At 70.7% G+C, this 115,343-nt stretch carries 98 protein-coding genes and 4 pseudogenes (2 of these 102 running past the window's edge); 43 read left to right on the forward strand and 59 right to left on the reverse strand.

Annotated elements, in window-relative coordinates; all coding sequences use genetic code 11:
• Positions 1–129, reverse strand: partial view of an SDR family NAD(P)-dependent oxidoreductase gene (locus tag FCI23_RS07495; protein ID WP_136722663.1) — the 5' end (the start) only. 669 nt of this gene lie to the left of the window's left edge; the window shows 129 of its 798 coding nt (coding positions 1–129); its start codon is at positions 127–129; its stop codon lies beyond the left edge, outside the window.
• 365 nt (positions 130–494) lie between these two features.
• Between FCI23_RS07495 and FCI23_RS07500 the strand changes: the two genes are divergently transcribed.
• Positions 495–1,043 carry a ferritin-like domain-containing protein gene (locus tag FCI23_RS07500; protein WP_136722664.1) on the forward strand — a complete coding sequence of 183 codons (549 nt, stop codon included), beginning with the start codon at positions 495–497 and terminating at the stop codon, positions 1,041–1,043.
• A 33-nt stretch (positions 1,044–1,076) separates the two neighbouring features.
• On the opposite strand, the gene FCI23_RS07505 is transcribed toward FCI23_RS07500, so the two are convergent.
• On the reverse strand, positions 1,077–1,670 hold the full coding sequence (locus tag FCI23_RS07505) for a histidine phosphatase family protein (RefSeq protein WP_136722665.1): 594 nt from the start codon (positions 1,668–1,670) through the stop codon (positions 1,077–1,079).
• A 148-nt stretch (positions 1,671–1,818) separates the two neighbouring features.
• A complete protein-coding gene (locus tag FCI23_RS07510) occupies positions 1,819–2,871 on the reverse strand; it encodes a bile acid:sodium symporter family protein (protein ID WP_136722666.1) in 1,053 nt (350 codons plus the stop codon).
• A 113-nt stretch (positions 2,872–2,984) separates the two neighbouring features.
• Between FCI23_RS07510 and FCI23_RS07515 the strand changes: the two genes are divergently transcribed.
• Positions 2,985–3,854 (forward strand): LysR substrate-binding domain-containing protein, encoded by an 870-nt coding sequence (locus tag FCI23_RS07515; RefSeq protein WP_136722667.1) that lies wholly within the window; start codon positions 2,985–2,987, stop codon positions 3,852–3,854.
• Here FCI23_RS07515 and FCI23_RS07520 read toward each other — a convergent pair.
• A complete protein-coding gene (locus tag FCI23_RS07520) occupies positions 3,820–4,821 on the reverse strand; it encodes an Lrp/AsnC family transcriptional regulator (protein WP_136722668.1) in 1,002 nt (333 codons plus the stop codon). The genes FCI23_RS07515 and FCI23_RS07520 overlap by 35 nt on opposite strands.
• A 120-nt stretch (positions 4,822–4,941) precedes the next feature.
• Between FCI23_RS07520 and FCI23_RS07525 the strand changes: the two genes are divergently transcribed.
• From FCI23_RS07525 to FCI23_RS07550, 6 genes and pseudogenes are all read left to right on the forward strand, one after another.
• Positions 4,942–6,495: an MFS transporter gene (locus tag FCI23_RS07525; protein ID WP_136722669.1), complete on the forward strand. Its 1,554-nt coding sequence runs from the start codon at positions 4,942–4,944 to the stop codon at positions 6,493–6,495.
• A gap of 225 nt (positions 6,496–6,720) precedes the next feature.
• Positions 6,721–8,544 carry an AMP-dependent synthetase/ligase gene (locus FCI23_RS07530; RefSeq protein ID WP_136722670.1) on the forward strand — a complete coding sequence of 608 codons (1,824 nt, stop codon included), beginning with the start codon at positions 6,721–6,723 and terminating at the stop codon, positions 8,542–8,544.
• 149 nt (positions 8,545–8,693) lie between these two features.
• Positions 8,694–9,527: an aldo/keto reductase gene (locus FCI23_RS07535; protein ID WP_136722671.1), complete on the forward strand. Its 834-nt coding sequence runs from the start codon at positions 8,694–8,696 to the stop codon at positions 9,525–9,527.
• Between the two features lie 173 nt (positions 9,528–9,700).
• Positions 9,701–9,817 (forward strand): annotated as a pseudogene (locus FCI23_RS59345) (iron-siderophore ABC transporter substrate-binding protein); the annotation flags it as partial.
• Positions 9,818–9,821: 4 nt separating this feature from the next.
• Positions 9,822–10,073: pseudogene (locus tag FCI23_RS07545) on the forward strand (ABC transporter ATP-binding protein); the annotation flags it as partial.
• Between the two features lie 4 nt (positions 10,074–10,077).
• On the forward strand, positions 10,078–11,067 hold the full coding sequence (locus FCI23_RS07550) for a phosphotransferase family protein (RefSeq protein WP_136722672.1): 990 nt from the start codon (positions 10,078–10,080) through the stop codon (positions 11,065–11,067).
• 161 nt (positions 11,068–11,228) lie between these two features.
• Here FCI23_RS07550 and FCI23_RS07555 read toward each other — a convergent pair whose 3' ends face one another.
• Positions 11,229–12,218 (reverse strand): phosphotransferase, encoded by a 990-nt coding sequence (locus FCI23_RS07555; RefSeq protein ID WP_136722673.1) that lies wholly within the window; start codon positions 12,216–12,218, stop codon positions 11,229–11,231.
• A 115-nt stretch (positions 12,219–12,333) separates the two neighbouring features.
• Here FCI23_RS07555 and FCI23_RS07560 point away from each other — a divergent pair, with 115 nt between their 5' ends.
• Positions 12,334–13,098, forward strand: coding sequence for a helix-turn-helix domain-containing protein (locus FCI23_RS07560; protein WP_136722674.1), 765 nt, complete (start codon positions 12,334–12,336; stop codon positions 13,096–13,098).
• A gap of 202 nt (positions 13,099–13,300) precedes the next feature.
• Here FCI23_RS07560 and FCI23_RS07565 read toward each other — a convergent pair whose 3' ends face one another.
• From FCI23_RS07565 to FCI23_RS07640, 17 genes and pseudogenes are all read right to left on the reverse strand, one after another.
• Positions 13,301–14,368, reverse strand: coding sequence for an aldo/keto reductase (locus tag FCI23_RS07565; RefSeq protein ID WP_136722675.1), 1,068 nt, complete (start codon positions 14,366–14,368; stop codon positions 13,301–13,303).
• A 551-nt stretch (positions 14,369–14,919) separates the two neighbouring features.
• On the reverse strand, positions 14,920–15,654 hold the full coding sequence (locus FCI23_RS07570) for a ThuA domain-containing protein (protein WP_169316714.1): 735 nt from the start codon (positions 15,652–15,654) through the stop codon (positions 14,920–14,922).
• A gap of 102 nt (positions 15,655–15,756) precedes the next feature.
• The gene (locus FCI23_RS07575; RefSeq protein ID WP_136722677.1) at positions 15,757–16,662 is read right to left on the reverse strand and encodes an N-acetylglucosamine kinase; all 906 of its coding nucleotides are present in this window, start codon (positions 16,660–16,662) and stop codon (positions 15,757–15,759) included.
• Complete coding sequence (locus FCI23_RS07580; RefSeq protein WP_136722678.1) at positions 16,659–17,681, reverse strand: SIS domain-containing protein; 1,023 nt, start codon at positions 17,679–17,681, stop codon at positions 16,659–16,661. Before FCI23_RS07580 ends, FCI23_RS07575 begins: the two co-directional genes overlap by 4 nt.
• Positions 17,678–18,805 (reverse strand): Gfo/Idh/MocA family protein, encoded by a 1,128-nt coding sequence (locus FCI23_RS07585; protein WP_136722679.1) that lies wholly within the window; start codon positions 18,803–18,805, stop codon positions 17,678–17,680. Before FCI23_RS07585 ends, FCI23_RS07580 begins: the two co-directional genes overlap by 4 nt.
• Positions 18,802–19,551 (reverse strand): sugar phosphate isomerase/epimerase family protein, encoded by a 750-nt coding sequence (locus FCI23_RS07590; RefSeq protein WP_136722680.1) that lies wholly within the window; start codon positions 19,549–19,551, stop codon positions 18,802–18,804. Before FCI23_RS07590 ends, FCI23_RS07585 begins: the two co-directional genes overlap by 4 nt.
• Positions 19,548–21,533, reverse strand: coding sequence for a primary-amine oxidase (locus tag FCI23_RS07595; RefSeq protein ID WP_136722681.1), 1,986 nt, complete (start codon positions 21,531–21,533; stop codon positions 19,548–19,550). The genes FCI23_RS07590 and FCI23_RS07595 overlap by 4 nt, the downstream gene beginning before the upstream one ends.
• Positions 21,534–21,586: 53 nt before the next feature.
• Positions 21,587–22,348, reverse strand: a complete 762-nt coding sequence (locus tag FCI23_RS07600; RefSeq protein WP_136722682.1) for a GntR family transcriptional regulator — start codon at positions 22,346–22,348, stop codon at positions 21,587–21,589.
• Positions 22,345–23,385: a Gfo/Idh/MocA family protein gene (locus tag FCI23_RS07605; protein ID WP_136722683.1), complete on the reverse strand. Its 1,041-nt coding sequence runs from the start codon at positions 23,383–23,385 to the stop codon at positions 22,345–22,347. Before FCI23_RS07605 ends, FCI23_RS07600 begins: the two co-directional genes overlap by 4 nt.
• Positions 23,386–23,495: 110 nt before the next feature.
• Entirely contained in the window at positions 23,496–24,470 is a 975-nt protein-coding gene (locus FCI23_RS07610; RefSeq protein ID WP_211265236.1) for an NAD-dependent epimerase/dehydratase family protein, read from the reverse strand.
• A 2-nt stretch (positions 24,471–24,472) separates the two neighbouring features.
• The gene (locus FCI23_RS07615; protein WP_211265237.1) at positions 24,473–25,258 is read right to left on the reverse strand and encodes a sugar phosphate isomerase/epimerase family protein; all 786 of its coding nucleotides are present in this window, start codon (positions 25,256–25,258) and stop codon (positions 24,473–24,475) included.
• 110 nt (positions 25,259–25,368) lie between these two features.
• Positions 25,369–27,048: an ABC transporter substrate-binding protein gene (locus FCI23_RS07620; RefSeq protein WP_211265238.1), complete on the reverse strand. Its 1,680-nt coding sequence runs from the start codon at positions 27,046–27,048 to the stop codon at positions 25,369–25,371.
• Positions 27,049–27,123: 75 nt separating this feature from the next.
• Positions 27,124–28,251 carry an ABC transporter ATP-binding protein gene (locus FCI23_RS07625; protein ID WP_169316703.1) on the reverse strand — a complete coding sequence of 376 codons (1,128 nt, stop codon included), beginning with the start codon at positions 28,249–28,251 and terminating at the stop codon, positions 27,124–27,126.
• Positions 28,248–29,330: an ABC transporter ATP-binding protein gene (locus FCI23_RS58165; protein WP_211265244.1), complete on the reverse strand. Its 1,083-nt coding sequence runs from the start codon at positions 29,328–29,330 to the stop codon at positions 28,248–28,250. Before FCI23_RS58165 ends, FCI23_RS07625 begins: the two co-directional genes overlap by 4 nt.
• A 144-nt stretch (positions 29,331–29,474) precedes the next feature.
• Positions 29,475–30,305, reverse strand: a pseudogene (locus FCI23_RS58170) (ABC transporter permease); the annotation flags it as partial.
• 3 nt (positions 30,306–30,308) lie between these two features.
• Positions 30,309–31,283, reverse strand: coding sequence for an ABC transporter permease (locus tag FCI23_RS07635; protein WP_136722687.1), 975 nt, complete (start codon positions 31,281–31,283; stop codon positions 30,309–30,311).
• Between the two features lie 97 nt (positions 31,284–31,380).
• Positions 31,381–32,460 carry a Gfo/Idh/MocA family protein gene (locus FCI23_RS07640; protein WP_136722688.1) on the reverse strand — a complete coding sequence of 360 codons (1,080 nt, stop codon included), beginning with the start codon at positions 32,458–32,460 and terminating at the stop codon, positions 31,381–31,383.
• A gap of 281 nt (positions 32,461–32,741) precedes the next feature.
• Here FCI23_RS07640 and FCI23_RS07645 point away from each other — a divergent pair, with 281 nt between their 5' ends.
• Positions 32,742–33,686, forward strand: coding sequence for a zinc-dependent alcohol dehydrogenase (locus tag FCI23_RS07645; RefSeq protein WP_136722689.1), 945 nt, complete (start codon positions 32,742–32,744; stop codon positions 33,684–33,686).
• A gap of 75 nt (positions 33,687–33,761) precedes the next feature.
• Here the strand turns inward: FCI23_RS07645 and FCI23_RS07650 are convergent, their stop codons facing one another.
• From FCI23_RS07650 to FCI23_RS07670, 5 genes are all read right to left on the reverse strand, one after another.
• Complete coding sequence (locus tag FCI23_RS07650) at positions 33,762–34,517, reverse strand: GntR family transcriptional regulator (RefSeq protein WP_136722690.1); 756 nt, start codon at positions 34,515–34,517, stop codon at positions 33,762–33,764.
• A gap of 229 nt (positions 34,518–34,746) precedes the next feature.
• Positions 34,747–35,511: a YqjF family protein gene (locus FCI23_RS07655; protein WP_136722691.1), complete on the reverse strand. Its 765-nt coding sequence runs from the start codon at positions 35,509–35,511 to the stop codon at positions 34,747–34,749.
• A gap of 41 nt (positions 35,512–35,552) precedes the next feature.
• Positions 35,553–35,723: a DUF2207 domain-containing protein gene (locus tag FCI23_RS07660; RefSeq protein WP_136722692.1), complete on the reverse strand. Its 171-nt coding sequence runs from the start codon at positions 35,721–35,723 to the stop codon at positions 35,553–35,555.
• A 34-nt stretch (positions 35,724–35,757) separates the two neighbouring features.
• Positions 35,758–36,114 carry a PRC-barrel domain-containing protein gene (locus FCI23_RS07665; protein WP_136722693.1) on the reverse strand — a complete coding sequence of 119 codons (357 nt, stop codon included), beginning with the start codon at positions 36,112–36,114 and terminating at the stop codon, positions 35,758–35,760.
• A gap of 195 nt (positions 36,115–36,309) precedes the next feature.
• On the reverse strand, positions 36,310–37,461 hold the full coding sequence (locus FCI23_RS07670; protein WP_136722694.1) for an acyl-CoA dehydrogenase family protein: 1,152 nt from the start codon (positions 37,459–37,461) through the stop codon (positions 36,310–36,312).
• A 163-nt stretch (positions 37,462–37,624) separates the two neighbouring features.
• On the opposite strand from FCI23_RS07670, the gene FCI23_RS07675 reads away from it, so the two are divergent.
• Positions 37,625–38,299, forward strand: coding sequence for a TetR family transcriptional regulator (locus FCI23_RS07675; RefSeq protein ID WP_136722811.1), 675 nt, complete (start codon positions 37,625–37,627; stop codon positions 38,297–38,299).
• A gap of 33 nt (positions 38,300–38,332) precedes the next feature.
• Here FCI23_RS07675 and FCI23_RS07680 read toward each other — a convergent pair whose 3' ends face one another.
• The 7 genes from FCI23_RS07680 to FCI23_RS07710 form a co-directional block, all read right to left on the reverse strand.
• Positions 38,333–38,761 carry a DUF7919 family protein gene (locus FCI23_RS07680; RefSeq protein WP_136722695.1) on the reverse strand — a complete coding sequence of 143 codons (429 nt, stop codon included), beginning with the start codon at positions 38,759–38,761 and terminating at the stop codon, positions 38,333–38,335.
• Between the two features lie 123 nt (positions 38,762–38,884).
• On the reverse strand, positions 38,885–40,918 hold the full coding sequence (locus FCI23_RS07685) for a phage holin family protein (RefSeq protein WP_136722812.1): 2,034 nt from the start codon (positions 40,916–40,918) through the stop codon (positions 38,885–38,887).
• Positions 40,919–41,161: 243 nt separating this feature from the next.
• Positions 41,162–41,584: an NUDIX hydrolase gene (locus FCI23_RS07690; RefSeq protein ID WP_136722696.1), complete on the reverse strand. Its 423-nt coding sequence runs from the start codon at positions 41,582–41,584 to the stop codon at positions 41,162–41,164.
• A gap of 1 nt (position 41,585) precedes the next feature.
• Positions 41,586–42,527 (reverse strand): pseudouridine-5'-phosphate glycosidase, encoded by a 942-nt coding sequence (locus tag FCI23_RS07695; protein WP_136722697.1) that lies wholly within the window; start codon positions 42,525–42,527, stop codon positions 41,586–41,588.
• A gap of 124 nt (positions 42,528–42,651) precedes the next feature.
• Positions 42,652–44,043, reverse strand: coding sequence for an RNA-guided endonuclease IscB (iscB, locus tag FCI23_RS07700; RefSeq protein WP_246143480.1), 1,392 nt, complete (start codon positions 44,041–44,043; stop codon positions 42,652–42,654).
• 226 nt (positions 44,044–44,269) lie between these two features.
• The gene (locus FCI23_RS07705) at positions 44,270–45,394 is read right to left on the reverse strand and encodes a PfkB family carbohydrate kinase (protein WP_136722698.1); all 1,125 of its coding nucleotides are present in this window, start codon (positions 45,392–45,394) and stop codon (positions 44,270–44,272) included.
• Between the two features lie 72 nt (positions 45,395–45,466).
• Positions 45,467–45,946, reverse strand: coding sequence for an ATP-binding protein (locus FCI23_RS07710; RefSeq protein WP_136722699.1), 480 nt, complete (start codon positions 45,944–45,946; stop codon positions 45,467–45,469).
• A gap of 221 nt (positions 45,947–46,167) precedes the next feature.
• On the opposite strand from FCI23_RS07710, the gene FCI23_RS07715 reads away from it, so the two are divergent.
• From FCI23_RS07715 to FCI23_RS07740, 6 genes are all read left to right on the forward strand, one after another.
• Positions 46,168–47,019, forward strand: coding sequence for a helix-turn-helix domain-containing protein (locus tag FCI23_RS07715; protein WP_136722700.1), 852 nt, complete (start codon positions 46,168–46,170; stop codon positions 47,017–47,019).
• Positions 47,020–47,031: 12 nt separating this feature from the next.
• Positions 47,032–47,220 (forward strand): hypothetical protein, encoded by a 189-nt coding sequence (locus FCI23_RS07720; protein WP_136722701.1) that lies wholly within the window; start codon positions 47,032–47,034, stop codon positions 47,218–47,220.
• 276 nt (positions 47,221–47,496) lie between these two features.
• Positions 47,497–48,099, forward strand: a complete 603-nt coding sequence (locus FCI23_RS07725; RefSeq protein ID WP_136722702.1) for a hypothetical protein — start codon at positions 47,497–47,499, stop codon at positions 48,097–48,099.
• A 120-nt stretch (positions 48,100–48,219) separates the two neighbouring features.
• Positions 48,220–48,555, forward strand: a complete 336-nt coding sequence (locus FCI23_RS07730; protein ID WP_136722703.1) for a histone-like nucleoid-structuring protein Lsr2 — start codon at positions 48,220–48,222, stop codon at positions 48,553–48,555.
• Between the two features lie 123 nt (positions 48,556–48,678).
• Complete coding sequence (locus FCI23_RS07735; RefSeq protein WP_136722704.1) at positions 48,679–49,452, forward strand: MBL fold metallo-hydrolase; 774 nt, start codon at positions 48,679–48,681, stop codon at positions 49,450–49,452.
• Positions 49,449–50,075 carry a DedA family protein gene (locus FCI23_RS07740; RefSeq protein WP_136722705.1) on the forward strand — a complete coding sequence of 209 codons (627 nt, stop codon included), beginning with the start codon at positions 49,449–49,451 and terminating at the stop codon, positions 50,073–50,075. The genes FCI23_RS07735 and FCI23_RS07740 overlap by 4 nt, the downstream gene beginning before the upstream one ends.
• Here FCI23_RS07740 and FCI23_RS07745 read toward each other — a convergent pair.
• The gene (locus tag FCI23_RS07745; protein WP_136722706.1) at positions 50,047–51,246 is read right to left on the reverse strand and encodes a pyridoxal phosphate-dependent aminotransferase; all 1,200 of its coding nucleotides are present in this window, start codon (positions 51,244–51,246) and stop codon (positions 50,047–50,049) included. The genes FCI23_RS07740 and FCI23_RS07745 overlap by 29 nt on opposite strands.
• 183 nt (positions 51,247–51,429) lie before the next feature.
• Here FCI23_RS07745 and FCI23_RS07750 point away from each other — a divergent pair, with 183 nt between their 5' ends.
• On the forward strand, positions 51,430–52,998 hold the full coding sequence (locus FCI23_RS07750; protein ID WP_136722707.1) for a bifunctional phosphatase PAP2/diacylglycerol kinase family protein: 1,569 nt from the start codon (positions 51,430–51,432) through the stop codon (positions 52,996–52,998).
• 7 nt (positions 52,999–53,005) lie between these two features.
• Here FCI23_RS07750 and FCI23_RS07755 read toward each other — a convergent pair whose 3' ends face one another.
• Positions 53,006–53,425, reverse strand: a complete 420-nt coding sequence (locus FCI23_RS07755) for an SseB family protein (protein ID WP_136722708.1) — start codon at positions 53,423–53,425, stop codon at positions 53,006–53,008.
• 267 nt (positions 53,426–53,692) lie between these two features.
• Complete coding sequence (locus FCI23_RS07760) at positions 53,693–54,472, reverse strand: SigB/SigF/SigG family RNA polymerase sigma factor (protein ID WP_246143525.1); 780 nt, start codon at positions 54,470–54,472, stop codon at positions 53,693–53,695.
• 174 nt (positions 54,473–54,646) lie between these two features.
• On the opposite strand from FCI23_RS07760, the gene FCI23_RS07765 reads away from it, so the two are divergent.
• Both FCI23_RS07765 and FCI23_RS07770 read left to right on the forward strand, forming a co-directional pair.
• On the forward strand, positions 54,647–55,036 hold the full coding sequence (locus tag FCI23_RS07765; RefSeq protein WP_136722710.1) for a helix-turn-helix transcriptional regulator: 390 nt from the start codon (positions 54,647–54,649) through the stop codon (positions 55,034–55,036).
• A 97-nt stretch (positions 55,037–55,133) separates the two neighbouring features.
• A complete protein-coding gene (locus tag FCI23_RS07770) occupies positions 55,134–56,102 on the forward strand; it encodes a ketopantoate reductase family protein (protein WP_136722711.1) in 969 nt (322 codons plus the stop codon).
• Between the two features lie 57 nt (positions 56,103–56,159).
• On the opposite strand, the gene FCI23_RS07775 is transcribed toward FCI23_RS07770, so the two are convergent.
• Positions 56,160–57,341 carry a tetratricopeptide repeat protein gene (locus FCI23_RS07775; protein ID WP_136722712.1) on the reverse strand — a complete coding sequence of 394 codons (1,182 nt, stop codon included), beginning with the start codon at positions 57,339–57,341 and terminating at the stop codon, positions 56,160–56,162.
• Between the two features lie 172 nt (positions 57,342–57,513).
• On the opposite strand from FCI23_RS07775, the gene fes reads away from it, so the two are divergent.
• The 6 genes from fes to FCI23_RS07805 all read left to right on the forward strand — a co-directional run bounded on the left by fes (position 57,514) and on the right by FCI23_RS07805 (position 64,242).
• Positions 57,514–58,785: an enterochelin esterase gene (gene fes / locus FCI23_RS07780; protein WP_136722713.1), complete on the forward strand. Its 1,272-nt coding sequence runs from the start codon at positions 57,514–57,516 to the stop codon at positions 58,783–58,785.
• Between the two features lie 42 nt (positions 58,786–58,827).
• Positions 58,828–59,565, forward strand: coding sequence for a maleylpyruvate isomerase family mycothiol-dependent enzyme (locus FCI23_RS07785; RefSeq protein WP_136722714.1), 738 nt, complete (start codon positions 58,828–58,830; stop codon positions 59,563–59,565).
• A 309-nt stretch (positions 59,566–59,874) separates the two neighbouring features.
• The gene (locus tag FCI23_RS07790) at positions 59,875–60,987 is read left to right on the forward strand and encodes a DUF917 domain-containing protein (protein ID WP_136722715.1); all 1,113 of its coding nucleotides are present in this window, start codon (positions 59,875–59,877) and stop codon (positions 60,985–60,987) included.
• A gap of 33 nt (positions 60,988–61,020) precedes the next feature.
• Positions 61,021–62,133, forward strand: coding sequence for a DUF917 domain-containing protein (locus tag FCI23_RS07795; RefSeq protein WP_211265239.1), 1,113 nt, complete (start codon positions 61,021–61,023; stop codon positions 62,131–62,133).
• A gap of 79 nt (positions 62,134–62,212) precedes the next feature.
• Complete coding sequence (locus tag FCI23_RS07800) at positions 62,213–63,463, forward strand: cysteine desulfurase-like protein (protein WP_136722716.1); 1,251 nt, start codon at positions 62,213–62,215, stop codon at positions 63,461–63,463.
• A 5-nt stretch (positions 63,464–63,468) separates the two neighbouring features.
• Positions 63,469–64,242 carry an SDR family NAD(P)-dependent oxidoreductase gene (locus tag FCI23_RS07805; RefSeq protein WP_136722717.1) on the forward strand — a complete coding sequence of 258 codons (774 nt, stop codon included), beginning with the start codon at positions 63,469–63,471 and terminating at the stop codon, positions 64,240–64,242.
• A 17-nt stretch (positions 64,243–64,259) separates the two neighbouring features.
• On the opposite strand, the gene FCI23_RS07810 is transcribed toward FCI23_RS07805, so the two are convergent.
• Together FCI23_RS07810 and FCI23_RS07815 are read right to left on the reverse strand one after the other, a co-directional pair.
• On the reverse strand, positions 64,260–65,732 hold the full coding sequence (locus FCI23_RS07810; RefSeq protein WP_136722718.1) for a glycoside hydrolase: 1,473 nt from the start codon (positions 65,730–65,732) through the stop codon (positions 64,260–64,262).
• Between the two features lie 97 nt (positions 65,733–65,829).
• Positions 65,830–66,123, reverse strand: a complete 294-nt coding sequence (locus tag FCI23_RS07815; protein WP_136722719.1) for a 4'-phosphopantetheinyl transferase superfamily protein — start codon at positions 66,121–66,123, stop codon at positions 65,830–65,832.
• Between FCI23_RS07815 and FCI23_RS07820 the strand changes: the two genes are divergently transcribed.
• On the forward strand, positions 66,116–66,463 hold the full coding sequence (locus FCI23_RS07820; protein WP_136722720.1) for a zinc-binding dehydrogenase: 348 nt from the start codon (positions 66,116–66,118) through the stop codon (positions 66,461–66,463). The two genes, FCI23_RS07815 and FCI23_RS07820, sit on opposite strands and share 8 nt — an antisense overlap.
• A 25-nt stretch (positions 66,464–66,488) precedes the next feature.
• Here FCI23_RS07820 and FCI23_RS07825 read toward each other — a convergent pair whose 3' ends face one another.
• The 5 genes from FCI23_RS07825 to FCI23_RS07845 form a co-directional block, all read right to left on the reverse strand.
• Positions 66,489–66,680: a hypothetical protein gene (locus FCI23_RS07825; RefSeq protein WP_136722721.1), complete on the reverse strand. Its 192-nt coding sequence runs from the start codon at positions 66,678–66,680 to the stop codon at positions 66,489–66,491.
• A 170-nt stretch (positions 66,681–66,850) separates the two neighbouring features.
• Positions 66,851–68,011 (reverse strand): type III PLP-dependent enzyme, encoded by a 1,161-nt coding sequence (locus tag FCI23_RS07830; protein WP_136722722.1) that lies wholly within the window; start codon positions 68,009–68,011, stop codon positions 66,851–66,853.
• Positions 68,012–68,126: 115 nt separating this feature from the next.
• On the reverse strand, positions 68,127–69,884 hold the full coding sequence (locus FCI23_RS07835) for an IucA/IucC family protein (protein ID WP_136722723.1): 1,758 nt from the start codon (positions 69,882–69,884) through the stop codon (positions 68,127–68,129).
• Between the two features lie 20 nt (positions 69,885–69,904).
• On the reverse strand, positions 69,905–71,539 hold the full coding sequence (locus FCI23_RS07840; RefSeq protein WP_136722724.1) for an IucA/IucC family protein: 1,635 nt from the start codon (positions 71,537–71,539) through the stop codon (positions 69,905–69,907).
• A gap of 14 nt (positions 71,540–71,553) precedes the next feature.
• A complete protein-coding gene (locus tag FCI23_RS07845; protein WP_136722725.1) occupies positions 71,554–72,759 on the reverse strand; it encodes an ATP-grasp domain-containing protein in 1,206 nt (401 codons plus the stop codon).
• A gap of 152 nt (positions 72,760–72,911) precedes the next feature.
• On the opposite strand from FCI23_RS07845, the gene FCI23_RS07850 reads away from it, so the two are divergent.
• From FCI23_RS07850 to FCI23_RS07860, 3 genes are all read left to right on the forward strand, one after another.
• On the forward strand, positions 72,912–73,700 hold the full coding sequence (locus FCI23_RS07850; RefSeq protein ID WP_136722726.1) for a (2Fe-2S)-binding protein: 789 nt from the start codon (positions 72,912–72,914) through the stop codon (positions 73,698–73,700).
• 283 nt (positions 73,701–73,983) lie between these two features.
• Positions 73,984–74,715, forward strand: a complete 732-nt coding sequence (locus tag FCI23_RS07855) for a response regulator transcription factor (RefSeq protein ID WP_211265240.1) — start codon at positions 73,984–73,986, stop codon at positions 74,713–74,715.
• On the forward strand, positions 74,708–75,817 hold the full coding sequence (locus tag FCI23_RS07860; RefSeq protein ID WP_136722727.1) for a sensor histidine kinase: 1,110 nt from the start codon (positions 74,708–74,710) through the stop codon (positions 75,815–75,817). Before FCI23_RS07855 ends, FCI23_RS07860 begins: the two co-directional genes overlap by 8 nt.
• 41 nt (positions 75,818–75,858) lie before the next feature.
• Here the strand turns inward: FCI23_RS07860 and FCI23_RS07865 are convergent, their stop codons facing one another.
• The 5 genes and pseudogenes from FCI23_RS07865 to FCI23_RS59350 form a co-directional block, all read right to left on the reverse strand.
• On the reverse strand, positions 75,859–76,785 hold the full coding sequence (locus tag FCI23_RS07865) for a S66 peptidase family protein (protein WP_136722816.1): 927 nt from the start codon (positions 76,783–76,785) through the stop codon (positions 75,859–75,861).
• 2 nt (positions 76,786–76,787) lie between these two features.
• A complete protein-coding gene (locus FCI23_RS07870; protein ID WP_136722728.1) occupies positions 76,788–78,791 on the reverse strand; it encodes a prolyl oligopeptidase family serine peptidase in 2,004 nt (667 codons plus the stop codon).
• Complete coding sequence (locus FCI23_RS07875) at positions 78,788–80,101, reverse strand: M20/M25/M40 family metallo-hydrolase (protein WP_136722729.1); 1,314 nt, start codon at positions 80,099–80,101, stop codon at positions 78,788–78,790. Before FCI23_RS07875 ends, FCI23_RS07870 begins: the two co-directional genes overlap by 4 nt.
• On the reverse strand, positions 80,094–80,927 hold the full coding sequence (locus tag FCI23_RS07880) for a M55 family metallopeptidase (protein WP_136722817.1): 834 nt from the start codon (positions 80,925–80,927) through the stop codon (positions 80,094–80,096). Before FCI23_RS07880 ends, FCI23_RS07875 begins: the two co-directional genes overlap by 8 nt.
• Before the next feature lie 494 nt (positions 80,928–81,421).
• Positions 81,422–81,650 (reverse strand): annotated as a pseudogene (locus FCI23_RS59350) (IS701 family transposase); the annotation flags it as partial.
• A gap of 311 nt (positions 81,651–81,961) precedes the next feature.
• Here FCI23_RS59350 and FCI23_RS07890 point away from each other — a divergent pair.
• From FCI23_RS07890 to FCI23_RS07920, 7 genes are all read left to right on the forward strand, one after another.
• Positions 81,962–83,203: an ROK family transcriptional regulator gene (locus FCI23_RS07890; RefSeq protein WP_136722731.1), complete on the forward strand. Its 1,242-nt coding sequence runs from the start codon at positions 81,962–81,964 to the stop codon at positions 83,201–83,203.
• A 202-nt stretch (positions 83,204–83,405) separates the two neighbouring features.
• Positions 83,406–84,740 carry an ABC transporter substrate-binding protein gene (locus tag FCI23_RS07895; protein WP_136722732.1) on the forward strand — a complete coding sequence of 445 codons (1,335 nt, stop codon included), beginning with the start codon at positions 83,406–83,408 and terminating at the stop codon, positions 84,738–84,740.
• 7 nt (positions 84,741–84,747) lie between these two features.
• Complete coding sequence (locus FCI23_RS07900; RefSeq protein ID WP_136722733.1) at positions 84,748–85,695, forward strand: carbohydrate ABC transporter permease; 948 nt, start codon at positions 84,748–84,750, stop codon at positions 85,693–85,695.
• Positions 85,692–86,549: a carbohydrate ABC transporter permease gene (locus tag FCI23_RS07905; protein ID WP_136722734.1), complete on the forward strand. Its 858-nt coding sequence runs from the start codon at positions 85,692–85,694 to the stop codon at positions 86,547–86,549. The genes FCI23_RS07900 and FCI23_RS07905 overlap by 4 nt, the downstream gene beginning before the upstream one ends.
• Positions 86,550–86,609: 60 nt before the next feature.
• Positions 86,610–89,339: a glycoside hydrolase family 38 N-terminal domain-containing protein gene (locus FCI23_RS07910; protein ID WP_136722735.1), complete on the forward strand. Its 2,730-nt coding sequence runs from the start codon at positions 86,610–86,612 to the stop codon at positions 89,337–89,339.
• A 72-nt stretch (positions 89,340–89,411) separates the two neighbouring features.
• On the forward strand, positions 89,412–92,387 hold the full coding sequence (locus FCI23_RS07915; RefSeq protein ID WP_136722736.1) for a glycoside hydrolase family 2 TIM barrel-domain containing protein: 2,976 nt from the start codon (positions 89,412–89,414) through the stop codon (positions 92,385–92,387).
• Between the two features lie 251 nt (positions 92,388–92,638).
• Positions 92,639–93,229: a lytic polysaccharide monooxygenase auxiliary activity family 9 protein gene (locus FCI23_RS07920; RefSeq protein WP_136722737.1), complete on the forward strand. Its 591-nt coding sequence runs from the start codon at positions 92,639–92,641 to the stop codon at positions 93,227–93,229.
• Positions 93,230–93,685: 456 nt separating this feature from the next.
• Here FCI23_RS07920 and FCI23_RS07925 read toward each other — a convergent pair whose 3' ends face one another.
• From FCI23_RS07925 to FCI23_RS07940, 4 genes are read right to left on the reverse strand one after another with little or no spacing between them, the layout of a single operon-like run.
• Positions 93,686–94,474, reverse strand: a complete 789-nt coding sequence (locus tag FCI23_RS07925) for a glycosyltransferase (protein WP_136722738.1) — start codon at positions 94,472–94,474, stop codon at positions 93,686–93,688.
• Entirely contained in the window at positions 94,471–95,094 is a 624-nt protein-coding gene (locus tag FCI23_RS07930) for an SAM-dependent methyltransferase (protein WP_169316715.1), read from the reverse strand. The genes FCI23_RS07925 and FCI23_RS07930 overlap by 4 nt, the downstream gene beginning before the upstream one ends.
• Positions 95,091–95,870 carry a PIG-L deacetylase family protein gene (locus tag FCI23_RS07935; RefSeq protein ID WP_246143482.1) on the reverse strand — a complete coding sequence of 260 codons (780 nt, stop codon included), beginning with the start codon at positions 95,868–95,870 and terminating at the stop codon, positions 95,091–95,093. The genes FCI23_RS07930 and FCI23_RS07935 overlap by 4 nt, the downstream gene beginning before the upstream one ends.
• Positions 95,867–96,910, reverse strand: a complete 1,044-nt coding sequence (locus FCI23_RS07940; protein WP_136722739.1) for an acyl-CoA dehydrogenase family protein — start codon at positions 96,908–96,910, stop codon at positions 95,867–95,869. The genes FCI23_RS07935 and FCI23_RS07940 overlap by 4 nt, the downstream gene beginning before the upstream one ends.
• Before the next feature lie 449 nt (positions 96,911–97,359).
• Here FCI23_RS07940 and FCI23_RS07945 point away from each other — a divergent pair, with 449 nt between their 5' ends.
• Entirely contained in the window at positions 97,360–97,896 is a 537-nt protein-coding gene (locus FCI23_RS07945; protein ID WP_136722740.1) for a cysteine hydrolase family protein, read from the forward strand.
• Between the two features lie 79 nt (positions 97,897–97,975).
• Here FCI23_RS07945 and FCI23_RS07950 read toward each other — a convergent pair whose 3' ends face one another.
• Positions 97,976–98,359 (reverse strand): hypothetical protein, encoded by a 384-nt coding sequence (locus tag FCI23_RS07950; protein WP_211265241.1) that lies wholly within the window; start codon positions 98,357–98,359, stop codon positions 97,976–97,978.
• A 149-nt stretch (positions 98,360–98,508) separates the two neighbouring features.
• Between FCI23_RS07950 and FCI23_RS07955 the strand changes: the two genes are divergently transcribed.
• Positions 98,509–103,176: a cation-translocating P-type ATPase gene (locus FCI23_RS07955; RefSeq protein WP_136722741.1), complete on the forward strand. Its 4,668-nt coding sequence runs from the start codon at positions 98,509–98,511 to the stop codon at positions 103,174–103,176.
• A gap of 172 nt (positions 103,177–103,348) precedes the next feature.
• Positions 103,349–103,540, forward strand: coding sequence for a hypothetical protein (locus tag FCI23_RS07960; RefSeq protein WP_136722742.1), 192 nt, complete (start codon positions 103,349–103,351; stop codon positions 103,538–103,540).
• 14 nt (positions 103,541–103,554) lie between these two features.
• On the opposite strand, the gene FCI23_RS07965 is transcribed toward FCI23_RS07960, so the two are convergent.
• A complete protein-coding gene (locus FCI23_RS07965) occupies positions 103,555–104,277 on the reverse strand; it encodes a class I SAM-dependent methyltransferase (protein ID WP_136722743.1) in 723 nt (240 codons plus the stop codon).
• Positions 104,278–104,396: 119 nt separating this feature from the next.
• The gene (locus FCI23_RS07970) at positions 104,397–106,871 is read right to left on the reverse strand and encodes an ATP-binding SpoIIE family protein phosphatase (RefSeq protein ID WP_136722744.1); all 2,475 of its coding nucleotides are present in this window, start codon (positions 106,869–106,871) and stop codon (positions 104,397–104,399) included.
• 240 nt (positions 106,872–107,111) lie between these two features.
• Between FCI23_RS07970 and FCI23_RS07975 the strand changes: the two genes are divergently transcribed.
• Positions 107,112–108,752, forward strand: coding sequence for an MFS transporter (locus FCI23_RS07975; RefSeq protein ID WP_136722745.1), 1,641 nt, complete (start codon positions 107,112–107,114; stop codon positions 108,750–108,752).
• Positions 108,753–108,830: 78 nt separating this feature from the next.
• Here FCI23_RS07975 and FCI23_RS07980 read toward each other — a convergent pair whose 3' ends face one another.
• Both FCI23_RS07980 and FCI23_RS07985 read right to left on the reverse strand, forming a co-directional pair.
• Entirely contained in the window at positions 108,831–111,269 is a 2,439-nt protein-coding gene (locus FCI23_RS07980; RefSeq protein WP_136722820.1) for an MFS transporter, read from the reverse strand.
• 243 nt (positions 111,270–111,512) lie between these two features.
• Positions 111,513–111,956: an SRPBCC family protein gene (locus tag FCI23_RS07985; protein WP_136722746.1), complete on the reverse strand. Its 444-nt coding sequence runs from the start codon at positions 111,954–111,956 to the stop codon at positions 111,513–111,515.
• 159 nt (positions 111,957–112,115) lie between these two features.
• Here FCI23_RS07985 and FCI23_RS07990 point away from each other — a divergent pair, with 159 nt between their 5' ends.
• Together FCI23_RS07990 and FCI23_RS07995 are read left to right on the forward strand one after the other, a co-directional pair.
• A complete protein-coding gene (locus FCI23_RS07990; protein WP_136722747.1) occupies positions 112,116–113,147 on the forward strand; it encodes an Rv2578c family radical SAM protein in 1,032 nt (343 codons plus the stop codon).
• A 176-nt stretch (positions 113,148–113,323) separates the two neighbouring features.
• A protein-coding gene (locus FCI23_RS07995) for a sensor histidine kinase (protein WP_136722748.1) crosses the window boundary here: on the forward strand, positions 113,324–115,343 show its 5' portion. It continues 458 nt past the right edge of the window; only the first 2,020 of its 2,478 coding nucleotides appear in the window; the start codon lies at positions 113,324–113,326; its stop codon lies beyond the right edge, outside the window.

A 115,343-nucleotide genomic window follows, 5' to 3' on the forward strand; every position in this document is an offset into this window, starting at 1 on the left:
CTCCGGGGTACGCCCGTTCACCGCCACTCGTGCGCCTGCGCTGGCCAGCCCGATGGCGATGGCTTCTCCGATGCCCTGCGTGGAGCCGGTTACCAAGGCGGTCGAGCCGGTGAGGTCGAGGTGTGTCATCGATGCAGCTCCCGTTCTGCTGATTGGCCACGGTCCTGGACCGCGTCATCGCGTCATCGCGTCTCCGCGTCAGCTGTCCAAGAGGGGGGCATCCGGACCCTCCGCCTGCCCGGTCGTAGTCCTCCTTGATCCTGCCCCGTGCCTATGACCGGTGCCAGTCGTACCGGCAGACGATCAGGACGCTCCGATGCGGGACCGCCGTCCTCCAAGCGGGTTGTGACCCGGGCCCGAGCGCATGCGGACAGGTGTGCTCGGGTAGACGGGCTGTGGCCGGGGCCGATAGCGGGCTCTGTCCCGACTGCCCGGCCGGCGTCAGCGGATATAGCCGCTGGTACCCATGTCCACTGGAAAAGGCGGCCATCACCATGGCGGAGTTTCTCACCGACATCAAGACGCTCAGGGAACGCGCCCGCCAGGAGATCGGAAAGGGCCCGGTCACCGATGCTTACGGGGCGGACCTGCAACGGGTGCTCCAGGTGCTCAACGAGGCATTGGCCACCGAACTTATCTGCGTGCTGCGCTACAAACGCCACTACTACACGGCGACCGGCCTGTACTCGGAGCCCGTGGCGGCGGAATTCCTCCAGCACGCGCAGGAGGAGCAAGCCCACGCGGACAAGCTCGCGCAGCGAATCGCCCAGTTGGGCGGCGAACCGGACTTCAACCCCGACACCCTGACCAGCAGGTCGCACACGCCGTACGATGCGAGCCTGGACCTGCTCGAGATGCTCAAGGAGGACCTGGTCGCCGAGCGTGTGGCGGTCGCCTCCTACACCGAGATCATCCAGTGGCTCGGCGACAATGACCCCACAACCCGTCGAGTGTTCGAGGAGCTGCTGGCTCAGGAGGAAGAGCACGCGGACGACCTGCGGACCCTCCTGGAACGGATCCCGGCGGACCGGCCGCTGACCTGAGCGACGGGCTCGCTCCACGCGTCACCGGACGAGTCATTGCAGGTGCGCGGTGTCGTTCCACAGCTCGATCGCCGGATCGCCGTACTCCCAGCCGAGGATCGACAATGAGGCCGGGGCCAGGCTCAGCACGGACCCCCGCAACGGGTCCATGTGCAGCCAGCGCGCGGCGAGGGTCCGCAGGAAGTGCCCGTGCGCGAAGACCAGGCAGTCGGAATCGGCCTCCTTGGACCAGGCCACGACTTCGTCCGCGCGTGTCGCGACCTGCCAGGAGGTCTCGCCGCCGATCACTCCGTCGCGCCAGATCATCCAGCCGGGCCGCTCAGCCCGGATCTCCGGCGATGTACGGCCCTCGTACTCTCCGTAGTCCCACTCCATCAGGGCGTCCCAGTCCTCGGCGCGCTCGCCGAAGCCCGCGAGCTCGCAAGTGTCCCTGGCCCGCGCCAGCGGGCTGGTGCGCGCCCGCGCCCCGGACAGCCCGTTCCACGGCGACCGCTCCAGCCGCTTGCCGAGCAGCCTGGCAGCCTCGCGGCCCTCCTCGGTGAGCGGGATGTCGGTCCGGCCGGTGTGCCTGCCGTTCTTGGCCCACTCTGTCTGACCGTGTCGGACAAGCACGATTCGCGCTGGCACTGGGAACCTCCACTCATCCGCCCCGACGACGGGGGCCGGGTCGCTCCCTCCATGGTCTCTCACCAGCGGTCCCGTACGACGCCGGGGCCCCGGAGAAGGCGGCGAATACCCCCTGATCGCCCGATCGGGCCGGGGCTGCGACCGCGGGTCAGTGCCTGGGAGCCGCCGGTTCCGCCACACCCCGGCGGACGGAATCCGGCGCGGCCGGGCGGCCCGATGGCCGCGGAGGCTGCGGAGAGCTGTTGTGCCAGCGTTTCGCGATGACCGCACACACCATCAGCTGCATCTGATGGAAGAGCATCAGCGGCAGCACCACCAGGCTCGCCTGCGCCCCGAAGAGCACCGTCGCCATGGGCAGCCCCGAGGCGAGGCTCTTCTTGGAACCGCAGAAGATGATCGTGATCCGGTCCTCCCGCTCGAAGCCGAGCCTCCGCGCCCCGTACGAGGTCATCGCCAGCATGACCCCGAGCAGCACGGCCTCGATCCCGAGCAGGGCCACCAGCTGCAGCGGCGTGACCTGGTGCCAGACGCCCCGGGCCATGCCCTCGCTGAAGGCCGCGTAGACGACGAGCAGGATGGATCCCCGGTCCACATAGCCGAGGATCTTCTTGTTCCGCTTGATGAAGTCCCCGATCCAGCGCCGCAGCAGCTGCCCCGCCAGGAAGGGCACCAGCAGTTGCAGCACGATGCCGAGCAACGAGTCCGTGGAGAAGCCTCCGCCGTTCCCGCCGAGCAGCCCGGCGACCAGCAGCGGTGTGAGGAAGATGCCGATGAGGCTGGAGAAGGATCCGGCGCAGATCGCCGCCGCGACATTGCCCCGGGCGATCGAGGTGAAGGCGATCGAGGACTGGATGGTGGAGGGCAGCACGCACAGGAAGAGCAGGCCGGTGTAGAGCTGCGGGGTCAGCAGGAACGGGACGAGGCCGTGGGCGGCGATGCCGAGCAGCGGGAAGACCACGAAGGTGCTGGCGAGCACGGTGACGTGGAGCCGCCAGTGCTTGAGGCCGTCGAGAGCCTCACGGGTGGAGAGCCGTGCGCCGTAGAGGAAGAAGAGCAGGGCGACGGCGCCGGTGGAGGCGCCGCTCGCCACTTTGCCGGCCGCGCCGGTCGCGGGGAGGAGGGCCGCGAGAAGTACGGTGCCGAGGAGCGCCGCGATGTACGGGTCCAGGGGGAGCCAGGACGGGAAACGCAGGCGGCGCATGGACTCTCTTCCTCGGACGGGACGGTGCCCTCCCCAGTGTCCGCTCATCCATCATCATTGTGAAGCGTGCTCGCAGCTCTGACTGCTATCACGGATCACGATAAGCTGGGGCCGTGTTCGAACCGGTGCAACTACGGACCTTTGTCGCGGTCACCCAGACCCTGAGCTTCACGCAGGCCGCCCGCCAACTGGGCCTGCGGCAGTCCACGGTGAGCCAGCACGTCAGAAAGCTGGAGGACGCCACCGGGCGGCTGCTCTTCTCCCGGGACACGCACAGCGTGGAGCTCACCGAGGACGGCGAGGCGATGCTCGGCTTCGCCCGCACGATCCTGGCCGCGAACGACCGCGCGGCGGCCTGGTTCGCGGGCACCCGGCTGCGCGGGAGGCTGCGCTTCGGGGCGTCGGAGGACTTCGTGCTGACCCGGTTGCCGGAGATCCTGGAGAGGTTCCGCCGCGACCATCCCGAGGTCGATCTGGAGCTGACGGTCGAGCTGTCGGCGATTCTTCACCAGCGGCTGGCCGCCGGGCGGCTGGACCTGATGCTCGGCAAGCGGCGGAGGGAGGACACGCCCGGGATGCTGGTCTGGCACGACACATTGGTGTGGATCGGCAACGAGCGGCTGCGGGTCGACCCGGAGCGGCCGGTGCCGCTGATCCTCTTCCCGCCCCCGGCGATCACCCGGGCCCGCGCCCTTGAGGTGATGGAACGGCACGGCCGGGCGTGGCGGATCGCCTGCACCAGCGGTTCGCTCAGCGGGCTGATCGCGGCGGCGCGGGCCGGGCTCGGGGTGATGGCGCACGCCCAGGGGCTGATTCCGCCAGGTCTGGTGCGGGTCCCGGTCCGGGCCGGTCTGCCGGAGCTGGGCGGCACCGACTTCGTCCTGCTGCACAACCGGCGACGGGCCGCGGCACAGGGACCGGCGGACGCGCTGGCCAGGGCGATTCTGCTCAGCGCGGCTTCTCTTCGTACATCAGCTGCTTGACCCGGCGCAGCGTGGGCGAGGTCTCGATGTTCTGCACACCTTCGAGCATGCCGAGCGTCTCGCTCAGATAGGTGTAGAGGCGGGCGGCGTCCCTGCAGATGACGACGGCGGCGAGGTTGGAACGACCGGAGGTCGCGGCGGCGAAGGCCACCTCGGGGTGGCCGGCGAGCGCCTTCCCGACGGTGGCCAGCGCGGGCGGGGCCACTGTGATCCAGAGCAGCGCGTGGCTCTCGTAGCCGAGCTCCATGGCATCCATCTGCACATCGAGGTAGACAGCTCCGGAGCGCCGCAGCTGCTCCAGACGGCGTTTGACGGCCGATTCGGAGCAGCCGGTGGCCCGTTGGAGGTCGGGGTAGGAGGCGCGTCCGTCGCGGGCGAGCTCGGCCATCAGCAGTTCGTCGGCCGGATCGAGCACGACGGGCCCGGCGGCTGGTTCGGGCGCCGGCGGGGCCAGCGGCGCGACCTGCTCCGCGGCCAGCGCATCGCCCTTGTTGTGCCAGCCCGCGGCGCCCCCGTAGAAGACGTGCAGCACACAGTGGGCGTCGATCCCGACGATGCTCGGGGTGCGCGGGAGCTTGCCGAAGAGCAGTGCGTCGTGCTCCTGGCGGGTACGAGCACGGGTCACGCAGGTCACTTCCGTGCCGCCCGAGGTGAGCGCGATCCAGGCGGTGTCGGGGCGGCGGGCGAGCGCCTTGGCGATGGGTTCGGCGGCGTCGGGGGTGCAGCGCAGCCGGAGCATCCAGTTGGTCCGGCCGAGCCGGTCCGGGTCGGCGACGCCGACGACGCGCATGCCGTGGTCGGCGCGGAGCCGGCGGTAGCGGCGGGCGACGGTCTGGTCGGAGACGCCGAGGACAGCGGCGATGCGGCTGAAGGGGGCGCGGCCGTCGGTCTGCAGTGCGTGCAGGAGTGCCCGGTCGAGCTCATCGAGGGACTTGGGTTCGGAGGGGGAGTTGCTGAGGGAATCCACCGGTTCTCCATGGCAGAGTGTCGGAATCCGGCGCCGTACGGGCCGGGTCTGGTGGAGCCGTCCGCCGCACGCCGATCCTATGAGGCGTCGGAAGCGACCGGAACGGAACGAGGGATTTTGATGCGTAAGTGGGGGCCGCTGGTTGCGGTCTGTCTGGGAACGTTCATGCTGCTGCTTGACGTCACGATCGTGATCGTCGCGCTGCCGGACATCGCGCACTCGCTGAACGCGTCGCTGTCCCAGCTGCAATGGGTCATCGACGGCTACGCGCTCATGCTGGCCGCACTGCTGCTGGGCGCGGGGGCGGCGGCGGATGTCGTCGGGCGCCGGAAGGTCTATGTGGCGGGGACCGCGCTCTTCGCGGCTGCCTCCCTGGCATGCGGGCTGGCACCGAACGCCGGCGCGCTGGTAGCGATGCGGGCAGTGCAGGGGCTCGGCGCGACCGCGATGTTCGCGACGACGCTGTCGCTGCTGGCCGCGACGTACCAGGGCCGGGACCGCTCGGTGGCGCTCGGCGTGTGGGGCGCGGTCAGCGGCGGAGCGGCGGCGCTGGGGCCGATTCTGGGCGGGCTGCTCACCCAGGGGCTGGACTGGCGGTGGATCTTCTTCGTCAACCTGCCGGTGAGCGTCGCGGCGATAGTGCTGACGCTGCGGGCGGTCGGCGAGTCCCGCGGGGGCCCGGGAGCACGGATCGACTGGGCCGGGACAGCGACGTTCACCGTCTTCGCCGGTGCGACCACCTACGCGGTGATCCGCGCGGACGCGGTCGGCTGGGGATCCACGCGCACGGCGGCGACGCTGGCGCTGGCCGTGGTGGCGCTCGCGCTGTTCGTCCTGGTGGAGCGGCGTTCGGCGCAGCCGATGCTGGACCTCGCGCTCTTCCGAAGCGGTTCCTTCGCCGGAGTCATGGTCGGCTCCGTGGCCCTCAACGCCGCCGCCTTCGGCTTCCTCCCGTACACCTCGATCTGGCTGCAGACGCTGCTCGGCCTGAGCCCGGTGCGCGGCGGCCTGGTGCTGGTGCCGCTCGCCCTGACCGCCTTTGTCGCGGCCGCGCTCGGCGGGCGGCTGCTGCACGGGGCGCCTTACCGGCTGGTGATCGGGCTCGGGCTGCTGCTGATCGGCGCCGGGGCCCTCGCCCAGTCGTTCCTGGACGCCGGTTCCGGCTGGCCGGCGCTCACGGCCGGGCTCGCCGTGGCCGGGGCGGGCGTCGGGCTGGTCAGCCCGGCCATCGCCTCAGCCGCGCTCGCCTCCGTACCGCCCCGGCAGGCGGGGACGGCCGGGGGCGCGGTGAACACGCTGCGCCAGCTCGGGTACGCGCTCGGCGTCGCCGTCTTCGGCACCCTGACCGCCTCCCGTATGGAGCACTCCCTGCGCGGAGCCGGGCTGGCCGATCCCCGAGGGGCCGCGCGCGCCCTCGCGGGCGGCGGCGCGCACCAGTTGCTGGCCCGGGTGCCCCGGGCCCAGCGGCCCGCGCTGGACCGCGCGCTGCACGCGGCTTTCGCCTCCGGGCTGAACACCGCGGGCGCCGTCGCCGGAGTGCTCGGTCTGCTGGCGGGTGCGGCCGTGCTGCTCCTCGTCCGGGGCCCCGCGCCCGCCGCCGCGGGTGCCCCCGGCCGTTCCGCCGGGCCTGGCGGGGACGCGGCACTCGCATCCGGCGAAAAGCTGCACACGTAGAGCGGCAGTAAGCGCCCAGGGCAGATTTCGTGCAGATCCCCGCGTGCCGGGACTCCTCTTATGGTCCCGGCACACGGTCATGTACCTTGCAACAACAGGGCGGATGCGCGTCTACCAGCACAGATGTGCTATTCGCCGGGGTCCCGAAGCACCGCCAGGCGACTCCCCGGCACCCGAAAGATCGGGTAGCTTACGGCACCGGCCACTCGGTCCGAGGAGCAACTGTTGCGCGAGTTCACCACTCCACCACTGGTGACAGCACCCCCGGCCGGAGGCTTGGCTGACGCCGTGTTCGCCAATGCCTCCGACGAGCCGGACCGGGTGGTGTTCAGCCGGGTGGTGGACGGCAGATGGCGGGATGTGACGGCCGCCGCCTTCCGGGACGAGATTCTGGCTGTCGCGAAGGGTCTGCTCGCGAACGGCATTCGGTTCGGTGACCGGGTGGGGCTGATGTCCCGTACCCGTTACGAGTGGACCGTGCTGGACTTCGCCCTGTGGGCGATCGGCGCCCAGGCGGTGCCCATCTATCCCACCTCCTCCCCCGACCAGGTGCGCTGGATGCTGTACGACTCGGGGGCCGTGGCGTGCGTCGTCGAGCACGAGGACCATGCGATGACAGTCGGCGCGGTGGTGGACGAGGTACCCCAGCTCACCCAGCTGTGGCAGCTGGACTCGGCTGCCATCGAGGAACTGGTCGCGGCCGGCTCGGGTATCGACGACGATGTGGTCCACCGGCACCGGCTGGCGGTCGGCCCGGATGCCGTCGCGACCGTCATCTACACCTCCGGTACCACCGGACGTCCCAAGGGCTGTGTGATCACCCACGCCAATTTCATGGCGGAGGCGGACAACCTCGTCCTCCGTTACGGGGGGGTCTTCACCTCCAAAACCGGCGACGACCCCGCCACCCTGCTCTTCCTCCCCCTCGCCCACGTCTTCGGCCGCATGGTCGAGGTCGCGGCGGTCCGGGCGAAGGTACGCCTCGGCCACCAGCCGAGCCTGGCCGCCGCCGATCTGCTCCCGGCGATGGCCGCCTTCAGCCCGACCTTCGTACTCGCCGTCCCGTATGTCTTCGAGAAGGTCTTCCAGGGCGCCCGCCGCAAGGCCGAGCTGGCCGGCAGACTCGGCCCGTTCCAGAAGGCCGTCGAGATCGCGGTGCGGCACGCGAAAGCGACGGAGGCCAAGGCCTTCGGCACCGGGCCGGGGCCGGGCGCGGCCCTGCGGGTGCAGCACCAGCTCTACGAGAAGCTCGTCTACAGCAAGGTCCGCGAAGCGCTCGGCGGCAGGATGCGGCACGCCTTTTCGGGCGGCTCGGCGATGGACCGGCAGCTCGGGCTCTTCTTCGACGGAGCCGGAGTCCGGATCTTCGAGGGCTACGGCCTGACGGAAACCACCGCCGCCGCCACCGCCAACCCGCCCGAGCAGACACGTTTCGGCACCGTGGGCCTGCCGATTCCCGGCACCACCGTGCACATCGCCGACGACGGCGAGATCTGGCTGCGCGGCGACCAGATATTCGCCGAGTACCTCAACAATCCCAAGGCCACCCATCAGGTCGTCTACGACGGCTGGCTGGCCACCGGGGACCTCGGCGAGCTGGACGAGGACGGCTACCTCACCATCACCGGCCGCAAGAAGGAAATCCTGGTCACCAGCGGCGGCAAGAGCGTCTCCCCGGTCGGTCTGGAGGAGCGGGTGCGCGCCCACCCGCTGGTCTCCCAGTGCGTTGTCGTCGGCAACAACCGGCCGTACATCGCCGCCCTGGTCACCCTCGACCGGGAATCCGTCGCCCACTGGCTCGCGATCGACGGGAAACCCGTCCCGCCCGCAGCCGATCTGCTGCACGACCCGGAGCTGGAGACCGAGATCCGGCGCGCGGTCGTCGCCGCCAACACACGGGTCTCGCAGGCCGAGTCCATCCGCACCTTCCGGATCCTGGGAGGCCAGTTCTCGGAGGAGGACGGTCTGCTCACCCCGTCGTTGAAGCTGAAGCGCGCCGCGATCGAGAAGGCCTATGCCAAAGAGATCGAGGCGCTCTACAAAGGGTGAGAAGCTCCCCGCACAGCATGACCGCGGCAATGCGTGAGCGGAGGAAACCGGACCATCCGGCATTGGGGACGAACCACGGGAATGCCGCACCCGGGACTGATCGTTATCGTTGATGACAAGAGTCCTCCGACCATAAGGATCGTCCGCTCGTGAGCAAGGTCCCCGTCATCACCCTCAACAACGGCGTCGAGATCCCGCAGCTCGGCTTCGGTGTCTGGCAGGTCCCGGACGACGAGGCGACTGCCGCCGTCGCCACCGCCTTGGAGGCCGGCTACCGCAGCATCGACACCGCCGCCATCTACGGCAACGAAGAAGGCACCGGCAAGGCCCTGACCACCTCGGGCCTGCCGCGCGAGGAACTCTTCGTCACGACCAAGCTGTGGAACGCGGAGCAGGGATACGACTCCACCCTTCGCGCCTTCGACGCCTCACTCGACAAGCTCGGTCTCGAGTACATCGACCTGTATCTCATCCACTGGCCGGTCCCTTCCCGCGACCTGTACGTGGACACCTGGAAGGCCTTCGAGCAGATCTACGCCGACGGCCGCGCCAGGGCCATCGGCGTCTCCAACTTCCACCAGGCCCACCTTCGCCGCATTCTCGCCGAGGGCACGGTCGTCCCGGCCGTCAACCAGGTGGAGCTGCATCCGAACCTCCAGCAGACGGAGCTGCGTGCTTTCAACGCCGAGCACGGCATCGCCACCGAAGCGTGGTCCCCGCTCGGCTCGGGCAAGGGCCTGCTCGATGACCCGGAAATCGTCGCACTCGCCGCCAAGCACAGCCGCACCCCGGCGCAGGTAGTGCTGCGCTGGCACATCCAGCTCGGCAATATCGTGATCCCCAAGTCCGTGACGCCGTCCCGGATCAGGGAGAACATCGACGTCTTCGACTTCGAGCTCGACGGGAAGGACCTCGCGGTCCTGGCCGGGCTCGACAACGGCACCCGGCTGGGCCCGGACCCGGACACCTTCGACTACCTGTAACGCATCGGCCATGCGTAACGCGTAGGCCAACGGCCCACATCGCCAATCGCCGGACCGGCTGGACCCATCCAGCCGGTCCGGCGTTTTCTGCGGAGCCACCCCCCAGCCCCACCTCTACGCTTCTTAGGTTAGCCTTACCTAAATTAGTTGAGCTTGTGGAGGACGACCCATGCCCGGTCACCATCGCGCACAAGCACGGCTCCACCACCATCAGGTCCGAACCCGAGCGCATCGTCACCGACGGACTGACCGACCAGGACGCGCTGCTGGCCCTCGGCAAGGTCCCGGTAGAACCGCACGGTGGTGATGGTCCTGCACGACCTCAACCAGGCCTGCCGCTACGCCGACTACGTCATCGCCATGAAGAACGGCCGGATCTACGGTGAGGGCGCCCCCGCCGAGGTCATCACCGCCGATTCCGTCGAGGAGGTCTTCGGCCTGCGCTGCCAGGTGGTCGTCGACCCGGTCAGCGGCACACCCTTGGCCGTACCGATAGGCCGGCACCACGCCACGACGGACGCCGAGCCGGCCGGCGTGGAACGATGACCCGATGGACCCACGGAGGAGACTGGTCAGCAGCCCGCGCTCGCGCGTCTGGACGACGAAGATGGACGGCGCGACCGTCGTGGTCAAACAGCTGGTCGAGGGGCCGGGTGCCCGCGAACGCTACGAGCGCGAGGTGACCGGTCTGCGGCTCGCCGGGCGTGTCGCTGACCCGCCCGTGGCACCGAGGCTCCTCACCACCGACCACGCCCAGCGGCTCCTGGTCCTGGAACACCTCCCCGGGCACCGCCCCGCCGCCGACTGGATCGTCCACTACGCCGCCGCCCTGGCCCGGCTGCACGCGGCGACCACCGCCCGGGACTCCGGTGCCCTCCCCGCCTGGTCCGGGCCGACCACCGGCGACGTCAGGTCCTTTCTCGCGCTGGCCGCCTCCCTGGACGTCCCCGTACCTCCCGGGACCCCGGGCGAACTGGACGCCCTGGCGGACCGGCTCGGCCGGCTGGGGGGACACTCCCTGCTGCACGGCGACCCCTGCCCCGGCAACGACCTCCACACCCCCGACGGACTCCGATTCATCGACTTCGAACAGGCCTCCCTCGGCAGCGGCGTCACCGAACTCGCCTACCTCCACATCGGCTTCCCCACCTGCTGGTGCTCCACCGCTCCCCCCGAACCCCTGCTCGCCCGCGCCGAACACGCCTACCGCACGGCCTGGCACACCGCCACCGGCGAACCGGTGCCCGGCGATCTCACCGACGCCTGTGCCGGCTGGCTCATCCGCGGCGACGCCCTCGTCCAACGCGCCCACCGCGATACCACCGACCACCTGGCCCGCCTCCCGGACAAGGACTGGAAATGGGGCACCGCCGGCGGCCGTCAACGGCTGGCCCACCGCCTCGGCGTCGTCGCCCACATGGCTGCCGGCCGCGCCGACCTTCGGGGCATGGCGCTGCTCTGCACCACCATGCGGCGCCGCATGCTGGAGCTCTGGCCCAAGCTGCGGCCCCTTCCGGCGGAGCGGCCTCCGGGCGCTTGAGCCCGGCGCGTCGGCTTTGGCTTCTCCCCTGGCTCTGCCCGCCCCCAACTTCCGGCCGGGGGCGGCCAAACAGCTCATCAAACGGCTCCGCGCCCTGCCCGCCCCGGGCAGGGCGCACCCTGACCCGGTCTACCGGCTGCTCGCGCTGCGCAGGACGCTCTCTACAGCGGCGGCTCGTCGGCCAGTTCCCGCACCCAGCTGACGATATTCGCGTCCGGCACAGCCTGCGGGCGGCCGTCCGTACCGGGGAAACAGCGGTCCCATGCCAGAGCCCGGCCGACCGGGCCGACGCGGCAGGCGAGGCTGGCGAACCGACGGAGGTCGGCAGCGCTGTGGCCGTCGCCGGCCCAGGGTTCGAGGTAGGCGTCGCGGAGCCGGGCGAGGACGGCGGGCGAGTCCGCGCCGAAGCGCTTGCGGGTGAGGCGGGCGATCACGAGCAGGCTGGTGAACGGGTGGGCGAGAGCGGAATCGCCCCAGTCGAAGAAGACACAGCGCCCATTGCCGTCGTGGAAGACCTGGCCTTCGTGGAGATCGGAGTGATCGAGCGACGGCGACACGCCCGAGGATTCCAATTCCGTGCACCAGGCGGCGACTTGCGGCACCAGCTGCCGTACGTCGTCGAGCCCGGCCGTCCGGTCGAGCAGCGCGGTGAGTCTTCCCGGCAGAGCGGCGGGCCGCAGGTCGGGGACGCCGAGCGCGGCGAGTTCCGCCACCCTGGGTACTATCTCGCGTTGCAGGGCCGCGTATTGCCGCAGCGGTTCCTCCCAGCAGCGCGGATCGGGGCGCTCGTCGTCCAGGACCTGGGCGAGCAGCGGCCCGCCGTCCGGCAGCAGCGACCAGGCGCGCCCGGTGTCGACGGCGAGCGGTGCCAGGACACGCCCGGGGGTCCAGTTGTGCAGCGCCTGGCTGAGCGCGGGCTCGAAGGCGGAGCCGGGCGGATTGGCCTTGAACCACACCACTCGTCCGTCGCGGGCAGGGATGCGTACGACGACCGACCAGGGACGCAGCCGTACGCCGTAGCCCTCGCGACCGGCCGGTTGCCGGCCGTGGACGGCGAGGGAGCTCTCGGCCCAGGCGAGGGCATCTCGGCGCCAGCGCGGGTCGTCCCAGGGGGTGGCCGGTGCGCCGTAGCTGCCGGTGTCGATGTGCATGCCCGCATTCGACCAGAGGGAGCAGGGGCCGGGCCAGCGATTACCTCGCGGTGAGTCCGGCGGCGACCCGTTCCTCGGCGCTGTCCCTCGGGGGCTTGTGGGCTACCGTCGGCCCATGACGACCGTTGGCCCTCTCCTCCGCGGCTGGCGCGAGCGGCGCCGGATGAGCCAGCTGGAGCTGTCCCTGCGCGCCGACAGCTCCGCCCGCCACATCAGCTTCATCGAGACCGGCCGCGCCCGGCCCAGCCAGGCGATGGTGCTGCGGCTGGCCGAGCACCTCGAAGTGCCGGTCCGCGAGCGCAACGCGCTTCTCCTCGCGGCGGGTTACGCCCCCGCCTACCCCGAAACCCCGCTCGACGACCCGGCCATGAGCGCGCTGCGGGCCGGCATCGAGCAGCTGCTCACCGGCTACGAGCCGTATCCGGCACTGGTGATGAACGGTACTTACGACGTCCTGGCGGCGAACCGAGGCATCGCGCTGCTGCTCCACGGAGTCGCCGAGCACCTGCTGCGCCCGCCGCTGAACGCCCTCCGGATCACCCTCCACCCGGAGGGCATAGCGCCCCGGATCCAAAACCTCGGGCAGTGGCGCCCGCACCTGCTGGAGCAGTTGGAGCGGCAGATCTCGATGCGCGGCTCGCAGCGGCTCCGCGAGCTGTACGAGGAGGTCAGCGCATACCCGGGGCCGGCACCGGAGCACAGCGCGGACCCCATGCACCCCTTCGCGCTGCCGATGCGGATCGAGCACGAGAATCAGGTGCTGTCCTTCATCTCGTCGGTCTCCACCTTCAACACCCCCATGGATGTGACCGTCTCCGAGCTGGCCATCGAGACCTTCCTCCCGGCCGACCCGGAGACGGTCAAGGCCCTCATGCCCTAGGAGTCCGCCGGCTCGGCGGTGATCTGGCCGGCCCGGTCCGCCGGAGCCCCGGCGACGCCGCCCAGCGCGCGGTACATCTCCTCCGTCGCGGTCCCGCCAGGCCCGCTCCCTGTGGGATCTCATGCAGCGGCCCCCCGAAGGAAATCAGGGGGCAGCGCGGTGTCCGGTCGGTCCGTCAGGGGCATGTGGTCAGGCCGTAGGTTCAGGCCGTCCGTGCAGGCTGCTCCGGCCGGCGTGCGTAGCCCCGCCTGCGCAGCGCCGGGTCCGTGAGTGCGGGCGGCACGTACGGGGAGTCCGCGGGGTTCACATCGGTGCCCGGGGCGACCAGGACGTCCATCCGATCCATGACGTCCGGGGCGAGCGTTACGTCCACCGCGCCGAGCTGGGCGGTGAGCTGTTCCATGGTGCGCGGGCCCATGATCGCCGAGGAGACGGCCGGATGGGCGAGAACGAAGCCGATGGCCAGCTCGACCATGGTGTGGCCGGACTCGGCCGCGAGAGTGGCGATCTCCTCGACGAGCGCGTACTTCCGCGTGCGTACCGCTTCCTGGGCATGGTCGAAGTGCTCGGCGTTGCGGACCGCCCGCGAGTCGGCGGGTGCGGGCGAGCCCGCGCGGTACTTGCCGGTGAGCCAGCCGCCGTTGAGCGGGCTGTACACCATCACCCCGAGCCCGTACCGCTCACACGCCGGCAGGGCCGAGGCCTCCGCGTGCCGGGCGAGCGCCGAATAGGCGAGCTGCTCGACGGCGAACCGCTCTCGGCCCCGGCGCTCCGCGACCCACTGCGCCTCGGTGATCCGGTCCGCGGGGAAGGCGGAGGAGCCGATCGCCCGCACCTTGCCCTGCCGTATCAGATCCGTCAGCGCGCCGAGTGTCTCGTCGAGGTCCGTGCCGGGGTCGAACCGATGCAGCTGATAGAGGTCGATCCGGTCGGTGCCGAGCCGGCGCAGGCTGTCCTCAACCGCGCGCATGATCCAGCGGCGGGAAGCGCCGCGCGTGAGCGGTTCGCCGTGGTCCATCTGCTCACCGAATTTGGTGGCCAGCACCACGCTGTCGCGTCGCCCCTTCAGGGCCCGGCCGAGGATCTCCTCCGTCTCACCGAAGGCGTACACATCAGCGGTGTCGATGAAGTTCACTCCCGCGTCCAGGGCCGTGTGCACCATGCGCCCACACGCGTCGTGATCCCGGTTGCCCCACGCCCCGAACATCATCGTGCCGAGGCACAGGCGGCTTACCCGCAGACCCGTCTTGCCGAGGTTCGTATAGTCCATCGCCCGATCTTGACACGCCCGCCGGTGGCGCTCCGATGTGGCGGGAGGCGGCGTGGGAGGCCGATGTTCGTGCCGGAAGCATGCATAGAGGCCGCGCGAATAGGTGGGGCGGGTGAAGGAGCGGGGCGAGGGGCAAGTCTGGCAAGGCGGAGGTGGGGCATTCCCCAGCGGTAGCTGGGGGAGGAGGCGACGCGATGGGGGGTGCCCCCTGCTCGAGCGGAGCCGAGAGCTTGGTGGGGGCACCTCCCGGACGGAGTCTGGGGGAGAGTCGTCGACCGACACCGACGACAACACTTCCAGACGCCCCCGCCGACGGAGTCGGCTGATGTCACAGCTCGGCACGCGACGCCGCCCCACCTATTCGCGCGGCCTCTAAGACCGTAAAGCCTGGCGGGGCGGGGCTGTTCGGCCTGGCGGACTCCTATTTCGGTGTAGCGGCCGGTTTCCCCTCCGCACTCCCACGGGAAGATCGTCCTGGAGACGGGCCGAGCCCGGCCTGCGACTCACCGGGCCACGGCGTGCAGGCGGAGACGGAGTCGGCTCTCAGCGGTTCACGAGGAGTTCCCGATCGTCCGGCCGTTGCCCAGGGGCCAGCGGGTGGACCAGGAGGCGATGTCCTCGTCCGCGATGCCGGCGGCCCACAGCACGCACTGGCGCAGCAGTTGGCGGAACCAGGGGTTGCCCCAGGCGCGGGCATCGTGGCCGAGAGCGGTGTAGCAGACTCGGCCCGCTCCGTGGCTATGGGCGTAGGCGACCGGCTCCGGACCCCGCGAGGTATCGCGCTCGGCCAGGATGTCGAGGCCGTCGACAAGGTCGATCAGGTAGTACTCGTCATCGATGGCGAAGTCCCCCAGATGACGGGTGACGGGATGCCCGGGATGGACCCGGACGTCGAAGCGGCCCTCGGAGCCGGCGTCGCCGTGCGAGAGATACCGGGAGCCGACGAGGTCGATGGCGGTCCTGTCGGCGTCGACGCCACCGGGCCCCAAGCCGAAGAGGTTGCTGGCATGTACGACGACCAGCCCCTTTCCCTCGGCGACGAGGGCGGCCAGGGCCCGCTGCTGGGACTCGTCGAACCGGGGGCCTGAGAGGTACAGGACGTATACGTCCGCCTCGGCGGTGGCCGGCATCGGGTCGGTGAACCGGTTGATACCGACGCCGCGCGCGGCCGGGATGCCGGCCTCGGTGACGATCTCCTGGAGAGCGAGGGCGGCACCGATCAGGTCGTGGTGGAGGTCGGTTCCGTCGACCACCACCAGAGCGGACGGGATTGCTCGCAACTTCACGGGGTCTACCTCCGGTGTGGCCCGGCGATCCGGGCGGATCGGGTCGGGCGGGTCGATTCAGGCGGGTCGATTCAGGCGTTCGGTACGGATGGAATGGTGCGGTTATGGGATGACCGGTGGTATGCCACCGCGTCCGCGAGCGAGAACGACTCCCCCGGCGACCGGCGGCACGTCCAGCAGCCGCAGGGTCAGTGATGGATGCGAGCGCGCCAGTCGTGCCCGTAGCCGCTCGGCGAGCCGCGGCTGACGCACGATGACGCTGCCGGCCGCCACGACCGTTTCGCCGGCCGCTCCCTGCCGCAGGAGTCTGCTGACGAGCAGCTCCAGATGGCGTGCGGCCTCGTCGACGATGTGGGCGGCCAGCGCGGAGCCCTCGTCGGCGGCCCGGAACACGGCGGGGGCGCCAGGCCCCCAGTTCTCGGGGGTCGGGTTGTCGTTGACGATACGGGCCAGCGCCTGCGGGTCGGCGGCGCCGAAGTGCGCGAGCAGCGCCCGTAGCAAGCCGTCGTCGGGCTGTCTGTCGTCGTAGGCGGCCAGGGCTGCCTTCGTCGCCTCACGTACGATCGCCGGCGCGCTCGCCTCGTCACCCAGGACCCAGCCCCAGCCGCCCGCGAACAGGACGGTGCCGTCGGCGTCCGTACCGACCCCGATGGAACCGGTCCCTGCGATGACGCCGATCCCGGCGTCGAGGCCGGCGGCCGGAACCAGCAGGGCGGCATCGTTGACGACAACCGCCGGCACGCCGAGCGCCTCGACCGCCTCGGCGAGGCGGGCACAGTGCTCCTGCGTGTCGCAGCCCTGCGCGCCGATCCCGACGGCGACGATCTCGTCTCCCTCGGGCACCGCGCCGGCCAGGTGGTCCATCAGCCAGCTCGCGGCGGAGCCGACCGCGGACGCATCCCAGCCGTCCGCCGGACACCGCAGGTCGGCGCGTACGACGCCGTCCAGCGTCTCCACCCGGACCGCGAGTTTCGTACCGCCGACGTCGGCGCCGACGAGGACTCTCATATGCCCGGCCCTTCGGCCGCGACCTTGATGTCGGCGTTGTGGAACACGAACTCCTCGATCTCGACGCCCCGGACTTCGGCGACCGCCTCGACCAGGATCTGCGTCACAATGATCTCGACGATGGCGCGCTGCGCGGCCGGCAGCCGGGGCACCCGCACCGGATGGAGCAGAGGACCGCCGTCGAGCGCCTCGCTGGTGACCAGGATGACCGGGTGCCCCGCATCCGTCAGGGTCTGGCCGATCGCGAGTTCCCGCGCGTCCCCGAAGAGGACGTGGACGCCGCCTCCCGCCGACTCCATGGAGCCGTGCAGATACTGTCGCGTGCTCATGCCTGTCGAGGGGATCCGTGCGACCTCGCGGAAGAGCAGAGCGCTCGCCTCCGCGGAGCCGATCGCGGGACCGGCGCCGACGAAGTCGGCGGAGGAAGCGTTCGCGAACAGCGGCGCCAGCGCACGCACCTGCTCCCGCAAATCGTTTTCGGCAGCCGCCACGACGTCGCTGAGCCGCGGCCAGCCGTCGTCGATCCGGCCTCCGTTCCAGGCGTCGGCCAGAATCCCCAGACCGGCGACGGTGGCGGTGTATCCGATGGTCGACGCGTAGCTGTCGGGGATGCTGCCGAGACTGATGACACCGGAGGCCACGTCGGCGATCGGCGAGGGATCCACATTGACGACGGCGTGGCGCAGTGAAGCGTCCACCGATTCGAGGGCGGCGAGCGTCTCGGCGCTTCGGCCGCTCTGCGAGACGCCGAATACCGGGTGGGAGCTTTGGGGATAGGGAAGCGGATGATCGCCCGCGCCGAGCCGCCAGGCGTGGATACCCCGGCTGCGCAGTGCCCAGACCGGAGCGCAAGCGGCGGCCAGGCTCGCGCCGATGCCGACGAACACCGGTCCTGGGCCAGTGAGCTGGCCCTTCTCCGCGGCGGAGGACACCGATCCGGTGAGGCGGGTGATCGCGGCGCCGAGGGCGTCGGCCTGAGTAGCGCGCGCCGCCGAGAAGGAGATGAAGCCGTTGCTCATTGCTGTTCCGTTCGGTCATACGTCCGTGTGGTCGGATCCCAGTCCAGTGGGACGGGTGGCACGAGTGGCGCGGTGCTCTTGATCCGCACCGGCTCACCGAGACCGACCGACTCCTCGATCGAGAGCATGATGTCGAGCACGTGATAGGCCAGTTCGCCGCTGGCGCGGGGCCGTGTCCCGGCCCGGATGGCGCGCGCCATGTCCAGTACGCCCACACCCCGGCTCCTCGCCACTCCCTCGGCGGCGACGCTGCGCCACGGGGTCTCGGGCTCGGTACCGGTCAGCAGCCGGGTCGGGCCGTCGAACCCGCTGACAGGGACCTCCATCGTGCCGTCGGCTCCGGTGACCTCGAACAGCTGGCGGCTCACCGGGGAGTCGAAGCTGTACACGGAGGTGCCGACCACACCGGAGGCGAAGGTGGTGACCACACTGATGTGGGTGGACACCTCCACCGGGAACGATGTCCCGGCGTCGGGTCCCGAGCCCACGATCCGCTCGGCGCGGGGTGTCTGGCCGACCGCGGCCACCGATGTGACGGGCCCGAGCAGTTGCACGAGTGTGGTCAGGTAGTAGGGACCTATGTCGAAGAGCGGTCCCGCCCCCTTGGCGAACAGGAACTGCGGCCGGGGGTGCCACGCGTCGGGCCCGGGGCCCTGCATCAGAGTCAGTACGGTACGGGGCTCCCCGACGGCGCCGTCCGCGAGCAGTCGATGGGACGTCTGGATGGCCTGGCCGAGGATCGTGTCCGGTGCGTTTCCCACGACCACACCAGCCGCCTGGGCGGCGTCCAGGACGGCGCGGGCGCTTTCGCGGTCGAGGGTGAGCGGCTTCTCACCCCAGACATGCTTGCCGGCCGCGACGGCCGCGAGCGCGACCTCGGCGTGGGCCGCGGGGATCGTGAGGTTGACCACGAGGTCGACATCGTCACGGCCCAGTACCTCCGCCGTGCTGCCCCACACCGGGACTCCGTACGCCTCGGCCTGGGTGCGCGCGCGCCCGGGGTCGAGGTCGGCGACAGCCGTTACGGTGAGGTCGGGGAAAGAGGTGAGCGAGCGCAGGTACTCGTCGGAGATGTTGCCGGCTCCGACGACCGCCACCCGCATCGGTCCTGTCTTGGCGCTCATGCCGCCACCTGCTTGAAGAAGGCCGCGTTACGTTCGACCAGCGGGAACACATCGCTGTGGTGGGCGACGACCTCGACCACCGGCATTTCGACATGACCGGCGCCCAGGGCGAGGATCTCGTCCACCCGGCCGGTGATCTCGACACCGAGGACAGGGCGGTCATTGCCCGGTTCGCGTTCCTGGACCACGTGCAGGAAACGGACCCGGTCGCCGAGGCGCGGCAGCAGCTCGAACACGTCGGCGCCGCCGACGCTGGCCCAGTAGACATCCAGTTCCAGGACGACGGCCGGGTCGAACAGCTCGACAAGGAGCTCGTAGACGGGAACCCCGTCGACGCGCTGGGCGAATTCGAAGTCGTGGTTGTGGTAGCCGATGCGGATGCCGCGCCGCGCGGCCCGCTCCGCGACGCCGTTGACGGCGGCGGCGAGTGCTTCGACGCCCGCTCGGTCGTTGATGCTCTTCGGGTCGACCCACGGGACGATCACTGTGCCGATCCCGAGCGTCTCGGCGGAGTCCAGGATGGCTGTCTCGTCGAGCAGTTGGACAGCGGCGTGGGCGGTGGCGGCGCGCAGCCCGCTGCGTCGCAGGGCTTCGGCGAGCCCGGGTGGATCGCTGAGGATGTCGTAAGGCTCGGCGTGTGTGAAGCCCATCGCCGCCAGCCGCGTGAGGGTGCCGTCGAGCTGCGCCGGTGCGATGTCGTCGCGCACGCTGTACAGCTGGATACCCAGAGGGCTGTCCGTCGTCATGATCCGCCCATTCCGTGGTGGTGGTCGTCGTGGTTGTGGTCGCCCGGGTGGTGCTCGCCCGGGTGGCAGTGGTGGCCGGCGGGGGCCGGGATGTCGAGTGTGGGGTTGCGCCCGAAGAAGCCGTACGGCTTGAGCACGAAGCCGGTGGTGTCCACCGGCATGACCGGCCAGTCCTCGGGCCTCGGGAAATGGGTGAGTCCGAAGGTGTGCCACAGCACGATGTCCGTGCCGTCGACATCGCGGTCCGCCGCTGTCCAGGCCGGCAGTCCGGCGCCGCCTTTGTGCATGTTGACCAGGTCGCCGGCCGGGTAGTTCTCGTCCGGCGCGTAGGGCGTGACCCACAGGTGCTTCGTGGCGTACGTCGCTCGCCCGTGGATGTCGGAGTCCTCGTCGGCCAGCAGGACCGGCCTGCCCTCGGGATGGAGCATGTATCCCACCGGGTTGCCGAGGCGGTTGGTCACCGAGGGGTTGGTGACCAGCCAGGACCGGTTGCGCGCGTTGTCGGCGAGCCGCCCGGCCCCGGCTTCGGTGCGCAGCCGCGTGAGGGTCTGGGTGAATCCCGTACCGGTCGGATTCCGCGGCCCTCGCGGGACGGGCGCCGCCTCCACCTCATCGACCGCGTTGTCCGTGCCGTCGACCATCATGTCGAGCCGGGCGCTGAAGAGGTGCTGGTGGTACGGGGCGCCGAGGCCCGGGGCGATTTCGGAGGCGAACTCGTAACCGGGTCCGGGATAGGCCGAGGTGAAGACAACGCCGGTCGCCTTGACTTCCAGCTCGATCGATCCGTCGAGGGAGAAGTACCAGTAGAAACCGTAGTCGTAGTTGCCGACGGTGGCGAAGAAGGAGACGACCAGGCGCCGGTTACGGCGGGAGTCGGTCGATCCGTTCCAGTTGTCGGTGTGCTTCCAGAGGATCCCCGTGTCCTCTTCGTGGATACAGATCGCCTGCGGTATGACCCGCACGTCCCCCGCGCTGTCGGCGAGGACGGCGTCCAGGTAGGTGATGTCGCCGACGCAGTCACAGCCGAGTTCGAGGGAGTTCGCGAAGCCTCCCAGCAGATACTCGCCGCAGTCGAAGAAGTTCTGGAACCAGCGCTGGGGGCTGGGATCGCCGTAGGGCACCATCATCTCGGCGAGTGAGGCACGGTACAGGACGGGGCGGGGCGTTCCCGCGTCATCTATGTGGACGTTGTGCAGGACCAGGCCCTCACGCTGGTCGAAGCCGACCTGGAGGGACCAGCCGAGCCATCGCAGGACGCCGTCCTCGTCGATGGTGAAGCTCGGCCCCTGCGGCTGGGTGATCTCGATGGGCTTCAGTCCGGCCCGCGGCGCCGCGCCCACCCAGTCGGGGTCGTGGAAGTTGCCGTCCTCCTCGGGCACCGGGAGGTCCGTGTGGTCGAGCACGTCGAGGACCTCACGGGTCACGACGTCGACGATGACGGTGACGCCGTCCACCGGGTGCGCCCAGCCGAGGTCGTCAGGGGTTTTCTGTACGAACGTGAAGCAGCGCTGGAGGCGGCGGCCGGTCTCGTCAGCGGCGGCCACTCCGGCCGACAGCGGATTCACCCGCAGTTGGGACAGGTCGGTCAGACCGCGGCGCCGCATGCTCGCGAGCCAGCGCTCGTCCTTGTGCACGATCTCCTCCACGAGGGGGAACTCGGCGAGCACGACCGGGACATGTCCCTCGGTGGCGACGTCGATCTCATGGTCCGAGACGATCCGTTCCTCTTTTGGGCACACGACGACGTCCCGTGAGACGCCCGAGCTCATGTCGATCAGCATCACTCGGAAGCGGCGCGGTGCGACCGAGCCGGCGAGGAGTTCGCGCTTGTCCTGCTCGGCCAGGCCGAAGTAGGAGACATGGGTGTCGGGGCCGAGGAGCCCCTGCCTCCGGAGCACGGCCGTGCTCGCTGTGATCTCGTCCGGACGGGGCGAGGCGAGCGCTCGGGCTGTGGAGAGCGGGTCGTACGTCGATGAGGTCATGAGGGCTCCACATCTCGGAGATTCGGGCGTCACGGGTGAGGCGGGCACCCGGCTCACGCATCGGCGCTGCGGGTGAAGGACGTACGCAGCCGGTAGCGGTCGCCGGCGTAGCGGATGGTCGAGGAGAGCAGCGGGCGCTGCGTACGGTCGCAGACGATCTGACGCATCTCCAGCACGGGCGTGCCGACGGCGATGGCGAGGTGGCCGGCGAGAGCGGCGTCGGCCGGGCGTGCCTCGATCGTGGCCTCCGCCTGGGCGAGCTGGAAGCCGAGTGAGGTGATGACGTCGTACAGGGAGCGGTTCGTGAAGTCGATACCGTCGAAGCCGGCCGCGATGTCCGCGGGGACCAGCGACTCGTCCACGGCGATCGGCACCTCGTCGAGCATGCGCACCCGGTCCACTCGGTAGAGCGGTGTCCCGGGGGCGATCTGGAATGCCTCGGCCTCGTCGTAGGTCGCTGTCCCGAGTTCGAGGCGCAGCACACGTGAGCTGGGCACGAGCCCCATCCGCCGGGCGGTCTCCGAGAACGATTCGAGGGTGTTGGGCCAGTCGCCCCGCTCCGGGGTGGTGACATACCAGCCGCGGCCGTGGGTGGCCCGCAGCACCCCCTCGTCGACCAGGGCGGACAAGGCTTTGCGCAGGGTCACCCGGGAGATGCCGAGCAGCTGGCACAGCTCCCGCTCCGGAGGCAGCCGTGCGCCTGGTCTCAGCTCGCCGCCCGCGATGCGTGCCTGAAGGATGCCTTTGGCCCGTACCCACAGTGGTTCGGGGTATTCGGAGGGCATGGTCGCGGGCGCCGTCTGATCCGTTGTCATGGGCGTACCTGGACCTTTTCCCACGTCCCCGACCGCATGGAGGCGTAACAGGCGTCGATGACGCGGTTGACGACGCATCCGTCCTCGAATGTCTCCAGCGGCGTCCGGCCCGCGGCGAAGCAGTCGACGAAGTGGCGCATCTCCTGGCTGAATCCGTAGGCGCGCGCCTCTTCCGGGACGGGGTACACCCACCCGGTGTCGGCGTCAGCCTTCTCCACGAGATAGCCGGCGCTGTTCTCGATGAATCCCCAAACGGGCGTCGACGCGGTGTCGGTGACCAGGCGCCCGGCGCTTCCGACGATTTCGTGGCGCAGCTGCATGCCGCCCTTCTCGATCCACGACGACTCGACGGTGGCGAGCTGGCCGCCGGCGAACTTCAGCAGTGCGATCGCGGTGTCCTCGCCGGTGGTCTTGTCGGCGTGCGCGAGGGTGGCGCCCCAGGCGAAGACCTCGACGATGGCGTTGTCCTTGCCGAAGAAGTGCCGGGCGGACTCGACGGTGTGACAGCCCATGTCGAGCAGCGCTCCGCCGCCTGCCGTCTCCGCGTCCCAGAAGTGCGGCGCGTGCGGTCCTGAGTGTGCTTCGCGGGCCCGCATGGTCAGTACGTCGCCGATCGCGCCGGCTGCGACCATCTGGTGTGCCTTGGCGATGTTGGGAGAGAAGACCGAACTCTCGGCGTATCCGTGCCAGACACCGGCCTCACGGACGACGCGGAGGATCTCTTCGGCCTCGGCGCCGGTTCGGGCCAGTGGCTTCGTGCACACCACGCCCTTCCCGGCGGCGGCCGCGACACGCACCGCGTCAAGGTGCGCCTCGTTCGGCAGGGCCACCACAACGAGGTCGACGGCCGGATCGGCGCACAACGCCGCCATGTCGTCGTACTGCTTGGCGTCGGGGGCCCACTTGCGCCCCAACGCCTCGGCGCGCGCGAGGTCGCGCGAGTAGTTGGCGACGAGCACCGCGTTCCGTACGTCCTGGAGGGCGTCCGCGTACGTGTCGCTGATGAATCCCGAACCGATGAGACCGACGCCGATCACGCTGTCTTCTCTCCTTGTTGTTCAAGTGGTTTTGCTTTGGTCTTACAAAGGTACAGTATATCGCTAGACCAATTGTTGACCACTGGCTCGCTTTCCCTCATCGGTCTCCCTCATCGGTCTGCCAGCAGACGGTCGAAGGCGTGGTCCAGGTCCTGGTTGATCACCCGCAGCGCCGGATCCGCTTCGTAGTGGGCCAGCACCTCCCTGGCCCCCTCGGCGAAGGACACCGCGGGCGCGAACCCGGGCACCAGCGAGCGGAGTTTGGAGGTGTCGAAGAGCATCGAGTGCCGGAAGTCGTGCTCCAGTACGTCTCCCCAGCCCGGCAGCAGCGCGGCGATCGACTCGCTGGAGCGGTGGCGCAGGACGGGGCTGCGGACCCCGGCGGCGGCGGCCAGCGTCAGATGGATCTGGTCCCAGGTGAGGATGTCGCCGCTGACGACATTCACGCTCTCGCCGACCGCGTGGCCGTTGCCGAGCAGGGGGAAGAACGCGCGCGCGAAGTCCCGTGAGTGCGTCAGGGACCACAACGATGTGCCGTCGCCGTGCACCACCACCGGCTTGCCGCTGCGCATCCGTTCGATCGCGGTCCAGCCGGCGAGGACGGGAATCACCGTACGGTCGTAGGTGTGGAAGGGCCGCACGATCGTCAGCGGGAAGTCCGAGGAGCGGTGGGCCTCTTCGAGGAGGAGTTCGCAGGCGATCTTGTCCCTCGGGTAGCCGAAGACCGGTTGCCGGCGCGGGCTCGACTCCGTGATGGGCAACTGCGGTACGGGGCGGCCGAAGACGGAGCAGGTACTGATGAAGACGTACTGCCCCGCCGAGCCGGTGAAGAGACCGGGATGGTCGCGTACGTCGTCAGGAGTGAAACCGACCCAGTTGACAACGGCGTCGAACTCTTCGCCGCCGAGCACCGCACGCAGCGCCGCCGTGTCCCTGACGTCGGCGCGCAGCGCCCGCACGCCCCCGGCCACCGGCCTGGCCGGCTCCGAGCGCGTGACGATCGTGACGTCGGCGCCGCGTGCGACGGCCTCGGCCGCGGCCGCCGAACCGATCATTCCAGCGCCGCCGAGGAAAAGTACCTTCATGCTCACTCCTTCGATGACGCCGGGGTGATCGTGCCGCGGGACAGGCCGCGGCCCACCAGATGGTCGTAACTGCGCCGGAGCGCCTCGAACGTGTCGATGTGCAGCCGTTCGAGTTCGACGATGTGCCACTGGAGGCCGGAGGGGACGCTCAGCGTGCGCGACCAGTCGATCCCGCCCTCTCCGATGGGCACCATGACGTCGTCTTCGTAACTGACCGCGGGACCGTCCTTGACATGGACGAACCGCACCCGCTCGCCCAGTCCCGCGACGACGTCGGCGGGGTCCGCGCCGCCCAGCTGGGCCCAGTAGGCGTCGAGTTCCACCAGGACACGGTCATCGAGCGCTTCCAGCAGCAGTTCGTAGGCCCGTCGGCCGTCGAACACCTGCGAGAACTCCGCGTAGTGGTTGTGGTACGCGATCCGCATGCCGCGCTCAGCGGCGCGGGAGGCGGCTTCGTTCACCCGCTCGGCTCCGCGCCGGATCGCGTCGGGGGAGGCGAACTCCTCCCGCTCCATGCTCCACACCAGGATCCCGGCGCCCAGTTCCTCGTTCGCGTCGAGGACGGCCTCGGCGCCGGGCCCCGCCGGGAAGGGGGCGTGCGCGCTGGTCAGCGTCAGTCCCGCCGAGGCGATCGCGGTCCTGACCCGCGAGGGCCCGAAGTGCTCCACGAGACCGTACGTCTCGATGCCCGCGTAGCCCATGGCCGCGATCCTGGCGAGCGTGCCCTCAAGGTCGGCCCGCGCCTGGTCGAGGACCGTGTACATCATGACTCCGATATCAGCCGGCACATCTCCTCCTTCGTTCTTCCGTTCTTCCGCGCGAGGACCGGCGCAGTACGCACCCACCAGGCCCTGGCCGGCCTCGACGGCGCCGGCCAGGGCCCGCTGCTGCAGGAGGATCAGACAGGCTTCAGCCGAAGCGCGACAACAGGGTTGGGCACCGGGCTGAAGTAGGGGTCCTGGGGGGTGGGGAAACCGGTGACCTTCGCGGTGCTGTAGTCGCTGTAACTGCCCCAATAGAACATCGGGATCCACGGCAGGTTCTCGACGAAGATCGTCTCCAGCTGGTCGATGATCTGCTGCCGCTGGGCGTCCGTGGTGGCCTTCGGGTACTCGTCGAACAGCGTGGCGGCCTCGGCGTTCTGGAACCGCTCGATGTTCTGCCACGTCGGCGTGGACTTGCCGATCGGGTAGTACAGGTTCGGGTTGATCGTGTCGTTGTAGTACGAGAAGGCGCGCGGCGCGGAGTTCACCGGGTAGCCCATGGTGGAGTCGAAATCGCCCTTGGCGGTCATCGGGTTGATGTCGTTGACCGTGGTGGTGTCGACGTTGAGCTTGATGCCGATGTCCTTGAGCTGCGAGACCAGCACCTGGGCACGCGCGGCGATCTCGGTGTACGAGGACGGAAAGCTGATCGAGAACTCGACGCGCTTGCCGCCCTTCTCGTAGTAGCCGTCACTGCCCTTGGTGTAACCGGCGTCGGTGAGTGTCTGGTGGGCCTTGTTTACGTCCTGCACGAAGTTGAGCCCCTTGTACTGCGGGGCGATCGACGAGGTGTAGGCGGGCATCGGCAGGCCCGTCACGCTGGTGGCTGCCACATCGTTGCTGGCGGCGGCGACCTGCTTGCGGTCCACGCCGAGGCTGATGGCCCGGCGCACCGCGAGGTCGCTGAGCGGCCAGCGCTCCAGGTTGGGGATCAGGCCGTCGGTACCGTTGATGGGCGCCCAGTAGTGGTTGTGGCTGCTCCGGGCGACGTAGGTCTTGTCCGCGTTGGCGATGAAGCTTCCGGCCCAGTCCGCCTGGCCCTGGACGAGCGCGTTGGTCATGCCCGCGTTGTCCTTGTAGGCAACGAAGCGCAGCGACTTGATCTGCGCCTTCGGCTGCCAGTAGTCCTCGTTGCGGACCAGCACGAAGCTCTGCGCGGAGAACGTGGACAGCTTGAACGGGCCGGTGCCCACCGGGTTCTTGTCGGTGTAGCTCGTCGGGTCCTTGACCGCGGACCAGATGTGCTTGGAGACGATCGGACAGGAGACGATGTTGGTGAAGAACTGCTGGGAGGGAACCGCGAAGGTGAAGACCACCTGGCTGGCGCTGGGGGCGCTCACCTTGGCGAACTCGGCTCCCAGGGTGTTCAGGGCTGCGTAGTTCTTGAGCAGGGTGAAGGTGAACACCACGTCGTCAGCCGAGAACGCGGTGCCGTCGGTCCACTTCACACCGGTCTGCAGGTCCAGGGTGAGCGTCTTGTTGCCGTCCGACCAGCGCCAGGTCTTGGCCAGCCAGGGCAGGTCGTTGCCGATGTCCACGGTGTTGATCTGGACCAGCGGCTCGTAGATGAAGCCGCCCGACCCCTGGCTGGTGTAGGTCAGTCCCTGCGCGGTGTTGGGGAGGAAGGGGTTGAAGACCTGCGTGAGGTTGTCGGACTGGCCGGCGATGGTGAGCTCGTCGTTGGCGCCGGTGGTGCCGGCGGACCCCGACCCCTGACAAGCGGTTAGCGCGAGGGTGCCCACGCCTGCGAGGGCACTGGCCAGGATGCCGCGTCTCGAAATGCCTGACGCGATCGGCGACTGTGAAGTGGTCACGTGCGTCTGCTCCTTGGGAGTAGGGACAGCGGGAGAGGGCGGTGCGGTGCGGCCACGAGGCCGCGGGAGGTGAGGTCAGGCGGAGGGGGCGGGCGCCGTCAGGTCGGCCACCGTCCGGGCGTTGTCGGCCCGCTTGGCGCGCGCCTCCGGGTCATCGGCGTACAGCCAGCATTTGGCGGCGTGGCCGGCCGAGATCTCGAAGGACTCGGGAACGTCGGTCTTGCACCGCTCCATTGCGTACGGGCAACGCGGGTGGAAGCGGCAGCCCGCCGGCGGGTCGATGAGGCTGGGCGGCTGCCCGATGTCCCGCACCCGGTCGCCGCCGGCCCGCGACGGGTCGGGCGCGGAGGCGATCAGCAGCTGGGTGTACGGGTGCGCGGCCTGCTGCGTCACCGCTTCCGACGGCCCCGTCTCGACGATCTCACCGGCGTACATCACTGCCGTGTCGGCGGCGAAGTACCGGGCCGAGGCGATGTCGTGGGTGACGTACAGCATCGCCACATTGCGCTCTTCGGTGAGGCGCCGCAGCAGATTGAGGATGCCCAGTCGGATGGAGACATCCAGGCTCGACACCGGCTCGTCGGCGAGGAACACCTCCGGGCTCGCCGCCAGCGCTCGGGCGATCGAGACGCGCTGGAGCTGGCCTCCGGACAGCTCGTGCGGGTACTTCTCGGTGAACTGCCGCTGCGGCACGAGGTTGATCTGCGCCAGCAGGCCGTCGATGACCGCCTGCTGCTCGGCGCCGCGCTTGGCGGGCTGATGGATGGCCACGGCACGCTTGAGAGTGCTGGCGATGGTGGCGACGGGGTTGAAGGACCCGAAAGGGTCCTGCAGGATCAGCTGGACTTTGCTGACGTACTCCCGGAACGCGCGGCCGCGCGGAGTCGGGACGGCGACGCCGTGCAGTCTCACCTCTCCGCCGGTGAGCGGGTACAACTGGGCGAGCAGCCGGGCCAGGGTCGACTTGCCGGAACCCGACTCGCCGACAAGGGCCGTGATGCGTCCCGCGTACAGACGCAGCGAGACGTTCTCGACGGCGTGGACCACGCGCCTGGGGCCGCCGCGCCGGCGCAGACCGCCCCGTACGGGGAAGTGCTTGGTCACATTCACCGCCTCGAGCACCGGCTCGTCGGCAGGGAGTCGGGTGGCCGGGTGGTCCTGGTCGGTGGCCGTGTCGTCGCCGGCTGTGTCGTCGCCACTCACTGCGTCTCTCCCATCGCCAGTTCGTTCTGTGTTGTGGTCCCGTCGGCCCCGTCGGCGAAGAGCAGGCAGGCCGCCTCCGCCGTGCCGCCGCTCGTCCTCGTGACCTGGTAGAGCGGCGGCTGGGTGGACGAGCAGGCGTCGAACGCGAGGGGGCAGCGCGGATGGAAGGCGCATCCGCCCGGCATGTGCCGCAGGTCGGGCGGTGAGCCGACGATTCCGGTGAGTTCGCGCTTGGCTCCGCCGAGCGTCGGGAACGACGCCAGCAGTCCACGGCTGTAGGGGTGCCGCGGCTGGCGGTAGAAGTCGTCGGCCGCCGTCATCTCGACGATCTTTCCGCCGTACATGACGGCGATCGTGTCGGAGAGTTCGATCAGCAGCGAAAGGTCGTGCGTGATGAAGATGACCGAGAAACCGAGCTTGTCCTTGAGCTCCATGATCTTCTCGACGATCTGCCGCTGAATGACGACGTCGAGAGCGGTCGTCGGTTCATCCATGACGATGATCTCAGGATCGAGGGCAAGGCCGACAGCGATCATGGCGCGCTGCCGCATGCCGCCGGACAGCTCATGCGGGTAGGAACCCGAGCGATCGGCCGGGATCCCCACGATGCCGAAGAGTTCCACGATCCGGGCGGCCCGCTCCTGGGTCGACATGCCCGGCCGGTGCGCCTTGAGCACATCCTCTATCTGTTCGCCGATGCGCATGATCGGGTTCAGGGCGTGCATGGCCGACTGGAAGACGATCGACAGCTCCTCCCAGCGGAAACCGCGCAGCTCGTCGTCCCGCATGGCGAGCACGTCGACGGTGGAGCCGTCCGCGTTGGTGTAGACGATCTCGCCCTGCGAGATCTCGGCGGGCGGCTTGTGCAGCCGTGTGATGGCGTAGGCGAGGGTGGACTTCCCGGAGCCGGACTCGCCGGCTATGCCGAGGACTTCGCCGCGCCGCAGCCTGAGCGAGACGCCGTTCACCGCCGGGACCCGGCTCGTGCCGTTGACGTACTCCACCCGCAGGTCACGGACGTCGAGAACGACATCGGTGCTCTCCTGCGTGAACGGTGCCCCGGCGGGCCGTCGTACCACCGGGCCCTGGCGCCGCCCCGGCCGGCGTGTGCGCCGCCCTGACACCTGCGCCCGCTGCGCCTTCTTCGTGCCGATGCCGGCCAGCCGCAGGCGGGGGTTGATGAATTCGTCGATCCCGAAGTTCACCAGCGAGAGCGCGGTGCCGATCACGGCGATCGCCAGCCCGGCGGGCACGAACCACCACCAGGCCCCGGTGAGCAGCGCGCTGTCCGCCTGCGCCCAGTACAGGATCGTCCCCCACGACCACTGGGTCACATCGGTCAGGCCGAGGAACGCGAGGCTCGCCTGGGTGAGGATCGCGGCGGTGACCGTACCGAGGAACGAGGCGGCGACGACCGCGACCTGGTTCGGCAGGATGTCCTTGAGGATGATGCGCGAGGTCTTCTCACCGGTCGCCCTGGCCGCCTCCACGAAGTCCCGCTTGCGCAGCGACAGCGTCTGCGCCCGCAGCACACGGGCGCCCCACGCCCAGCCGGTGACGGAGATGACGAGGATGATGCCGAGCGAGCCGCTGTGGGGCAGATAGGCCGCGAGGATGATCGTCAGCGGCAGGCTCGGCAGGACGAGGAAGATGTTCGCCAGCAGCGAGAGGACCTCGTCGCTGATCCCCCCGAGATATCCCGCGGTGACTCCGACGAGGACCGAGAGCACGGTCGTCAGCACAGCCGAGCCGAAGCCGACCAGCATCGAGGCGCGCGCTCCGTAGAGCATCTGGGAGTACACGTCCTGCCCGGTCTGGGTCGTACCCAGCCAGTGCGAGAGGGACGGTCCGGCGGTGGCACTGTCGCTGACGGACGACGGGTCGTACGGGGCGATCCACGGGCCGACGACGGCCAGGATCAGGAAGACCAGGGTGATGATCACGCCCGCGCAGGTGAGGGGCGAGCGCAGCAGACGCAGCAGGCCCCTGGCCGGTCCTCCGGAAGCGTCGGGAGCCGTCTCCGCCTCGGCGAGGGCAGCGGATTGCATGGCCATGATTCAGCTCTCCCTCGTCCTCGGGTCGAGGAATACGTAGGCGATATCGGCGAGCAGGTTGGCGACGAGTACGAGGATGGTGATAAGCAGGAAGATGGCCGACATCAGCGGATAATCCGCCGCCTGGGCGGCTTTGAAGAGCACCGATCCGATGCCGGGATAGTTGAAGACGACCTCGGTCACGATGGAGCCGCCGATGACGAAACCGAGCGACATGGCGAACCCGGACAGGGAGGGCAGCATCGCGTTGCGGGCGGCGTAGTTGTACATGATGCGGCGCTTGGACAGTCCCTTGGCCTCGGCCAGCCGGACGTAGTCCTCGCTCAGGGTGGTGACCATCATGTTGCGCATGCTGATCAGCCAGCCGCCCACGGATGCCACCACGATCGTCGTGGCGGGCAGGATCGCGTAGTAGACAGCGCTGGAGATGAACCCGCTGTTCAAGCCGATGCTTTCCGTCAGCGCGTATCCACCGGACAAGGGGAACCAATTGAGGTTGATCGCGAAAATCAGCACGATGATGATCGCGAACCAGAAGTACGGGATCGACGCCAGGAAGGTCGTGACGGGGACCAGTGAGTCGAGCCAGGTCCCGCGCTTCCAGCCTGCGAGGATGCCGAGAGCGGTACCGATGACAAAGCCGAGGACCGTGCAGACGGTGATGAGGATGAGCGTCCAGAACATGCTCTGGCCGAGAACGGTGCTCACCGTCGACGGGTAGTAGGCGTAACTGATTCCGAAGTCACCCGTGAACACGCTGTGCCAGTAACTGAGGTACTGCTGCCAGAGATTGGTGTTCTTCTGGCCGAACAGCACCCTCAGCGCCTGGACCGCCGAGGGACTGAGCTTGCCGTGGAACTGGTTGATGAGGTTGTCCGCGGGATTGCCGGGCATGATGCGCGGAATAACGAAGTTGAGGCTGATCGCCGCCCAGGCGGTCAGCAGATAGAAGCCGAGCTTTCGAAGCATGGTTCGCATCGGTCAGTTCCCTTCCCCAGCGGACGCACGGGTGTCGCCGCGGTACGGCCGTCCGGCCGGGAGTGCTTCTCCGGTATTCGCATCGCGGAGGCTCGATTCAGTAGGTGGAGTGTGTTTCGCCGACCGGGCTCCAGTAACCTTCCGCGCGCCCGCTGAGCAGAGCGTTGTCGAGCCGGTCCAACGGCAGTGGGACACGGCGCCGGGACCGGCTGCTCTCGTAGGTCGCGAAAATGAGTTCGGCGCCGCGCAGCCCGTAGGCGGCGTCGAGGACGGGAGCGCGGCCGGTCCGCAGGGCATCGGCCAGGTCCTGGATGGCCTCGCCGGTGCCCGCGACGATCGCCGGGTCGACGCCCCGGTCCCAGTTGGCGGAGTCGGTGTCGAACGGCGAGTCCAGGACGAGGTCCTCCTTGCCGAAGCGCCGTACGCGGCAGCGCGCGCCGCGCAGATCGACCCGGCCCCGGGTGCCCTGGATGAGCAGACCGAGGTTGTTCTCCAAGTTGAGGACGGGCGTGTGCGGTTCGCGGCCGGTGGAGACAACGGCCCGGACCCCGTCCGGCCAGGCGATCTGGGTCAGTGAGGCCGTCTCGGCGAGAGCGCCGTAGATGTACCGGTCGACCGTCACATCGATCTGGCCCATCACCCAGCTCGGAGCGGCGTCCCCCCGGTGGAAGAGGATGAGGTCGAGGATGTGGGCTCCCCAGTCGGGCAGGTTCGGGCAGTACCCCTCGATCGTCACCACATCGCCGATCTCCCCCGCCATGATCTGCTCGCGTGCGAATCGCTGCACCGCCTCGAAGCGCCGCTGGAGGTTGAACGTCAGCTGGACACCGGCGTCGGCGGCCAGCACCGCCATCTCCAGGGCATCGCCGTAGGAGAGGGCTATCGGCTTCTCACAATGGACAGCGCGTACGCCGGCGGCCACCGCTGCCCGCACGACGTCGAGATGGAATACGGGCGGTGTGCATATGCTCACAATGTCGGGCTGGTCGGCTTCAAGCAGCTCGTGGTAGTCCTGGTACGTGCGTGGTACACCCAGCTCGGCCGCCAGGGCCTCGCCCGCCGCCTGATTCACATCGGCGAGCGCGACCAGGCGAACGTCGGGCGCTGCGACAAGACCGAGCCCGTGCACCCGGCCCTGCGAGCCGGCACCGATGACCGCTGCCGAGAGTGTTGTCATCTCTCTCCTCTTCGCGCATGCCGCCGCATGCCTCCGAATACCACACCAATACCACTTGGGGCTGAGTGCAAGGCCAGTTTAAGACGATCAGCGTTCCTGTCTAGGGGGTTAACGCAGTTGTTCCGCGAGAGAAACGAACGGTCGTCCGCGAAACCGCAGCGGGGCGCGTGAGAGGTGACGCTCAGTAAGTGCCATCGCGCGAACAGTCGGATATTCCACCCTGTACCACATGGGACCACTCGGCTACACTGACGCGGCTGCTGCCCGGACAGGAGATCCGCATGAAGATCAGTCAGGTCGTCACAGCCCGCACCTCGGAGGTCGTGACGGCCGACGACCCGGTGCCCCGTCACGACCAGGTCCTTGTCGAAGTACTGGCGTGTGGAGTGTGCACGTCGGACATCGGGCCGTGGCTCTCGCACGCCACGACCGCACCCCCCGTCCGGCTCGGTCACGAGATGGTCGGCCGCGTGGTCGCCGCGGGGCGCGATGCCGGTCGCTGGGCGCTGGGCGATGTGGTGACCGGGCTGGGAGGCGACGGGTTCGCGACACTCGCCGTCATGGACGCACACGCGATCCTGCCGGTCCCGGCCGGGATCGAGCCCGCCCACGCGCTCGGCGAGCCGGTCGCTGTTGTCGAGGAGGCCCTGTCCCGTACGAAGACGGGCGCGGGTGACCGGGTCGCGGTCGTAGGGCTGGGTTTCATGGGGCTCGCGCTGGTCCAGCTCGCCAAGCGGCACGCGCCGGGCCTGCTCGTCGGTGTCGATCCGGACCCCGCACGCCGCGAACGGGCGCTACTGCTGGGCGCCGACCTCGTCTTCGACCCCGCCGAACTGCCGCAGGAGTACCGGACGGAGACGAACAGGCAGGCCGACGCACGGCTCGACATCGTGCTGGAGGCGACCGGGGCGACCGGTGGCCTGAAGACAGCGGGAAGTCTGGTCCGGCCGTTCGGCACGCTCTGTGTGGTGGGATACCACCACACCGGAGACGCGAAGATGGACATGGACCTCTGGTACAAGGCCGTCACGGTCGTCAACGGCTTCTGCCCGGACCGCACCCGGGTCATGAGCGCCATGCGGGACGCGCTGGACCTCGTGGCTCAGCGGCGCTTCAGCTACGAGCCGCTGATCACCCATCGGTTCGGACTGGACCAGGTCGACGACGCGTTCCGCGCGATGAAGGAAAGTCCCGCGGACTTCGTCAAAGGCGTGCTCGTACCCTGAGCGGCGCGGGCGCGGCCCCGGGCATGGGCCTCGGCCTCGGCGCCGGGGTCCGGGTCCGGGTCCGGGTCCGGGCGCCTACGACCGCGCGAACGACGTACGCAGCCGGTAGCGCTCGCCCGCGTACCGGATCGTCGACACGAACAGAGGCTCCTGCTCCGCGCCCAGCACGACCTGATGCATGACGAGCAGTGGATCGCCGGGAGCCACATCGAGATGTTCGGCCGCACGGTCGTCGGCCTTGGTGGCTTCGATCGTGCTGTCGGCCCGTACCGGCTCCACCCCGGCCGCGGAGAGCGTGGAATAGAACGACCGGGTGCGGAAGTCGACCTTCTCCACTTCCGGGACGAGCGCCAGCGGAATGCAGCTCAGGTCGAGCGCGATGGGGACGCCGTCGAGGAGCCGGACCCGCTCCAGCCGGAACAGCGGGGTCCCCGGGGCGATTCCGAGCGGCTCCGCCTCGTCGATGGTGGCGGGACTCGCTTGCGCCGTCAGCACCTTCGAGCGCGGCTTCAGTCCCATACGGGCCGCCGTCTCGCTGAACGATTCGAGACTGTTCGGCCACTCCTTCTTCGCCACGGCCTGAGTGACGTACCAACCGCGGCCGTGCGAGGCGCTGAGCACCCCCTCCTCGACCAGACGCCCGAGCGCCTTGCGCAGCGTGACCCGGCTGATGCCCAGTTGCCGGCACAGCTCGCGCTCAGGAGCGAGCCGCATTCCCGGCTTCAGGATCCCCTTCTCGATTTCGCCGCGGATCAAATTGACAGCCTGGATCCACAGAGGTTCGGGGTAGCCCGGCAGGATGGCACCCGCGACCTCGCGAGAATCGTTCATACGTGAGGACCCCATGGTGATGTGCTCGTGACGAGCGATCCGAAGCGCTCAGGATAGCTTTCCGGCCGGAGGTCTGGCCAGGAGACGTCCCCGGCGGCGAGGTCCGGGGCGGGACGCCGCCGAGAAGAATCGCGTTGAGGCCGTTTGGCCGGCCCGGCTCCGCGCGGTGCTCGCGGCACGCGGCTTCGAACTGCCCAGGGCGTACGCCCTGCGTCCGTAGCTGTTCTCGTCAGGGTGTCGGGATGCCACCGGGGCGGCCGGGGCGCCCGAAGCGCACGGGGACGCCCGGCGAGTAGAGCACGCTGGCCGGCTCGCCGGCCGGCTCCGGCAGTCCTGCCGCCACGACCAGGTCCTCTTCGCACTCAAGCAGGTCGGCCCGGTGCAGTGGCCAGCGCGGGTGGGTGTTCGGCAGGTACATCGGCCGTCCGAAGAAGGTGTTGTGCATACCCCAGCGTGCGGTCAGGAAGTGCTCGAGTTCGGTCGGTTCCGCGATGGGCTCGCCGACCCGTACGGTGATCCGGCTGTGAGCACCACGCGGTCCGGGCCAGCGTCGCGTGCTGGTGTAGGTGATGGAGTCGCCACTGCGTCGGATCGTCATCCGGGACCACAGGTACGGCAGCCGGAAGGCGGTCCGCGCGACCGCCACCGGTATCAGACGGGAGGCGTCGAGCGAGCGGAAGACCACGCCCCGCCGTCCGTGAGTGTCCACCGAGTAGAGGCGCACATTGGTCTCGGGGAAGGTACCCAGGTAGGGGACGCCGGGGAGGCGGAACCACCCGACGCGGTGCATCCGGAAGGCGACGAGGCCGACGTAGGTGACCCCGTCGAGAGTGTCGGGGACCGTCCCGGCCGGGAGGAAGGGCGCCACGTCCGCCGGGTCGACCGCCCAGTGCACAAAGGCCAGGTCGAGCCAGGACTGGGTGAGCAGGGGATTCGGCGTGGAGCGGAGCGGCGCGGGCGTGATGGGTTCCGGAGCGGTTGGCGCGACCGCCATCGCGCCGGCGCCGACGGCCCTCGGCTTTCGAGCCCCCCGGGTCATCGGAGCGGCCGCCGCTTGGTCCTCCGGGACCAGCGCATGGAGATGAACAACAGGTCGGCCACGAAGACCACCACAGCGATGGCCAGCAGATAGGCCAGCCCGTGGACCACCGCGCCGATGATTCCCAGCGCGATGGCCACAATCACCAGGAACAAGAAGAGAGTCATGACGCGATCGCCTCCTAGCACACGCTACGGACGGTCAACGGCGCGCCAGTTGCCGTTCGCCATTGGCACCCGGCCGGTAGGTCATACCGTAGTGCTTGAAGATCCCTGCTTCGTCCTTGGCGGGCAGTACATCATCCGTACCGATCGAAGGGGCCTGCCGCACCAGCGCCCGGTCGTACGAGACCTTGACATAGCCCGGCCCGACAATCGCGTCGGCCACGGGGACGAAGACCAGGCGGCGACGGGTGGGCAGCCCGGTCATGACCGTGCCCACGGCGGGCTCGTCGGTGCTGGTGTCCACATAGATCGCTTCCAGCACGCCGATCTTGCGTCCGTCGTGGTCGACGACATTGTGGTTGCGCCATTCACGGATATCGGCTGCCTGGATCATCGTCTGTCCCATCTGCGCGGCCGGGCCGCTACCGGTCTCCCTCTGCAGTTTTCAGCCTGCCCCGCCAGCCTCCCGGCAACCAGGCGGAGCACCAGCAGCCGGTACGCGTCTCAGCAGGCCCCGCCGGAAAAGCCTTCCAGATATCACCTGACGGCGAGCCCGAGTACAGAGCGCCGGATTGGATGCGAAACCGCTCTACGGAAGGTTCCTCGCCATGACGATGCGCTGGACCTGGTTCGTGCCTTCGTAGATCTGGGTGATTTTCGCGTCGCGCATCATGCGCTCCACGGGGTAGTCGCGGGTGTAGCCGTAACCGCCCAGCAGCTGGACGGCGTCGGTGGTTATCTCCATGGCGGCGTCGGAGGCGTAGCACTTGGCGGCGGCGCCGAAGAACGTCAGATCGGTATCGGTGCGTTCGGAGCGCGCGGCGGCGGCGTAGGTGAGCTGGCGGGCGGCTTCGAGTTTCATGGCCATGTCGGCGAGCATGAACTGGATGCCCTGGAATTCGGCGATGGCCTTGCCGAACTGCTTGCGTTCCTGGACGTAGCCCTTGGCGTAGTCCAGGGCGCCCTGGGCGATGCCGACGGCCTGGGCGGCGATGGTGACGCGGGTGTGGTCGAGGGTCTTCATGGCGGTGGCGAAGCCGGTGCCCTCGGCGCCGATCATGCGGTCGGCGGGGATGCGGACGTTGTCGAGATACACCTCGCGGGTCGGCGAGCCCTTGATCCCGAGTTTCTTCTCCGGGGCGCCGAAGGAGACGCCTTCGTCGGCCTTCTCCACGACGAAGGCGGAGATGCCCTTGGAGCGCTTGTCCGGGTCGGTCACCGCCATCACCGTGTAGTACTCCGAGACTCCGGCATTGGTGATCCAGCGCTTGACGCCGTTGAGGACGTAGAAGTCCCCGTCGCGTGCCGCGCGGGTCTTCATGCCGACAGCGTCCGAGCCGGCCTCGGGCTCGGACAGGCAGTACGAGAACATGCCCTCCGCCCGCGCCAGCGCGCCCAGGTACTTCGTCTTCAACTCCTCCGAGCCGGACAGCTGCACCGGCAGCGAGCCGAGCTTGTTGACCGCCGGAATGAGAGAGGAGGAGGCACAGACCCGGGCGACCTCCTCGATGACGATGACCGTGGACAGGGCGTCAGCACCGGCCCCGCCATAGGACTCCGGGACATGGATGGCGTGCAGGTCGTTGGCCTCCAGGGCGTCCCGGGCCTCCTGCGGGAAGCGGCCGTTCTCATCGACCTCGGCTGCGAACGGCCCGATCTTCGCCTCGGCGAGCGAACGCACGGCGTCCCGGAGCATCTCGTGCTCCTCGGACGTACGGAAGAGGTCGAAGTCCTTGTTCATGGTCGGGCGCTCCAGTCCGCACAGCGATAGAGAATGGCACTAAGTACCCCCTAGTATGCACACTGAGTGCCATCGTTGAGCCCGACCTCGGTGCTATGTTCCCCACATGGGCGAGGAGCGCGGTCACCAACAGCGGGCCGCCGGTGCGGCGACGAAACCGGTCATGCGGGACGCCCTCATCTCGGCGGCGTTCGAGCTCTTCCTGGAGCGCGGCTACGAGTCGACCACCATCGACGACGTCGTCGCGAAGGCCGGCGTCGGGAGACGGTCCTTCTTCCGGTACTTCCCCTCCAAGGAGGACGTGGTCTTCCCCGACCACGAGCGGTGCCTGGCCGACATGACGGAGTTCCTCAACTCGGGCGACGACGAGGAGGATCCGGTGGCGCGGGTGTGCGACGCGGCCCGCCTGGTCCTGCGCATGTACGACGAGAACCCGGCCTTCTCCGTCCAGCGATACCGCCTGACCAGGAGCGTCCCGGTATTGCGCGCCTACGAGGTGTCAGTCGTCTGGCGCTACGAGCGCACCCTCGCCGACTATCTGCGCCGGCGTTTCGCGGGGTGGTCCGACGGGGCCCTGCGCGCCGATGTCATCGCGGCGGCCGTGGTCGCCGCACACAACAACGCGCTGCGCTCCTGGCTCCGGTCCGGCGGGCAGGACGACGCCGCGGCGGGTGTGGAGCATGCCCTGGAATTCGTACGGAGTTCCTGGGGCACGCACGGAGAGTGCCCGGCGGGCGGGACGCGGGAGGCGGACGACGTCGTGGTCGTGATCACCAAACGACGGACACCGATGTGGCGCGTGGTGCGCGAGATCGAGTCCACCCTCGAAGGGAACTGAGTTCCCTAATAGGGGGCACTCAGCTAGGGACACTTAGCGGGAGGCCTCGACCACCCGCCCGGCGAGCACAGCCTCCACGAACGCCCCCGGCGGGGCGTAGCGGTGGGCGAGGACGTAGTGCACCACCATGTCCGGGGCGATCAGCCAGCTGCTCGCCCCGTCCCGCACCCGCACCTCGCCGTGGCCGACGAGGATCGTCTCGCCGCCCCGGGCGGCCTTGACCGGGTACTGTCTGCCGCCGCCGAAGAGCCGTCTGCGGCACAGCAAGCAGCCGTGCCAGCCGTGCGTGACGGCGCACAGGTGGTCGCGGCACAGCGCGAAGAGCCGGTCGGCGAAGTCGTCGGCGGGGTCGGCCCGGGGATAGGGGCGGGCGGGGTCGAGATAGCCGACGCAGCGGGCGGAGATGCCGGTGGGGATCGTTTCCGTGAAGTACGTGTACGGGCTCAGGTCCTCGGAATGCATCGCAACCTCCCACGCGCCTGCGCCGTCTCCCCGGCCACGGGTCCGGACGTGCGGCCCCGGGCCATACCGGGGCAAGCATGATCGGCCGGACACGGCACAGCGTCCCGAAGCGCGTGTCCCGGGTCAATGGGTCGCGCGTGCTTCGCTGCGATCGGCTTCCGGGCGCAGCCGCGGCTCCAGCCAGCCGCTCAGCACATCATGCAATGCCTCCGCCCCGACCGGTGGTCGCTCGGGCCCGCGCAACTCCATCGGGTGCAGCAGGAAGGGGCGGCTCTGGTCGCCGCCGAGGCCGCCGTGCGAGCCGACCTGCTCCTCGAAAGCGTGCACGGCGCCGGTCGCGGGGTCGTACGCCGAGTTGACCATGATGTCGGCGGTGTGCGGGAACCCGTCGGTGCGCAGCACAGCCTGGGCGGCGCCGTCGCTGAAGGGCGCCAGCGGGTCCGTGCCGGTGATCCGGCCGGTGCGCAGCTCGTGCTCGGCGCCGTCCGCGCCCAGTACGAGCGGCCCGCGCAGGGCGCTGCGGACGAGCAGGAAACCGATGCCGGGGTGGTCGGCGAGGGTACGCAGCAGTGCCGGATGACGGCGGTCGATCTCTTCCCGGGTGGCCCGGCCGGGCAGGTCCGGGAAGCTGATCAGGCCGAGATTGCCGGACGCCAGGACCACGGGCTCCGAGGCCGGTTCCAGAAGCGTCTCCGGCTTCTCCGGCCGGCGCAGCGCGGCCCTGGCCGCGGTGCGTGCCTCGGCGCCGCCGGCGGTCCTCGGGGGCCGCGCCGGGCCGGGCAGGGCCAGTCCGCAGGTGCCGCGGACCAGGTCCTTGAGGGTGGTCCCGTGGGCGGCGGCGAAGGTCTCGCCGTGGCTCTGGCCGTGGTCGGAGAGCAGCACTATGCGGTAGGCGCGCGGGGCGTAACGGGCGGCGTCGGCGATCAGCCGGATGGCACGGTCCAGGCCTTCCAGGACCTGCGTGGCGTCCCGGCTGCGCGGGCCCGAGTGGTGGGCGACCTCGTCGTAGGCGACCAGGTCGGCGTAGACCGCGGTGCGCCCGGCGAGCATGTCGCCGATGACGGCGGCGACGGCCACGTCCCGTTCCACCACGGTCGCGAAGGCGCGGAGGAACGGGTACAGGCCGCCGCGCTTGACGCGGGGCTGTTCGCGGCGCATCCGGGACCGTGTCGACTGGCCGATCTCGCGCCCCACATCGGCGATGTAGGACGCCGCGGTGCGGACCGCGTGCGCGGGGTCGGAGAAGTACGAGAAGTACCCGGAGCGCGAGCGGGTGAACCTGCCGCGCTGCGCCGCCACCGACATGACCAGCGCGAGCTGTTCGGCGCCGCCGGTGAAGAGGTTGCCCCGGCTGGCGCCGTCGACGGCCAGCAGTCCGGGCCGGCCGGTGCGGGCGACGGCGCGGCGTTCCAGTTCGGCGGCGCTGGAGGGCCGGTTGGAGACCATGACCTGGCCGGTCTCCTTCTCGTACCAGCGGAAGGCCGGCACATCCTGATTCGAGCCGTGCAGAATGCCGAGTTGGCTGGCGCCGGTCTGGCTGCTCCAGTCCGTGACCCATGGGAGCAGCCGGTGCGTGGTGTCCAGCCACCCCGCCACGGTTTCCATGGCGGGCGGCTTCGTCCGCCCCTTGCACGTCACGGGCCGCACCGCTTCCCGCAGTACGTCGTGCCCGACCCCGTCCAGCTGGATGAATACGGTGCCGGGGGCTCCGGTGGCGCCGTCCCCGCGCCGCCGGCCGGCCATCCGCGCGAGCCGGCGCCCGTAGGCCTCGTCGTCCCGCACCGCCAGCGCCGTGCTGGTCGCCGATGATGTCGCCGACATCACCGCCGCGATCACCACGGCGGTCGCGGGCTGGATCTCGGCGCGTCCGCTGGGCGCCAGGTCCAGTGCCGCCCACAGCAGCGACCCGTTCAGGAAGAACACCAGCAGTCCGAGCACCAGCGCCGGCACCAGCAGCAACGCCCGTACGATCACCGGCCACACCAGTGCGCTCAGCAGTCCGAACGCCCCCGCGCCGACCGACGCCGTGATCGCGATCTGCGTCGGGCTGTCCCCGCTCGCCGACTGCAGCCTGAAGTCCGGCAGGATCCCCGCCAGTGCGGCCAGCGTCGCGCTCGCCACCGCCCACACCACCAGCACACGCCCGAGCGCCCGCATCACGGCCCGCCACCGACGCAGCACTCCCCGCACCACCTTCTTAGAGGCCGCGCGAACAGGTGGGGCGGCGTCGCGTGCCGATGGGCGGCGCCTGGCGGCGTTGTCGTCGGTCAACGACGCTCCGCGTCGCCTCCCTCCTCCGCCTTGCCAGGCTTGCCCCTCGCCCCGCTCCTTCACCCGCCCCACCTATTCGCGCGGCCTCTTAATGTTCCGGCCCGCCGCCCGGGCCTGCGTCCCAGCCTTTCACAGCCGGTGCTGTGGCTCCCCGCCTGCGGCTCGGGGCAGCCGGCCGGTGGCGTGCAGATCGTCGAAGACCAGCTGGTCCGCCGGGGATACGCGGTCGCGGTCGTCGTAGGCCAGCCAGGCCATCTCGGCGATCTCGTTCGCCGGGGTGAGGGTGCCCGTGTAGGCGGCGGTGTAGCAGATCATCCGGAATGGCGTGCCCTGCGGATGGCCGTGCGGCTGCGCCTCGTACGTCCCGAAGTGCTCCATGGTGGCCGGGTCCACGGCGACGGTGAGCTCCTCGTCTATTTCGCGGACGAGGGTCTCGGTGTCGGACTCTCCCGGTTCGCGTTTGCCGCCGGGGAAATAGAAGACGTCCTTGCCGCGGTTGCGGGTGCTGAGCACCTTGCCGTCCCGGAGCAGGATCCAGGCCACCTTCTCCATCTCAGGACTCCTCGGTCGGCAGGAGTGCCGCGTATTCGATCGCGACCTGGGCCCCGAGGCGGGCGTTGTTCTTGACCAGTGCGATATTGGTGCGGAGACTTTCGCCCTTGGTGAGCTCGACGATGCGGCCCAGCAGATACGGTGTGGCCCCTTTGCCCGCGATCCCGGCCTCGTTCATCTCGCCGAGGGCCTGTTCGATGATGCCGCCGATCCGGTCCGCCGGGATTTCCTCCCCCTCGGGGACGGGGTTGGCGATGCTGATCCCACCTACGATTCCCAGGTCCCAGCGGGCGTGCATGACGGCGGCGATCTCGGCCGGTGAGTCCACACGCATGGGGGAAGAGAAGCCGCTGGCGCGCGAGTAGAAGGCCGGGAACTCGTCGGCGCCGTAGCTGAGTACGGGCACGCCGAGGGTTTCCAGCGTTTCGAGGGTGAGCCCGATGTCGAGGATGCTCTTCACCCCGGCGCTGATGACGGCGACGCTGGTGGCCGCCAGTTCTGTGAGGTCCGCGCTGATGTCGAAGGTCGCCGGTGCCCCGCGGTGCACCCCGCCGATGCCGCCGGTCACAAAGGTCCTGATCCCCGCCAGGGCCGCGAGGCGCATGGTGCTGGCGACGGTGGTCGCGCCGTGGCCGCCGCGCGCCATGATGTACGCGAGGTCGCGCACGCTGGCCTTGGTCACCTCGTTGCTCGTCGCGAGCAGTTCGAGGTCCGCGGGGGTCAGTCCGATACGGGGCCGGCCGTGCAGCACGGCGATCGTCGCGGGGACCGCCCCGCCTTGGCGGATGATGTCCTCGACCTGGGTGGCCATTTCCACGTTCTGCGGATAGGGCATTCCGTGGCTGATGATCGTCGATTCGAGGGCGACGACGGGGCGCCCGTCGTGCAAGGCCTCGCGGACCTCTTCGTTCAGGGTCAGCCGGGGGTGCGGGGTCGTCGTCATCGGATGTCCTTCGTGGATACCCCGGCCTTCAGGCCGGGGAGGAAACGAAGCTCCTGCGGAGCAGGGCGGTGGGTAGGCGGTTCGCCGCCGGGCGGATCGCCGTTGTATGAACCTGGGCCTTGGATCAAGGCGTGGTTCCTTCGGGTTGGCGGGTGTAGGCGTAGCCGTCGGCTCGCTGGAGGAGGCGGAAGTGTTTGTGCCGGGCGGTGTAGAGGCCGCTCGCGGTCCGGACAGCGAAGCTCCCGGAGGAACGGACGGCGACCCGACCGGTGTGGGTGCCCGTGTTCTTCCCGGACGGGACGACGGCCCGGACCAGGTCGCCGGTGGCGAAGCCGAAGAACTGCTTGACGCGGGGCAGCCGCAGGCGGGGGAAGCCGTGCTTGTCGGTGCGGGTGCGGGCGTACTGGCCGCGTCCGGTCGCCCCGATGACCAGGACGGTGCGGGGCCAGACGGTGACCGTGTCGAGGGTGCCGACGGCGAGGGCGTCCAGGGTGTGGGTCTTGGGCAGGGCGCACCGGGTGCGGTTCCACTTGGTGCGCCCGCCGGACGCGGTCCGGGTGGGCATGCGTGCGTCCAGGGCCCGCCACAGCGCCCACCTGGTGGCGTTGACAGCGGTGGCGTCCCGCAGGGGAGCCTTCGCGCGCTTGAGGATCTCGGCGGCGCGCTTGGGTGCGAACTCCTCCACGGGCCGGTTGCCCTTGGTCTGGTTGCAGGGGATGCACGCGAGGGTCAGGTTGGCGACCCGGTCGGATCCGCCCCGGCTGCGGGGCCGGATGTGGTCGATGTTCAGCGGCACGCCCATCGCGCCGCAGTAGACGCAGGCGCGGCCGAACTTCGCGAGGAGGTACTCACGGACCTCCATACCGTGGAGGGTGCCGTGCTGGTACTCGGCACCCTCCAGCGGGCGCCCGGCGCTGATGGCGTTGGTGTCGAACGCGACCCGCTCGACGTGCACGGCCGTGACGCGTACCCAGCGGGCGAGACGGTCCACCCACGATGTGGTGGTGTCGACGCGGTGCTGGAGCGACGGCGGCAGCCACCCCTTCGGGCGGGTGCGGTTCAGGAAGCGGGGTGCGCGGTAGCGCAGGTTCCGGCTGCGGCGCCCCCGCCGGTAGGCGGCGCGCTGCTCCAGTTTCTTGCGGATCGTGGCGCCCCGGTGGTCGAGCTGGATGCTGTACCGGCCCCGGCGCTCCCCGGTGACGGTGGTGAAGACGGCGATGCCGGTGTGCTTACTGCCGGGGTCGATACCGATCTCGACACCGGCCACCTCCGAGTGGTTGGCGGTGCGGTCCTTCAGGCGGATCACGAACGGTGTGTGCCGGGCCACGACCGCCCGGCCGGATGCCAGGAGTTTGCGGGCCCTGGCCGGGGTGGTGGGCTGGAGTGGGGTGCCGTGCTTGTCCAGGACGAACACGGCGGGGTCGGCCTCACGGCCGGGCTCCCGGACCTGCTGGTCCGCGGTGACGCCACCGGCAGCAGGTGTACTGCTGGTGGTCTCCCCTCGCACATGTCCCACGCCGGGTGCCTTACGGCGTCCGAGCCCCGTTTCGTCCCTGATCCCGGGGTTGTCTGCTGACTCGAATTCCAGGGCCAACTGCTGAGGAAGCACAGGTGGGTGGGTCTTCTGTCCTGCGTGGAACGTAGCCAATTCGGGTCACCTCCCATGGGTGTTGGCTGGTGCTGGTAATGGCGGGCTCTCAGCCGGTCGGGCTGAAAGCCCCCGCCCTAGGCGGGGGATCCCGTTACGTCTGGCTCCGGGTGGGGTCGTTCAGCGCGTCCTCGACGAGGCGCGAGGTCAGGTCGGGGCGCACCGTCGCCGCGCTGGCGACGGTCAGTCCGGCGGCGGCATGGCCGTACCGGGCCGCGTCCACGGGATCGCTGCCGGTCAGCAGCGCGTGCACGAACGCGCCGAGCATCGCGTCGCCCGCGCCGGTGACGTCACGGACGTCGGCGGGCGGCGCGGTGAGGAACGTATGGCCTTCATTGACAGTGCTCAACAGGCTGCCGCGCCCGCCGAGCCGCACCCATGCGTGCTGGACGCCTCGTTCGTGCAGGACCGCGGCGGCTTGGACCACGTCCTTCTCGGCCCGGCCGACCGGGCGGCCGATGATCGCCTCCAACTCCTCCAGGTTCGGAGTGATGGCGAATATCGGCCGCTCGCTCGTGAGCAGCGGAGCCAGGAGCGCGGCCTTGGGTACGCTCACCGGGTCGATGACAGTCGGGACATCAGCGGCGTGTGCTATTTCCGTCGCGTATGCCAGCACCTCTGCCGAGAGGTTGCCGTCGAGCACCAGCAGGCTCGCGTTCGCGATGAGTTCCCGGCCGTGGTCCAGGTCCTGGGGCGCCAGGCCGTCCGTGGCGGCCATGTCCGCGATGGCCACGACCATGTCCCCGTCGGCGTCGAGAACGGCGGTATATGTGCCGGTCGGATGTGCGCTGCGGTGCACATGGTCGATCCGTACCCCCGCCGCCTGGGTGTCGCTCAGTAGCCGCTCGCCCGCCGCGTCGTGCCCGACCGCCGCGATGAGGTGGGTCGGGGTGCCCAGCCGCGCCAGATTCTCCGCGATATTGCGTCCGACCCCGCCGGGGGCGGTATTCGACCGGCCCGGGTTGCTCGTACGGTGCTGGAGCGGCGCGAGACTGCGGACCTTGATGTCGACGTTCGCCCCGCCGATGACCACGACCGCGTTCTCCTGGCGCAGGATGTAGCCGCGTCCCAGGATGGCGCCCTTCTTGCCCAGATTCGACAGATGGACGTTGACGGCCGCGCGGGTGCTCCCGAGAGCGTCGGCGATCGCCTGCGGCCCGGCGAGCGGGTCGCGGCGCAGGAGCGTGATGATTTCGCGTTCCCGTTGGGTCAACATCATACTTAGTAACCTAAAGGCTCTTTGCTCGGATAAGCAACTCTCCGATGGACGGCCGGCGGTCGGAGGTCGGCCTCACGCCGCCACCCGGTGGAGCCAGAACCCGGCCACGACACTCTTTCCGGCCACCGCGCGCGGCAGCACCACCCGCACATCGCACACAGCGTCCACCAACAGCAGCCCCCGGCCGTCGCCCCGCTCGGGTCGCGGACAAGAGCCGACCGGGACCTTGCCGTCGCCCGCGTCGGCGACCGCCAGCCACAGATAGCCGTCCGCGCGCCACAACGTCATCTCGACGACGCCGTCCTCGCCGCCCGGCTGCCGCCCGTACCGCACAGCATTCGTGACCAGCTCCGACGCCACCAGGGCCAACCCCTCCCCCAGGTCCGGCCGCCGCTGCCGCCACGGCACGAGCTGCGGCAGTGCCGCCGCGACCCGACGGCGGGCTTTCCCGGCCGAGACGTCCTCAGCGGGCAGCGTCCAGCTGTGGGGCACAGCGGGGATGACGGGGGTGAAGGGGGGCGGGCACTGCGCGTGATAGGCGTTCGCGGACATGAGGGGCCTCCTGCCTCTTGTCGTGGGGTCATTGCGGGGTGAAAGGGCACGCTCGCGTGCGGCCGCTTGAGTGTCGCGCTGTGTGAGAAGCGCAGCACTGAGCGTAGGACATACCGGAGCACGGTTCTACCGAATCGGCGGAACCCTGAACTTCGCAGACCTCGTTGGACCGTTCTGCACGATCCGGGCAGACTGACCACAAGCCATCAGAAGAGGGAGTCATGCCGCCAAGGAGTACGCCCACAGCGCGGCAGCAGCGCCTGGGCGCCGAACTGCGCAAACTGCGCGAGCAGTCGGGAATGTCCACCCAGCAGGCCGCCGCACTCCTGGGTGTCAACCGCACCCGTATTCCGAACATCGAGGCAGGCCGTTTCCCCATCAGCGCCGACCGGGTACGGACCCTTGCCTGCAACTATGGTTGCCCGGACAGCGAGCTGGTCGACCTGCTCACAGCCATGGCCCAAGAGCGCGAGACAGGATGGTGGGAGCAGTACCGAGGCCTCCTTCCCGCCGGCCTACTGGACCTCGCGGAGCTCGAACACCACTCCACCCAGCTGGTCGTCGCGGTAACCGCGCATCTCCCCGGCCTGTTCCAGACGGAGGACCACGCGCGAGCCCTCCACGCCCAAGCCGATCCTCCCCTACCTGAGCAGGATTTCGAGGCCAGAGTCGAACTCCGCCTCAGCCGCCAAGCCATCTTCGAGCGCGCCACTCCCACGCCTATCACCGCCGTTATCCACGAGGCAGCCCTGCGCATGCAGTTCGGTGGCCGCAAGGTGGCGCGTGCCCAGCTTGAACACATCGTGAGCCAGAGCGAACGCGACAATACGACAGTCCGCGTAATCCCCTTCGAGGCGGGGGCCTTCCCCGGCGCTGGGCAGTCCATCACTTACGCAGCCGCCGCAGTAACGCAGCTGGACACCGTACAGCTCGATTCAGCCCACGGAATCCTCTTCATAGACGCAGACATGCAAATCCGCCGATACCGAGGCCTCCTGGACCGTATGGGACGCCTGGCCCTCGCCCCTGAGAAGTCACGCGACTTCATCCGCGCCGTCGCCCAGCAACTCTGAAAGGGAATCAGCATGCCCGACATCCACTGGGACCCCCCGTTCTGCAGCGAAGGCGCAAACTGCTTCCGGCTCGGCACGGACGGCCTCGGCAACGCGTACATAGGCCGTACCGACACCGACGACTACATCACCGACACCCGCGAAGCCCTCGGGGCCCTCATCACCGCCATCAAGAACGGCGCCGCCGACCACCTCTTGTGATACCGGCGCCCGTCGGCGGAAAGCGGCCCGCCGACCCTGAGTTTTCTCACGCCAAGAACCTCGCACTTACCGCTGACCGGCCTCACGCACCGGCCAGGGCGTGATCAACATGCAGCTGGTTCGCGTTCGGCGCATGCTGAAGGTTGTTGGAGGTCCCCACATCGCGCCGCGTCGCCCGCGCGACCGTGAGCCGCGTCAGGCCCGGCGGGGACAGCGGTCGTGGCTCAGACCCCCGATCGCCGCGCGGGTCGTGCGTCCTCGCAGGATGGGAGAATCATGACGAATCCCAGTCCGTCCCGTTCGCGCTTTTCGGTGCGTTTGAACGCCGCTCGCGACTGGCCGTTGCTGGCCGCTGGAGCGACAGCGTTGCTGAGCTTCATCATGCTTTTCGTGCCGTGGGTATCCGGCTTCGTCACCCTGAATGCCTTCGGGAGGAACATGCAGATCACCGGGCCGGCCCTGATTATCGTGATGGTCCTGGCGGTAATCCTGTTGATCTACTGCGCACTGGTGGTGGATCGCCCGAGGTACGCCACCTTCGCCTTGATACCGGCAGCGTGTCTCCTGACCATCTATATCATCAAGATCGGTGACGTGTCCGACCTGATCGACCAGAGTGGGCCGGGGGGCGCTCTGTCCGTCGGGGTCGGATTGTGGCTCGGCTTCGTATTCGCACTGGCAACCGTGTGCTTCCTGGCCCTGACGCCGATATTGGATCGTGTCCCCAGCGAGGGCCGGGGCCGAGCGCATACCGGCCCGGAAGCAGGCGGCACTTCATCAGGGGCCGCCGGGTTCCAGTCGGAAGTAGGCACCGAGGAACCTCGGACTCCCAAGTATCCGTGGGAGCCTCCGAAGGCTCCGCCATCTCAGAGCGCATAGGGCAGTCGATCCGACTCACCGCCGCCCCCACTCGTCGGTCCACCGGGGAAGAGAGCTGTTCCGATAGGTTACGCGCTCAGTGTAGGATTCCTCCGCCCGCCCAGGAGAGGAATACTTACAATGGCTCAGCGGATAGTCACACTCTTTACGGACGACATCACCGGGGAAGAGGGGGCGGACATTTCGACCCATACCTTCGAGGTGGACGGTGTCGGTTACGAAATTGACCTCGGAGCCGACAACTACCAGGAGCTCCTTGACGCGCTCGGTCCCTACCTCAGCGCAGGTCGAAAGACCGGGTCTGTGAAGGGCGCCCAGTCCAGGCGTGCGCAGTCGGTCAGTAACGGTCCGGACGCCGGGAAGGTCCGTGAGTGGGCCAGGTCCCAGGGTATTGAGGTCAGCCCGCGCGGACGTGTGCCCAGGAATGTGCTGGACAAGTACTCCGCCGCCCACTGAAGGGACGGCAGCTCGCAGCCCCCGGCGGCGCCTTGCGCGCAGCCGGGGGTTTTTGACGTCCTCGACCTGATCGCCCAGCCGGGAGCAGCGGCGCCGTAGGCTCGGGCGGGACGCGAGGAGGCCCTGGTGGTGGAAATTACGTGGTGGGGGCATGCCACGGTGACGGTGGTGGACTCGGGGGTGCGAGTGCTGACCGATCCGTTGTTCGTACGGAGGCTGGCGCATTTGCGGAGGCGCGGGGGAATGGTGCCGCCGGTGGGGGCCGGAGTGGCGGATGTGGTGGTGGTGTCGCATCTGCACTCGGATCACTTGCATGTGGGGTCATTGGGGCGGCTGGCGCCAGGGACGAAGGTGGTGCTGCCGAAGGGGGCGGTGGGGGCGGTGCGGGGATTGGGAAGGTTGACGGGGCTGGAGTTGGTGGAGGTGGCGGCGGGGGACGAGGTGAAGGTGGGGAGGGTGAAGGTGAGGGCGGTGCCGGCGGCGCATGACGGCCGGAGGCTGCCGTTCGGGTCGCAGCGGGCGGAGGCGCTGGGGTATGTGGTGGAGGGGCAGGCCGTCACGTACTTCGCGGGCGATACGGGGTTGTTCGAGGGAATGGCGGAAGCGGTCGGGGCGTGTGATGTGGCGTTGCTGCCGGTGGGCGGCTGGGGGCCGTTTCTCGGCGAGGGGCATCTGAATCCGGCGCGGGCGGCGGAGGCGCTGGTGCGGCTGGGGCCGAGGGCCGCGGTGCCGATCCATTACGGGACGTACTGGCCGATCGGGATGGACGCGGTGCGGCCGCATGAGTTCTACGCGCCGGGCGAGGAGTTCGTACGGCTGGCGCGGGAGGTGGCGCCGGGAATAGCGGTGCACCGGTTGGAGCACGGGGAGAGCGTGCGGCTGGAGGCTGCCGGGTGATTCGGTTCCTGGCGGAGCAGGCGTCGACGGACCCGGATTCCACGCGTCAGGTGGTGGGGTATCCGACGCTGTTCGTTCTGGTGGTGCTTGGCTCGCTGGTCCCGGTGGTGCCGACGGGGGCGTTGGTGAGCGGGGCGGCGGTTGTGGCGTTTCACCAGTCGGACCCACCGTTTTCACTCGCATTGGTATTCGGCGTGGCGTCACTGGCGGCGTTCATCGGGGATGTGGGGCTGTACTGGCTGGGGTACCGGGGGGTGCGGTCCAAGAATGGTTCGCGGTGGCTGGAGCAGTTGCGGACGCGGGCGGAGCCGGAGCGGCTGAAGGCGGCGCAGCGGAAGCTGGATGAGCACGGGGTGACGGTGCTGGTGCTGTCTCGGCTGGTGCCGGCCGGACGGATACCGGTGATGCTGGCGTGTCTGCTGGCGGAGATGCCGTTGCGGCGTTTCATACGGGGGGATATGCCGGCCTGCCTGGCGTGGGCGGCGGCGTATCAGCTGGTCGGGATTCTGGGCGGGTCGCTGTTCCCCGAGCCCTGGGAGGGGGTGGCGCTGGCGGTGGGGCTGACGCTGCTCATCTCCGTAACGCCGCAGATAGTCAAGCGGGTGCGCCGGGAACGAGTGTGAGAGCGGCGGCGAGATCCGCCAAAGCGGCTGCCACGTGCGGGAGTGCGAGCGGCTCGGGGGACTCCAGGGCGGCGCGGCGCTCGCCGTCGGTGACGCCGTGCAGGGGGCCGGTGTCGATGCGGACGCGCGGGGCGGCGGGGTCGTCGCCGAACCGGTGACCGCCAAGGACAGGGCGGCCGAGCCGGGCAGTGAGATCCCGTTCGAGGGCGGCGGCGGAAGCGGCCCGGCCGGTGTGGAGCGGACCGAAGTCGGCGTAGAGGTGGAAGCCGGCCTCGGGCGGCAGGCACAGGGCGCCGGTGGTGGTGACGATGCGGTGCGCGGCGGCGGTGACGGTGGCGTGCAGGCGGGTGGCTGCGGCGAGGAAATCGCGTACGTCGTCCGGCTCGGCGAGGGCGTAGCTGACGGCCGGGGCGACCGGGGCTGGGAGTACGGAGCGCAACTCGGCGCAGGCGAGCAGCGTACGGGCGGCCAGGTCGGACAGCTCGGCGCCGGGGAAGCGGGCGAGGGCGACGGGCCGGCCGGAAGGGACGAGGCCGGCGGCGAGGTCGGTGAGGACGACGACGCGGTCGGGGAGCATTTCGGCCGGGCTGAGCAGGACGGTGTGGTGGCCGTCGTGGACGGTGTCGTAGTAGCTCTCGTCGGAGACGATGAGCAGGCCCGCGCCGGCCGCCGCCTCGCAGACCTCGTGCAGCAGCTCGGGCGGGGTGACGGTGCCCGTCGGGTCGTCGGCGGCCGACAGAACCAGGACCCGGGGGTCGGCGCCCTCCTCCCGTGCCCTGGTGACGGTTTCGAGCAGCGCGAACGGGTCCGGGGCGCCGCCGCCCTCCGCCGGGGTCCGGACCGTGAGCACCCGGCGTCCCAGCAACCGGGCCCCGGACGAGTGCCACGCGGCGGCCGGACGCGTGACCACGGCGTCCCCGCCGGTCACCGCGAGCAGCGCCACCAGCAGCGGCTCCGCGCCGGGCCCGGCCAGGACCTGCCCCGGGTCCGTCGGCAGGCCGCGCCGCTCCCAGTACCCGGCGGCGGCCGCACGGAGCTCCGGGCCGCCCCCGACGGGTTCGTGCGGGGCGTCGGCCGTGAGATGCGCCGCCCAGTACGGGGGCACGGGCAGGCCGGGATCGGGCCGGAGGTCGTACAGAGGGCCGGGCCGGCGGGGGTCGAACAGGGGCATCCAGTCACCTTGGCATCCCGCGGGGCGCCGGGAGGGTCCGACACAGGGTGCGGGGCGGGGGAAGCCGCACGGTCACAGGGCGCCGGGGCGGCGGTGGCAAGCCGGTGCCGCGCGGGCGGGCGGCTGGGCCGTTCGGGGGTGCGGGGCGGTATCAGGGTGCGCGAGGCGGGTAGCTGCAGACGCATGAAACGTCGTGTGGGTGAATGGGACAGCCGGGTCTTCCAGCAGGTGGCGGCGCGCAAATGGCCGTTGGCGGAGGGGGTGCTGCCACGGCTGAGCCGCAGTGCGGATCATGGGCTGTTGTGGTTCGGGGTGGCGGCCGGTATCGCGGCAGTGGGGGGGCACCGGGGGCGGCGGGCGGCGTTGCGGGGGGTGGGGTCGCTGGCGGTGGCGTCGGCGGTGGTGAATACGGTCGGGAAGAGGTCGGTAGGGCGGGCGCGGCCGTTGCTGGACGGGGTGCCGGTGATCCGGCGGCTGGCACGGCAGCCGTTCACGACATCGTTCCCGTCGGGGCATTCGGCATCGGCGGCGGCCTTCGCGACGGGGGTGTTCCTGGAGTCACGGCGCTGGGGCACGGCGGTGGCGCCGGTGGCCTGGTCGGTGGCGTTTTCGCGGATCTACACGGGCGTGCACTATCCGGGCGATGTGCTGGCCGGGGCGGCGATCGGCGCCGGGGCGGCCATCGCGGTACGCGCACTGGTACCGGCCGGTCCCCCGCCCGGCCCGGCCCGGGTGCCCGCGCCGGGCGCCGAGGCGCCGAGGCTGCCTCGCGGCCGGGGGCTGTTCGTGGTCGTCAACGCCGCGTCCGGGCAGTTCGTGCTGCCGGAGCCGGTCCGGCGGCTGCGTTCCATCTGCCGCCGGACCGGCGGCCCACCGGCCGCAGACGTTTCCGGGACCGCCGAGCGGGCCCTGGCGCTGCCCGCCGAGCGGCTCACGGCGGCGCTGCCGCACGCGGAGGTGACGGTGCGGGCGGAGGGTGACGGTCTGGGGCAGCTGCTGGAGAAGGCCGCCCGGCGGGCGGCGGAGCAGGGCGGCGCGCTCGGGGTGTACGGGGGTGACGGCACCGTGGGCGTCGCGGCGGCGGCAGCGATGCGCCATGGGGTGCCGCTGGCGGTGTTCCCGGGCGGTACGTTCAACCACTTCGCCCTGGATCTCGGCGTCAGGACAGTGGCGGACACGGCACGCGCGGTGGAGGCGGGCGGCGCGGTCGCCGTCGATGTGGGCCGCATCCGCCCGGAGGGAGCGTGGGCGGGGCCGGAGGAGGTGCCGTTCCTCAACACGTTCAGCCTCGGCGCCTACCCGGAGCTGGTGCGGTACCGGGAGCGCTGGGAGCGGCGGGTGGGCACCTGGCCGGCCGGAGTGCTGGCGGCGGTGAGTGTGCTGCGGACCGCGGAGCCCCTGCGGTTGGAGATCAACGGACGGCGGCGGTCGGTGTGGCTGGTGTTCGCGGGAAACTGCTCGTACCGGGGCCTGGGGCTCGCGCCGGTGCGCCGCCACGACCTGGCGGACGGTCTCCTGGACGTACGGATCGTCGACGGCGGGCGCTTCGCCCGTACCCGTCTGCTCGCTGCGGCCGCGACCGGGGCGCTCACCCGCTCGCCGGTCTACTCGGCCGCGTCGGTACGGAGGCTGCGGATCAGCGGTCTGGGCGCGGGCACGCACCTCGCCTACGACGGCGAGGTGACGCCCGCGCCCAGCTCGTTGACGCTGGAGAAGGCCGGCCGTGCGCTGACCGTCTACCGTCCGTCGTGAGCGCCGGTCAGGCGCCGGACAGTCCGGCCAGCGCCCGGACCCCGGGGCCGCCAATGGTGAGCGTGTCCGGGTTCCCGGCGTCGATGGAGAGCGTGAGGTCGTCCGAGGGCCAGCTGCTGCTGAGCACCGCGAGCGGCACCACCCGGTAGCTGCGCGCGTCGGGCAGGGCTTCGACCAGCCGCACCTCGGAGGTGAACACCGGCACGAGCCTGGTGCCGTCCTCCTGCTCGTAGACGGGAAGCTGGAGCGCCTGCGCCTCGGGCTCCGCTTCCTCCTCGGGGCCGCCGGGGACGGGCAGGAGGACTTCGCTCACCGCCAGTGTGCTGAGAGCGGCAGCGTTGTCGCCGTGCTCGGCGATGTCATGGAGCGCGGCCTGCGCCGGCTGCAGTGAACCGTTGGGGTTGGCATTGGGGTTTGCGTCGGTCATGGCGGGGTTCCTCTCGGAGTCGTCTTTCCGCAATGCTTCTGAGCTGCGGCGCGTACCCATGGTCGGGCGGACCATGCGGGTTCTCCGGCGGAAACCACGGAAAGTTCAGGCCCTGCCCCGGCCGTGCACGGCCGGGGCCTGCCCCGGCCGCTGCAGCTGATTTTCCTCCCCCAGCTACCGTCGGGGGCACCTCCTGGGGCACCTCCCGGCCGAAGGCCGGGGGAGGTAGCGGGGGGAGGTATGTCAACCGCGGCGGCCGGACAGGCTCTACGCGAGGAGTCCCTCGCGGAGCGTGGCGAGGATCCGCTTGAGCAGGCGGCAGACGTGCATCTGGGAGACGCCCAGCTCGTCGGCGATCTCGGACTGGGTCAGTTCGGCGCCGAAGCGCATCGCGAGGATGGCCCGGTCCCGCTCGCCGAGGCTCGCGATCAGCGGTTTGAGGCTGACGAGGTCATCGACGCGATCCATACGGGGATCGGTCAGGCCCAAGTGCTCGCCCAGCGTTCCCTCCGCGTCGTCGGCGGTGCTCACGGCGTCGAGCGAGGAAGCCGTATAGGCGCTGTCCGCGACGGCCCGCGCTTCGGCGACCTCGGCCTCGGTGATGTGCATGGCGTCGGCGAGCTCGGCGTCGGTCGGGTCACGGCCGAGGGACTTGCCGAGAGATTCCTCGGCGCGCGCGAGGCAGATGCGCGCTTCCTGGAGCCGGCGCGGGACGTGCGCGGCCCAGCTGGTGTCACGGAAGAATCGTTTTATCTCGCCGAGGATGGTCGGCAGCGCGAAGGTCGTGAACTCGACACCGCGCGCCGGATCGAACCGGTCTACAGCCTTGATCAGGCCGATCGTGCCCACCTGGGCGATGTCCTCGGCCTGGGCGCTACGGGAGGGGAAGCGCCTGGCGGCGTACCGCACCAGGGTGAGGTTGAGCTCGATGAGCGTATTGCGCACGTACTGGAACTCCGGCGTACCCTCCTCCAGCTCCCCCAGCCGGGCAAACATCACTTTGGAGAGTCCGCGGGCTTCGTCGGTGGTCGCCACTCCCGTCGACATATCCACGATGTCCTCCCTCCGACCCATATAGCCCTTTTAACCCTTTTCGATGGTCGTCCGCAGCCGGTAACCTGTCAATGGATACGTGAATCGCGATTCGCCATAAAGAGATCGCACAACGAGGGCCTCACCACAGCCCGTGACATCTGAACTACGCACCGCACGACGGACCCCATGGCCACCTCCGACCCTTCTTCCAAAAGCCGCTGGACATTCCTGACGAACCACGCCCGAGTGTTGTTGGAACTTGCCCGCGACCCCGACGCCCGGCTGCGGGACGTGGCAGCCGCGGCTCACATCACCGAACGCGCCACCCAGTCAATCGTCGCCGACCTTGAGGCGTCCGGCTATCTGACACGGACCCGGGTCGGCCGCCGGAACCGCTACACGATCGAGCCGAGCGGCAAATTCCGCCACCCCGCGGAGGCCGGCCACGCCATCGGCGGCCTGCTCTCCGTCTTCACCCGGCGCGAGACAGAGGACGAGCCGTCCGGCCTCCCCGGCCAGGACACCCACCGCCCCGCCCAACGCGACGGGCAGGGGCATCGCCCCGGACCACGGTGACAGCGGCCGCCGGACAACCGCGCCGAAGCGTGAGCCGGTTGCCCGCGAGGCCGAGTGCGGTCGGCGCGGCCCTCCGGCTTCGTGCGACGCTCGGACAATGCGATACATAGTCATTGGGGCCGGAGCGGTCGGCGGGGTCATCGGCGGGCTGCTGCACAAGAGCGGGCGCGAAGTCGTCCTCGTGGCGAGGGGTGCGCATTACGAGGCGCTGCGCACGGAAGGGCTGCGGCTGATGCGGCCTGACGGCACTTCGCACCTGCCGGTAGCCGTGGTCGACGGGCCGCAGGCGCTCGAACCGCGCGAGGACGATGTCCTGGTGCTGGCGGTCAAGACGCAGGACAGCGAGGCGGCGCTGGACGCCTGGTCGGCCAGGGGCAGCGAACTGCCGCTGGTCTGCGCGCAGAACGGTGTGGAGAACGAGCGGTTGGCACTGCGCAGGTTCCGGCAGGTCTACGGGATGTGCGTGTGGATGCCGTCGACGTATCTGCAGCCGGGCGTGGTCGTGGCGCCGTCCGCTCCGCACGCGGGCATCCTGCACATCGGCCGCTATCCGTCGGGCAGTGACGCGACCGCGAAGCTCATCGCCGCGGATCTGGAGGCCTCGGGCATGCTGGCGCCCGTCGTGGCGGACGTGATGCGCTGGAAGTATGCCAAGTTGCTGGCCAACCTCGCCAACGCGCTGGAGGCGGTGTGCGGCCAGGACGACGGTGCGGACCGGCGGGAGCTGCTGCTGCGGGCGGTGGCCGAGGGCGAGGCGGTGCTGGCCGCCGCCGGCATCCGGTATGCCGGCGCGGCCGAGCTGGCGGAGACCCGGGGCGACCGGCTCCGGCCGGCGACGGTCGAGGGGGCGGAGCCGGGCGGGGGTTCGTCCTGGCAGAGCCTCACGCGTGGTACGGGATCGATCGAGGCGGACTTCTTGAACGGGGAGATCGTGCTGCTCGGGCGGGCGCACGGGGTGCCGACACCGGTCAATGAGGTGTTGCAGCGGACGGCGAACTCCTTTGCCCGCGAGCGCCGCCGGCCAGGCACCCTGACGGCCGGTGAGCTGGCGGCGCTCGTGTCCTGATTCCTCATGTCCCGATGTCGAGGTGCCGCCGCACAACTCGGTGCGGCGGTGCGGTCCTCAGCTTCTCCTGGACAGGCTGGGCGTGACGGCGGCCGCTTCGCGGCGCAGCGCGGTCAGGATCTCGGCGTGCGGCGCCCGTTCGGCGTCGGCGATGGCGGCGAGGTAGCGCTCTGTGGCGCGGGCGGCGTTGCCGGACTCCTGGTCGGCGAAGGCGAGAGCGCGCAGCGCGGCCCAGCCCGGGTGGCGGGCGGCAGACCGTTCCCAGCTGCGGATGGCCTGGGCGCGGTCGCCGGCGTGCCATTGGGCGAGGCCGAGGTAGTACTCCAGGTACCACTCGTTCCCGGAGTAGGTGTCGGCGGTCTCCAGGAGTTCGCGCCACTGGGGCGAGACGAGGGGCCGACCGGGCGGCGCGTTCCTGGGCGGCCTCGGGAAGATGCCCGCGAGCAGCAGCCCCAGCCATGGCTTCTGCTCCTCGCCGAGTGTCGACGGGGCGAAGGGGGTGCCGGGCAGCCGGAACCGGCCGCGTTCGACCTCGAGGGCGCCCCAGCCGGAGCCGGTGGCGAGGGACTCCTTGGGTTCGGTGTCGGCCACGGGCAGCCAAGCCTCGTGCACCGCGTCGAGCGACGCCTCGGCGGCGGACGGACCGTACGCCTCCAGCCAGGAGATCTCCGCGCCGCTCTGCAGGCGGGAGCGCTTGCCGACGGGGTTCCGGACGGGGTCGCCGCCGCCTGGGACGGCCGCGTCGGGCCATCCGTCGACCAGAACCGAGCGATCGTGCGGATTGCGGACGCGTACGGCCGCGTAAAGGACGTCGGAGCCGTCAGGAAGCCATAAATCGATGTGGAACGGCAGGTCGTCGGGCTGCTCCCACTCCCACAGCCGGAGCAGCTCGCCGCCGCCGGGGGCAGGGACGCTTGCGGCGTGGAGCCCGGGTCCGGGGGACGGCAGGAAGCCGTAGATACGGTCCTGGACATGGGCGGCGTCCTCGGCGGGCAGGAGTTCACGCCCGGACGGCTTGTGGGAGAGCGAATGGAGGCGGCCACCGAGGGTAGGCAGGACGATGGCGCGCAGGCGGTCGCTCTCAACGACGATCGCGTCGAGGGCGACGGGGCTGGGGAGGCTGGTGTGGCGGTCGGGGCGGCGGCGTACGGGCAGCGCGCCGAGGTCGGGCAGCGGGCTCCCGGGACCGGGCGGAGCGGCGGGGAGGGTGAGGGTGGTACGTCGCACAATGGTTGCCAAGGCACGCCTCTCAAAGGTTCCGACGGGCACGTGAGACCATCGAAGCTGGTTCCGGCCTACCTGAACAGGGCTTTTCCCAGCTCTGTAGCCACCGCACCAGGGCTTCAAGGTAAGGTGCCCCTGACTTTAGGGTCTCTTTACCCGAGGACGCGGCCAGGAGGGTTTGCCGATCATGCTGTCTGACCCCTGGAGGCCACCGACCGGTGTGCCGGCCCGGCCCCCGCACATACCCCCGCCCGCCCCCGTGGAACGCGCGACCAGCCCCCGTATCGCCGCGCTCAGCGCGGCACCCGGTAAGGCCGCAGACTTCTGGCGCACCGCCGAGACCGAGGGCACCCCGCTCATCGAGCCCGCCGACGGCGACCCGGACCACGCGATCGTCACCTTCCTCTGGCGCGGTACGAAGGCGACCCGGGCGGTCCTCGTCCTTCCGAACGAACTCGCCGATCCCCACGACCTGTCCGGCAACCTCATGGATCGCGTCCCCGACACCGACATATGGCACTGGTCGATCCGGATGCGCACCGACTGGCGCGCGACGTACACCCTCTGCGTGGACGACGGCCAAAGACAGGGCGCGAGACAGGGCCCAAGCCCGGACTACCACCAGTGGCTCAGCACACAGCACCGCCGTGACCCGTTCAACCCCGCCGCCTTCCCCCGCCGTTGGGGCGGCGAGCCGCTCTCCGTCGTCGCCCTCCCGGACGCCCCGGGCCACCCCTCGGACTGGGAGCCGCACGACGGCATCCCGCGCGGCGAGGTCTCCGTCCATACGATGCGCAGCGCGAACCTGCGCAACTGGCGCCGCGTGTGGGTGTACACCCCCGCCGGCTACGAGGATCTCGCCGATCTGCCGGTCCTCGTCCTCCTCGACGGCGAGATGTGGCAGCCGGAACTCGGCATCTCCAACCTCCTCGACAACCTCATAGCCGACGGCCGCCTCCCGCCGCTGGCCGCCCTGCTGCCGGACTCGCTCGACAGCGACGTCCGCTGGGACGAACTCACCTGCGACAGCCGCTTCACCAACTACCTCCTGCGCGAACTCCTCCCCTGGGCCGCCCGCCGCTGGCCGCTCACCAACGACCCGGCCCGCACCGTCCTCGCCGGGCAGGGCCTCGGCGGCCTCACCGCCGCCCACGCCGCCCTGCGCTCCCCCACGCGGTTCGGCAACGCCCTTGTCCAGTCCGGCTCCTTCTGGTGGCCCGCCGGGCCCGGCGCGGAGTGGCTGACGGGCCGTGTGGAGCGGTCCTCGCGCCGCCCGGTGCGTTTCCGCATCTCCGCGGGGTTGCAGGAGTGGGTGCTGCTGCCCGCCAGCCGCCGCTTGCGGGACGCCCTCCGGGCCAGGGGCTACGACGTCGACTACCGCGAGCTCAACGCCGGTCATGACTATCTGCCCTGGCGGGACGAGCTGGCGACCGGGCTGGTCCATCTGCTCGGGCGTTGAATCAGGCGGTGACTGTCAGAGGCAGCTGGTAGGGAGTTCCGCATGACAGCCACGCCGGCCTTCCCCGAGCTCCTCTCCCTCATCGACGACCGGTCCGCCGCCCTGCGCCGGGCCGTGGCCGGCACGGATCCGGGCGCCCGGGTGCCCGGCTGCCCCGACTGGTCGCTGCACGACCTCGTCGCGCACCTCGGCGGGGTGCACCGCTTCTGGGCCGCCGTGGTCGCCGCCGGGCCCAGCGAGAAGTGGCCCGACGAGGAGGCCATCGGCGATGTGAGGCCCCAGGGCGACCTCCTGGCCTGGTCCGCCGACTCCACCGCCGAACTGCTCGCCGCGCTCTCGGCCGCGGGCCCCGACCGTGGCTGCTGGGCCTGGTGGAGCGCTTCCGGCGCGCCGCTCACCGCCGGTGCCGTCGCCCGGCACCAGGTTCAGGAAGCGGCCGTGCACGCCTTCGACGCCCAGCAGACTTCGGGCCGGCCCGAACCCCTTCCGACCGCCATCGCGCTTGACGGCGTGGCCGAATTCCTCCAGGTCCTCATCGGTTCCTCCGGCCCCTGGCCCCACGGCTACGCCCGTCTCTCCCTCCACTCCGCCGAAGGCCCCTCCTGGCCCCTCGACCTCCCCGAGCCCTCCGAGCCGCCCTCCGGCCCGGTCACCCAGGTCCACGGACCTGCCAGCGATCTGGTCCTCGTGCTTTACGGCCGGCGGCCGGCGGATGCTCTGCGGGTCGACGGGGACCGTGCCCTGTTCGAGCAGCTGCGTGCCTGGCCGGAGCTCGACTGATCCCTCGGCCCAGCGCTGCACTGCACCGGGCCGAGCGGAGATGCGGTCACGGCCGGCGCCCGGGCCCGCGCGGCAGTCCGACACCCGTGCGCACCGCCGTATCCCGGCCGGCGGCGATGCAGTTCGGCAGCTGCCGTCGAGTGCTCGGAAACGCCGGGTTACCCGTCACCACGGGCGCAGGGCAGGGGCCCGGTGGGTGGATGTGCTCGCGGGTGAAACGGAGGAGGTCCCCGGCGGAGGCCGGAGGCGGGTGGGCTGTGGCAGAGTTCAAGGGTGTGAGCGGGTGGCCGAGCACCCAGGGAGTACATATTGAGCTGGACGCTGAGTGCTGAGCACCTCACCGACCTCGCACGCGGCGCCGCCATCCTCGGCACCGGCGGCGGCGGGGATCCGCTGATCGGGCGGTCGCTGGTGGAGCAGGCGATGCGCGAGCACAGCCGCACCGTGACCGTGCTGGACCCGGACGAGCTGGACGACGACATCTTCGTCATCCCCACCGCGCAGATGGGCGCGCCGACCGTGATCGTGGAGCAGATCCCGCGCGGCACCGGGCCGGAGCTGGCGCTGCGCGCGCTGGAAAGGCACCTCGGCCGGACCGCCGACGCGACGATGCCGATCGAGTGCGGCGGGATCAATTCGATGATCCCGCTGCTGGTCGCCGCCCGCGCCGGGCTGCCGGTCGTCGACGCCGACGGGATGGGGCGGGCCTTCCCCGAACTGCAGATGGAGACCTTCAACATCTACGGGATCCCGGGCTCCCCCATGGCTCTCGCCGGGCAGAACGGCGAGAGCGCCGTACTGGACACCGGCGCCGACACCCGCAGGATGGAGTGGCTCGCCCGGGGCCTCACCGTGCGGCTGGGCGGGGTGGCGCATATCGCCGAGTACGCCATGACCGGGGAGCAGATCAAGCGGACGGCCGTGCCGCGCACGCTGTCGCTCGCCCTGGCACTCGGCCGGTCCGTACGAGAAGCGCGGGAGGCCCACCGCGATCCGGTGCGGGGCCTGGCGGAGGCGCTGACGGGCACGCTGTACTCGCATCTGCGGGTGCTCTTCCGGGGCAAGGCCGTCGATGTGGAGCGGCGCACCGTGGAGGGCTTCGCACGCGGGAAGGCACGGTTCGCCGGGAAGGACGGGCGCTCGCAGCTCGAACTGCAGTTCCAGAATGAGCATCTCGTCGCGCTGGTGGACGGCGAGGTGCGGTGCGTCGTACCCGACCTGATCTGCGTGCTGGAAGCGGACACCGCCGAGCCGATCACGACCGGGGGGCTGCGGTACGGCCAGCGGGTGACCGTCGTCGGCATCTCCGCCCCGGCACTGATGCGCACCCCGCAGTCACTGGCGGTCTTCGGCCCGGCGTGCTTCGGGCTGGATCATCCGTTCCGGCCGGTGGAGGAGATCACCAGCTCCGTGCGGACATAGGTGCGGGCGCAGCGAGCTGGCAGAATCGATTACGTGGCCACCACACCGGACCCGGCAGCAGGCCCACCGCTGATCAGCCCAGCAGATGTCGACGCGCTCGTCGTCGGCGTCAGCCTGCTGGGCTCCGGCGGCGGCGGGGACGCGGCGACCTTCTCGGGCGTCCTGCGGCAGCGGCTCGGCGGCGGACAGATCGCGCTGGCGCGGCCGGCCGAACTGCCGGATGCGTGGGTGGTGCCGGTGGGGGTCATCGGAGCGACCCACGTGCTCACGGAGAAGCTGCCCAACGGGCGGGAGTTCCGCGATGCGGTCGAGGCGGTCACCCGGTGGACCTGGCAGACGCCGACCGCCCTGATGGCCCTGGAAGCGGGCGGCCTCAACGGCCTCAGCGCACTGGTCGCCGCCCTCGATCTGGGGCTGCCCTTCGTGGACGCGGATCTGATGGGCCGGGCCCTGCCCCGGCTCGACCAGTTCACCTGGGCGGTACGGGGCCTGCCGGTCACCCCGTGCGCGCTTGCCGAGCCGAACGGCCAGGTCCTCGTCGTAGACAATGTGGGCGCCCCCGGCCTGGAACGCACCGCCCGCGCCTTCCTCTCCGCCACCGGCGGCTGGGCCGCTCTCGCCCTGCCCCCGACCGAACTCCGCCGGGCCGCCCCGGAGAGCGCCACCGGCAGCCTCGCCCGCGCCCTCGCCCTCGGCCGGGCCCATGCCGCCCTCCCCAGGCCGGCCGAGCCGGCGGAGATCGCCGCCGCCCTCGGCGGGCGGATGCTGGCGACCGGCCGCGTCCTGGAGATCGCCCGGCGCGGCCACGGGCACAGCTTCGGGCGCGGCAGCATCAGCATCATCGACTTCGCCGACGGCTCCGGCTCCGGCTCCGTCGTACGGCTGGAAGCGGAGAACGAATTCCTGCTCGCCCTGTCGGACGGCGAGCCCACCGCGAGCTGCCCGGACCTGCTCTGCCTCCTCGACCGGCGCACCGCCGCCCCCCGCACCGCCGACACGATAAGGGTCGGCGAGGAGGTCATCGCCCTCGTCCTGCCCGGGCCGCCCTGGTGGCGGCGCGGCGACGTGATCGGGCACGTCGCCCCGAACGCCTTCGGGCTCGACTCCCCGGCAGTGCTCCTGCCCGACGCGGCGGGCGGTATGTGATGACCGGCGCAGGCGTCCCCGTACGGGGTGTGTTGATCGTCCCTTCCCTTGAGGCCCGGCTCTGAGCGAGGCTGGGCGCATGACTTTGGACGTAGCAGCGGTCCGCGCTGCCTATCCCGCCCTGCGCGACGGATACGCCTATCTCGACGGCGCCGCCGGCACCCAGGTGCCGGCGGCGGTCATCGACGCCATCGCGTCGGCGTACGTCACCGGGATCGGCAATACCGGCGGGCCCTTCCCCGCCAGCCATCGTTCTGACGCGATCATCGAGGACGCCCGGCGGGCCGTCGCCGATCTGGTGGGCGGCGATCCGGCCGGTGTGGTCCTCGGCCCGAACACGACGACGCTCGTGTACCGCTTCGCGCAAGCGCTCGCCGCGACGTGGCGCCCGGAGGACGAGGTGGTCGTCTCGCGGCTCGACCATGACGCGAACGTACGTCCATGGGTGCAGGCCGCGGCCCGCGCGGGCGCGGTGGTCCGGTGGGCCGAGGTCGATCCGGCGACGGGTGAGCTGCCGGTCGGGCAGTACGACGCGCTGCTCGGCGAGCGCACCCGGCTGGTCGCGGTCACCGCCGCGAGCAACATCCTCGGTACCCGGCCGGACGTCGCCGCGATCGCGGCGAAGGCACATGCGGTCGGAGCGCTGACTTTCGTGGACGGGGTGCACGCGACCCCGCACGCCCCGGTGGACGCCGGTGCCCTGGGGGCCGACTTCTACGCCACGAGTGCCTACAAGTGGTCCGGCCCGCACATCGGTGCCGTCGTAGCCGACCCGGCGCTGCTGGACACGCTCCGGCCCGACAAGCTGCTGCCCTCCCCCGACAGCGTGCCGGAACGCTTCGAGACCGGCACGGCGCCCTTCGCCGACCTGGCCGGGCTCACCGCCGCCGTCGATCATCTGGCCGGGCTCGGCGGCGGTGTCGGTGTCGGTGTCGGCGGCACGGGCTCGCGCCGCGAGCGGCTGCTTGCCTCGATGGCGGCGGTGGAGTCGTACGAGCGCGAGCTCTTCGGCGTACTGCTGCGCGGGCTGGAGGAGCTGCCGCAGATCACGCTCTACGGCAAGCCCGCCCGGCGTACCGCGACCGCCTACTTCCGGGTGGCGGGCCGCACCCCCGGCGAGGTCGCCGAGCACCTCGCCGGACGGGGCGTGAACGTATGGCACGGGCACAGCTACGCCTGGGAGCTGACAGGAGCGCTGGGCCTGCGTGACTCGGGCGGCGCGGTCCGGGCCGGGCTGGTGCACTACAACGACCGGTCGGACGTGGACCGGCTGCTCGCCGGGGTCGCGGAACTCGCCGGATCCTCCGGATCCACCGGACTGGGAAGCTGACCGCCATGGCATCACCACCTGTAGCAGTGATCACCGGGGCGGCGCAGGGCATCGGCCGCCAGGTCGCCGAGGCGCTGGCCGAGGAGGGCTACGCGCTCGTTCTGGCCGATCTGCGGGAGCCGGAGGAGACCCTGGACGCCCTGGGTGGCGCGGCGGCGATCGCCCTGGTCGGCGACGTCGCGGCGGAGGCGGATGTCGCCACGCTGACGGACCTCGTGCGCGACCGCTTCGGGCGGCTAGACGTCCTCGTCAACAACGCGGGCGTCTCCCTGCTCTCCCCCGCCGAGGAGACCACCGCCGAGCAGTGGCGGCGCGTATTGGAGGTGAATCTCACCGGGCCGTTCCTGCTGTCGCGGGCGCTGGGGCGGCTGATGCTCGACGCCGGTTCCGGGTCGATCGTCAACATCGCCTCCATCGCCGGTCTGCACGGCATCGCCGACCGCGCCGCCTACAACGCCAGCAAGCACGGCCTCATCGGCCTCACCCGCACTCTCGCCGCCGAGTGGGGCGGCCGCGGGGTGCGGGTGAACGCCGTCTGCCCCGGCTGGGTCAAGACCGAGATGGACGCCGCCGACCAGGCCTCCGGCGGCTACACCGACTCCGACATCACCGACCGCGTCCCCATGGGCCGCTTCGCCGCCCCCGGCGACATCGCCGCCGCCGTCGCCTTCCTCGCCGACCCCGCCCGCAGCGGCTTCGTCAACGGCGTCGCCCTCCCGGTCGACGGCGGCTGGACGGCCGACGCCAGCTGGACGTCACTGCGGCTGCGCAAGCGGTAGGCGCTGCGTACGGGGCGTCAGATCGTCACGCCGTCGATCTGCAGCGTCTGCACGGACCCCGCGGCGAAGGGCACAGCCAGCGACTTGCCGCTCAGGTAGGTGTCCGAGTGGGACATGTAGAGGTCGCCGCCGCCTGCCGTGAGGGTGTTCCAGCGAGGGACGAGGCCGCCGGTACCGCCGGTGACCGTGGTGAATTGGGACAGGTTGAAGGTGATGGTCTGGGCGGCGCCGGAGTTTACGGCCACGATGACGAGGCGGCGGGCCGCGGAGTCGTACGCGGCTACCGCGTTCGCGGCACCGGTGTCGATGATCCGCATGCCGGGCCGGATGTGGCGGGTGAACTGGGCGAGGACGTAGTACTTGGTCTGGACGCTGTCGGGCTGCAGAGTCGATGCGTCGTAGTGGATGAGCGCCCAGCCGAGGGTGGGATCCATGACCTGCCAGTAGTGCCAGGCGGTGGGGTGCAGCCAGCGGAAGTCGAGGCAGAGGTTTGAGGCGAGGGTGAGGCCGGTGGCGTCGCCGTCGCCGGTCTCGGAGTTCCACAGGCCCTTGCTCGCCGTGGTGACGACATCCGTGTAGAGCAGGTCGCGACGGCCGCCGGAGCCCTGGTAGCCGTGCACGTTGACCCGGTTGACCAGCGCTTTGGTGGACGAGCCGAAGGAGTTCCAGGTGGTGCGGGCCAGGTCGTAGTTGGTCTCGTCCGAGGCGGATATGACAGTGCCGGTCAGGCTGCGGCTGTCGAGCTCGCTGCGCAGATATCCGAGGACGGTGGCCTGGATGGACGCGTCCACATGGCAGCCCTCCTGGCTGCCGGCGGCCGTCCACCAGCTGGACGACGGCTCGTTGAAGGGGTCGACGGAGGTGAAGCTGACGCCCCAGTTGTCCTTGGCGTGACGGGCCACGGTCGCCAGGTAGGAGGCGTGCTGGCGGTAGTTCCAGGACTGGAGGTTGTTGCCGCCGCCGGAGGCCCCGGACGGATTGTGGTTGGCGCACATCCACCACATCGGCGAGTTCGAGAACAGCTCGCTGATCGCCCCGCGCTGGGCGGCCTTGACCAGCGCCGCCCGCTGCGTGGCGTCGGAGCTCCAGTCCCAGGACGAGGAGGCCGGGTCCTCGCTCGCCCAGTCGTGCCAGTAGCCCTCGATCTGCTTGAAGGCGGGGATGTTGGGCGATACGGCCATCGACTCGCCGTTGTAGCTGTTCCAGCTGCAACCGCCGAGGTTGTAGCGGGCGATGTTCAGGCCGAGTCCGGGCAGCGAAGTCCCGTTGTAGAGCACAGACTTCGTGGTGAAGAAGACGTCCGCGAAGTCGTCCCGCGCCCCGAAGACATTGGCCCACCAGGCGAGCGAGGTGCCCCAGCCTTCCCAACTTCCGTAGGAGATGGCGGGGTTAACCGCGATGGTGCTGTCGGCGTGGGCCGTTCCTGTTGCCAGTGCGCTGCCAAGTAGCGTGCCCCCGGCGGCTGTCAGCAGTGTTCTGCGTCTCACCATGAGCCCCTCCTGTGTCGCCTGTGTCGTCCCTCGATGAGGGTCGGGGCGGGGGCAGGGGTTTGTCGATAGGCGTGACGCGACTTTCTCTCGGGGTTTTCTAAAGGGGTGCTGATAGTGCGACAGCCGCCGCGTATCCCTCGTCGACGGACACGTCGGACACCGTCCACCCCTCCACCGGCGCCGGGCGGACCCCGGTCCCGACATATGTGACCTCGGTGCCACCCGCGAGACCGGCACCGGTGCCCTTGAGGTAGGCCTCCTTACGGGCCCAGCAACGGCCGAAGGCAGCACGGCGCTCCGGCGGGGCGAGCACTGCGAGTTCGGCGGTCTCCCGGGAGTGAAGGACGGACGCCAGTTCTCCGGCCGCCTCAGCCGACGGCAGTGTGGACATCGTCCTCGACTCCGTCGGCGGCGAGACCCTGCAGCGGAGCTTCGACGTGCTGGCGCCGTTCGGCCGGGTCGTGGTCTACGGAGTCGCGAGCGGCGAGCTGACCAGCCTCCCCGTCACCAGCCTCTTCGCCCTGAAGTCCGTGACCGGGTTCTCCCTCACCGCCTGGCGCGCGGCCGCCCCCGAGCAGGCCCGCCAGGAAATGACCGAAGTCGCCGACTACTCGACGGCCGGACAACTGCGCACGGCCGTGCACGCCCGCCTCCCGCTCACCGAGGCAGCCGCGGCGCACCGGCTGCTCGAAGAGCGGTCCCAGCTCGGCCGCGTTCTCCTGCTGCTCTGAAAGACTCGACACGCCGGAGCGAGCCCTACCCGGCAGCGACGCGACTGGCGAGGTCCTCGGCCCCGGCGGCCCGGAAGGCCTCGACCGCCCTTGCGGTGCGGTCCGGCCCGGTCCAGTCGATACGGGTGCCGACGGCCACGTTCCGGTCGCCCTGTTCGCCCAGCAGGGCCAGGCCGCGCTCGCGGTTGACGCCCTGCCAGAGGTCAGTGGCGGACACGGTCGCCGGTGAACCAGTGCCTCGAGGCGAGTACAACACTGCCGGCTCTGGCCGCCGTCCGGAGCCGCCGTCCAGGACCTGGTCCGGCCCCTGTCATGCCTGCCGGGTATCACCGCGGGCTGAACGGCACGCCGGGGCGTTGCGGCATCGGCCTGGCCCCGTCCGCGGCGCTAACGCTGGAAGTGGAAGCCGGGGCGGGGGTGCATCAGGAAGTCGTGGTGGGAGATGTTCCAGGCGTAGGCGCCGGCCAGGCCGAAGATGACGCGGTCGCCGGCCCGTAGTTCCTGGCAGGGGATCTGGTGGGCGAGGACGTCCTTGGGGGTGCAGAGCTGGCCGGTGAGGGTGACGGGGGTGTCGCGGATGGTGGGGCGGGGCCAGGGGTGGGGCCAGCGGGGGTCGGGGAGGATGGTGAAGGGCTGGTTGTGGGATTTGGCGGCGGGGGTACGGAGGTGGTGGGTGCCGCCTCGGAGGACGGCGAAGGCGGCGCCGTGGCTGAGCTTGAGGTCGAGGGCTTCGGTGGCGTACCAGCCGCAGTAGGCGGTGAGAGAGCGGCCGGGTTCGATGCGGAGGATGAGGCCGGGGTGCCGGTCGAGCAGGCGGGCGAGGCCGGTGCCGAAGCGGGGCCAGTCGAAGAGGGCCGCGGGGTCGCTGTAGTCGACGGCCATGCCGCCGCCGATGTTGACTTCGGTGGCATTGCGCTGGACGGCCCAGGCCACGATGTTCTCGGCCAGGCCTAGTTGGGCGTCGGCGTCGAGGCCGCTGGCGAGGTGGGCGTGGATGCCGCGCAGGCGGAGGTGGCGGAAGCGGGGGGTGGCGAGGAGGGCCAGGCAGGCGTCGGCGCGGTCGGGGTCGAGGCCGAAGGGCGTGGGGCGGCCGCCCATGGCGAGGGCCACGCCGTCGAGGGAGCGGGGGTCGGCGGGGAGGTTGACCCGTAGGAGGATGTCGGCGGGCCGGCCGGTCTGAGCGAGCAGGTGCAGTTCGTGTTCGCTCTCCACATGGAACCGTTCGACGCCGAGTGCGAGAGCCTCGGCGATCTCGGCGGGGGTCTTGCCGGGGCCGCCGAAGGCGAGGGGGAGGTGGGGGACGGCGGCCCGGACGTGGGCCAGTTCGCCGCCCGATGAGACCTCGTAGCCGGTGACGGAAGGGGCGAGGGCGGTGAGGATCTCCGGTTCGGGGTTGGCCTTGGCCGCGTAGTACAGCTCGACGCGTTCGGGAAGGGCGGCCCGTACGGCGGCGGCGTGGGCGCGCAGGGCGGCCAGATCGTAGACGTACGCGGGCAGGGCTTCGGGGGCGAGGGCGGCGACGTACTCGCGCACGGCCGGGGTGGGCATCAGGCGACACTCCAGGATTTGGTGCGGGCGGGGGCTGGGGCCTGTCCGGCGGATCAGGGTCGGACAGATAGCGGCGTCCGGTGCGGTGCAACGCCGGAGCGTCCTGATAGCGGAGCTATCCGGGCCCGGACGCGCCAGCGGCCCAGGGGGCGCAGTCGGCAACGCGGCGAGGTGCCGTGCCGGACGCCGCGGGCCCGGCCGTGATCCGCCGGACAGGCCCTAGGGGCGACGGGATGCGTACGTAGCCGGCTTCGCGGTCGGCGCGGCGGGCCCAGCGGGTGAGGAGGTTGGCCTTGGCGGGCAACGGGGCGCCGGCGAGGAGGCCGCGCAGGCGGGGCGGGCAGCCGTGCTCGTCGGCGTACTCCTGGAGGAGGGTGCGCAACTGGACCCAGAGCGCGGGTTCGAGCGGAGGGTGGAGGTCGGCGAGGGCGGCGGCCATCTCGGCGAGGTTGTTGACCAGCAGGCAGTAGACGACGCGCTCCCAGCCGCGCCGGTCGTCGTAGGTCATCGGCCGGGCGACGTCGGAGGGGAGTGCGGCGAGGGCGGCGGCGTGGTGTCCGGCCAGCAGCTTGGTGCCTTCGAGGTCGCGGAGGAGTACCTGGGCCGGGAGGCCGCCGGCGTCGACGCCGATCAGGACGTTCTGCAGGTGCGGCTCCAGCACGACGCCGTGGTCGCAGTAGGCGGCCAGCACGGGCGGGACCAGCAGCCGCAGGTAGGCGCCCCACCAGTCGAGCGCGTCGCCGGGGGCCGCGCCGTCCAGGAGCCGGGAGAGGTGGGCGGAGCTGGTGGGGTACTCGTCGGCGACGGCGGCTGCGAGCAGGGGGGTGGTGCCGGGGCGGGCGTGCGCCGCGAGGCCGTCGCGGACGATGACGCCGAAGCCTTCCAGGAGGTCGGGCGAGAGGACCGGGCTGACGCTGCGGTAGGCGGGCTCGCGGAGCATGGCGTGGCCTGGGAAGCGGGCGGCGAGGTCACTCAGGACGGGGTCGAGGAGACGGGTGAGGGCGACGGCGCCGGAGAGCTCGTACGAGGCGTTCTTGCGCAGGCAGTTGGTGATGCGGATGTTGAGGCTGAACTTCAGGAAGGCGTCGGCGCCGTGCAGCGTACGGACCGAGGAGGTCGCGGTGAAGGGCGTGCCGCCGGTGCCGAGGTCGAGGATGTCGCGGCGGTCGAGGGCGGCGCGCAGCTGCGGGTGGCCGCTGAGCAGTTCGTACTGCCAGGGGTGGGCGGGGAGCAGCCGGTATCCGTCGGGGACCGGGCGGAGCCGGTCGAGTACGGCGGTGGCGCCCGGGACCGCGGACTCCTCCGCGACCAGGTGGGTGGCGACGGCGAGGTGGCGCAGCGGGAAGGCGGCGCGTGCTTCGGGCGCGTACGCCTCCCAGGTGGTGCGGCTGCCGGAGCGTGCCTTGGGGGTGGGGTGGAAGCGGTGGCCGAAGAGCAGGGCCTGTTCGGATTCGAGGTAGCGGGAGGCGGGTGCTGAGCTCTGGCTTTCCGCCGTTGGGCTCTCGGCCCGGCGGCCGAGCGCGGCGGCGACTGCGGCGTGGCTGGAGGCGAGCTGCTGCGCGAACTCGTCGTTGCTGACGCCGGTACGGAGGGCGAGTTCCGCCTCTACGAGGGTGGCGAGCCGACGCCAGTCCACTTCCGCCCAGCCGCCGTCGGCGCGCTGTTGGGCCACCGGCCCGGTGAAGCGGTGGGCGCCCGTCAGTGACGTACGGCGGACGGCTACGCGGAGCAGCGTGTCGAGGCGGGGCAGGCGCAGCAGCAGTTGGCCGTCGGCGACGGCGGTCTGGTGCTCGGGGCCCGACACCTCGCGGAGGAGGCAGTTGAGCAGGGTGTGGGCGACCACGTGATCGGCCGATGGGAGACCGGACGGCATCGACGACTCCAGCGGGTGTGTTAGGAAATCGGCAGGCGGCGCAGGTAGTTGGGGCCGCTGGTGTAGTGCTTGTTGATGTCAGCGGCGCCGGAGCGCTCCTTGGAGAGCAGGGTCCCGGCGGTGACCATCGCCTTGACGGGGAGCCGGTCGGCGTCGAGGAGGTGCTTGCGGAGTACCGGGCCGGCCATGGCGTCGAGCCGGTCCCGTATGAGACGCAGCAGGCGGTCGCGGTGGGCGGGCAGGCCGAAGGCGAGGGCACCGGCGCAGAGGTGCACGGTGATGGTGGCGAACATGTCGATCAGCGGCTGGTCGCGGTCGGTGAAGGTGCGGGGGTCGTCGAAGTCGGCGGGCAGGCCGTGGAAACGGATTCGCCCGGCGTTGACGCGCGGGCCGTCGTTGTCCTTGAAGAGCAGGCGCAGGCGGGTGCGGGCGGCGGGGTGCGGGCGGTCGAGGACGAGGGAGGTGTTCTGCTGGTGTGATTCGAGGGCGATGCCGTACGAGAAGAGGGTGGTCTGCCAGTCGAACAGCAGGGTGAGATACGCGTCCAGGAGGGCGAGCGGGTCACCGTCGTAGAAGCGGTCGGCGAGGCGGTCGATGAGGCGGCGTCCGCCGGGTTCGGGCGCGAGCAGTGCGGCGAGCGGGACGATGAGGGCGCTGTCCAGGCCGGGTGGGTAGCGGCGGTACAGGGCGGCGAGGAGTTCGTGGCCGGCGTGGTCGAAGCGCTGTTCGTCGGCTTGGAGGATCGTGCCCCGGAAGCGCGGCTCGCGGGCGATGACGGCTTCGAGCAGGCGCTGGCCGGCGGCGCCGTCAATGAGGGTGCCGGGCTTGATGGTGCGGCGGTTGCGCAGGCCCAGGGTGGAGGTGGGCAGCGGGAGTTTGATGTGCTGGGCGGGGTCGTGGGCCAGGGCCACGGTGCGCATGGAGAGGGTGGGGATGACCTGGGGGCCGGGGCGGTCGGTGAGTACGGCTCCGGGCGGGAGCGCGCCGGCGGTGAGCGGGTGCACGGGGAGCGTGATTGGGGCGCATTGGGGGGCGCGTTGGGGTGCGTGGGCGGTAGCCCAGCGCAGGGTGAAGGTGGGGTGGAACTCGGGTGCGTAGGCGCGCAGCTGGTCGTCGGTCAGTCCGGCCCGGCCGCGTGCGGTCGGGTAGACGGGGTGGTCTAGGTAGGCGGCGAGCGTGTCGAAGGCCAGGCTGCCGGCCATCCCGGTCCAGGTGCCGGGGTCCTCGCCGTAGCGGCGGGCCAGCCGCTCGTGCACGGTGGCCCCGACGGCGTCGTGCAGCCGCATCGTCGCCAGGGTCTGGCGGCACTCGGCTGCGTACGCGTCGAATCCGGGGCGGTCCTCGGGGTCGGCGAGTTCGCGCAGGGCGCGGAGGATGTCGTCGCAGGAGGTCAGGTCGGTGCCGACGGCCGGGCTGTCGGCGGTGCCGGTGCCTGTGCTCGCCGGCTCGCGCCGGAGTAAGGGCAGGCGGGCGGCGTATTCGCACTGGAAGCCGTCCGCCGCCACGGGCAGCAGTAGCGTTGCCGGGCCGCCCGGCAGGCGCAGCCAGGGTCCGTCCGGCCGGTCGAGCAGGGTGCTGCGGGTGCGCAGGCCCACGACGTCCTCCCTGAGCAGGGCGCCGAGCACGCGTAGCGTCAGCCGCTTCTCTGGGGTCATGGGGGTCACGGGGGTCACGGGGTGATCTCCCAGCGGTTGGCGGCCAGGAATCGGGCTGCGGCGCGCTCAACCGCGGGCTGGTCGGTTCCGGTGGCACGCAGGACACCGAGGTAGTCGCGGTTGGTGTGGTGGAGCTCGTGCCGCTCGCCGACGGCGCGCCAGGGGCGGTAGGCCAGGCGCACGCCGCCCTCGGCTTCGGTGTCGCAGGGCCCGGGGGCGGCGGTGAGGGTGCCGGCACGGTCGGCGCAGAGGTATTCGATCCGGGCCCGGCCGTCCCGGCGGGCGTGGAGGTCGGCGGGGATCGGTTCGCCGAGGTGGACGCGGAGGATGAGCTCGAAGAGCGGAATGCCGAGCAGCCCGGCCATCAGCAGATCGCACTGGTCGCCGGCGGCACGATAGTTGACCTCGACGATCCGGGCCCGGCCGGCGTGCACCACGAACTCGGTGTGGCAGACGCCGAAGCCGACACCGAGGGCGTCGAGCTGGGCGAGCACCTGCGCGGTGACGACCTGCGGCGGATCCGGGTCGAAGTCCATCCGCTCCTCGATGAAGTACGGGGGCGGCGAGAGGGTGGTACGGAAGCCGCCGAGCACCTGCCGGACGGCGCCGTCGCCGAGGGTTTCCAGGGTGTGCAGCTGTCCGGGGAGGAACTCCTCGATGACGAGGGCGGTTTCGGGGCGGCGGGCGCGGATGTCCTGGCAGCGGCCGAGCAGTTCGGTGGCGTTGCCGGCCAGGACGACGTCCTCGCTGGCCACGCCCTCGCGCGGCTTGATGACGCAGGGGTACGGGATGGGGCCGCCGGTCGCCACCAGCCCGGCCGGGTCGCCATCCGGGGTGAGCTCGGCCGACCAGACGGTGTCGGCGCCGGTGGCGGCCAGGCGGCGGCGCATCTCGGCCTTGTTCTTGGCGCGCAGGGCCGTTTTCCAGTCCTTGCCGGGAAGCCCGAAGTAGCCGGCGGTGAGAGCGGCCTGGGTCTGGAGGTGGTCGCTGTTCGAGAAGACGGCGGCGGGGGCGCGGTGGCGGGAGATCCTGCCGATGACCTCGCGGAAGTCGCGGACGTCGCACTCCAGGATCTCCAGGCCGTCGGCCGTCTTGCGGTGCGCCTCGGCGTACTCCGGGGCGGTGACCAGCGTGACGTCCAGGCCGAGCCGGGCGGCGGCCGGGAGGAACCCTTCGGTGACGGAGTCCGTCGGGTTGAGCGCGAGCACGTAGAGCCGCATGAGTGATCCTCCCGCAAGAGCAGATGACACGAGATCAACTTAGGGTAGACATACCTAATGCCGCCAACTTGCGGCACGCCGGAACATGCATAAGGTGAGGCTTACCTTTTACGGTCTTCTCCGCGCCAGCCCTCGCACCACCCGGAGCACCCATGCCCCCTGTCCTGGCAACCGCCTCGCCCCTGGCAGGCACCTACCGGCGCCTCACCCGGAGTTGCGACGCCCTGGACGTGCGAGTGCCGGCCGCCGGAGGGCAACCGCTGGACACCATCGCCGGGAGCTGGCTCAACGCCCGCGAGGTGGCCACCCGTACCGACGCGCTCGACGCCCTGGTCGACGGCGAGTCGGCCCGCATCCTGGCCGCCCACGGCCACACCGCCCGGCCCGATGCCGCCGCCTCGCGCATCCTGCACCATTACCTCTGGCAGGCCTGCCTGCTGATCAGCGGCCCCTGGTACCTGGAGCGGAAGGTGCCGCGGATCCGCCCCGAGGACCTGTGGATCCAACCGGCCACGGGCACCCTCGCGCTCAGCCCGGGCGACTTCAGCCACGCTGCCGACGACGACGCGTCCCGCGCCGAGTTGCGCTCCGCCGTCGCCGACCACGTCCAACCCCTGCTCGCCGCCTTCCGGCCACGACTGCGGCGCGGCCCGCGCACCTTGTGGGGCATGGCCGCCGACGACCTCATCTCCGGCATCTGGTACCTGGGCCGGGTGCTCGGCCAGGAGGAGCACGCCGTCCGGGAGGCTGCCGCGCTCCTCCCCGGTGGCACCCCGCCGTTCCCTGGCGCCGCAGGCTTCCGCCGGTTGCGGGACGAGGCGGGGCGCTCGTATGTGACCCGTACCAGGGCCGGCTGCTGCATGTACTACACGATCCGCCCGGACGAGGCCTGCCTGACGTGCCCGCGCACCAGCGATGCGGAGCGGCTGCGCCGCTTCTGAGCCGCGTCCGGCGGCGTTGGGCGCCTGCGGCGGGCCTCCCCACCCCGCCCGGTCCCCCCAGGTCCTCAAACGCCGGACGGGCTGAATTTGGCCGATGTTGTGCCCACCGGCCCGCGCCCACACAACGGGGCCCGGGGCGGAGCCCCGGTTTCGGGAAGAGGCGGGGCAGGGGAAGAAAGCATCGCGCAAGGCCCAGCCCGTTCCGAACCCGAGGTCCTTACGAAACAAGGACATCCCCCCGCCGCCGGTCGCCACCGGCGCCCGGGGTGCCAGACTCGACACCGTGACCACCCGCGCCCACGCCCCCCGCCGCGTCCTTGTCGTGGACGACGACCCGACCGTCGCCGAGGTGGTCGCCGGCTACCTGGACCGGGCCGGCTTCACGGTGGACCGCGTCGCCGACGGCCCGTCGGCGGTGGCCAGGGCGGCGGCGGTCCGGCCCGATCTCGTCGTGCTCGACCTGATGCTCCCCGGCATCGACGGGCTCGAGGTCTGCCGCCGGATCCGCGCCGCCGGAGGCCCGGTGCCGGTGGTAATGCTCACCGCGCGCGGCGACGAGGACGACCGGATCCTGGGCCTGGAGGTCGGTGCGGACGACTACGTCACCAAGCCGTTCAGCCCGCGCGAGCTCGTCCTGCGGGTGGAGTCGGTGCTGCGCCGGACAGGCGGACCGGCCGGGCCGGAGCCGGCTGCCGGGCCATGGCTGCACGCCGGGCCGCTCGCCCTGGATCCGGCGGCCCGGCGCGCCACCCGCGACGGCGCGGAGCTCGCCCTGACCATCCGCGAGTTCGACCTGCTCGGCTTCTTCCTACGGCACCCCGGCCGGGTGGTCGGACGCGAGGAACTCATGCACCGGGTGTGGGGCTGGGAATTCGGCGACCTGTCGACCGTCACCGTCCATGTGCGGCGGCTGCGCGAAAAGGTCGAGTACGATCCGGCCCGGCCACAGCTCATCAGCACCGTATGGGGAGTCGGCTACCGCTTCGACGCGCCACGGGAGGCACCCGATGCGTGACGTACTGCTCATCGCCGCGTACGCCGCTCTCGGCGCCGCGGCCGCGGGACTGCTGGGCGCACTCGCGCTCCGGCTGCTCCGGCAGCGTCCGTTGGCGGTGTCGCTCGCGGTTGTCGCGGTGGTCACCGTCGGCGCGATGCTCGCCGGGACCCTGACCGTTGCCTGGGCGATGTTTCTCTCCTCGCACGACCTGTGGGTCGTGACGACGGTCTGCGCCATGGCCGCCGTCGTCTCGCTCGCGGTGGCGCTGCTGCTGGGCCGCAGCGTTGTCGCCGGCAGCCGGGCCCTCGCCGCGGCGACCCGCACCTTCGGTGACGGTGGAGGCTTCGCCGCGCCGCGCAGGGCGCCGACCGCCGAGCTGGCCGAGCTGGGCCGGGAACTGGCGGCCACCAGCGCCAGGCTGGCCGCCTCCCGGGAGCGCGAGCGCGCCCTCGAAGCCTCCCGGCGCGAGCTGGTCGCGTGGATCTCCCACGACCTGCGCACCCCGCTCGCCGGTCTGCGGGCGATGACCGAGGCCCTGGAGGACGGCATCGTCGCCGACCCCTGGCGCTACCACGCCCAGATCCGGGCCGAAGTCGAACGCCTCAGCGGTATGGTCGGCGACCTGTTCGAGCTCTCGCGCATCCAAGCGGGCGTACTCGCCCTCGCCACCTCCCGCATGTCCGTGTACGACCTCGTGGGCGACGCCATCGCCGGCGTGGATCCGTTGGCGCGGGAGCACGGCGTACGGCTCGAGGGCACCGGCGTCGAAGCCGTGCCGGTCGAGGTGGACGGGCGGGAAATGACCCGCGTGCTGGCGAATCTCCTGGTCAACGCCATCCACCGGACCCCTGCGGACGGGACGGTCGCCATCGCCGCCCACCGCGAGGCCGACTCGGTCGTCCTCTCCGTCACCGACGGCTGCGGTGGTATCCCCGCCGAGGACCTGCCCCGCGTCTTCGACACCGGCTGGCGCGGCACCCCGTCCCGCACCCCGCCCGCCGGTGCCGGACTCGGTCTGGCCATCGTCCGCGGCATCGTCGAAGCCCACGCCGGGCACGCCGCCGTACGCAACGTGCCGGGCGGCTGCCGCTTCGAGGTCGTACTGCCTGCGGCGGGCTGACCTCCGGTCCGGCCGCAGGCGACCCGGCCCGCCCGGCACCGCTACGCCAGCGCCGGCACCTGAAGGGTGAGCGTGCCCGCGTCGGCGTCCAGCACCGCGGGAACGCCGAGCGGCATGGTCAAGCTGCTGTCGCAGTGCCCGAAGCCGAGCTCTTCGACGATCGGCACTCCGAGACCCCCGAGCCGGTCCAACAGCACGGCGCGCACATCCTCGTACGGCCCGCAGCGGACCCACGAGCCAAGAGCGATCCCGGCGACGCCGTCGAGCCAGCCGGACCGGAGCAACTGGGTGAGGACGCGGTCCAGGCGGTAGGGCTCCTCGCCGACGTCCTCGATGAGGAGGATGCCGCCGTCGGCGCCGGAGCGGGAGTGCGGGGTGCCGAGGCCGGCGGCGAGCAGGCTGACGCAGCCGCCGAGGGTGACACCGGTGGCGGTGCCGGGTACGAGGGGGCGGGCGGCGGGGCCGGTGATGGTGCGTACCGTCTCGGGCTCGAAGAGAGTGGCGCGCAGGTGTTCCTGGGTGGGCGCGTCCTTGAGGAAGGAGACGGCGGCGGTCATCGTGCCGTGGAGGGTGGACAGCCCGAGCCGGACGGCGAACGCCTCCTGGAGGGCGGTGATGTCGCTGAAGCCGCAGAGGACCTTGGGCCCGGCGGCGCGCATGGCGTCCCAGTCCAGGAGGTCGATCACGCGCTGGGCACCGTAGCCGCCGCGGGCGCACAGGACGGCGGCGGCGGACGGATCGCACCAGGCTTCCTGGAGATCGCGGGCGCGGTCCCGGTCCTCTCCGGCCAGATAGCCGAACCGGGGGTGGCGGTCGAGGACATGGGGGGCGACGACCGGGTCGAGGTCCCAGCCGCGCAGGATGTCGAGCCCGGAGTCGAGCCGTTCGCGGGGTACGGGCCCGCTGGGGGCGACGATCACGACGCGGTCGCCGGGGACCAGCCGCCGTGGACGCGTAAGCGGTAGCACGGTCACTTGGTGAGCTCCAGCAGCGGTACTCGGGGCGGAGTGAAGCCGAAGACCTGGCCGTAGAGGGAGAGTTCGCCCTCGACGGAGGCGACGAGGGTGGATTCGCGGCGGAAGCCATGGCCCTCGCCCTCGAAGGTCCGGTACGCGTGCGGGATGCCGCGGCCCGCGATCCGGGCCAGGAACCGCTCGCACTGCGCCGGTCGGCAGATCACATCGTCCAGGCCCTGCAGCATCAGGAAGGGCGCGGTGACCCGGTCGGCGTGCTGCACCGGGGAACGGTCGCGGTAGCGGTCGGGGACTTCGGCCAGCGGGCCGATGAGCGATTCGAGGTACTGGGATTCAAAGTCATGGGTCTCACCCCCCGCCGCCCAGCCGGTCAGGTCCAGGATGGGGTACCTGATCGTGCCGCAGGCGTAGACATCCGTCGAGGTCAGTGAGGCGCCGGCCGTCCAGCCGCCCGCGCTGCCGCCGCGGATCGCCAGCCGCGCCCTGTCGGCGGTGCCCTCCTCGGCCAGCGTCCGGGCGACGGCGGCGCAGTCCTCGACATCGACGATGCCCCACTGCTCGCGCAACCGGTTGCGGTACTCGCGCCCGTAGCCGGTGGAGCCGCCGTGGTTGACCTCGGCGACGCCGATACCGCGTGAGGTGAAGTAGGCGATCTCCAGGTCGAGGACGAGCGGTACGCGGCTGGTGGGGCCGCCGTGCACCCAGATCACATACGGCGGCAGTTCGCCGTCGGGAGCGGCGAAGCCGGGGTTGGCCGGAGGGTAGAGCTGCGCATGGATCTCGCGGCCGCCGGGCCCGGTGAAGGTGCGCTCGACGGGCTCCGGCAGATACGCCGGGTCCACGGCGTCGTGATGCGCGCTGCCGATGACTCGCGGTGCAGCGGACAGGCCGGGCAGGGCTGTGTCCAGCTCCACGACCTGGAATCCGGTTCGCGGACCGGCCGCGGTGCCGATGACCCGGGTGCCGGACACCGCGAGCGGTCCCGCCCACTCCGTCCACTCCCCCGGCGCGTCGGTGAGCTCGCCGGTGGCCGGGTCGAGGAGCCCGAGCCGCTGCGCGCCACGGCCGTGCAGGACGGCGACCAGGCCGCTGTCCAGCGCCGCGAACCAGCGGTACCCCAGGCGCCACGCCGGACCGGCGAACTCCTCCTCGCGCGGGCAGAGGTTGACGGCGTCGCCGCTTGTCGTGTCGACCCGGTGGATGTTCCACCAGCCGGTGCGGTCGGTGGCGGCCAGGAGGGTGCCGTCGGGGGCCCATTCGACCTGGGCGACGGACTCCTCGGGTCCGCCGATGAGGGTGCGGGCGCCCAGGAACGTGCCCTCGTCGCCGACCTCCGCGAGCTTCAGCTCGGTGCCGTCCCAGGGCATCCGGGGGTGGTCCCAGGCTATCCACGCCGCCCGCCGCCCGTCCGGGGAGAGCCGCGGGGCGGTGACAAACCGGTGCGCGTCGTCGGACAGTTCGCGCACCGCGCCCCGGTCCCCGGCGGCCGAGCCGTCCAGGGGTACGGCGGCGATCACCCGCCGCACGTCCGTGGGACCGTCACCGGTGAACTCCTCCAGCACGCACCACACCTCACCGCGCTCCGGGCGCACCTGGAGGTCCGCCCAGCGCAGGCCGTCGCCGACGGACGAGACCGGGCTCAGGGGGCGCGGCTCGGTGCCGGGGGCGCCGGGCTCGTACGCGTACAGCCGCTGGTCCGGGAAGTGCACGAAGACGACCAGCGGGCCGCGTCCGTCCGGGAGGACCGCCCCGGCCCAGGACAGGCCGCCGTACTCCATCACCCGGCTGCGTACGTTCCACGGCGCGGGGAGCGGCGATTGCACGGTGCCGTCGGCGCGGCGCCGCACCAGGTCGCGGCGGCCTCCCTCGGCGGGGCGGGGTTCGGTCCACCACACCTCGTCGCCGACCGTGCCGGCGAAGTCGGGGCTGCCGTCGTGCGCGGCCGCCAGCCGGGCGTCGATGGGGGACTCCCAGGCGCCGTACGGGGATGTGACGCTCACTGGCTGCTCCCTCGCGTCAGGAAATGGTCCAGCACCCGGACTCCGAAGTGCAGTGCCTCGACCGGTACCCGTTCGTCGACGCCGTGGTACATCGCCGCGTAGTCGAAGCCTTCCGGCAGCTTCAGCGGCGAGAAGCCGTAGCCGGTGATGCCGAGCCGGGAGAACTGCTTGGCGTCGGTGCCGCCGCCCATGCAGTACGGCACGACATGCGCGCCCGGGTCGAAGTGCTCCAGCGCCGCGCGCATCGCCGCGAATGCCGGCGAGTCGACCGGCGCTTCGAGCGGCACCTCGCGGTGGTGGAACTCCCACTCGACGTCCGGTCCGGTGAGTGCGTCCATGGTCTCGGTGAACTCGTCCTCGCTGCCCGGCAGCAGCCGCCCGTCCACGTACGCCTTCGCGCTGCCCGGGATGACGTTGACCTTGTAACCGGCCTGCAGCATCGTCGGATTGGCGCTGTTGCGGACCGTCGGCTCGACGAGGGCGGCGGCCGGACCGAGCTTGCCGAGCAGCTCGTCCACATCGTCGAAATCGGCCTCTATGCCGTGCAGCGCCGCGAGTTCGCTGAGCGCCGCCCGCACCGTGGGAATGATCCGCACCGGCCACTGATGCTCGCCGATCCGGGCGATGGCGGCGGCGAGCCTGCTCACCGCGTTGGCGCGGTTCACCTTGGAGCCGTGCCCCGCCTTGCCCCGGGCGGTGAGCTCCAGCCAGGCGGTGCCGCGCTCCCCCGCCGCCACCGGGTACAGCCGGAGCCCGCCGCCCGCGTGGAAGGTGTAGCCGCCGGACTCGCCGATGGCCTCCGTACAGCCCTCGAACAGGGCCGCGTGTTTCTCGGCCAGCCAGCCCGCCCCGTAGGCTGCGCTGTCCTCCTCGTCCGCGGTGAAGGCGAGCACGATGTCGCGTGCCGGGCGGCGGCCCTCGCGCGCCCAGGACCGGACGGTGGCCAGCACCATCGCGTCCATGTTCTTCATGTCGATCGCGCCGCGCCCCCACACCATGCCGTCGCGGATCTCACCGGAGAAGGGATGCACGGCCCAGTCGGCGGGCTCGGCCGGTACGACGTCCAGATGGCCGTGGACGAGCAGCGCGTCCGCACCCGGGTCGGTGCCTTCGATCCGGGCCACGACATTGGCGCGGCCGGGCGCGGACTCCAGGATCCGTGGCTCGATCCCGGCCTCGGTGAGCCGCTCGGCGACATACTCGGCGGCCGGGCGCTCGATGCCGTCCCCGCCTCCGCGATTGGTGGTGTCGATCCGGATCAGGTCCGAGGTGAACCGGACCACCTCGTCCATGGACCCCTGGTCAGCCATATTGTTCCTCCACCGCTGCTGATACAAGCGTGGTCACCGCCTTGAAAGCGCGGATCGCCTCATACATGGTCGGCGAGGTGTACGCGACCCGTCGCTCACCCGTGTGCTCCACCCCGGGCACCACCGTGGCCGCCCCGGCGAGATGCACCGCGTCGAATTCCACCTCGACGGTGAACGGCCCGCCCCGCACCGGTTCGTGCCGCACCGCCAGAGCCGCCGCCTCCTTGGCCGCCGCGCTGATGTCGGCGGCCGTACGGGCCGGGGGCCGGCAGACCGCCGCGTACCGCGACACGTACTCCTTGACGGCGACGGTACGTGCCCGGGGGGCGTAGCCGTGCGCGTCGAGCCCGGTGCGGTCGTCGCCGGTCACCAGCACGACGGGCACTCCGTACTCCGCGGCGACCAGCGCGTTGAGCCGGCCCTCGCTCGCCGGTTCGCCGCCCACCCACACGCCGGTGATGGAGTTGGCGAGGTAGGTGTGCGCGAGCACTCCCTCGGTACCCGCCCCCGTGTGGTACCCGACAAACGCTATCCCGTCCACGTCCCCGTGCTGGACACCCTCGACCATGGACAGGTCCTTGTGCCGGCCGGTGAGCATCCGGGCCCGTTCGTCCAGCTGTTCCAGGAGCAGATTGCGCATGCTCCAGTGCGCCTCGTTGACCAGCACCTCGTCGGCCCCGCCGGCGAAGAAACCGGCGATCGCCGCATTGACGTCCGAGGTGAACATGTGCCGGCAGCGCTGCCACTGTTCGCTGCCGGGCAGCACGTCGGCCGGCCACGTCACCCCCGTGGCGCCTTCCATGTCCGCCGAGATAAGGATCTTCACCATGCCCCAGACTTATCGCAGGTAGGAGGCTTCAGGCACGATTCTGACATTAGTTGTTGACATCAGTTTCAGGTGCACAGGGCAGGGTCCCACACGGTCGTAGCATTGGCCTGAAGCTCCTGGGTGAACCGGCGTATCACGCCCATCCGATTGGCGCGCCTGGTTTGTCAGCATTTCATACGTTGGGCCTGGTGTTCCTTGGGGGGGTGCTGCCGCGCGGGTCTGGCGCGGCAGCGTCGTCCACACCGGGTGGCAAGCGTCCGGCGGGATCGTCACCCCAGCACCGGCCGCAGGTGCCGCACACGATGACCACCCGCACGGCACCCAGCGCACTGCGTCGACGGTCGTGCCGTCGTCGCTCCGCGGGTGCCAGATGTGGGTGTTGTCGGCGCGGACCAGCTCGACGGTGGTGCCGCCCAGGGTCATCGCCGTCCACAGCCCGGGAGTTGTACGAGAAGGCGACGGTCGGCGTCGGACCCGCGAAGACCGGCGGGGTCAGCGTCCCGCTTGGCCCGGCCGTGCAGGTGCCGCATGCCGTCCAAGGTGCCATCCCCGGCCCATTCGGCGATGGTCCGGCAGTTCTTGCGCGGCAGGTCCGACAGCAGCCCGAGCATCAACTTCCGGGCCGGGTTCGACCCGCGAAAAACGTCCCGCGATCCGGCCCCTCAGGCCCTCGAACGCCTCCCGCCAAGAGGCGGGGTCTACGCTGTGCTCTGCGGCCACCGCATGATCGTTTGTCTTCACACACCGATGACCAACGGTGGCCGCGCCCGGCTCCGCACCGGCAACATCACGAACTACGGCTGGAGTACTAACTTCGACGAGTCACAATGCCTGAGTCAGGAATCACCATCGCCGGTTCTCATCGGAGCATGAGCTCAATCCCCGGTCTCACACGTTGCGGCGGGTCCCGCGTCCACAGGCCGCGCGATGGCGAAACCAATCGCCATCGAGACGTAGCGTTCGATTTCCACTCAGTCCGAACAAGGCACCGCTAGGCTTTCGACGGGCCACAGCGCGTGGGGAGGTCAGCCATGAATCGCACGGGAACAAACCTTCCCGCCGTCGGTGAGTACAACCAGACGGTCGTTCTCGACGCCATCCGCCGACGCCCCGAGGGGATCACCCGGTCCGAACTCGCCGCTCTGACCGCCCTGAGCGGGATGACGGTGACGAAGGTCTGCCGGCGCCTTCTCGATGCCGGTCTCGTCGACGAGCACGGCACGCGCACGAGCGGCCCCGGCAAGCCGGCGGCGGTCGTCAAACTGAACCCGAGCGGTGGTTTCGCGGTTGGGGTGCACATCGATCCCGCAGCGGTGACCTACGTGCTCGTTGACCTGTCCGGCACGGTTCGGGACCACTCGCGCACCGGCACACCGACCGCGGGAGACCCGAGCGCGGTCATCGACGAGATGGCGAACGCGATCGAAGCGCTCATCGCGGGTTCCGCCATCGACAGGTCCCGCATCCTCGGTATCGGTATCGCGTCGCCCGGCCCGGTGAACGTCGACGACGGCGTGCTCCTGAACCCGCCGATGATGCCCAACTGGCATCGGGTGGCCTTGCGGCGCTCGCTCGCCGAGGCGACCGGCCTGCCCGTGCTGCTGGAGAAGGATGCGACAGCCGCGGTGGTCGCCGAGCTGTGGTTCGCGGGCCCCGGCAGCAGCCGCGACTTCGCGTTCATGTACTACGGCACCGGTCTCGGCACCGGCCTGTCGGTGTCGGGCGAGGTCGTTCGCGGCATCAGCTCCAATGCGGGCGACGCGGGCCACATCACCGTCGATCCCGACGGTCCGGTGTGCGCCTGCGGACGACGCGGCTGCGTCGGGTACATCACCGTTCCGCGAGCGCTCGTCGAACGCGCGCTGCTCGACGGCGTGCTCTCGGCAGCCGAGGCCGGCAACCTCGAGGACATGGTCGATGTGGATGCGGCGTTCAGCAGGCTGGCGACCCTCGCCGCGACCGGGAACCCCGAGGCGAGCGCGATTCTGACCGACGCCGCACGTTCTCTGGCACGCGCGATCGTCGTGATCGTGAACCTTCTCGACATCGACGAGGTCATCTTCGGCGGGCCGTTCTGGGCACGCATCTCCCCGGCGATCCTCGATGCGCTGCCGGATGCCGTGCGCAGCGATCCCGCCCTGATTCCGCCGCACCCCATCCGGTTCGCCCAGTCCGCGATCCCCGTCGATGTCGCCGCTGTCGGAGCCGCGACTCTCGTGCTCGACAACACCTTCTCGCCCCGGCCGTCCGCCCTGCTTCTCGCGGCGGAGTGACCACGTCCAACTTTGTCCTCACAAAGTGTTGCGGGTAATTAGGATACATGGTTTGCTAATTCCCGCCACGGCGCTCGGCGCTTCGACCGACACCGTTGCGCCCTGTCCATTCCAACCAGAAGGCATCCGGAGACCCCGTTGCCTGAGGTGTCAACGTCGACCCGTCTAGCGCCGTCGCTAGTCGTTCTCTGGAACGGAAAATATGAGTAACACAGTCACGCGCATCCGCCTCGGCGTCGTCGCCGCGGCAGCCAGTATCGCCGTACTCGCGGGGTGCTCGTCGCCCGCTCCGTCGGGTAACGCATCCGCAGCCTCCTGTGCGCCCGCCAAGGGCAAGGTCACCCTCCAGTACTGGAACACCGTTCCGGGCATGGACCAGGTCGTCGCTCTGTGGAACAAGAAGAACCCGAACGTCCAGGTTCAGATGAAGAACATCTCCAACGACCAGTACGGCACCATCGGCAACGCCCTCAAGGCGGGCAAGGCGCCGGACCTCGCTCAGGTCGGTTACGACGAGCTCCCCAACCTGCGCACCCAGAACGCCTTCGTGGACGCCTCGGCCTGCTCGGCAGCCACCGCGGCCAAGTCGAAGTTCGTGCCGTGGACCTGGTCGCAGACCAGCTTCGGCGGCACCGGCGTGTTCGCCTTCCCGCAGGACACCGGCCCAATGGCCCTCTACGTGCGCAGCGACATCTTCACGCAGCACGGCCTCAAGATCCCGAAGACCTGGGACGAGTACGCAACGGATGCGCAGAAGCTGCACAAGGCAGACCCCAACCTCAGCATGACGTTCTTCGACCCGAACAACGCCGAGTGGTTCAACGGACTCCTCTGGCAGAACAGCGCCGAGATGTACAACTACTCCGGCGGCAAGTGGCACGTCACAGTCGCGTCCGCCCAGAGCAAGCAGGTCGCCGCGTACTGGCAGAAGCTGATCGACGCCAAGCTCGTTCGCACCGACCTCGCCAACGGTTCGACCCAGATGTACGCCGCGTACCAGAAGAACCAGATCGCCAGCTACGTCGGCGCCGCCTGGGGCTACAGCATGATGCGCGACAACCTGCCCAGCCAGGCCGGCAAGTGGGCGATCGTCCCGATGCCGACATGGGGCTCGAGCGCCGCATCCGGCGACTGGGGCGGCTCCACCGTCGCGTTCATGAAGGGCAACACGCACCTGTACGAGTCGGTCAAGTTCAACTCCTGGCTGAACACCGACCCGGAAGCCCTCGCGCTGGAGAACAAGCTGGGCGGCCTCTACCCGGCAGCCACCGCCGGTTCGAAGCTTCCCGCGCTCTCGCAGGGCGTCCCGTACTACAACAACGAGAAGATCTTCAACGTCTTCGCCGACTCGTCCAAGAACATCGACACCAACTTCACCTGGGGTCCCACCCAGAAGACGGTGAACCTGGCGCTTCAGGATGCGATGGCCAAGGCGGCAGCCGGCAGCGGCACGCTCACCGACGCACTCTCGGCCGCCCAGGCGAGCGCACTGAAGTCGATGAAGGATCAGGCGATCCCGGCTATTGCGGGCAAGTGACCGCAGCATGACTGACATAGCAACCCGCGCGACCCCCGTGGTGGCGGCGACCGGAGGCCGCCGTCGTCACAACGGCGGCGGCCCCCGGGCGGGCACCATCCTCGCGTTCCTGACCCCGTTCTTCCTCCCGTTCGTGCTGTTCTACCTGGTGCCGATCGCATACGCGATCTGGCAGAGCTTCCTCGTCGTGCGCCGCACCGGCGGCCAGTACGGCACGTCGTACACCACCTTCGGCGGTTTCGAACAGTATGTGCAGGTGTTCCAGAACAACGAGTTCTGGAACAGCATCGGGCGTATCGGACTGTTCGGCATCGTGCAGGTGCCGGTCATGCTGTTCGTCGCGCTGATCATGGCGCTGCTGCTCGACACTCCCCTGCTGAAGCTCAAGTCGTTCTTCCGCATCACGGCGTTCATGCCGTACGCCGTACCCGGTGTCATCGCCGCGATCATGTGGTCGTACCTCTACTCGCCGCAGCTCAGCCCCCTCGTCGACCTGCTGAAAGCCATCGGCCTCCAGCCCGACTTCCTCGGCCCGGGCGCCGTGCTGTGGTCGGCGGCGAACGTCTCCACCTGGCTCTGGACCGGCTACAACATGCTGATCATGTTCTCGGCACTGCAGTCGATCCCGCAGGAGCTCTACGAAGCCGCCAAGCTCGACGGTGCGAACAACTGGACGATCGCGTGGCAGATCAAAGTCCCGATCATCGCCCCGTCGATCATCCTCACCACGGTGTTCTCGATCATCGGCACGCTGCAGCTCTACGCCGAGCCGGCCGTGCTGCGCCAGATCTCCTCGAACATCTCGAGCACGTACACACCGAACATGCTCGCGTATGCGGTGGCCTCCGGAAACAACTACCAGCAGGCAGCGGCGATCTCCGTGGTCATCGCCGTCATCACCTTCGTCTTGAGCTTCGGGTTCATGCGACTGACCGCGAAGAGGGCCGGACTGTGAGCAACCAGACCCTGATCCGCGAGAGCCGCGTCAGCCGCACGGCTGTCATGGCTCTGATGTTCCTCCTGGCGATCTACTTCCTGCTGCCGATCTACTTTCTGATCGTCGCGGCGACGAAACCGCAGGGCGACCTCGCCTCCACCAACGGGCTGGCGTTCTCGCACTTCGACCTGTTCAAGAACCTGGGCACCCTCTTCAGCCGGAGCAACGGCATCTTCGTGCAGTGGGCTCTGAACAGCGTGCTTTACGCGGTGCTGGGCGCGGCCGTCGGAACCCTGATCTCCGCGCTGTGCGGCTACGCGCTCGCCAAGTTCAAGTTCCGGGGCCGCGAGTTCCTGTTCTCCGTCATCCTCGGCGGCGTCCTCGTTCCCACCACCGCGCTCGCGCTCCCGCTGTTCCTTCTGTTCTCGGCGACCGGGATCGTCAACACCTACCTCGCGGTGTTCCTGCCCAGCATCGTCAGCCCGTTCGGCGTCTACCTCGCCCGCATCTTCGCCGCCGCCGCCGTCCCCGAGGAGATCCTCGAGTCGGCGCGCCTGGACGGCGCCGGCGAGTTCCGCACGTTCTTCTCGGTGGCGTCCAAGCTGATGGCGCCGTCGCTGGTGACCATCTTCCTGTTCCAGTTCGTCGCCATCTGGAACAACTTCTTCCTGCCGATGGTGATGCTGCAGAAGGAGTCGCTCTTCCCGATCACGCTCGGCCTCTTCGAGTGGAACGGTCAGACCGCCCGTGTCCCGCTCCTTCAGGAATCCGTGATCACCGGCTCGCTGGTCTCGATCGTGCCCGTGATCATCGTGTTCATCCTCCTCCAGCGGTTCTGGCGCACCGGGCTCGCCTCCGGCTCCCTGAAGTAACTCCGTACCCCCGCTCTCCTGCCTCCCACGTCCTCCCGCCAGCAGAAGGTTCCTCTCCCCATGCAGAACTCCGCCGTCTTCGTGCCCCATTTCCACTGGGACCGGGAATGGTACGAGCCTTTCCAGGTGTTCCGGCACCGGCTTGTCGCCGCTCTCGACACCGTGCTGGAGACGGCCGAGGCGAACCCGGACTTCCGGTTCACCGTCGACGGGCAGATGGCCGCGATCGAGGACTACCTGGAGATGCGGCCGGAGAACCGCGATCGAGTCGTGGCCCTGGTCACCGGCGGCCAGCTCGCCATCGGGCCGTGGCTCATCCTGCTCGACGAGTTCCTCTGCTCCGGCGAGACCATCGTGCGCAACCTGCAGATGGGATGGGCGGCCGCGGCGGACCTCGGCGGCTCGATGCCCATCGGCTACCTGCCGGACATGTTCGGCCACGTCGCACAGATGCCACAGATCCTGGCGCGCGCCGGAATCGAGCATGCGGCGCTGTGGCGCGGTGTTCCCGGCTCTGTCGACGGTCACGCCTTCCGCTGGCGCGCTCCCGACGGCTCCGAAGTGCGCACCGAGTTCCTCTTCGACGGCTACGACAACGGCCTCGACGTCTTGCTGGTGCCCGACCAGATCGGACGCGCGCTCGGCGAGTACGCGGAGATGACGGTCGAGCGGTGGGGTGACGACCCGGTGCTTGCGATGGCCGGCACCGACCACAACGCGCCCGACCCGCAACTCGCGACCTGGCTGCGGCGCGCATCCAGCGACGAGCGCGCCATCACCATCGCGACGCTCGACGAGTACATCCGCGAGCACGTGCGCGACGAGGTCTCCGCCGTCGTCACCGGTGAGCTGCGCAGCCACGTGCGCGGCAACATCCTCCCGGGCGTGCTCTCCGTACGGCTCGGGCTCAAGCAGCGGATGGCCGTCGCCGAGCGCACCATCGACCACGCCGAGCGGGTGAACGCTCTGTGGTCCCAGCGCGACGACTCGCCGTTCCTCTCGCTCGCGTGGCACAAGATCATCGAATCGACCGCGCACGACTCGGTCGTCGGCTCCGGCACCGACGAGACCTCCGATCAGGTCGAAGCGCGTCTCGCCGAAGCCACGCACACCGCACGGGCGGTTCGGGATGCGGCCCTCGCCGAGCCCGCCGCCCTGGTGCCGAGCGACGGCTACCTGGTCGCCAACCCGCTGCCGTTCCCGCGCACGGCATTGGTCGAGGTGGATGTCGTGGCCCCGTCCGAGGGAACCGTTCTGGTCGCGACCGCCGCCGACGGCTCGGCGCATCCCGTGCAGCTGATCTCGCAGGCCCCGACCGTGCTCAGCGACGAGCGCATGGACGCCTCGCAGCTCGAACGTGTGCTGCGCCGCATCCACCGCCGCGAGCTCTTCGGCCGTCTGATCGACACTTACGAACTCACCCCGGGGTCGCTCGTCTTCCACCTCGCCGAGGTGCCGGCCAGCGGACCGTTCGACCTGCTGATCCTGCGCCGGGAGGTCGCTGCCGCGGCCGCCGCGCATCCGGGTGAGTGGACGGTGCTGACGCTGGAGGAAGCTCGCGCGACCGCGCTTGTGCCCGTGAACGTCCCCGCCTCCGGGCTCGCGAGTTTCCGGGTCGAACCGAGTGACCGGACTGCCGCGCGGTCGACGGTGTTCGCACCCGCGACGGCGACGGCCCGCACGCTTTCCAACGGACTGGTCGAGGTCACGGTCGCCGCCGACGGCACCCTGGACGTGACCGGGGCCGACGGCACCGTGCTGCATGGAGTCGGCCGCCTCGTCGATGGCGGTGACCGCGGCGACAGTTACAACTACGCTCCGCCGGCACAGGATGTGCTTGTGTCGGAGCCGACGGAGGTCGCCATCGAACTCCTCGAGAACGGCCCGCTGCGTTCGAGGATGCGTGTCACCCGCGTCTATGAATGGCCCACCGCGCTCTCCTCCGAGCGCGACCTACGCAGCAGCCAGACCGTGCCGACCCCGGTGGAGACACTCGTGGAGGTGCGCGCAGCTGAGCCGTTCGTGCGCGTCTCCACGGCGTTCCTGAACCAGTCCGCCGACCACCGGCTGCGCTTCCACGTGCCGCTGCCCGAGCCGGCGGCCGTGTCCGCATCCGCCGGGCAGTTCGCCGTCACCGAGCGTGGGCTCACCGCCGAGGGCGGCTGGGGCGAATACCCGATCCCGACCTTCCCCGCGAGTTCGTTCGTGTCGGCCGGCGCCGCCAACGTACTGCTCGACCACGCCACCGAGTACGAACTCGTCGGCGACGGCTCCGAACTCGCCATCACTTTGCTGCGCGCGATCGGCTCGATCAGCGTCAACATCCATCCACTCCGTGACGAGCCCGCGGCGACCGAGATCCCCGCACCGGGCGCGCAAGATCTCGGCGTGCGCATCGAGAACCGTTTCGCCGTCGTGCCCTCGGCGACCGGCTGGCAGGGTGTGAACGCGGTAGCTCTCGCCGAAGACTTCCGCAACGACGTGCTGGTCGCCCGCGGGACCGCGCCCGCCGAAGGTCAACTGCCCCCCGACGCGACCGGCGTGCGGGTCGACGGTGCGGACATCCTCGTCTCGAGCATCCGCCGCGTCGCCGACGACGATCGCGGTGCCGGCACCGAGGTGCGGTTGGCCGCGATGAGCGACACGGGATCGACCGCCCGCGTGACTGGCGCGTTCACAGAAGCCACCACGGTCGACCTGCTCGGCCGGCCGCTCTCCGCGACGCTGGTCGCGGACGGACTCGAACTCGCCCTCGGCCCGTGGGAGATCCGAACGGTCGTGGTCCGGTAGACAACCGCAACCGCATCGAGCGCGGCCAGCGCCCCTGGAGCCGGCCTCTTATCAAGAAAGAGTGGTGACCTCGTGCCCTCCCAACTTTCCGCGTATGTTTCGGACACCATACCGGGGCGTGGCGCGCTGCGCACGGCGCGCTCGTGGCTGCACTCCGACGCCCCCTCTCGTACGCTGAACGGGCTTTGGCGTTTCCGTCTGTCGCGGGCGGTGCCGGTGGCAGAGGATTTCGCGGCCGAAGGCTTCGACGACAGCGGCTGGGACGGCATCCCGGTGCCCTCCCACTGGGTGCTCCAGGGTGACGGAGCCTACGGCCGGCCGATCTACACGAACGTGCAGTTCCCGTTCCCGATCGACCCGCCCTATGTCCCGGATGAGAACCCCACCGGCGACTATCGCCGCCATTTCGACGTGCCCGCCGACTGGTCGGAAGCCGAGCGCGTCGTGCTGCGGTTCGACGGTGTCGAGTCGCTCTTCAAGCTCTGGGTGAACGGCGACGAGATCGGCAGCGCCAGCGGCAGCCGGCTCGCCCACGAATTTGACGTGACATCGTCTGTACGCCCGGGCGACAACGTCGTTGCCGTGCGAGTGCACCAGTGGTCGGCGGCCAGCTATGTCGAAGACCAGGACCAGTGGTGGCTGCCAGGCATCTTCCGCGATGTCACCGTGATCGCACGGCCGGCCGGAGGCATTGAGGACGTCTGGCTGCGAACCGGGTTCGAGAATGGGCACGGACAGGTCGAGACGGAGGTCACCGCCGATGCGGCAGCATTCCCGGTCACCCTTCGCCTCCCTGAACTCGGCATCGAGCAGGTCTGGGCGACAGCGGCCGACGTGGCTCCGCTCGACGTCGATGGCGTGGAGCCCTGGTCGGCCGAGCAGCCCCGGCTGTACAACGTCACCGTGTCAACGGCCGCAGAGAGCATCGCCATGCGGGTAGGTTTCCGCACGGTCGAGATCCGCGGCGACCAGTTCCTGGTCAACGGCCGGCGCGTCGTGTTCCACGGGATGAATCGCCACGAGACCCACCCCGAGCGCGGCCGCGTCTTCGACGAGGAGCACGCCCGCGAAGACCTCGCCCGCATGAAGCGGTTCAACGTGAACGCGATCCGCACCAGCCACTACCCACCGCATCCACGACTGCTCGACCTTGCCGACGAACTCGGATTCTGGGTCATCCTCGAATGCGATCTCGAGACGCACGGCTTCGACAAACTCGATTGGGTCGGCAATCCAAGCGATGACCCGGCGTGGCGTGCAGCGTACCTCGACCGCATCCAGCGCACCGTCGAACGAGACAAGAACCATCCCAGTATCGTGATCTGGTCGCTCGGCAACGAAGCAGGAACCGGCAGCAACCTCGCTGCGATGTCAGCGTGGGTCCACGCCCGCGACGCCGGACGACCTGTGCACTACGAAGGTGACCACTCCGGCGAATACACCGACATCTACTCGCGTATGTACTCGTCGGTGCTCGAGACCGAGCAGATCGGAACCGACGGCTCACGCTCGACGCTGCTGAACTGCACTCCCGCGCAGGGCGCTCGGCAGCGCACCAAGCCGTTCCTGCTCTGCGAGTACGCCCACGCGATGGGCAACGGGCCGGGAGCGCTCGACCAGTACGAGGCGCTTGTGCACGAGCATCCGCGGCTGCACGGCGGCTTCGTCTGGGAATGGCGCGATCACGGCATCCTGACGACGACCCCGGATGGTGCGCCCTACTACGCGTACGGTGGCGACTTCGGAGAGGTCATACACGACGGCAACTTCGTGATGGACGGAATGCTGTTGAGCGACGACGTCCCGACTCCCAGCCTCCACGAGTACAAGGCAGTCGTGCAGCCGGTCCGCTTCACCTTCGACGGTGACGAAGTCGCGATGACAAACCTGCGGCACTCGGCTGACACGTCCGACCTGCGCTTCCGCTGGCGCGTCGAGCACGACGGGACGCTCGTGGACTCTGGGGATATGGAGGTCCCCGTCGTCGCGGCAGGCGAGTCGGCGCGTGTGCCGCTTCCACCGATCCCGGTGTCGCAAGACTCGGAAACGTGGCTCACCATTGATGCGGTACTGGCGGCTGGGACTGCTTGGGCGCCCGACGGGCATGTGATCGCGACCGCCCAGCTGGACCGTTCGACGCGTCGTCCCGCGCCTGGTGTCCGACCCGGAACCAATTGGCGGCAGAGCGACGGAACGCTGACACTTGGAATCGCCGAGTTCATTGACGGGTCCCTCGTGCGCCTCGCCGGCCGCGCTGTGGCGGGCCCGCGGTTGGAACTGTTTCGTGCCCCAACCGACAACGATGAGGGCGCGTCCGAAGAAGTCGAGGAGAGCGACGCCAGCGTCGCCGGGGTTGCTAATGCCGAACTGTGGCGTCGCGACGGTCTCGACCGGCTGACCACGCGGCGAGTGTCCGTGGAGCGCACCGCGGAAGCCCTGCGAACGATCGCCAAAGTCTCCGCGGCGAACTCCGCCTTGTCGGTGATGGTGGAGTCTGTCTGGTCGCTTGAGGGCGACGAACTCGAGCTGCGCGTGGAGATCGAGCCCTCGAGCGGTTGGCTGACGGTGTGGCCGCGGATCGGGATTCGTTTCGATCTGCCCGACGGCGCGGCTCCCGTCGATGGCGCCGAGTGGTTCGGCCTTGGCCCGCTCGAGTCCTACCCTGACAGCCTCCGCGCGGCACGCACCGGCCGTTTCTCCTCCACCATCCGCGACCTCTCCGTTGACTACGCGCGACCCCAGGAGACTGGGCACCGCTCCCAGCTGCGACAGCTGGCGCTGACGAGTGCCAGCACCAAGGTGCTGCGCATCGTGACATTCCCAGACACGCAGGGACGTCGCCCCGGCTTCACGCTCAGCCGCCACACCCCACAGCAGATCGCACAAGCCGGCCACCCATTTGAGCTTCCGGATTCGACGACGAGTCACCTGATCGTCGATGCGGCCCAGCACGGGCTCGGCTCACGGGCCTGTGGACCGGATGTGTGGCCTGAGTTTGCGCTTCGCCCTGAATCTCGCACGATCAGGCTTCGCATCGCAGCAGGCTAGCTACACAGTCCACTCCGTCCACAGCGCAGCGTCGAGTGTCGTCGCAGCGACTGAGGTCGCGGCGGTGACAAGGTCGCCCGCGCGACCCCTCAGCCCGGATCCACCGGTTGATGTTCGGTCGGTCCGCGTACCAATTGGTATGGACATGCCTAATTGGCGGGACTAATCTGATACTTGGTCTAGACCTGAATGCGCTGAGCTCGCGTCCCCCGCACGCACCCGGAACTCCCCCACGTTCTCCAGGAGCCAGCATGCGCAAGAAGATCGGCTCGGCCGTGATCGGCCTGGGAGTCGCCCTCCTCTCCGTCATCGCCACCGGCAGCGCCCAGAGCCACGGCTACACCACTCTCCCCATGAGCCGCCAGGCCCTCTGTGCCAAGGGCACCGTCACCAACTGCGGCGACATCCAGTACGAACCACAGAGCGTCGAGGGCCCCAAGGGCTTCCCCGCGGCGGGACCCGCCGACGGCACGATCTGCGCCGGCGGCAACAGCCGGTTCGCCCAGCTCGACGACCCGCGCAGCGGCCAGTGGCCGGCCACCAAGGTCACCGGCGGCCAGAGCTACAGCTTCACCTGGACGTTCACCGCGTCCCACGCCACCACGGACTTCCGCTACTACCTCACCAACTCCAGCTACGACCCGACCAAGCCGCTCACCCGCGCGAACCTGAACACGACGCCCTTCCTGATCGTCCCCTACAACGGCACACGGCCGGGCACCACCGCCGTCCACCAGGGCACCATCCCCAGCGGCAAGACCGGCAAGCAACTCATCGTCGCCGTGTGGACCATCGCCGACACCAGCAACGCCTTCTACTCCTGCGCGGACGTGCAGTTCTAGTTACCTCCGCACCGGCAGTGTCAGTGTGGCGCCCCGCGCCGTCCGCCCCGTGCGGGCGGCGCGTCCGCACGGGGCGCGACGTCGGGTGCGTGCTGGACGCCGAAGGGCCGCGGGCGGCAGGCTGACCCTCCGGGACGGAGGGAGAGCGATGGTGGCGGCACACATATCCCTGTCCTCCGTCGGCTCTCTCGTCACCGGCTACGGCGTGACCGTGGCCGTGGCCTCCTTACCCATCGCCCACACCACCCGCCGGATCACCCGTCGGCATGTGCCCCCCGGCCTGCTGGCCGTGCTCGTCCTGGGAAGCTGGCTGTCGGTCTCGGCTCCTCCTATCCGGTGCTGCTCACGGCCCGGGTCGCGACCGCGGTGGCCCAGGCATTCTTCTGGGCCGTCATGGGGCCGGTGCAGCGCGTTGCGCGGGGACTGCCGGCGGCAGGGCCGGGAAGCGGCCGGGCCTCACCGCCCCCCGAGGGGCGGGACGGGCGGCGGATACGACGCGGCCGCCGGCCGCCGCCACCGCTCCCGGGCTTCCAGTGCCCGCAGGAAGTCGCCGAAGCCGCCCGGCGCGCGGGACGCGCGGCGGGCCGAGGTTCGGACGGGGTGGCTGTCGGTGCGGTGGACGCGACAGCCGGCCGACTCCAGGGCTGCCACCAGAGCGCGGTCCTCGCCCGTCGTCACCGGCGGGAATCCGCCGACGGCGGCGTACGCGTCCGCCCGGAGGGCGAGGTTGGCCCCGTGCACATGGGGGTGCGGCCCCGGCACCCCGCCGGACGGATCGCGGAGCGCGGCGTAGTACCGGCGGAAGCGCGCCGCCGTACCGGGCAGGTGCTCCGACCAGTCGTCGACCTCGACGGTGCCGACCACCGCGTGGATTCCCTGGGCGGCGCGGTCCAGTTGCCCGGCGAGCCAGCAGGCGGGCACCCGGGTGTCGGCGTCGGTGTGGGCCAGCCAGATCTCCTGCGGCCGCAGTTCCGAAGCCGGCCGGAGAAGCCGCGCCAGGGCCCGGGCCGACCCGAGGGCCCTGGCCGCGCCGGCGCTGCCGAGCGCCGCCTCCACCACCTCCGCGCCGTGCCGGCGCCCGATCTCGGCAGTGGCGTCCCGGCATGAGTCGGCGATCACGAACGTCCGGACCGTTGCGGCCCGCAGCGCCGGGTGGGCCGCCGCCCGGCGCACGGACCTCAGGCAGCCGTCGAGAAGCTCCTGCTCGTCATGCGCCGGTACGACGACCGCCACCGCGCGGATCACGCCAGTCCCTCGGCGGCCGCGACCGAGAAGGACCGCGCGTCGTCGTCCTGCCGGACGGGGCGCACCAGGACGTCGAGCAGGAAGTCCGGCTCCTCGTGGCCGGCGATCCGGAGCAGCCCCGGTGCCGCGCGCAGGGCCTCGTGCACGGCGTCGCCGCTCTGAGCGTGCTCGGCCACCGGGTGGCGCCAGTGGACGGCCAGCAGGGTCCCGCCGGGCTCCAGTGACTCGACCGCGCGGGCGAGCAGCGCCCGGGCGTCGGCGGGCCCGAAGTAGTAGAGCATCTCGGAGAGGACGATCAGGTCGAACCGCTCCGCGGGCCACTCGCCGGGCAGTACTCTCCGCTCCACGCGTACGTGCGGCCGGCCCGCCAGCCGGCGGCGGGCCGCTGTGACGGCCCGGCCGGAGCGGTCGCAGCTCAGCAGGCGTTCGCAGCGGTCCGCGAGGAGGGCGCTGAGGACGCCGACCGAGCAGGCCGGTTCGAAGGCGCGGCGGTAGGTGCGGCGGGGCAGCGAGGCCGCGGTGATCGCGTACTTGCGCTGCTCGTACCAACGGCTGCCCAGGCTCCAGGGGTCGTCGGCGTCCCGGTACATCTCGGCGAAGTACTCGGCGGGGGTGTTCACCGCAGCACCACCTCGTAGTCGCGCAGAAAATGGGCCACTTCTCCAGGAGGCAGCACCGCTGCGTCGGCCGGGGCGTCGCCGAGCGGGAGCAGCTGGCTGGCGAAGCAGTGCAGGGCAGCCCGTTTGCGGGCGGCGGCCCCGGGGTCCAGCGGGATCCGCGCGGCGCGCCGCCAGGGCACGCGGGGGTCGCCGGGGCGGGCCCAGTGCCAGGTCCACACCGGGTAGTGCAGGACCGGCACTCCGGTGGCGGCTCCGGCGGCCGAGGAGGCACGGCCGGCGGCCTCGTGGTCGGCGTGCGCGTCGCCGCTCCAGGGCGCGAAGCACACGTCGAAGCCCGCCATCAGCTCGGCGAGTCGCCGGGCGAGGCGGTGCTCGTGCCGGGCGACCGCGGTGTCCGGGATGCCGAGGGTGACGACGTCGGTGTCCACCGCGCCCAGCGCTGCGAGCGCGCACCTGGCCTCCGCCCTGCGGACGCGTGCGAGGTCCTGGGCGAGGGGGGCGGTGCTGCCCGGGTGGGACGCCTCGCCGTCGGTGACCGCCGCCAGCCGGAGGTGCGCGCCGGCAGCGGCGAGGCGGGCGATGGCGCCGCCGAGGCCGAGCGCCTCGTCGTCGGGGTGTGCGGCGACCAGCAGGACACGTCGCAGCCCGGACAGGCCGAGTTCGGGGAAGGCCGTGGGCTCCGGCCAGGCGGCCCACAGTTCCTCCGGGGTGCCGGGCGCCTGGATGGGGTCCTTGGGGCTGTCGGACGGACGGGGCGCCCCCACTGCGCTCGTCACCGGGCCTCCCCGGCGGATCGCCGCGTGTCCGCGACGGCCGCTCCGAGCGAGGCGAGGTCGCGCTCGCCGTGGTGCTGACGCAGATAGACCGTCAGGTCGGCAGCGTTACGGGCGTGCACGGCGTCGTGGCCGAGTGGTGCGGCGCCCAGCGCCCGTCCGACCCGCCGCAGCACGTTGTCCGCCGTGGCCTCGGTGAAGGCCCGCACCCGCATGGCACGCAGCCCGGCGCCCCGCTTGCGGTCGTCGGGGTCCGCGTCGGTCTCGGCCGCCGCCCGGTCGAGCAGCGCGTCGACCGCCTCCAGCCCGGCGTCGATGGCGCCGAGGTGGGCCAGCGAGTGCGGGTCGGGGTCCCGTCGCGCCGCCGCGTCCAGCAGAGTGGCGGCAACCGAACGGGCCCCGCCGTACCAGCAGGCGGCGACACCGATGCCGCCGTGGTGGAAGCCGGGCCGGTCGAGGTAGGCGCCCGGCGGCCCGACCGGCACCGCCGGGGCGCGGTCGAAGCGCAGGTCGAGGGTGTCGCTGGCCGCCATCCCCGCGGCCGGCCAGCTTCCCGGCACCGGAGTGATGTGTGCGCCGTCCACGGTGACGGCGAAGAGCCGGCGGGCCTCTCCCTCGCGGGCGGACACCAGAGCGTGGGTGCAGACTCGCGCCCCGGAGCAGTACGACTTGGGGCCGGACAGCCGCCAGAGCCCGTCGGGGGCGCGTTCGGCCCGGAGTACGGCGTCCGGCGGCTCGGCGGCCCACACGCCCCAGCGGGCACCCGGGGGCGCCTCGGGCAGGTCGGCAACGCCCAGGCCGCGCAGTTCGGCCAGGATCGCCAGCGCGTCGGTGTGGCCCTCGGCGAGCCGGGCCAGGGCGAGGTCGCGCTCGGCGATCGCCGTCAGCGCCGACCAGCGCCGGCGCGTGTCCCCGGACCCTGGAAGCGGCAGATCGAGCTCGCCGCCCTGCACCGAGCGGGCGAACTCCGCCGCCACGGCCCTCCGGTGCTCCTCGGCGTCGGCACCCGGCCAGCCGCCGCCCGTCCACGCTTCCGTTGTCATCCTCTGCCACCTCCTGACCTCCCCGAGGCCTCCTCGGCCGGACCACGGCCCTCGAACCGCGCGGCCGGCCCAACGGGCCGGCGCCGGTGAGCCGGCGGTTCACGGGCCAGCCCCGATGACTGACGCGCACGCCGATCTTCCTGTCTCGCACCGGTTACCCGGGCCCTTCCTGCTTACCCCTGCCGCGCCGTCGGCTGGCGGACAGCCGTGACGGGCGGGAGCATCTGGTGAGGGACTCCGGCCACGCGGGGGCTGCGGGGGGACGCCCGGTACCCCGTGTGCCTGCGCGAATCCCGGGCGCCATGCCCGTGATCGCGTCTCCCGTAGGACCAGACGCGAAGGTGCCCAGCAAAGCCAGGAGTGCCCGGAACCAGGAGCGCGCAGATCCGGTTCCGACCGTAATCCGCCGGCCCGGGGTAGTCCCGGGCCCCGCCTGCCGGAGTGTGCCCATGCACAACACCGCGCTGATCGTCATCGACATGATCAATACGTATGAGCACGAGGACGCCGACCTGCTGTTGCCGTCAGTACGGGAGGTGCTCCCGACGGTCCGCAGCCTGATCGACCGTGCCCGCGACGCGGGAGTCGACGTCATCTACGTCAACGACAACTTCGGCAGATGGCGCTCCCACCACGAGGAGATCCTCAATGCCGCCTTGCAGGGCCGGCATGGCGACCTCGTGGAGCCGGTCCGGCCCGACGACACGTCGCTGTTCGTTCTGAAGGTGCGGCACTCGATCTTCTACCAGACCCCGCTCGAATACCTGTTGCGCCAGCTGGGCGTCGGCCACGCCATCCTGTGCGGCCAGGTCACCGAACAATGCGTGCTTTACTCAGCGCTCGACGCCCATATACGCCATCTGCGGGTCACCGTGGCACAGGACGCCGTCGCCCATATCCATGCGGACCTCGCGGACGCCGCGCTGCGCATGATGGAGCGGAACATGCACGCGGAGGTGTGCGCCGCCGAGGAGGTCAAGCTGTAGCCGTGCGGCTGCGACCGTCAACTGCCCCGGCGGCGGTCCGCGGCCACCGCCCGTGGCGGCGAACTCCGGCCGCCCCGGATCAGTGGGAGCCGGTACGCCCACCGTTTCCTCCGGTGTGCTGAGCACCACCGCGTCGCAGTAGGGCGTACCCGATGCCGACGCCCAGCGCCACCGGCCACTCAAGGACGCCTGCTGCCCCCAGGGCGCCGAGGCCGAGATAGAGGGGAAGGCCGCCCTTGGCAGGCAGGACCTTGCGGGCGACGATGACCGGCGCCATCACTACGGATGCGGCTGTGCCGACCATCCGGTCGAGGGGGACGGTGACGGTGACGGTGTGCCCTTCCTCCACGGAGGCGTGCGCCGTCTCGGCCGTCCCGGCCTTCGAGGCAGCGGGCGACGACTTCTTCTGAGTCTCCGAACGGGTGCGCCGCCGGCTGGCGGTGGAAGTAGCGGGATCGGTCATAATTGCCGCCTCTCTGACATATGGCCTAATTTTTCGCTTTTTGGCCAGATATGGGTAATCTTATAGCCCCACACTTCCGGGCGCCGGGCCACCAACGCCGCAGACGCCCGGAGCCCGCAGCCCGAGACGCCCACGCCAGGAGAGCAGCGATGCAGGTGAGGATCCCCGAGCTGCCCGAACTCACCCGGTCCGTACCCGGTTTGGACACGGCTGTACGCGAGGTCATTGGCGGCACCCGGAGCGTGGCGCGCACCGGCCGCCGCTCGGCCGGGCTGGTGGGCCGGCTGCCCGCCCTGCTCGCCGAGGCGGTCGCGACCGTGGCGGACACCGGTGAGCACCGGACGCGCCGGCGGATGTGGGCGCGGAACGGCAAGGCGCACATCGAGGTGCGCGGGCTGACCGGGGGCGGGGACGCGTACCGCAAGCTGTGCTACACGCTCACCGCCGAACTGCGGCAACTGAGGGGCGTCGACTGGGCCGCGGTCAACGCGGTGACCGGGCAGGTGCTGATCGCCTTCGACGAGGATGACATCGGCGTGGACACGCTCCTGGAAGTGGTGGAGGCCGTCGAGGAAGCTCGCGGCACGGACACCGACGCGTTCCTGGGCAGCCGTCCGCATCACCCGTTCGAGACCGCCCCGGCCATGCTGGCCGGGGCATCACTCGTCGCGGACTGTCTGGGCATGGTGGTCGCTGCCACCGGCCGGCTCACGCCGCTGCCCCGGTTCCCGCGCTACATCCGCGTCCCGCTCGTGCTCGTGGACACACAGCCGCGGCTGCGCCGGGCGGTGGAGTCCTGGCTCGGCGAGACACACACCGACACGGTACTGGCAATGGCCAATGCCGTACTGCACGCCATGACCGCGGGCGTGGCACCACTCGGGGTGGACGCGGCGCAGCGGGTCCTCCAGCTGGCCGAGATCCGCAGTCGGCAGGAGGTCTGGAACCGCCGGGAAGCGGAACTCGTGCCGCCCGGCGGGGGGTTGCCCCAGCGGACCCACGAGCCCGAGCCGCGCCCGGAGCCGCTTCCGCCCGGGCCGGTGGAGCGCGGCAGTGAGCGCACCGCGCTGGCCGGAGCGGTGGCGGCAGCCGGGCTGCTGGCGATGACACGCGAGCCGTCCCGGGCGGCCGAGGTGGTCCTCGCCACCGCGCCGAAGGCGGCCAGGGTCGGTCGTGAAACGTTCGCCGCCCTGGTGGCACGCGATCTCGCCCGCCGGGGCGTCGTGCCCATGAACGGGACGGCCTACCGTCGGCTGGACAGGGTGTCGGCGGTCGTCATCGACTCGGTGGCACTGTGCACCTCGCGTCTGCGGCTGCTGTCCGCGGTGACGACCGGTGACCTGGACGAGCCGGAGCTGTGGGGCCTCGTGCATTCCCTGCTGGCCGGACGCCCGCTGTCGGACCTGGCCGGCGAGGGGCCCTGGAGCTACGGGGAATGGCGGCTGGAGCGCGCCCGGGACGCGAAGCCGGGGCGCCCTGACGGGGCGTCGGCCCTGGTGCTGGACCTGTTCGACGCCGACGGCCGCCGACAGGGCCGGGTACATGTGGGATGCGAGCTCGATCCGCTGGCCGACGCGCTGGTCGGGGCCGCCCGGGCCGGCGCCGATCTGCTCGTGCTGACCGAGCACGCCAGCACCGCCACGCTGCTCCCCTGGGCCGACGAGGTGCTTCCGCAGACGGCCGTGGCGGCACAGGAGGTGCGGCGCCTGCAGGCCGACGGGCACGGGGTGCTGCTGATCGCGTCCGGTGACGAGGACGCCCTGGCCGCCGCGGACGTCGGGATCGCCCTGCTGCAGCAGGCCGGGGGCGGTGTGCGGAACGTGAGCTGGTCGGCCGACCTGCTCTGCGGCCCGGGCCTGGCGGAGGCCTGGCGGGTACTGCGCGCTCTGGGCGAAGCACGCCGGACCAGCGCTCACTCCGCGCGGCTGGCCTCCGGCGGGGCGGTGCTGGGAGCGCTGCTGGCCGGTGTCGGCTCCCCCCGCCGCCCGCTCGGCGGCCGGACCACCTCACCGGTGTACGGCGCCGCCACCGCGGCGCTCCTGGTCGGCGCCGCCGCCGCCCGCCGGGTGGCGAGGGAACCGCTCCCGCCGCCCCGCCCGCACGGGGTGTGGCATTCCCTCGGAGCGAAGGAGGCCTACGTCGCGCTCATCGCCACCCCCCAGCGCGACCAGGACCGGCCGCGCCGGGAGCAACCCGCGCCACCCGGCGGGAGCAGGCTGCACAGGGCCGCCGGGGCAGCTCTGCGATCACCGGTGGCAGCCGTCGCCGTCCTTCCCGCCCGCCGCGCCGGGTCGCTGCTGGCCGCCGTACGCGAAGAACTCCGTGACCCGCTCACACCGGTACTGGCCCTGGGCGCCGCCGCCTCCGCGGTCGTGGGTTCCAACGTCGACGCCATCCTCGTCGCCGGGGTGATGGTCGGCAACGCCCTGATCAGCGCCGGCCAGCGGCTGCGCGCCGAGCGGGCGCTGCGCGGTCTGCTGCTCAGCGAGCGGGTGACAGCCCGCCGGGTCCACTGGACGCCGCAGCCCGAAGCGGAGGCGGCCGGGAGCGGTGAGCCCGGTAAGTCCGGTGAGTGGTTCTTCGCGGGGCTCGAAATCGCTGCCGTGGAGACCATCACCGCCGAGGAACTCCTCCCCGGGGACATGATCGCGCTCGGGCCGTCCGACGTCGTTCCCGCCGACGCCCGCCTGGTGACCGCCATCGATCTGGAGATCGACGAGGCCAGTCTCACCGGCGAATCCGTACCCGTCGCCAAACAGACCCGGCCCACCCCCGGAGCGGATCTGGCGGACCGGACCAGCATGGTCTACGAGGGATGCACCGTGCTGGCCGGCAGCGGCTTCGCCGTGGTCGTCGCCACCGGGGCGCAGACCCAGGCCGGCCTCGCGGCCGACGTGGCGAGCAGCGCCGGGACGCCGGCCGGCATCGAAGGTCACCTCGCCCAGCTGACCCGGATCGCGCTGCCCGCCACCGCGCTCGGCGGGACAGCCGTCACACTGCTGGCGCTGCTGCGCCGGGCCGCTCTGCGCGAAGCGCTGGCCTCGGGGGTGGCCATCGCGGTGGCCGCCGTACCCGAGGGCCTTCCGCTGGTCGCCACCGTCGCCCAGTCCGCCGCCGCCCGGCGCCTGTCGCGCCAGGGTGTCCTGGTGCGCTCCGCGCGCGTGCTGGAGGCACTGGGCCGGGTGGACGTCGTCTGCTTCGACAAGACCGGCACGCTCACCGAGGGACGGCTGTCCGTCGCCCGCACGGCGGGTTTCGACCGGGAGACCCCGCTGGACAGCGCGCTGGGCCGGCGGGTGCTGCGCACCGCCGCCAGGGCCTGTCCGCAGCAGGAAACCGGCGGCAGGGCACTCGCCCACGCCACCGACCGGGCGATCGTGGACGCCGCCGCCGCCCACGGCATCGACGACAGCGACTGGCACCTGGTCGACGAGCTGGCTTTCGAGACCAGCCGCGGCTATTCGGCCTCTCTCGGCATGGTGTCCGGCAAGCCTTTTCTGGCCGTCAAGGGCGCGCCCGAGACCGTACTCCGCCGGTGCGCCACAACCCTCGCCACCTCCAGCCGCCAGAGCGTCCTTCCCTTCACCCCCGCGCGGCGGCGCGCGGCGGGAGCCCTGTTGCACCGGCTGGCCTCCGACGGACTGCGAGTGCTGGCGGTCGCCGAGTCCCAGCCCGATTCGCTGGACGTGCCCGAGGACACCGGAGTGGCCGGCCTCGTCACCGACCTCACCCTGACCGGGTTCGTCGCCATCGCCGACACCGTACGGCCGGGCGCCGCCGAGGCCGTGCGGCGCCTGGCGGAAGCGGGGGTACGGGTCACGATGGTCACCGGCGACCACCCGACGACGGCAGCGGCCATCGCCCGCCAACTCGGCATCCCCGAGGGCCGCGTCCTCACCGGCGCCGAACTGGACGCGCTCACCGAACGTGAACGCGTGACCCGGACCGCCAAGTCCACCGTCTTCGCCCGCGTCTCCCCCGAACAGAAGATCCGCATCGTGCAGGCGCTGCAGCGGGCCGGCCACGTGGTGGCCATGGCCGGGGACGGCACCAACGACGCCGCGGCCATCCGGGTCGCCGACGTCGGTATCGGGGTGTCCGCACGGGGCTCGACCTCGGCCCGGACCGCCGCGGACCTGGTCCTCACCGACCCCGATCTGGCCCGCCTCATCGACGCCCTGCTGGAGGGACGCACCCTGTGGGACAACGTGCGGGACGCGGTGGCGATCCTGGTGGGCGGCAACGCCGGCGAGGTCGCCTTCACCGTGCTCGGAACCGCTCTCACCGGCCGCACCCCGCTGAGCACCCGCCAGCTGCTGCTCGTCAACATGCTCACCGACATGCTGCCGGCGCTCGCCGTCGCCCTCGCCCCCGCCAAGCCTTCCGGCACCGGTGGCGACCGGCTGACCAAGGGGCCGGTGACCTCCCTGCTGGGACCCGGTCTGACCCGCATCCTGGCCGTCCGCGGCACTGCCACCGCCCTCGGTGCCATGGCGGCCTTCCAGCTCGGCAGGATGACCGGCCGCTCCCGCCGGGCGAGCACCATGGGGCTCGCCGCGCTCGTGGGCACGCAGCTGGGGCAGACCCTCATCACCGACTGGCACAGCCCCGCCGTACTCGCCACCAGCGCCGTCTCCACGCTCATGCTCGCCGCCATCATCGAGACCCCGGTGGTCAGCCACTTCTTCGGCTGTACCCCGCTGGGACCCGTCGCGGGGGGCATCGTCCTCATCTGCGCCGCCACCGCCACCGCGGGTGCCGCCCTCGCACCCCGCCTGTTTCTGCGCGGTCCCGGCCCCGACCCCGCGCGGAGCTGAGCCGAGAAGTCGCTGTTCGTGCGCTGTTCACGTGGATTGCACCAGGCATACCTCGACCAGGTCGCCCGGCGGTCTTCTACTGAAAAAGGGGGTTTCACCCGTCGTGCGGCTTCCGTACGATGACCGGTGCCACGCCCTGGCCAACGCCACCTCTTCTCCGCGGAGCTCTCGGATGTCCCTCGCCATCACCTTCGTCCTGCCGCGTGTTTCCCTGCCCGGCGGGGCCCGGCCACTCTTGCGGAATCTGATGCCGGTCGCCGTCCCGCTCCTCCTCGGGGCCGCCGAAGCGATGGGTACCGGTCTCCTCGGCCGCGTCATCCTCAGCACCGCCCTCACCTCCGCCGAGGAGGCCCTGCGCTCCTGAGCGCGCCGGATGCCTCAGGCGGGGCGCCCCGCCACCAGCCAGTTGGCCGGCACCTCGATCCGTGTCCCGTCCGGCCGGTGCTCCGTGGTCGTCAGCGGCAGTTCCCCGTGGGCCAGCACCTCAAGACCGGCCGCCCGGAAGAACCCCGGCACCGCCTCGTCAAGCACCTCGCCCGGCGCGATGCCGTGTTCGAAGACCGCCGCCAGCTTGGCCGGCGGGCCCTGCGGGCGCTGGGCCAGGCCCAGCAGGACCCCCTTCGCGGTGCCGGCGAGTTCGAGCGCGAAGACCCGGCCGCGCTCTCCGGCCAGCTCGGCGATGCCCTCGGCCAGCGCCGCCCGGTCCTCGAGCTCGCACTGGTGCAGGACCCCGCGCAGGTAGACGTTGGCGTCACCGAGCTCCGCGTGCAGCCGCCGCACGGAGGTGAGGTCGGCGCCGTCCAGCAGCTGGTACTCGGCGGTGCCGTGCGGGTCCTGGCGCCGGGCGTGCTCGACAGCCGCCGCGGACAGGTCCAGGCCGACCGCCCGGTCGTAGCGCCCGGCGAGGTAGCGGGTCTGCCGGCCGTTGCCGCAGCCCATGTCGGCAAGCGGCAGCGCGGCGTGGAAGTAGGGCTCGAAGAGGGGCAGGTGCAGCGCCGCGCTGACCTCCGGCTCGGCATCCCAGAAGACGCTGCCCTCCCCGTCCGGCGCGTCGCGCCAGAAGCTCTCCCACGCCTGCGAATACCCGCTGGACACGTTCATGTGCTCTCCCCAGGATCGGACACGGCGTCAGGATCCGTGCTACCGCCGAAAATTGCGCAGAACAAGAACGCCGACGAGGACGCTGATCAATCCTTGACCTTGCGTTCGACCCCGGCAAATCAGCCGCAGCGCCCGGACAGGACCTGGCCGCGCCCCCGCCGCCAGGGCAGAGTCTGCTCGAACCAGACAGTTTTGCCCCCCGAGTTGCGGCTCGCGCCCCACCTCTTCGCCAGCCGGCTGACGATCCGGAGCCCGCGCCCGTACTCGTCGTCCGGCCCGGCGCTCAGCAGGGCCGGCATCGCGTGATTGTCGTCCGTGACCTCGCACAGCAGTGCGTCGGCCCGGACCAGCCGCAGCTCGACATGGCGGCTGTGGGCATGCCGTACGGCATTGGTGACGATCTCGCCGACCAGCAGCGCGGCCGTCTCCGCCGCTTCCTCCAGGCCCCAGCCGATGAGTGTGTCGCGGGTCAGCCCCCTCGCCCGGGCCGCTTCGCGCGGGTGGAGCGCGAGCTGCCAGGAGGCCACGTCCTCGCGCGGAATGCCGTTGAGCCGGGCCATCAGCAGCGCCACGTCGTCCTTGCGGCCGCCGGGCGGGTTCAGCGCCCGGATGATGGTGTCGCACGCGTCGTCCATCGACGCCGCCGGATGCGCGGCGCTCTCGCAGAGCGCCGCGAGCCCCGTGCCGATGTCCTGCCCCCGCACCTCGACCAGGCCGTCCGTGCAGAGCACCAGCCGGTCGCCGGGTGCCACCGGCACCCGCACCGTCTCGAACGGCACGCCGCCGACCCCGATCGGCGCACCGGTCGGCACCCGGAGCAGCTCGCTGCGGCCGTCCTCGGCCCGGACGACGACCGGCGGGATGTGCCCGGCGTTGGTGATGAGCAGCTCGGACCGGATCGGGTCGTAGACCGCGTACAGGCACGTCGCCAGGTAGTGCTCGCCGAGCCGCTGCGCCAGGTCGTCGAGATTGCGCAGCAGCTGGTCAGGGGCCATGTCGAGGGCGGCCATGGTCTGTACGGCGGTACGCAGCTGGCCCATCATGGCGGCCGAGTTGAGGCCGTGGCCCATGACGTCACCGACAACCAGCGCCAGCCTTGAGCCCGGCAGCTTTATGGTGTCGAACCAGTCACCGCCGACCCGGCCGAGGCGGGTGCCCGGCAGATAGCGGGTGGCCACGTCGCACCCCGGCATGCGCGGGGTGATCTGCGGCAGCATGCTGTCCTGCAAGGTGTCCGCGACATTTTCCTGGTACGTGTACATACGGGCGTTGTCGAGGACGAGCCCGGCACGGGCGGCGAGTTCGGCGCCGGTCACCCGGTCCATGTCGTTGAACACCGGCCGCTCGGCGTGGCGCAGCAGGATCATGAAGCCCAGCACCACATTGCGCGCCTTCAGCGGTACGACGAGCATCGACCGGCCGGTGATCAGCGGCCGGATGTCGCGCTTCTCGAACTGCGAGGCGATCGCGTCGCCCATCGGCTCGGTGATCCGGGGTACGAGCACCGGCTGCCCGCTGGTCATGCACTGGAAGAACGGGGTGTGCTCCGGGAAGGGCATGGACTCGCCGACCGGCACCACATCGTCCCAGCGGCCCGGCTCGTCGGTATGTTCCAGGGCCACCCGGTACCACATGGTGGTGACGACGTCCGGCGGGCCGTCCGGGAAGCCCTCGCCCGCCAGCACAGCCTCGCGCAGATAGGTGCCCGCGACATCGGTGAAGCGCGGCACCACGGCTGCGCTGACCTCCTGGATCGTCGCCGCCAGGTCCAGGGAGGAGCCGATCCGGCCACTGACCTCGTTGAGGAACTCCAGGTGCTCGCGCACCGCGGCGTACTCGAGGTCCGGCGCCAGGTCGGGTTCCGGATCCGTGGGCAGGGGGGCCCGCGGGCCGGCGGCGGCCGCCTCGGCGGCGCGCAGTCGGCGGGCATGGCGCTCGGCCCTCCTGGGCACGCCCCAGTCCGGGGTGACGGGCACCCGGTCGTGCTGGCTGATCTCCAGCACCGGGTAGCCGAGTTCGAGCACCTGGGAGACGATCCGGCGGCTCTCGCCGACGCTCATGCTGGGCAGGATCTCCGGCAGCCGCTTTGCGAGCTGGTCGGCGCCGGGGAACTCGGTGTGCAGGGCGAAGCCCGGCGCGAGCCGTTCGAACTCCTCGGTGCGGTCCTCCTCGTCCGGCCCGGGCGGCGGGCTCTGCAGCTGAGCCGCGTCGGCGGCGAGCACCAGCAGACGCTCGGACCCCGGTCCGACCAGCGGGTACGCCCACCACAGCACATCCACCGGGCGCTGGTCGCGGCGGTCGTTCAGCCGGGCGCGGCCCGCCGTCGGGTAGGAGGTCTCCCCGCTGAGCGAGGCGTCCAGGTCGGGCCCGAGGCCCTGGCCGGGGTCGTAGGCCGCCCCTGTCGGCTGCTCTTTCCGCAACGCCCCGGTCACCGGCAGCAGATCGGCGGCGGGCAGGCCCACCGCTTCCTCCCTGGCGCGGCCGAACAGCCGGCGCGCCCCTGTGCTCCAGTGCGACACCAGACCCCCGTCGTCCACGACCGCGACGGCGAGCGGCATGCGCCCGGACACCCCCGACGCATTGCGACGGTCCATGGCGCCTCGGCTCCTTCCCCTACGAACCACTGATCCGCCGCCGGGTGATCGGCCCCGCGTAGGATTTGATGGCTCGGCTACCACCGTACGGCCGGGGTGGCCGGCGGCGGAGGCCAATGGCCGAAACCGGCGTATGCCCGCGCGGAGGCAACCTTAGGGACGCGTGTTAGCGTCCCCAAGGCTGATCGAACTCCAGATCCGAAGGTGCGGGTTCGAGACACTCGGACCTGAAGAGGCAGTATGACCACAGTGGAGGCGGTACTTCCCGCCGCTGCGCTACGCCCCGATTTCCGCCTGCGCCACCCCGTGGTGGCCGCGACCGTGCTGGCCGCAGTGCTGCACGTGCTGTGGGCGCTGTTCATGGCGAGCGATGCCGGAGACCTCGCCGCGCAGTACGCGTGGACCGACTTCGTCCTCAAGCACCCCGACTCCGCGTACAACCTGTCCTGGTACGGCGGCATGCACCCGGCCAACTACAGCGTCCTCTCGCCTTATGTGATGGGCCTGCTGGGCGTCCGGACGACCGCGGTCATCTCCGGCACGCTCTCCGCGACCCTCGCCGCGTGGCTGCTGGTCCGCTCCGGCATCCGCCGGCCGATGCTGCCCGCGCTCTGGGCGGCCTTCGCCATGTGGTGCGATATCGCGTCCGGCCGGGTCACCTTCGCCTTGGGCATGCTCTTCGCCCTGCTTTCGGCCGCCCTCCTGCTGGGCGACGGCGGCAAGGTACGCCTGCAGCGGGTCGTCACCGCCTCGGCACTGGGTGCGCTGGCGACGATGTGCAGCCCGGTGGCCGGGCTATTCGTGGAGGTGCTCGCGGCTGCGCTGTTCCTCAACGGGCGCCGCAAGGACGCGTACGTCCTGGCCGCCGGTCCACCGTTGGTGATCGGGACGACATCGCTGCTGTTCCCGTTCTACGGAGTGCAGCCCTTTGCCTGGTACTCCGCCTCGCTGCCGTTCGTGACGGCCGTGCTGGTGGCCGTCCTGGTGCCCCGCCGGTGGCGGACGGTGCGGGCCGGTTCGTGGGTCTACGCCGTTGGGATAGCGCTCTGCTGGGTGATCCCGTCCCCGATCGGCAGCAATGTGGAGCGGCTCGCGCTGCTGCTCGGCGGCGTGGTGCTGCTCGCGGCCGCCCAGGCCCGCAAGCTCAGCGGCCAGAAAGTTGTCGCAGCGTATATGGCGTTTTCCGGCGTCGCCCTCTGGACGATCATCAAACCGGTGGCCGACTTCGTCACCACCGCTCCGGCGACGGCCACCGTCGAGCATGCCCAGCCGCTCATCGACGAGCTGCTGCGGGTGGGCGCCGACCGGAGCAGGGTCGAGGTCGTCCCCATGCGTTCGCACTGGGAGGCCTCAGGCCTCGCCCCGCATGTGAATCTCGCGCGCGGCTGGAACCGGCAGGCCGACGTCGAGCGCAATCCGCTCTTCTACAACGGCACTCTGACCCCGGCCTCGTACATCGCGTGGCTCCGCAACTGGGGCGTCGCATATGTGGTGCTTCCCGCCGACAAGCCCGACACCGCGGGCGTCGCCGAAGCCAAGATCGTCGCCAGCGGCAACTCCTGGCTGAAGCCCGTCTGGCAGGACTCGCACTGGCGCCTCTACCGCGTCTCCGGCACGCAGCCCCTCGTCGATCCGCCGGCCACCGTCACCCTCGCCGGCCCCGCCGATCTGACGGTGAAGGTGCCGAAGGCCGGCAGTGTGCTGCTGCGCGTCCCGTGGTCCCCATGGCTCGGCATAGACGGCGCCCTGGACGACCTCCACGGCTGTCTCGCCAAGGACGGCGAGTGGACCCGGCTCTACGTGCCGACGCCCGGCACCTACAAGATAGGCGCGCGGTATTCGCTGACGCGCGGGACCCCGTGCCAGAAGCCGGAGAAGTAGTCCTCTTCGGACGGGCTTGACAACCAAGCCCGTCCGAAGCCCCCGACGCCGCCGTCGCCCCCGCCCGGGGGATGAGGTTCAGTCCTCGTGTCCCAGTTGCAGGTCCCGCTCCGTCCGGCCGCCGCCGGCGACCTGCAACACCGTGGCCACCGGCGGGTAGCCGGCGGCGATGACGGTGTACTCGCCGGCCGCGAGGTCGACGAAGCGGAAGATCCCGTCCGCGGCGGTGATCACCGAGTCCACGACATTGCCGGCCGCGTCGAGCAGCGTGACGCGCGCCTCCTCGACCAGGCGGCCGCCCGGGGCGCGTACGGTGCCGCGCAGGACCGCCCCGCCCGCGAGCTCGACGTCCTGCCGGGTCTCGCGCGACGCCTGTACGGAGACGGGCAGTGCGGCCGGACGGTAGACGGGGGCGCTCGCGGCCAGGGTGTACTCGCCGGCGACGAGCTCGCTCAGAACGTAGCCGCCCTCGCGCCCGCTGCGTGTGCTGCCGACGACATCTCCCCGTACGTCGGTGAGAGTGACGATGGCGTCGCGCACGGGAGTGCCGTCGGCCGTGCGCACCGTTCCGGCGAGCCGCCCGGCGCCGCCGAGGACGACGTCCAGTTCCACGGGCCGCTCGCCGACGGTGACGCTGACGGCCTGTGGCTGGTGGCCGCCTGCGGCGGCGATCAGGACATAGCTGCCGCTGCCCGGGGTGCTCAGGGCGTACCGGCCGTCCTCGCTGGTGGCCCCGCGCCCGATCTGGCGGCCGGTGACATCGATGAGGGTGAGGGCCGCCCGGCCGACGGTGGTGCCGTCGGAGTGCTGGACCGTGCCGCAGACCGGGACTCCCACGCGGGCGTGGTCGGCGGTGCGCGCGGCGGGGATGACAGGCTCGGGGCCGGAGCCCGGGCCGGGGCCGTACTGGGTCACAAGGGGTTTCTCCTTGAGGAGGAGGGCGAGCAGGAGGCCGACGACCAGCACCGGCACGAGGTAGAGGAAAATTCGCGGCATGGCGTCGGCGTAGGCCCGCACATATGCGTCGCGTAGCGGCGCGGGCATGGCGTGCACCAGCTGCGGGGTGATCGATTCGGCGTCCGGGAGCCCGGCCCCCTTGGGGAGCCGGATGGCGAGCCCGGCGGCGAGCCGTTCGGCGAAGAGCGTGCCGAAGACCGCCGCGCCGACCGAGCCGCCGATCTGCCGGAAGTAGTTGTTGGCGCTGGTGGCCGCGCCCAGGTCGGTGGGGTGCACCGAGTTCTGCACGGCGAGGGTCAGCACGGGCAGGACGAGCCCGATACCGAGCCCCAGCACCGCCATATAGACGCTGTACTCGGCGCGGGGGGTGTCGGTCTCCAGTCTGGACAGCAGCCACATGCCGGCCGCCGACAGGGCCCCGCCGAGCACGGGGTACGGCTTGTAGCGGCCGGTCCGGCTGATCAGCTGGCCGGAGGCGATGGAGGCGATGACGACGCCGAGCATCATGGGCAGCATCAGCAGCCCGGACTCGGTGGCGGTGGCGCCGTCGACCATCTGCAGAAAGGTCGGCAGATAGCTGGCCGCGCCGAACAGGGCGACGCCGGTGACGACGCTGACCAGCGAGGTGACGTTGAAGACGGAGTCACGGAACAGCCGCAGGGGAAGGATGGGGTCGGCGGCGAACCGCTCCACGAGCGGGAACAGCAGCGCACAGGCGAGCGCGCCCGCCCCGAGCCCGACGATGACGTGCGAGCGCCAGGCGTACGTGGTGCCGCCCCAGCTGGTCAGCAGCACCAGGCAGGTGGACCCGGCGGCGAGCAGCAGCGCACCGAGGATGTCCAGCCTGGGCTTGCCGGCGGGCTTGGGCAGCCGCAGCACGACGGTGATGACCGCGAGCGTCAGCAGCCCGAAAGGCACGTTGATGTAGAAGCACCAGCGCCAGGAGGCGTGGTCGGTGAAGTACCCGCCCAGGAGCGGCCCGGCCACCGAAGCGAGGCCGAAAGCGGCACCGATCAGCCCCATGTAGCGGCCGCGCTGCCGGGGCGGCACGATGTCCGCGATGATCGCCTGCACGCCGATCATGAGCCCGCCGCCGCCGATGCCCTGGACCGCGCGGAAGACGATGAGCTCGTTCATCGTGCGGGACCAGCCGGCCAGTGCGGAGCCGATGACGAAGACCACGATGGCGAACTGGAAGACGCTCTTGCGGCCGAAGAGGTCACCGAGCTTGCCGTAGACCGGCAGTCCGATGGTGGACGCCAGGAGGTAGGCGGTGACCGCCCAGGACATCCTGTCCAGGCCGTGCAGCTCGCCGACGATCTTCGGCAGGGCCGTCGCCACGATCATCTGGTCGAGCGCGGCGAGCAGCAGGGTGAGCATCAGCCCGAGGAAGATGAGGCGGACCCTGCGCGGGGTGAGTGCGGCGGCCGAGGTCCCGGTGCTGTCGACCGGCCCGGGTGGCTCCTCGGGAAGATCCGCGGGGTCCCCGGCGCACGGCGCGGGGACCGCCCCCTGGGACCCCGGCGCCGCTTCCGTCCGTTCGGCCTGGCTTGCCAGCATGGTACTGCCCACGTATCCGCTCCCCTAGTCGCGCCTGCGCCGCCCATTTCTCGCATCGGCCGACATCTATGAGCAAGTACGATGAACCTTCGGAGAACGCTGGAATCCCGGCCTGACGTGCGCTATTGGTCAGGTTTGCGCGAAGCAGAACCACCCGTCCAGGTGAACGGCAGAGCGGCCATCCCATCGCGGCCCACGCCCTGCGCCGACGCCTTGAGCCTGCCCCTACTACTTCTCCCCCTCCTAGTTCTCCACCTCGGCGGCGAGCTTGGCGAGGACCGCGTCGTAGATCCGGTTCAGTCCCTTCGGCGCGAAGGTGCGCTCGAAGAAGCCGCCGATGCCGCCCGCGCCCGTCCAGGTGGTCGAGGTGACAACCTTGGCCCGGCCCTCGCCGGCCGGAGTCACCGTCCAGGTGGTCACCATGGAGGAGTTGCGGTCGGTCTCGACCAGCTGCCCGGCGGTCGGCTCGGTCACCGCGAAGAGGATGTCGCGGATGCGCTTCTCGGTGGCCTGCAGCTTCCAGTGCACAAGGGTGCCGGCGCCACTGCCGCCCTCCTGGACCTGGTACTCGCTGAACTGCTCGGTGAGCAGCCTCCCACGGGTCCCGGTGTAGTCCGCCAGCGCCGCGAAGACCCGCTCGGGGGCGGCTTGGACCACTCGCTCTGTCGTCGCCTCGACCTGTGCCATCTGACTGTCCTCCAGTGCTGCCCGGATGCCTGCTGCCTGCCCGGATGTGTGCGGAAAGCCAACCACCGCGGGAGCCCGGGGCCAAAACCGGGGCACCCGCTCGACGCTATTCGGTCAGGTGTTCTATTGTGGTGTTCTGAGAGCGACGAAGGAGGCGGCATGAGGTGGGACAACCTGGCCCTCGACGGGGGCCCGAGCGCGCCCGCGCTCTTCGGCACGGACGTAGTGACACGGACCTTCGACACGCCCGAGTTCCGCGGCATCACCTTCCATGAGGTGCGGGCCCGGTCCATCGTCAACCGCGTACCGGGTGCCTCCCGGATGCCGTTCGAATGGACCGTGAACCCCTACCGGGGGTGCAGTCACGCCTGCGTGTACTGCTTCGCACGCAAGACGCACACCTATCTCGACCTCGACGCCGGGCTGGACTTCGACTCCCAGATCATCGTCAAGGTCAACGCGCCCGAGCTGCTGCGCCGCGAACTCGCCACGCCCAAGTGGCACGGCGAGCACATCGCCATGGGCACCAATGTCGACTGCTACCAGCGCGCGGAGGGCCGCTACCGGCTCATGCCCGGCATCCTCACCGCCCTGCGCGACCAGGCCAACCCGTTCTCCATCCTCACCAAGGGCTCGCTGATCCTCCGCGACATCGAGCTGCTCGAACAGGCCGCGCGGGTCACGGAAGTCGCCACCGCCGTCTCCGTCGGGTTTCTCGACCGCAGCCTGTGGCGCACCGTCGAACCCGGCACCCCCTCCCCCGCCATGCGCCTGGAGGTCTGCCGCCGGCTCAATGAACGCCGCATCCCCTGCGGCGTCCTGATGGCCCCTGTCCTCCCCTACCTCAGCGACTCCCCCGACCAGCTGCGCGCGACTGTCCGAGCCATCGCCGAGGCCGGCGCCACCTCCGTCACTCCCCTCGTCCTCCATCTGCGCTCCGGCGCCCGCGAGTGGTACCTCGCCTGGCTCTCCGTGCACCACCCGCGCCTGCTCAGCCGCTACAAGGCGCTCTACGCGGAAGGGGCCTACGCCCCCAAGTGGTACCAGCGCCGCATCACCCGCCAAGTCCACGAATTCGCCGCCGAGTACGGTATCGGCCCCGCCCGCCCCGGCATGGCCCGCCGCCTCGGACCTCCGGCGCCGGCAGTCCCGGACCCGGACCCCGGGCCCACCCAGCTGACGCTGCTCTGACCCTCCGCGCACGAACCGGCCGAAGAACTCCGCCAGGGCCGCCCGTTGGACCGTGACTTACGAAAGCACCCCACAGCCGGGCGAAACGGGGGGGACTCTCGACCACAATTGTCGTATGGCTACTATCAAGCCACCAATCGCCGCCCTTTGGCGATTTTTCGTCATGGATGCGAGTGATGGGTGAGGAGAGTGTCCTGCACGTGACTGGATGGGGCAGGATCGGCCGACGAAGAACGGCAGCCGTACGCGACGGGGGCTCACCGGGGACAGCCAGCGGCCGGCCGCGGATACCGGTCGGCGCCCGCCGACTGCCGCTGCGTACCGCGCTGATCATCGTCGTACTCGTACCGAGTGTGGCTCTGACCGCGCTGTGGGGTCTGGGCACCTATCAACTGGCCACCCAGTGGCAGAAGGAGAAGGTCCAGCGGGATCTGGGCGAGATCGTCGGCATACCCGCGGGCTTTCTGTTCTCGGGCCTTGAGCAGGAGCGACGGCTCACCGCAGAGGCACTGGCCGACCCCGGCACCCCCTCCCGCGAAAAGCTTGCCAAGCAGCGCGCGGTGACCGACCGGGCTGTGAGCGCCTTCCGGTCGCTGGCAACCCTGAACACCGCCAACGGACAGACCGGGCTCGCCAACGCCATCGCCGGGACCGAACGCAGCCTCGGCCCCCTCGCCCAGCAGCGCCGCGCGGTGGACGCCGGTTCGTCCAGCGAGCAGAAGGCGTTCGACTACTACAGCGGCGCCCTTCAGTCGAACCTCAGTGTGTTCTCCGCACTCAGCCGCGGCGCCAACGGCGAAGTGACCGGTCTCGCGGAGACACTGGTCGACCTTTTCGGCGGCATCGACATGATCGGCCGCGAAGACGCCCTTCTGGCCCGTGGCCGGCAAGCGGGGCATCTGACGAGCAACACGTACGACCTTCTCCTCGACGCCGTCGGCACCCAGGAGTACCTCACGCAGTCCCGGGTGGCCGCCAACCTCACCGGCAATGAGAGCGACCTGTACGCAAGGCTGACGACCAGTAAGGCGTGGCAGTCCAAGGTCGCTCTGGAGCAGCGGCTGGTCACCGACAGGAGCAGCAACGGAAGCAACGAGGTGGCAGACCATCAGGTCCGCGCCGAGTGGCGCTCCTCGGTGGACACGGTCACCCAGCAGCTGCTGCAGCTTGTCCAACTCCGGATCGACAAGGTCGTCAAGACCGGCACCAGCAACGTGGACCGGCTCTTCGTGTTCCTCATCAGCGTCAGCGCCGTGGGCCTGCTCGCCGTGGGCCTGGTCATCGTCACCAGCTGGCGCCTCACCGCCATTCTCCGCCGGCGCATCCTCGACCTGCGCGAGGATGCCCAGAAACTCCAGGAGCGGCTGCCCGATGTGGTCGCCCGGCTGGAGCGCGGCGAGGACGTCGACGTGGACGCGGAAGTACGCCTGGTCGAGCCCACCCCCGACGAACTCGGCGAGCTCGGGCATGCCCTCAACCTGGCCAGCCGCAGCGCCGTCTTCACCGCCGTGCGGCAGGCCGAACAACACCGTGGCTTCGAACGCCTGCTCCAGCGCATCGCCCGCCGTACCCAGATCCTCATCGGTCTCCAGCTGAAGAAGCTGGACGAGCTGGAACGCAAGCACGAGGACCCCGAGGTGCTGGAGGGCCTGTTCGACCTGGACCATCTCACCGCCCGGCTGCGCCGCTACGAGGAAAACCTGGTGATCCTCGGCGGCGGCCAGCCGCAGCGCCGCTGGCGCAAACCGGTACGCCTGCTCGATGTGCTGCGCGCCGCGCAGGGCGAGGTCCAGGACTACCGCCGGATCTCGATCGAGGTCGAGGACGAGCCCTGGGTGACCGAGCGCGCGGTGGGACCGCTGGTCCACATCCTGGCGGAACTGATGGAGAACGCCGCCGCCTTCTCCAAGCCGCCGACCCCCGTCGAAGTGCGGGCCGCGATGGTCAGCCGGGGCTTCGCCGTGGAGATCGAGGACCGCGGCCTGGGCATGGAACCCGAGCAGTACGCCGCCGCCAACGCCCTGATGCAGTCGCCGCCGCAGCTCGATGTGATGACCCACGCCGACGATGTACGCCTCGGCCTGTACGTGGTCGCCCGGCTCTCCGCGAGCCTGGGCCTCCGGGTGGAACTGCGGCCATCGGCCTTCGGCGGCACCCGTGTCATCGTGCTGCTCCCGGAACCGCTGGTGGTGGACC

Source organism: Actinacidiphila oryziradicis (assembly GCF_005047355.1).
GTDB classification, from domain to species: Bacteria; Actinomycetota; Actinomycetes; order Streptomycetales; family Streptomycetaceae; genus Actinacidiphila; species Actinacidiphila oryziradicis.

Coding starts and splice junctions, on each gene's coding strand:
- FCI23_RS07650 (WP_136722690.1), bottom strand. CDS start 34,517: ATGAACGATTCTCGCGAGGTCGCGGGTGCCATCCTGCCGGGCTACCCC.
- FCI23_RS07590 (WP_136722680.1), bottom strand. CDS start 19,551: ATGACGACGGACAGCCCTCTGGGTATCCAGCTGTACAGCGTGCGCGAC.
- FCI23_RS07940 (WP_136722739.1), bottom strand. CDS start 96,910: ATGACAACGGAAGCGTGGACGGGCGGCGGCTGGCCGGGTGCCGACGCC.
- FCI23_RS07565 (WP_136722675.1), bottom strand. CDS start 14,368: ATGGACTATACGAACCTCGGCAAGACGGGTCTGCGGGTAAGCCGCCTG.
- FCI23_RS07805 (WP_136722717.1), top strand. CDS start 63,469: ATGGCATCACCACCTGTAGCAGTGATCACCGGGGCGGCGCAGGGCATC.
- FCI23_RS07550 (WP_136722672.1), top strand. CDS start 10,078: ATGGACCCACGGAGGAGACTGGTCAGCAGCCCGCGCTCGCGCGTCTGG.
- FCI23_RS07710 (WP_136722699.1), bottom strand. CDS start 45,946: ATGTCCGCGAACGCCTATCACGCGCAGTGCCCGCCCCCCTTCACCCCC.
- FCI23_RS07910 (WP_136722735.1), top strand. CDS start 86,610: ATGCAGAACTCCGCCGTCTTCGTGCCCCATTTCCACTGGGACCGGGAA.
- FCI23_RS07890 (WP_136722731.1), top strand. CDS start 81,962: ATGAATCGCACGGGAACAAACCTTCCCGCCGTCGGTGAGTACAACCAG.
- FCI23_RS07675 (WP_136722811.1), top strand. CDS start 37,625: ATGCGGGACGCCCTCATCTCGGCGGCGTTCGAGCTCTTCCTGGAGCGC.
- FCI23_RS07815 (WP_136722719.1), bottom strand. CDS start 66,123: ATGTCCACACTGCCGTCGGCTGAGGCGGCCGGAGAACTGGCGTCCGTC.
- FCI23_RS07690 (WP_136722696.1), bottom strand. CDS start 41,584: ATGGAGAAGGTGGCCTGGATCCTGCTCCGGGACGGCAAGGTGCTCAGC.
- FCI23_RS07970 (WP_136722744.1), bottom strand. CDS start 106,871: ATGGACCGTCGCAATGCGTCGGGGGTGTCCGGGCGCATGCCGCTCGCC.
- FCI23_RS07975 (WP_136722745.1), top strand. CDS start 107,112: ATGACCACAGTGGAGGCGGTACTTCCCGCCGCTGCGCTACGCCCCGAT.
- FCI23_RS07525 (WP_136722669.1), top strand. CDS start 4,942: ATGCGTAAGTGGGGGCCGCTGGTTGCGGTCTGTCTGGGAACGTTCATG.
- FCI23_RS07745 (WP_136722706.1), bottom strand. CDS start 51,246: ATGCCCCTGTTCGACCCCCGCCGGCCCGGCCCTCTGTACGACCTCCGG.
- FCI23_RS07770 (WP_136722711.1), top strand. CDS start 55,134: ATGCGATACATAGTCATTGGGGCCGGAGCGGTCGGCGGGGTCATCGGC.
- FCI23_RS07810 (WP_136722718.1), bottom strand. CDS start 65,732: ATGGTGAGACGCAGAACACTGCTGACAGCCGCCGGGGGCACGCTACTT.
- FCI23_RS07990 (WP_136722747.1), top strand. CDS start 112,116: ATGAGGTGGGACAACCTGGCCCTCGACGGGGGCCCGAGCGCGCCCGCG.
- FCI23_RS07510 (WP_136722666.1), bottom strand. CDS start 2,871: ATGCGCCGCCTGCGTTTCCCGTCCTGGCTCCCCCTGGACCCGTACATC.
- FCI23_RS07560 (WP_136722674.1), top strand. CDS start 12,334: ATGACGACCGTTGGCCCTCTCCTCCGCGGCTGGCGCGAGCGGCGCCGG.
- FCI23_RS07555 (WP_136722673.1), bottom strand. CDS start 12,218: ATGCACATCGACACCGGCAGCTACGGCGCACCGGCCACCCCCTGGGAC.
- FCI23_RS07645 (WP_136722689.1), top strand. CDS start 32,742: ATGAAGATCAGTCAGGTCGTCACAGCCCGCACCTCGGAGGTCGTGACG.
- FCI23_RS07765 (WP_136722710.1), top strand. CDS start 54,647: ATGGCCACCTCCGACCCTTCTTCCAAAAGCCGCTGGACATTCCTGACG.
- FCI23_RS07965 (WP_136722743.1), bottom strand. CDS start 104,277: ATGAACGTGTCCAGCGGGTATTCGCAGGCGTGGGAGAGCTTCTGGCGC.
- FCI23_RS07835 (WP_136722723.1), bottom strand. CDS start 69,884: ATGCCGTCCGGTCTCCCATCGGCCGATCACGTGGTCGCCCACACCCTG.
- FCI23_RS07895 (WP_136722732.1), top strand. CDS start 83,406: ATGAGTAACACAGTCACGCGCATCCGCCTCGGCGTCGTCGCCGCGGCA.
- FCI23_RS07730 (WP_136722703.1), top strand. CDS start 48,220: ATGGCTCAGCGGATAGTCACACTCTTTACGGACGACATCACCGGGGAA.
- FCI23_RS07685 (WP_136722812.1), bottom strand. CDS start 40,918: ATGCGGGCGCTCGGGCGTGTGCTGGTGGTGTGGGCGGTGGCGAGCGCG.
- FCI23_RS07980 (WP_136722820.1), bottom strand. CDS start 111,269: ATGCTGGCAAGCCAGGCCGAACGGACGGAAGCGGCGCCGGGGTCCCAG.
- FCI23_RS07705 (WP_136722698.1), bottom strand. CDS start 45,394: ATGATGTTGACCCAACGGGAACGCGAAATCATCACGCTCCTGCGCCGC.
- FCI23_RS07575 (WP_136722677.1), bottom strand. CDS start 16,662: ATGAGAGTCCTCGTCGGCGCCGACGTCGGCGGTACGAAACTCGCGGTC.
- FCI23_RS07635 (WP_136722687.1), bottom strand. CDS start 31,283: ATGCGAACCATGCTTCGAAAGCTCGGCTTCTATCTGCTGACCGCCTGG.
- FCI23_RS07595 (WP_136722681.1), bottom strand. CDS start 21,533: ATGACCTCATCGACGTACGACCCGCTCTCCACAGCCCGAGCGCTCGCC.
- FCI23_RS07655 (WP_136722691.1), bottom strand. CDS start 35,511: ATGGCGGTCGCGCCAACCGCTCCGGAACCCATCACGCCCGCGCCGCTC.
- FCI23_RS07750 (WP_136722707.1), top strand. CDS start 51,430: ATGAAACGTCGTGTGGGTGAATGGGACAGCCGGGTCTTCCAGCAGGTG.
- FCI23_RS07840 (WP_136722724.1), bottom strand. CDS start 71,539: ATGACCCCAGAGAAGCGGCTGACGCTACGCGTGCTCGGCGCCCTGCTC.
- FCI23_RS07845 (WP_136722725.1), bottom strand. CDS start 72,759: ATGCGGCTCTACGTGCTCGCGCTCAACCCGACGGACTCCGTCACCGAA.
- FCI23_RS07500 (WP_136722664.1), top strand. CDS start 495: ATGGCGGAGTTTCTCACCGACATCAAGACGCTCAGGGAACGCGCCCGC.
- FCI23_RS07660 (WP_136722692.1), bottom strand. CDS start 35,723: ATGACTCTCTTCTTGTTCCTGGTGATTGTGGCCATCGCGCTGGGAATC.
- FCI23_RS07860 (WP_136722727.1), top strand. CDS start 74,708: ATGCGTGACGTACTGCTCATCGCCGCGTACGCCGCTCTCGGCGCCGCG.
- FCI23_RS07950 (WP_211265241.1), bottom strand. CDS start 98,359: ATGACCGATCCCGCTACTTCCACCGCCAGCCGGCGGCGCACCCGTTCG.
- FCI23_RS07580 (WP_136722678.1), bottom strand. CDS start 17,681: ATGAGCAACGGCTTCATCTCCTTCTCGGCGGCGCGCGCTACTCAGGCC.
- FCI23_RS07850 (WP_136722726.1), top strand. CDS start 72,912: ATGCCCCCTGTCCTGGCAACCGCCTCGCCCCTGGCAGGCACCTACCGG.
- FCI23_RS07875 (WP_136722729.1), bottom strand. CDS start 80,101: ATGGCTGACCAGGGGTCCATGGACGAGGTGGTCCGGTTCACCTCGGAC.
- FCI23_RS07610 (WP_211265236.1), bottom strand. CDS start 24,470: ATGAAGGTACTTTTCCTCGGCGGCGCTGGAATGATCGGTTCGGCGGCC.
- FCI23_RS07725 (WP_136722702.1), top strand. CDS start 47,497: ATGACGAATCCCAGTCCGTCCCGTTCGCGCTTTTCGGTGCGTTTGAAC.
- FCI23_RS07960 (WP_136722742.1), top strand. CDS start 103,349: ATGTCCCTCGCCATCACCTTCGTCCTGCCGCGTGTTTCCCTGCCCGGC.
- FCI23_RS07920 (WP_136722737.1), top strand. CDS start 92,639: ATGCGCAAGAAGATCGGCTCGGCCGTGATCGGCCTGGGAGTCGCCCTC.
- FCI23_RS07695 (WP_136722697.1), bottom strand. CDS start 42,527: ATGACGACGACCCCGCACCCCCGGCTGACCCTGAACGAAGAGGTCCGC.
- FCI23_RS07665 (WP_136722693.1), bottom strand. CDS start 36,114: ATGATCCAGGCAGCCGATATCCGTGAATGGCGCAACCACAATGTCGTC.
- fes (WP_136722713.1), top strand. CDS start 57,514: ATGCTGTCTGACCCCTGGAGGCCACCGACCGGTGTGCCGGCCCGGCCC.
- FCI23_RS07955 (WP_136722741.1), top strand. CDS start 98,509: ATGCAGGTGAGGATCCCCGAGCTGCCCGAACTCACCCGGTCCGTACCC.
- FCI23_RS07720 (WP_136722701.1), top strand. CDS start 47,032: ATGCCCGACATCCACTGGGACCCCCCGTTCTGCAGCGAAGGCGCAAAC.
- FCI23_RS07900 (WP_136722733.1), top strand. CDS start 84,748: ATGACTGACATAGCAACCCGCGCGACCCCCGTGGTGGCGGCGACCGGA.
- FCI23_RS07760 (WP_246143525.1), bottom strand. CDS start 54,472: ATGTCGACGGGAGTGGCGACCACCGACGAAGCCCGCGGACTCTCCAAA.
- FCI23_RS07755 (WP_136722708.1), bottom strand. CDS start 53,425: ATGACCGACGCAAACCCCAATGCCAACCCCAACGGTTCACTGCAGCCG.
- FCI23_RS07945 (WP_136722740.1), top strand. CDS start 97,360: ATGCACAACACCGCGCTGATCGTCATCGACATGATCAATACGTATGAG.
- FCI23_RS07640 (WP_136722688.1), bottom strand. CDS start 32,460: ATGACAACACTCTCGGCAGCGGTCATCGGTGCCGGCTCGCAGGGCCGG.
- FCI23_RS07585 (WP_136722679.1), bottom strand. CDS start 18,805: ATGAGCGCCAAGACAGGACCGATGCGGGTGGCGGTCGTCGGAGCCGGC.
- FCI23_RS07830 (WP_136722722.1), bottom strand. CDS start 68,011: ATGCCCACCCCGGCCGTGCGCGAGTACGTCGCCGCCCTCGCCCCCGAA.
- FCI23_RS07600 (WP_136722682.1), bottom strand. CDS start 22,348: ATGACAACGGATCAGACGGCGCCCGCGACCATGCCCTCCGAATACCCC.
- FCI23_RS07670 (WP_136722694.1), bottom strand. CDS start 37,461: ATGAACAAGGACTTCGACCTCTTCCGTACGTCCGAGGAGCACGAGATG.
- FCI23_RS07800 (WP_136722716.1), top strand. CDS start 62,213: ATGACTTTGGACGTAGCAGCGGTCCGCGCTGCCTATCCCGCCCTGCGC.
- FCI23_RS07785 (WP_136722714.1), top strand. CDS start 58,828: ATGACAGCCACGCCGGCCTTCCCCGAGCTCCTCTCCCTCATCGACGAC.
- FCI23_RS07680 (WP_136722695.1), bottom strand. CDS start 38,761: ATGCATTCCGAGGACCTGAGCCCGTACACGTACTTCACGGAAACGATC.
- FCI23_RS07715 (WP_136722700.1), top strand. CDS start 46,168: ATGCCGCCAAGGAGTACGCCCACAGCGCGGCAGCAGCGCCTGGGCGCC.
- FCI23_RS07985 (WP_136722746.1), bottom strand. CDS start 111,956: ATGGCACAGGTCGAGGCGACGACAGAGCGAGTGGTCCAAGCCGCCCCC.